The sequence below is a fragment of the Nonomuraea rhodomycinica genome (assembly GCF_013363995.1).
In the GTDB taxonomy this organism is placed as follows: Bacteria; Actinomycetota; Actinomycetes; order Streptosporangiales; family Streptosporangiaceae; genus Nonomuraea; species Nonomuraea rhodomycinica.
Genome location: NZ_JABWGO010000011.1, coordinates 1 through 112650, shown reverse-complemented (window position 1 = coordinate 112650; position 112650 = coordinate 1). Strand labels below are relative to the sequence as shown.

Sequence of the window (112650 nt, the reverse complement as noted above, 5' to 3'; positions counted from 1 at the left end):
TGCTGGGCATCCAGAAGCTGTTCCCCGTGGTCGGCACCATCCACCACCCCATCAGCGTGGACCGGCGCATCGAGCTGGAGGCCGCGCAGGGCGCCAAGAGGCTGTCGCTGCGCCGTTGGTACGGGTTCGTCAAGATGCAGGCCCGCGTCGCTCCGCGGCTCAGCCCCATCCTCACCGTCAGCGAGTCGTCGCTGGCCGACATCCACCGCGACTTCAACGTCCCGCAGGCCAACATGCGCCTGATCCCGCTCGGCGTCGACACCCGCTACTTCCACCCCCGCCCGGACAAGCCGCGGCGCAAGGGCTCGATCGTGGCCGTGGCCAGCGCCGACTCCCCCATGAAGGGCGTCGCCACACTGCTGCGCGCCGTCGCCAAGCTCGCCACCGAGCGCGACGTGAACCTCACCGTGGTCAGCCGGCCCACTCCCGGCGGGCCCACCGAGCAGCTCGTCCAGGAGCTGTCGCTGCAGGAGCGGGTCCGTTTCGTCCACGGCATCTCCGACGACGAGCTCGGCGAGCTGATCGCCACCTCCGAGATCTCGGTCGTGCCGTCCCTGTACGAGGGGTTCTCGCTGCCCGCGGTCGAGCACATGGCCTGCGCCACGCCGCTGGTCGCCAGCCGTACCGGTGCGCTGCCCGAGGTGGTCGGCGACGCGGCGGTCCAGGTCGCGCCCGGCGACCCGGAGGAGCTGGCCGCGGTGCTGCGGCGCCTGCACGACTCGCCCGAGGAGCGCGAACGTGTGGGCCGCGCCGGATACGACCGGGTCATGGAGCGCTACACCTGGCACGTCGTCGCCAAGCGGACCGTCGAGGCGTACCACGAGGCCATCGCGGCCCACCGCCCCGCCCGCTGATCTCCTCCCAGCCGAGAAGCCCCTTTTCCCCGACCACAAGGAGACGGATCAAGTGCTGACCGTGGACTTCGACCGGCTGCCCGTGGGGCCCGGCACCCGCGTGCTCGACCTGGGCTGCGGCGGGGGCCGGCACGCCTTCGAGGTGCTGCGCCGCGGCGCGGACGTGGTCGCCTTCGACATGGACCAGGCCGAGCTGGACGGCGTGGCCGGCATGTTCGCGGCGATGGACAAGGCCGGCGAGGTGCCGCAGGGCGCCACCGGCCAGACCGTCCAGGGGACGGCGCTGGACATGCCGTTCGAGGACGGCAGCTTCGACCGGGTCATCGCCGCGGAGGTGCTGGAGCACATCCCGGACGACATGGCCGCCATGCGGGAGATCTTCCGGGTGCTCAAGCCGGGCGGCATCGCCGCGGTCACGGTGCCGAGCTTCCTGCCCGAGCGGATCTGCTGGGCGCTGGACGAGGACTACCACACCGCCCCGGGCGGCCACGTGCGCATCTACACGCTGGCCGAGCTGTCGGCCAAGCTGAAGTCCACCGGCTTCGTCATCGGCCCCCACCACCACGCCCACGGCCTGCACGCGCCGTACTGGTGGATCAAGTGCGCGGTCGGCGTCAACAACGACGACCACCCGCTGGCCAAGGCGTACCACGAGCTGCTCGTGTGGGACATCATGAAGCGCCCCGCCGCGACCCGCGTCGCCGAGGCCCTGCTCAACCCGCTCATCGGCAAGAGCGTGGTCCTCTACGTCAGGAAGCCCGCGGCGTGATCGGCCGCGAGGAGGTCGTCCGGACGGCCTTGAGCATCGCGGCGATCCAGCAGGAGGACGGCGGCGTGCCGTGGCCCGAGGGGCACGTGGACGCCTGGAACCACGTCGAGTGCCTCATGGCCATGGCGGTCGCCGGGCTGGAGGAGCCCGTGCGGCGCGGCTGGGAGTGGCTGGAGCGGCACCAGCGCGAGGACGGCTCCTGGCCGATGAAGCTGGTCGGCGGCGCCGCCGTCGAGGAGGGCGGCGAGACCAACCACGCCGCGTACGTCGCCGCCGGCCTGTGGCACCACCACCTGGTGACCGGCGACCAGGAGGCCACCGAGCGGCGCTGGCCCATGGTCAAGGCCGCCCTCGACTACGTCGCGGGCCTGCAGACCCCGCGCGGCGAGATCGTCTGGGAGCGCGACGCCCGGGGACGGGCCTCGACGTACGCGCTGCTCACCGGCTGCTCGTCCATCCACCAGGCGCTGCGCTGCGGCGTGCTGCTGGCCGAGCGCCTCGGCGACCCGCAGCCGCACTGGGAGCTGGCCGCCGACCGGCTGGCGCACGTGCTGGCGGCCCATCCGGAGGCGTTCGCCGACAAGAGCCGCTTCTCGATGGACTGGTACTACCCGGTGCTGGGCGGGGCGGTGCGCGGCGCGCAGGCGTCCGAGCTGGTGGAGCGCGAGTGGGCGACGTTCGTGGTGCCCGGCCTCGGGATCCGGTGCGTGTCGGACGAGCCGTGGGTCACGGGCGCCGAGACGTGCGAGCTGGTGCTGGCGCTCGACGCGCTGGGCGACCGGGAACGGGCGCGGCGGCTGTTCGCCGACATCCAGCACCTGCGGCACGAGGACGGGTCGTACTGGACCGGCTGGCAGTTCGCCAACCGCAAGCACTTCCCGCACGAGCGGTCCGGCTACACGGCGGCCGCGGTGGTGCTGGCGGCGGACGCGCTGGAGGGGCTGTCGGCGGGCGCGGGGCTGTTCCGCGACGTGAGCGCGCCGTCCGTGCCGCCGTCCGACCCGGACCGGTGCGGCTGCACCCCCGCCCGCGCGTGATCCCCCGTCCGCAAGGGCTTTTGCGGTTTCTTTGCCGGTGAGGCCGGAGCGCCGCACCGGGCGGGCGCAAGCGGGTCACTAGCGTCGGGAGTGGCCGTACGAGGCGTCTTCGGGGGAAGCGTGGGCGACACGGGCACGACTGCGTACTTGCACCATGACGGGATCGACGCGGCGCCCGCGCCTCCGGCCGCCGGCTGGCGCAGGCTCCTGGCCCGCGACGCCGACGAGGTCGCCGCCGGCCCCTGGGCCGCCGAGCCCGGCCGGCGCGGGGTCGAGGAGGCCGAGAGCGCGTACGTCTCCGGCTTCAACGCCGCCCTGTCCCGCGACGCCGGCGCCCTTCCGGCGCTGCTCGACGGGCTGCCTCGGGAGAGGTGGACGTTCGCCTGCGAGGGCGCGGGGGCCGCGAGCGCGGTGCTCGACCTGCTCACGCTGTCGCGCGGACGGCGCCTGCGCGCGCTGCTGTCCGGACCGGCCGCGCGTCACCACCACGCCGTCCACCTCGGCGCCGGGCGCGGGTACGCGCTGCTGCGCCTGCCGCCCATGCGGGGGGCGTGCCGGGGGCATCCGCTGCTGCGCTGGCTGGCCGTGGACGGGTACGGGTTCCAGCGGGGCCTGGAGGCCGGGGTCCGCCTGCTGCACGAACGGGCCATGCCGGGGCTGCTGACGCGGGCCCGTTGCGCGACGTTCGACCAGGGGCTCGGCCGGCTGCTGTGGCACCACGAGCGGGCCGCTGCCGAGCCGGTCGCCGACCGCGTCGCCGGGTTCCCGGCGGGACGGCGGGGCGACCTGTGGGCCGGGGTCGCCTACGCCGCCACGCGCACGGGCGGCGCCACCGGCGAGGAGCTGGCGCTGCTGGCCGAGCGGGCGGGCGCCGACGGGTACCGGTCCTGCCTGGCGCAGGGGTGCGCGTTCGCGTCGATGGCCGTGGTGCGGGAAGCGGCCCTGCTCGGGCCGGCCGTGCTGGCCGCGCCGATCCTGGCGGGGGCCGAGCCGGAGGAGGCGGCCGCCTGGGCGGACCGGGCGCTGCTGGCACTCGGCCACGACGCCCGTACGCACGACGACTACCTCGCCTGGCAGGCGGAGACCCGGCGGGCCTGGTCCCACCGCCACCGCCTCGGCTGACGGGCCCTCAGAGGCCGGGGCGGACCCGTTCGAGCACCCGCAGCGAGCCGCGTACGTCGACCTCCTCGAACGCCCCCGACTCCAGCGCCCGCAGATACACCCGGTACGGCGCCTGCCCGCCGTCGGCCGGATCGGGATAGATGTCGTGGAAGACCAGCGCCCCGCCCTCGACGACGTGCGGCGCCCAGCCCTCGTAGTCGCGGGTCACCGGATCCTCCGAGTGGCCGCCGTCGATGAACAGCATGCCGAGCGGCGTGCGCCACAGCCGGGCGACCCGCTCGGAGGCGCCCACGACGGCGATCACCTCGTCCTCCAGGCCGGCGGCGGCGATCGTGGCCCGGAAGACGGGCAGCGAGTCCATCCTGCCGAAGCGCGGGTCCACCAGCGTGGGATCGTGGTGCTCCCAGCCGGGCTGGATCTCCTCCGAGCCGCGGTGGTGGTCCACGGTGACGACCACGGTCCCGGCCTGCCGGGCCGCCGCGCCGAGATAGATGGCCGACTTGCCGCAGTACGTACCGATCTCGCAGATGGGGCCGCGCTTGCCGTACCGCAGAGCCGTCTCGAACAGCGCCAGCCCCTCGTCCGGCGGCATGAAGCCCTTGGCGTTCTCGGCGGCGTCCAGGAGGTCCGGCGGCATCATCATGGACCGCACCCTAACCGACATCCGCCCCCAAGACCGAACAAGGTTCCGGTGACCTCTTGCCCCGGCATTCTGCAACCTGTTCTACTTGGCACGTGAATCAGCGCGCTCGCATCGCGATGTCCGGCGACGAGGTCGACGCATTCCTCGCATCGGCCCGCAAGCTGCAGCTCGCGACCATCAACCCCGACGGCACGCCGCACCTGGTCACCATGTTCTACGCGCTCGACGAAGGGGGAAGGGTCGTCTTCTGGACGTACGCCAAGGCGCAGAAGACCCGCAACCTGGAGCGCGACCCGCGTGTGACGTGCCTCATCGAGACCGGTGACGACTACGACCAGCTGCGCGGCGTCATGCTGTACGGCAAGGCCCGACGGGTGGACGAGCGCGCGGCCGTCCTCGACATCGGCCTGCGGGTCGTGCGCGGGATGAACCCGGGCGTGGCCGACGAGCACCTGCTGCCCTATGTCGAGCACACCGGTCGCAAGCGGGTCGGATTCGTCGTGGAGCGCACCAAGGTGGTCTCATGGGATCACAGGAGGCTCACGTGAAAGTCAAGGTCGACGAGATGGTCTGCGAGGCCAATGCCGTGTGCATGGGGCTCGCTCCCGAGGTCTTCGATGTGGACGACGACGACCAGCTCCACATCCTGCTGCCCGACGTGCCACCCGAGATGCACGACCGCGTACGCCACGCCGTCCGGTCCTGCCCGAAAGCCGCACTCTCCCTGGAGGAATAGCCGTTCCGCCAGGACAGCCCGTTCCGCCAGGACAGCCCCGAGGAGGAACCCCCCATGCGCGCCGCGCTCCTGCACGCCGTAGGCGACGACAAGCTCGACATCCGTGACGACGTCACGCTGGCCCCCGTCGGTCCCACCGAGGTACGGGTCCGGGTCAGGGCCACCGGCGTCTGCCACTCGGACCTGTCGGCCATGTCCGGCGTGCTGCCCCAACCCGTGCCGCTCGTCCCCGGGCACGAGGGCGCGGGCGAGGTGCTGGAGGTCGGCGACCACGTCACCACCGTCCAGCCGGGCGACCACGTCATCATCAGCTGGCGCCCGGCCTGCCAGGAGTGCCGGCTCTGCGTGGGGGGCCAGCCGCACCTGTGCATGAAGTACACCGTCGAGGCCTTCAGCAAGGGCAACTTCCGCTTCGGCGGCGACACCATGGCCTTCGGCATGGCCGGCTGCGGCACCTGGGCCGAGGAGGTCGTCATCCCCTGGCAGGGCGCGATCAAGATCGACGCGGACGTGCCCTGGGAGGCGGCGGCCCTCATCGGCTGCGGTATCACCACCGGCGTCGGCGCCGCCGTCAACACCGCCAAGGTCCGCCCCGGCTCCACGGTCGCGGTCGTCGGCTGCGGCGGCGTCGGCCTGTCTGTCATCCAGGGCGCCCGCCTCTCCGGGGCCAGGACCATCCTCGCGGTCGACCCGCTGGAGTCCAAGCACGAGCTGGCCAGGAAGGTCGGCGCCACCCACGCCGTCACCCCCGACGGCGTCATGGGCGCCCTCGCCGAGCTGACCGACGGCCAGGGCTTCGACTACGCCTTCGAGGCTGTCGGCAAGGGCGCCACCATCCAGGCCGCCTGGCAACTCGCCCGGCAGGGCGGCGACGTGATCGTGGTGGGCGCGGGCGCTCTGGACGACATGGTGTCGATCTCGGCGTTCAGTCTGCTGTTCGAGGGCAAGAGGCTGCTGTCCAGCGTGTACGGCGAGGCGGACGTCCGGCACGACTTCCCGTACTTCGCCACCCTGTACAAGGCCGGGCAGCTCGACCTCGACTCCATGATCAGCGCCCGCATCCGCCTGGCGGACCTCAACGACGCGGTGGCGGCCTTGAAGGGCGGCGAGGTGCTGCGCCAGGTCGTCATCATGGACTGACCTGCTGGGGTTCGAAAGGCAAGGTCCTCACGGGAAGGGGCGCGCTGCGCGCGCAATCACGCTCGGGCGTGCCCCCCAGGGGAGCCTTCAGATCAGGGGTTCTCGAACGTGACGCTGCCCATTGAACACGTCATCGCCTTGTGGAGTTCCACGGATCCCGCCGATCGCTCTCATCGGCCATGATCAGGCACCTACAGTTGTCGGGCCACGCCCACGTAGCCGTACGATCACCCGATCAAGGACCGCGATGTCGATACACGAGAGTCTGGCGATCCTTCACCGCGCCGCCGAATCCGGAACGGTCGTCATCACGGCGTCGGAGCCCGCCTCCGCCGAAGCCGTCCGCGACCGCGAGACAGGGCTGAAGCCCCATTTCGGAACCGTCGACTGGACGGCTCCGCCCAGCTACCGGGCTTTCCTCGCCGAGCACAACACCTTTGCCTGCAAGCGCCGGGACGTCTCATCCGACGGGTACATCGAGTTCGTCGTCGTCGGTGACGACGCCATCGTTGAGCTGAACTCCGATCTCGTGCATATGCCCGAGCATGTGGACCGCGGCGACGGCCGGTGGCTGTCCACCAACCACCTGGTCGGCTTCGCCCTCGCCGACGCGGACAACGAGGCGGTCTGGTGCTTCGATGTCACCCAGCCGGACGCAGACGGCGAATACCCGGTCTACTACCACCACTACGACGATCAAGAAGGGCGCGCACGCTACGTTGAGGGCGGGGACTGGGAGGACCTGGCCAACTCCACCCCGGACTTCCCCACGTTCGCCGCCTGGCTGGACGCGATGGCCAACGCGTTCACCGCGCCTGAGCCGCCGAGCTGGTTCGAGCAGCTGGGCTCTCCGGGCTTCTACCCGGGACTGTAGGAGGCCGTACAGGTAGGGGTGCGATCATGTCCAGGGTCGGGGCGAGCAGCGGGGAGTCGTGAGAGGCAATGGTTTTCGTTGACGCCGGGGCGTCGTGCTGCGGGGCTTCGTCCCTGAGGCGAGAGACGGCCGCTGATCGGCGGCCGTCTCCTCGATCGGGGCGGGCGGCATGACGACACCCGCCGAGGCGGAAGAACGGCACTCGGCACGTCACGTCCCGACCCGAAGCCCCTGGCGCCAGGTGGGGTGTGCCGGGTGCCAGCCGAGTTCGCGCTTGGCCTTGGCGTTGGACGCGCCGCGCAGCTCGGTCATGAGCACGACGCCGGCCTGTCCGGCGGCCAGCCGTCCGATGAACCGCGGTACGCGCATCGGCTTCTTGGCGCCCAGCATCGCCGCCAACTCCGGCAGCCATTCGGCGACCGGGGCGGGGTCGTCGTCGACGATGTTGTAGACACCGCGGCCGCCCTTCTCCACCGCTGCGACCGTGGCCTCGGCGGCGTCGGCGATGTGGACGAACGACCACACCCCGCCGCCGTCGCCGACGACCGGGAACTTGCGCTTGCGGATCATCTCGAGCTGCGCGGAGCCCGGCGCCATGGAGGTGCCGGGGCCGTAGAACGCTCCGTAGCGCAGCACGATCCCTTCGATCCCGGCGGCGTCCAGCACGGCCTTCTCCAGGTGCTTGACCGCGGCGATCATCGAGGCCATGTCGCTGACCGGCGAGCGGTCCAGGGGGTCCTGCTCGGTCTTGACCGGCCCGCCGGTCCGGGTGTACGTGAACGCGCCGTTGCTCGCGGCGACGAACCGTCGTACTCCTGTGGCGCGGGCGGCCGCGAGCAGGTTGTCGGTGCCCTCGATCCGCAGCCGGTCGGTGGCGGCGAAGCTGCGTTCGAAGTGGCGGGTGTCGATGTGCCCGATGGCGGTCAGCTGGTGAACGATCACCTCCGGGGCCGCCTGGCGGACGGCCGCCTCGACCTGGGCGCGGTCGAGCGCATCGGCGACGACCGGCACCGCGCCGAGCTGTGCTGCCCTGGCCTTGCCCGATTCGCTGCGGACCATGGCGAACACCTCGTGTCCCGCATCGACCAGACGGGGCACGAGTTCCTTGCCCATCGCTCCGGTCGCTCCTGCCACCAGCACTCTCATCGTCGGCTCCCTTGCCGTCCGGTTCGGATTCGTCCCTTGAACCGGACAAGCCGCCGTTTCCTGACAGGAGCCGAAGGTGAGTCACGTCACATCACGAGCAGGGGCTCCTCATGGCCGGCCGCCGCCCACCCTCACGCGTCCCCGAACACCATGCGATGCCCCTTGGCGGTGTCCATGTATTCGCGCACCCGATGGATCAGCCCGTCCCGCAGTTCGAAGACGAAGCAGTAGTCGTTGTGGTAGGCGTTGCCGCCCGCCAGCGTGGCCCGCATGGTCTCCTCCACCACGACCACGTCGCCGTCGGCGTAGAAGCCGCGGAAATCCAGTGCCACGTCGGCGACGAACATGCGCCGGAAGTCGACGGTGAGGAAGTGGACGATGGTGTCCCTGCCCACCATGTGGTGCGACCCGCCGAGCGCTACGGCGGTCGCGTTCCCGGGCGGGGCCAGCCACTCCGCGTCCTGGGTGAAGAACGCCGCGATCTGGTCCTTGTCGCGGGTCGAGAATGATCGCCACGCCTGCTGCACCAGCTCGCGGCTCTGTTCAGAAGTCATGCCAGGCAGCGTAGGCAGCCTGCGAGCGCGTGACCGGCCACATTCGGACACGGGTCAAGGCACCCAGCCGCCGCGCGGGAGCGCGTGATCGTGGAAGCTTTCGGCATGAACACTTCCGCAGACGACGGCTCACCAGAGCGGGCAGGCTACCGGCGATCGGCGGGGACACCGCGCGGCGAGGCCAGGCGCCGGGAACTGCTCGATCGGGTCACCGAAGACCTCGCGGTCAACGGGCTGGTGGACTTCTCGCTCCGGCGGGCCGCGCGGGCGGCCGGCACCACGCACAAGGTGCTGCTCTACCACTTCGACGGGGTCGACGACCTGCTCAGGCAGGCAGTGCTCAAGCTGCGCGAGAGGCGTACCGTCAGCGCGATGGCCGCCGCCACCGGGGGACCTGCCGGTCGGACGCTGGCCGATCGCGTACGCGCCATGTGGTCCATGCTCAGCGGCGACGAGCCGGGCCTGCGGGTGCTCGACGAGGCCATCGGCCTGGCGATGTACGACCCGGGCCGCTTCGGCTGGCTCGGGCGGGAGGCGTCTCAGCTTTACCTTCCCTCGCTGGTGTCGCTCTGTCCGGTGGACTGGTCGGACCGGCGCAAGCTCGAGGTCGCCGAGATGATCCTGGGGGCGCTCCGAGGCTTCCTGGTGGAGTCGCGGACCAGCGGGGACGCCGCGGGGATCGCCGCGGGGTTCGAGGCCCTGGTCCGCGCTCTGGAGCGGGAGGAGGCCGCCGCCGGTCAGGACGATTGAGATCGGCAGCCCGCTTCGGGATGCCGTCACCGCGGCGCCGCCGCGCCGCGCACCGCAGCGTGGACGGCTTGATGGACAATATGCGAACCGGGTGGTTCACTTGGCGCATGACATCAACCCACCCGCAGGCCGGGGCGCGAGAGTCCGGGGAGCGGGAAGAGGTCCGCTTCGCCAGCGGCGACACCGAGTGCGCCGCCTGGCACTATCCGGGCACCAACGGAGCCTGTGTGGTCATGGCCGGCGGCTTCGCGGTGCCCAAGGAGCCGGCCACCGACCTGTTCGCGAAGCGATTTCACGACGCCGGTTTCAGCGTTCTCGCCTTCGACTATCGCGGGGTGGGCAAGAGCGGCGGGCAACCGCGCCTGGTCCTCCCGGTCAAGAAGCAGCTGGCCGACTGGGAGGCCGCGATCGCGTTCGCCGCGGCCCTGCCCGAGGTGGATCCCGCCAGGATCGCGCTCTGGGCCTTCTCCATGTCCGGCGGTCACGTCATCCGCGTCGCGGCGCGTGGCCCGCGGGTCGCGGCGGTGATCGCCCAGACGCCGAACGTCGGCGGCCCGGCCGCCGTGCTCAGCGCGGCCGGCCACCAGAAGCCACTCGCGATGCTGCGCTTCACCGGCAGGGGCACAGCCGACGCCGTCGGCGCCCTCCTCGGCCGCCGGCCCCTGCTGGTGCCGCTCGCGGGCGAGCCGGGCACCGTCGCCATGCTCACCACCCCCGACGTCGGGGACGGGCCGCGCGCGCTCGACCCTGACGGCAGGCACCCGGAGTGGCGGCAGATGGTGGCGGCGCGCTCCGCGCTGCGCCTCCTGTTCTACCGGCCCGGCCGTGACACCTCCCGCGTACGGAGTCCGCTGCTCGTCCTCACCTGCGACGAGGACCGGACCGCGCCCCCTGGACCCGCCGTCGACGCGGCGCGGCGAGCACCGTACGCGGAGCTGGTCCGCATGCCCGGCAGGCACTACGCGCCCTTCATGGAGATGCACGAGCAGGCCCTCGACGTCGAGCTGTCCTTCCTCCGCCGGCACCTGCTCGGCCACGCGGGAGGGGGACCAGGCGCCGCCCCCGCCCCGCCGGCCTGACCGGGACGTCCGCCGCCGCGAGGGCGCACGGGTCATGGACGATCAGCGATGGCTCGCGGTGGAGATCACTTGCCGTCGAAGAGGCCGGGCGGGCATTCCATGGGTTCGACGGAGCCGTCGGGGTTCTGCATCTCGCACCGGGTCCCGGAACCGCGGTCACCGGCACCGGCACCGGCACCGCCGCCGGCGAGGGTGCCCGACACACCGGTGAAGAACGCCAGGCCGATGACGACCGCGATGAGCCCGACGACGATCCCGCCCGGGCCGCCCCCGGTGCTCCCCGCGGGCACGGCCCGGGTCGGGTCCTGCGGGTCGTAGAGCACGTCGGTGGCGTTGCCGACGCCGAGGTCGGAGGTGGTGCGCGCCTCGGTGCTGATCTCCCGCCCGTCCAGGGTCGTGAAGGTCAGGACCGGCCGGTGTCGGGCCCTCAGGTGCTCCCCCTGCCCCGCGAACGTGGTCCGGACGTCGCTGACCACGCCCGGCACCCGGTGCGCCCGCCGGGCGAACCGCCTGCCGTTCGCCATCCCCTTGATCGAGAACAGGATGACCAGCACTCCGAACGCCACGAACAGCAGCGGGAAGTAGGTGACCAGGTCCTCCAACACGGGCCTCCTCAGGCGGCTCGAACGGTAGAACGCTCGGGACGTGCCAAGGTTCCCGGATCCTCAGCGCCTCGTTCACCAGTGAAGTATGTGATCCATGTCACGCCGTGTCACTCCGCGGCGGGCGGCGGTGTCTTGAGGGCATGGACGCACACAGCACCCCTCACAGGATCGTGGTCATCGGCGGCGGCTACGCCGGAACGGTCGCGGCCAACCACCTGCGCCTGCGCACCGACGTCGACATCACCCTGGTCAACCCCCGCCCGCACTTCGTGGAGCGGATCCGGCTGCACCAGTTCGTGGCCGGCGACTACGACGCCGCGGTCGACTACGGCACGCTGCTCGGCGACGGCATCCGGCTGGTGGTCGGCGACGCCACCCGCATCGACACCGCCTCCCGCACGGTGGAGCTGGCGTCGGGCGACGCGCTCGACTACGACTACGTCATCTACGCGGTCGGCAGCACCGGCGGGGTCCCCTCCTCGGTGCCGGGCGCGGCCGAGTTCGCCTTCTCCGTCGCCGAGTACGAGTCCGCCCAGCGGCTGCGCGCCAGGCTGGCCGAGCTGCCGGCCGATGCCGCGATCACCGTGGTCGGCGGCGGGCTGACCGGCGTCGAGACCGCCGCGGAGCTCGCCGACCAGGGGCGCGCGATCACTCTGGTCTGCGGCGGAACCCTGGCTCCGGCGCTCACCCCGCCCGCCCGCCGGTCCGTCGCGACGTGGCTGTCCGAGCACGGCGTCACCGTGCTGGAGGGCAACGCGGTGGCCGAGGTCCGGCGGGACGCGGTCGTCCTGGCCGACGGAACGGCACGGCGCAGCGCGCTGACCATCTGGACGGCCGGTTTCGGCGTGCCGGGCCTGGCCGCGGCCAGCGGGCTGAGCGTCGACGCGCTCGGCCGGCTGCTCACCGACGAGACGCTGGTCAGCGTCGACGACGACCGCGTCGTCGGTACGGGCGACGCCGCCGCACCGTCGGGCCGGCCGCTGCGGATGAGCTGCCAGGCCGCGATGCCGCTCGGGGTGCAGGCCGCCGACGCCGTGCTGAGCCGCATCGCCGGAACGGCGCCGGCGGTGATCGACCAGGCGTTCAAGTCGACCTGCGTCAGCCTGGGCCGGCACGCCGCCACGATGCAGTACTCCCTCCCCGACGACACCCCCTTGGACACCTACATCGACGGCCCGGAGGCCGCGGAGCTCAAGGAGGAACTGTGCCGCAGGGCGGTGCTGGGCATCAGCATGGAGGCCCGCACCCCGGGCGCCGTCGTGTGGCAGAAGGCCGGGCCCCGGGCCGGGCGGATGGTGGCCCAGCCATGAGCACGAACGAGCATGCCGAGCGGTTCACCGCGCTGCGGCCGCTGCTGTTCACGATCGCCTACGAGATGCTCGGCTCGGCCACCGAGACCGACGACGTGCTGCAGGACAGCTATCTGCGCTGGGCGACGGTGGACCTGACGACGGTCCGCGACACCAAGTCGTACCTGGCGCGGCTGGTGACCCGCCAGGCGCTCAACGCCTTGCGGGCCGGCGCGCGCCGCCGCGAGGACTACGTCGGCGTGTGGCTGCCGGAGCCGCTGCTGCTCGACGAGGACGACGCGTCGGCGGACGTGGTGCTCGCCGAGTCGGTGTCGATGGCGATGCTGGTGGTCCTCGAAACGCTCAGCCCCGATGAGCGGGCGGTGTTCGTCCTGCGCGAGGTGTTCGGCTTCGACCACGACGAGATCGCCGAAGCGGTGGGCAAGTCGGTCGTGACCGTGCGCCAGGTGGCGCACCGCGCCCGTGAGCACGTGCGGGCGCGGCGCAAGCGCTTCGAGCCCGCCGGCTCGGTCAGGACCGCGCGGGTCACGGAGCGGTTCATGGCCGCGGTGAGCACCGGCGACATGGAGGGGCTGCTGTCGCTGCTCGCCCCGGACGTCACCTGGACCGCCGACAGCGGCGGCAAGGTGATCGCGGTGCGCCGGCCCGTGGTGGGCGCGGAGAAGGTGGCCGCGCTCGTGCTGAACATCTTCCGCCCGGACACCCGGATCGAGTGGGTCAACTGCAACAACACGCCCGCGCTCGTCGCCTACAGCGGCGACAAGCTGGAGGGCGCCTTCCTGACCGAGGTCGTCGAGGGGCGGATCACCCAGTTCTACGCCATCCGCAACCCGGACAAGCTCCTCGCACTGGCGGCGCCGCGCCGGATCAGCCGGTAGGCGCCGGACCGCTCACGGAGCCGCCGCCGCGCCGGACCCCTCACGGAGCCACCGCCGCGCCCGCCGCGTCACCGCCGTCGAGCTCACTCGCCGATCCCGGGTGGGCACTCCGTGGGCTCGACGGAGCCGTCGGCGTTCGTGAATTCGCACCGGGTCTCGTAGCTGCCGCTGAAGCCCCCGCCGAAGCCGCCGCCGAAGCCGCCGAAGGCGCCCGACACGGCGGCGAAGAACGCCAGGCCGATGACGACCGCGATGAGTCCGACGACGACTCCGCCGAGGCCGCCCCCGGTGCTCCCGGCGGGCACGGCCCTGGTCGGGTCGTCCGGGTCGTAGAGCACGTCGGTGGCCTGGCCGACGCCGAGGTCGGAGGTGGTCTGCGCCTCGGTGGTGATCTCCTGCCCGTCCAGGGTCGTGAAGGTCAGGACCGGCCGCCGCCTCGCCCTCAGGTGGTCGCCCTGCCCCGTGAACATGGTCTGGACGTCGCTGACCACGCCCGGCACCCGCTGCGCCCGCTGGGCGAACCGCCTGCCGTTCACGGCCCCCTTGATCGAGAACAGGATGATCAGTCCACCGAACGCCACGAACAACAGCGGGAAGTAGTTGACCAGGTCGTCCAACACGGGCCTCCTCAGGTCGGCTCGATCGTTAGAACGCTCCGCAGCCGCCAAGGTTCCCGCTTGCCGGCATCTCGTTCACCGACGCCCGCGACCCCCGCCCGGCTCCCCGGGAAGGCCGCCGGTCAGGACGCCGGTGAGCCAGTCGTAGACCAGCGAGGACGTCAGGGCGATGTTGCCGAGCCCGCAGTGGCCGTCGGCACCGTGTTCGGTCGCCAGGCGGTGGAACGCCTTGGCCGGGACGACGAGTCGCTCGTGGAAGCGGCGGGCCTGGCGGCGGGCGACGGCGTTCTCGCCGTCCGCGGACAGGGTCAGCGTGGGGCAGGTGATCTTGGACACGAGCCCGTCGAGGGTGAAGGACCGGGCGAGCCGGTGGAAGTCGGCGAAGGTCTGCGCCCCGGTGGTCCAGAGCATGTAGTTGTCCATGGTGGCGTGCAGGGCCCAGTCGGCGCTGCCGACCTGCTGGTAGAGGCCGTTCCAGAACTCGGCGGGGGCGTCGGCGGGCGGAGGGGCGGGCAGGGCCGTGGTGAGCGCGTCGAAGATGAGGGAGTGGAAGTCGACGATCGGCGCGTTGGCCACCAGGGCGGCGACCCGCCGGTCGTGGGCCGCGGCGCGGGGGGCGAGGTAGCCGCCGAAGCTCAGCCCGTACAGTGCCACCCCGTCGGCTCGCACGTCGGGCCGGGCGGTCACATAGTCCAGCACGGCTGCGAACGGCACCTCGGAGTCGGCCCGGAAGACCTGGCCGGGGTGGTGATGAAGCAGGCCGCGCTGGCCCGGGCCGTGGAACAGCACGACGTTGAGCCCACGCTCCAGCGCGTGCGGGACGCCGGCCAGGAAGTACAGCTCTTCGCCATGGCCGTCGCCGCCGCCGGAGATGACGACGGTGGGGCGCGGGGCGCCCGAGTCGTCGGGGGCGAAGAAGTAGCCGGGGAGGTCGACGCCGTCCTGGTAGGGGATGGCGATGCGTTCGGCGGGCGTGTCGAGCAGCGGCAGCGCGCGGTCGAAGTGGGAGACGCCTTCGTCGTAGAGGGCCGTGAACGCCTCGTCCTGGTGGCGATCGAAGAAGAACTCGGCGGCGCGCAGGTAGTTGTAGGCGCGGTGCAGGAACGTGCGCGCGGTGCGCGAGCGGCCGGCGGCCACCGCGTCGTCCGCCATGCGAGCCGCGATCCGGCCCTGCTCGCTCCAGGCCCGGACGAAGGCGTCACGCCCTCCTCCGTTCCGGGCGATCTTCCGCGCGACGTGCACGACCTCGCCGGCGGAGGCGGCCCCGAAGTCGGCGTAGGCGAGGGTGCGCAGGTAGGCGAAGTCCAGCAGCTCGCTGTCGGCGAATCCGAGCCGGTTGATCGTCATAATGGTGTCGGCGGCCATGGGTTCTCTCCCGAGTCGATCGGTCGTCACTGGCGCCAGCTTCCGGCCGCCGGTCGCATGCCCACCAGCAGCAGGTGTGCGCGGATGCCGCGGGGGGCGACACGGGAGGGTGAATGTCGCATCGGGACGGCGGGCTCCAGGGGGCGCGCACGCGCAGGCTCATCCGCGACGCCCTCATCGAGCTGGTGGAGGAGAGGGGTTTCGGCGACGTCACCGTGGGCTCCGTCGCCAAGCGCGCGCTCATCAACCGGGCGACGTTCTACCGCTATTACCAGGACAAGTACGCGCTGGTCGAGGAGATCTTCCAGGAGGTCATCTCCGAGCTGCCCGCCGAGCTGAGCCCTGCCGGCCGCATATCGGTGCAGGACCGGATCGTCGGCTGGGAGCTGCTGTTCGACCATGTGGATCGGCATCACCGGCTGTACGCGGCGCTGCTGGGCCGGCGCGGGGACCCGTGGTTCGCGGCGCGGTTGCGGGAGCGCTGCGTGGACCTGGCCAGGGACCGGCTCCGCAACGTCCACGGCGACATCGCCCCGCAGGCCGGCGGGGGCATGCCTGCGGGAGAGCTGGAGCTGGTGTTCGCGGCCAACCTGACCCTCGGCGCGATCACCTGGTGGCTGGAGCACGACCGTCCCCTGTCCGCGCGCCAGATGGCCGAGGCGGTCGTCCGCTTCGCCACCCGGGGCTACTTCGGCGCCCTGGGACTCGACGTGCTGCCGCCCGGCGCCTGATTCCCGTTCGGTTGGCGCTCGGCCCGTCTCGTCGTCGCGGCCGGGGAATGCGGGCCGCGATAAGGCCGCAATGTGAGCTTTGTCACTGAAAGAAAAGGGTCCTCCGCAAAACGACGCACAATCCGGACGTCAGTCCTCGGCGCCGGCGCGCGAAGATCACCTGTTCGACGAGCGGTGGAGCGAGACTCCCGCCCGCACTTCCATCGCCGTTTACGGTCACCTGCCGTACTTTATGAGACCGCGTTTTTCCTTGAATAATTGACGAGTCACGCACAGTGCGTCTGCGGCGGCTTGCCCGCGCAGTTGTCATCGTCCTAACATCTCGTGGCGCAGGGATTCAGGAGCGCCTACCGGCATCCGGTCCCCGCGTTTTTCCTCCGCATGACGGGGCGCGCACCAATAGCGCCCCGTCACGCCGAACCCCGCAGATCGCGGCAGAGATACAAGGAGGTATCACCATGCGATCGCAGCGAATCTTCCACCGTCGCAGGGCATGGCTCGCCACGGCGGCCCTGGCCGGAACGGTGCCGCTGGCCGCCGTCGCCCCGGCCGCGGCGACCGCCTCGACCGGCTCGGCCGCGCCCGACCCCGTCGGCGTCTACGTTCTCCGCGTCACCCCCGTGACCAGCGGCGATCCCGCGCCCGTCGCGGCCGGCACCCTGCTGTGCGGCCCGGACGGAGGCGCCCACGCCAACCCGACGCCGGCCTGCGACCAGCTCCGTCGCGCCAACGGCATGGTCGAGCGCATCCCCGAGGACCCCGGCATGTGCACCAGGGAATACGCCCCCGTCCGCGTGACCGCGACCGGCGTCTGGAACAGGCAGTACCGCGAATTCGCCCGGACGTATCCGAACCTCTGCACGGCGGTGCGTGCCACCGGAGGCGTCCTCTTCGTCTCCTGACCCCGGCCTTTCGTACGTAACGGGGCATCCCGATCCTCATTCTCACATGGCCGTCACGTGAACGGCAGATTAGCGCCCGGCTGCGAGAATAAGTCCTCCCGGGATGCCCCGGGACAATGCTGCCCGCCATCCGCCGCGGAGACCCGAAAACGTCTCCCGAGCAAGGAGAAGGATATTTCCATGGTCAAGCACCTGACCGTCGCGGCCATTTTCGCGGCCATCACGGTCCTGCCGGCCACGACCGCGCAGGCCGAAACGCAGGCACGGCCCAAGGCCCGTCATTCGCAGGAAATGATTGGCTATGAAAAGTCGGGCGGGTTCGCCGGAATTCAGCGGAGCATTTCGATCGGCCGGGACGGCACGGCGCGGGCCGCCTCCGCCGCGGTCACCGCCGAATTCCGGCTCACCGCCGACGAGCTCAACCTGCTGCGGCGCAGGCTCGGCGCCATCTCCACGTGGAGGTCCTCCACCGAGGGCTGCGACGTCGCGGACCACTTCACCTACGCCCTGCGCTACCGCGGGCACCACGCCGTCCGCTGCCACACGCTGCCCCGCGACTGGGAGCCCGCCGTCGCGCAGCTCGACCAGATCATCGACCGCCACCTGGCGATGAGCAGCCCCACGTCGCACGACTGACCCACCGCGCCGCCGGTGGCCGGACGGCCACGGTCGGGACGGCCTGGGCGAGACCGGCCGGAGGGGTGCCGGAGCTCGCCGATCGGGGGGCCGTCCCGGCCGTTCATCCCTTGACCTTGACGCTGGCGACAAGGTCTACGCTCGGGGCGCCGGACACCACCCGAGGAACGGAAAGCCCCATGAGCGCAGAGCGTCAGTCCCTGCTCGACCACGACCGGCGCTTCTTCGAGGCGCTGACCGCCGCGGACGCCAAGGCCCTGGCGGGCCTCCTCACGGACGACTTCGTCCTGGTGAGCGTGGACGACGGTGCCGTCGTGGACCGCGACGTCCTCATCGACGCCGTCGCCTCCGGCGCCGTACGGTTCCCGGCGATCGAGGCGTTCCCGGAGGAGGCCGTCGTCCGCCGCGTGGGGGAGGTCGGGATCGTCGTGGGGCGTACCGGCATGAACTTCACCCAGCCCGACGGGACGGCCTTCAGCGCCGGCAGCCGCTACACCCACGTCTACGTGGCCGACTCCCCCGGCACGTGGCGCCTCACCTCCGCCCAGGGCACCACCATCAAGCCCACCTGAGGCATTCCCGCCGCGCAGGGCGCGGCCCGGCATAATCACCCGCATGCGGTTCGGAATCCTCGGTCAGACGCGGGCGTGGCACGACGACGCCACCGAGGTTTCCCTGGGCGGCCCGGCGCGGCGGGCGCTGCTGGCCCTGCTGCTGGTCCGTCCCGGCGAGGCGGTCGCCGCCGAGCGGCTCGCCGACGAGATCGACCCGAACGGCGGCACGTCGGCCCACGCGCTGCACTCCCAGGTGTCCAGGCTGCGCTCCGCCCTGGGCGACGGCGCGGCGATCGAACGGACCGCGACGGGCTACCGGATCGTGGTCCGGGACGACGACGACGTGGACGCCTGCCGGTTCGAGCGGCTGGCCGCGGAGGGCCGGTCGGCGCTGCGCGAGGGCGACCCCGGCCGCGCGGTCACGCTGCTGCGCGAGGCGCTGGAGCTGTGGCGGGGGCCGGCTCTGGCCGACCTCGCCGAGAGCCCGACCGCCCGGGCCGCCGCCGCGCGGCTGGAGGAGCGGCGGCTCGGGGCGACCGAGGACCGGATCGAGGGCGAGCTGCGCCTGGGCGGACACCGGTCGGTCGTGCCGGAGCTGCGCGAGCTGGTCGGCCGCCATCCGCTGCGGGAACGGCTGGCGGCGCTGCTCATGCGGGCGCTGTTCGCCGGGGACGGGCGGGCGGCGGCGCTGGAGGTGTTCGAGGAGACCCGGCGGCGCCTGGCCGAGGAGCTGGGCGCCGACCCCTCGGCCGAGCTGGCCGAGCTGCACCGGGAGGCGCTGAGCGCGCCGCCGCCCGCCACGCCCGCCGCGCCGCCCGCCCAGCTCACGAGCTTCGTCGGCCGGGCCGCGGAGGTGAGCGAGGTCGCCGGGCTGCTGCGCGTGGCCCGGCTGGTCACACTGATCGGCCCCGGCGGCGTCGGCAAGACCCGCCTGTCCGTCGAGGTCGCCGCGGTCGCGGACGACACCGTGTGCTTCGTGGAGCTGGCCGCGCTGCGCGACGGCGCCGACCTGCCGCGGGCGGTGCTGGGCGCGCTCGGCCTGCGCGAGAACGGGCTGGTCGTCGCGGCCGACGGGCAGGGGCCGGTCGAGCGTCTCGTCTCGGCGCTGTCGGACCGGGTGCTGCTGCTCGTCCTGGACAACTGCGAGCACGTCGTCGAGGAGGCCGCCGCGCTGGCGGCCCGGCTGCTGGCGACCTGTCCCCGGCTGCGGGTGCTGGCCACGAGCCGCGAGCCGCTCGGCGTCATCGGCGAGAACCTCCGGCAGGTGCGCGGCCTCGACGGTGACGCGGCCGTGCGGCTGTTCACCGACCGCGCCATGGCCGTGCGGCGCGGGTTCACCGCCGATCCCCAGGTGGTACGGCGGATCTGCGCGGCGCTCGACGACCTGCCGCTGGCCATCGAGCTGGCGGCGGCGCGGCTGCGCACCCTGGACGTCGAGGAGCTCGCGGGACGGCTGGACGACCGGCTCGGCGTGGGGGCGCGCGGCAGCCGCACGGCCGACGAGCGGCACCGGACGCTGCGCTCGGTGGTCGCCTGGAGCTGGGAGCTGCTGTCGGAGCCGGAACGGCGGGCCGCGCGGCGCTTCGCGGTGTTCGCCGGCGGCGCGACGGCGGAGTCGGCGCTGCGGGCGTGCGGGGCCGACGGTGAGACGCTGGAGTCGCTGGCCGACAAGTCGCTCGTGGAGGTGGTGGGCGGGCGTTTCCGGATGCTGGCCACGATCCGCGCGTACGCCGCCGAACGGCTCGCCGAGGCGGGCGAGGACGAGGCCGTGCGCCGGGCCCACGCCCGGCGCCTGCTCGACCTGATGCGGACCGCCGACCCCCACCTGCGGCGGGCCGGGCAACTGGAGTGGCTGCCGAGGCTGGCCGCCGAGCACGCCGACCTGCTGGCCGCGCTGCGCTGGAGCGTCGAGGCCGGTGAGACGCGGACGGCTCTGGACCTGCTCGCCTCCGCCTCGACGTACCTGTGGCTGACCGGCACGTCCGCGGCCGTCGCGCCGCAGGCGGTCGCGCTGCTCGCCGCCATGGCCGCGCCGGCGGAGGAGGTCCCCGGTGAGGAGTACGCGACGTGCGTGCTGCTGGCGGCGTCCGGGGTCGACGGGCGGCCGGTGTGGCGGCGGCATCGCGCGGCGGCCGAGAAGGCGCTGGCCGCCGCGTGGCCGGGCGACCGGGCGGGCCGCCACCCGGCCACCCTGCTGCTGTGGATGATGCGCAGCGCCGTCGAGACCGATCCGGGCGGCGCGTACGCGCTGGTCTGGTCGCAGCGCGACTGTCCCGACCCGTGGGCGAGGGCGGCCGCCCGGTACGTGCACGGCTTCGGGCTGCTCGGCGAGGGCGACACCGCGGGCGCCGAGCAGGCGTTCCGCGCGGCGGCCGAGGCGTTCCGCGCGTTCGGCGACCGATGGGGCACGGCGCTGGCCCTGGACTCGGTCGCCGGCCTGGCCCGCGCGGCCGGCGACCGGGCGAAGGCCGTCGCGCTGACCGACGAGGCGCTGGCCCTCACCGAGGAGCTCGGCGCGCTGGAGGACAGCGCCGACCTGCTGGTCAACCGGGGCGACCACCTGGCCGGGGACGACCTGGCGGCGGCGCGCGCCGACTACGAGCGGGCCGCCCGGCTCGCGCACCGCGCCGGTGGCTCCACCTATCTCGCGGCGGCCCTGCGCGGGCTGGGCGACGTGGCCTTGGCCGAGCACGACCTCGCCGAGGCCGAGCGGCTGTACCAGGAGGCGCTGGAACGGCTCGACCCGCACTGGATCAAGAGCGTCGGCCACCGGGTGCGCGCGCTGGCCGGGCTGGGCCAGGTCGCCGAGGCGCGCGGCGACCGGACCGGAGCCGAGGCGCGCTACCGTGAGGCGGCGACGTCGGCGGCCAGGGTCGCGCCCGCCACCCTCGAGACGCTGCGCATGATGGGCCTGCCCGAATCGGTGGTGCGGGCGGTGAGCCGGCGGTGAGCCCGCGGTGAGCGCCCCGGTGGAGGCTCGGTGTCATGACCAACCGCACCGTCCTCATCTCCGGCTCCTCCATCGCCGGCCCCGCGCTCGCCTACTGGCTCCACCGTCACGGCTTCGTCCCGACCATCGTGGAGCGCGCCCCCGCCCTCCGTGACGGCGGCTACGCCGTCGACTTCCGCGGCGAGGCCCATCTGACCGTGCTGCGCCGCATGGGCGTCCTCGACGCCGTCGAACGCGCCAGGACCGGCATGGGCTCCATGTCGTACGTCGACGCGGCCGGCAGGCAGCAGGCCAGGATGCCCGCCGACCTGTTCGCGGGCGACGTCGAGATCCTGCGCGGCGACCTGGGGCGCATCCTCCACGACGCGACCGAGGACTTCACCGAGTACGTCTTCGGCGACTCCATCACCTCGCTCGACGAGGACGCCGACGGCGTGAACGTCACCTTCGAGCGCGGTGCTCCGCGCCGGTTCGACCTGGTGGTGGGCGCCGACGGTCTGCACTCCACCACCCGCCGCCTGACGTTCGGCCCGGAGGAGCAGTTCGTGAAGCACCTCGGACTGTACTGCGCGATCTTCACCACCACGAACTACCTCGGACTTGACCACACCGGACACGCCTACCGCACGGCGGGCCGGCTCGTCGCCCTGTACAGCGCGCGCCACAACGCGGAGGCCAAAGCCGTCTTCTACTTCGCCTCGCCGCTCATGGACCTCGACCGCCGCGACGTCGCGCGGCAGCAGGAGATCCTCGCCGAGCAGTTCACCGGCAACGGCTGGCAGAGCGAGCGGCTGCTGCGCGAGATGCGGCGCGCGCCGGACTTCTACTTCGACTCGGTCGGCCAGGTCCGCATGGACACCTGGACGCGCGGCCGGGTGGCGCTGGTGGGCGACGCCGCCTACTGCCCCTCGTCGCTGTCCGGCATGGGCTCGGGCCTGGCGTTGATCGGCGCGTACGTGCTGGCGGGCGAGCTGGCGGCCGCGGGAGGCGACCACCGCGTCGCGTTCGCCCGCTACGAGCGGGAGCTGCGCGCGTACGCGACGGGCTGTCAGAAGATGGGCGACGGCGTCGCCAAGCTCATGGTGCCGGGCAGCCGCGTGCTGGCCTCGGTCCTCAACCGCTACTACAAGCTGATGCCGTACCTGCCGGGCAAGAACATGGCCGCCACCATGGCCCGCAAGGCCGCCGAGAACATCACCCTCCGCGACTACGAGAGCCTGCGCCGGCCCGCGTGACCCGGCGGGAATTGCGTGGCGGACCCGGAGCCGTCTCCGGCATAGTGCCGACAATGCACCGACAGCTCATCAGCCATCTCGCCCACGCCGACCACCCGATCGCCGCGCCCGTCAGCGAGGCGAATCTCGATCGCCTGCTCACCCGCGCCAAGCTTCCCGCCGGCGCCCGCATCCTCGACCTGGGCTGCGGTGAGGGGGCGTGGCTCCTGAGGGCCCTGGAGCTCTACCCGGACGCGACGGCGGACGGCGTGGACATCGGGGAGGAGGCGCTGGCGGCGGCCGCCGAGAGCGCCGGCCGCCTGGGGCTGTCGGACCGGCTCCGGCTGCACCAGGTCCCGGCCGACGCCTTCGAGGCCGCGCGGCCGTACGACCTGGTGCTGTGCGTGGGCGCCACCCACGCCTTCGGCCTGCTCGCCGAGACCCTCGACGCCGTGCGCCGCCACCTGCGTCCCGGCGGGCTCGCGCTGATCGGGGAGGGGTTCTGGGAGCGTCCCCCGTCCAAGGAGCTGCTCGACCTGCTCGGCTCGGACCCGGACGACTACGCCGATCTGGCCGGCACCGTGGCCCGCGCGCGCGACGCCGGCTACGCCACGGTCCACGCCCACACCAGCACGCGCGAGGAGTGGGACGACTACGAGTGGTCCTGGACCGGCACGCTCACCCGCTGGGCCCTCGACCACCCCGGCCCGGACGGGGACGAGGCCCTGGCCGCCGCCGACCAGCACCGCGCCCTGTGGCTCGACGGCTACCGCGACGTGCTCGGCTTCGTCACCCTCCTGCTCCGGCCGGTCGACCGGTAGCCCGACCGGCCCCGCCGGAGAGGGGCGTGAAGAGGACGGGCGGGTTCGGGCAATCAGCGCTGATCACTTCTTCGGAAAGGCGCCGCATGCATGAGCTCGTCCCCTGCCCGTGTCCTACGCATGAATGAGGCGATGACCGACGCGTCGATCATCGAACGGTCGTTGCGCGAGGCCGACTGGTTCTCGATGATCTTCGATCGGTACTTCCCGGTCATCCACCGCTACGTGGCGGCCCGGCTCGGGCCGAGCGCGGCCGACGACGTGGCCGCCGAGACGTTTCTCGCCGCCTTCGACCAGCGGCACCGCTACGACCTGGCCTTCGACGACGCGCGGGCCTGGCTGTACGGGATCGCCACGAACCTGATCGGCCGGCACCGCCGCGGCGAGATCCGCCTGTACCGCGCCCTCAGCCGCACCGCCGCCCCGGACGACGTCGCGGGCCACGCCGACCGGGTGGCGGAGCGGGTCTCCGCCGAACGGCTGAGCCCCGAGCTGGCGCGCGGGCTGGCGGCCCTGTCCAAGGGCGACCGCGACGCGCTGCTGCTCGTCGCCTGCGCCCAGCTCAGCTACGCGGAGGTGGCACGCGCCCTGAACATCCCGATCGGCACGGTCGGTTCCCGGATCAACCGGGCCAGGCGCCGGCTCCGCACGACATTGGGTCCCACGGCACGGGAGGTAATCGACCATGGATGAGCTGCGGCAGCTGCGCGACCGTCATGACGCGATGCCGGATCCGGCCGCGGAGGTCGTCTCGGAGGCGCGTTCCCGGCTGGCGGCCCACATGCGCGCGTCGCGGACCCGCGGGCCGGCCCGGTTCGCGGCCGTCCGCCGCGCCCGGCCGGTGTGGGGGCTGGGCCTCGCCGGCGCGGCAACCGCCGTCGTCCTGGTGGCGACCACGGTGAACGGCACGGAGCCGGACGGCGGCCGGGCCGGCGTGGTGAGCGCGGCCCCCCGCACGGGCGCGACCCCGACCGGCGCCCCGTCCCCCACGACCCTGCGGCTGCGTCCCGTCGCCGACGCGCGGGACCTGGCAGGCAACGCGGCGGCACAGGCCGCGGCGGAGCCGGACGTCGAGCCCCGGCCGGGCCAGTGGGCGTACCTGAAGAGCCTCTCCGCCCGGACGCAGGTGGACGGCGGCCCCGGGCTGTTCGGCACGCCGAAGGTGCGGACGACCCGGGAGAGCTGGCGGCGGCTGGACGAGAAGGGCTTCGCCTTCCTGGAGCACGGCCGGCTGAAGGTGCTGAAGGAGTCGGAGTACGAGGTGACGTACCCGTACCTGCTCTCGCTGCCCGATGACCCGGGCGCGCTGCTGGAGCGTGTGTACGAGCAGATCGACACCGAGGAGGCCGCCAGGCGGCAGGACGGCCCGGCGGAGGGCGGCCACCGGTTCACGCCCGCCCCGCTCACCCGCGACGAGCGGCACATGTACGCGTTCCAGTACATCGCCCAGGGCATGCGCGACGCCGTGCTGCCCGCCAGGATCCGCGCCGCGATGTACGGCGCCCTGGCCAGGATCCCCGGCGTCCGGTACGAGAAGGGCGCGTCCGACCTGGCCGGGCGGCCCGGGGTGACCCTCTACCGGGTCGGCTCCGGTTACCTGCGCGACGAGATCTTCATCGACCCGGAGACGTACGCGTACCTCGGCTACCGGACCGTCGTGGTGCGCGACCACGAGGACCACGGCAGCACGGTGCGCAAGGGCCAGATTCTCGGCTGGGACGCGCAGCTCAAGGGCGCGATCGTCGACAAGGCGGGCGCGCGCCCATGAGGGCCGGCCCCCTCACGCGCGCGCGTGAGGGGGCCGGGTCGCGCACCGTCGCCGGGGCGCTCCGCCGCGGAAGGGGTGGGTCGGCGGCTTCGCGCTGTGTGGTCGGCAGCAAGGTGCGCTGCGGGGGAAGGTCAGCGGCGCGGTGCGCCGATGGGCCGATGGGGGAACGGTCAGCGGCGGGTGTAGATGATCGCGAGGGTCGGGGGCTTGACGCCCTTGTCCTGGTTCTCCGAGGCCGCGAAGGCCCGCCAGTTCGTGGCCTCCTTCTCGTCGGCGCCGCGGAGCTGGATGCCGTAGTCGGGGGCGCCCGCGGCCCACGCCTTGGCGATGTTCGTCACGGGCCAGGACAGGAAGCCGGCGCCCATGGCGCACGGCGCGGTCCAGGTGCGGCCGCGGCCGACGCGGGTCGTGGAGGCGCCCTCGCTGGTCGTCGTGGGCTTGTTGTCCCAGTTCAGGTCGTGCTCGTCCCAGGGGCTGGTGACCCGCTCGGCGGTGAGGCCGGAGCCGACGGCGACGCCGCAGGCGTTGGTCTCCAGGTTCCACATGCCGAGGGTGGCCAGGATGACCCGCTTGCCCTTGATCTTGGAGGTGTTGAACTTGACGTAGCTGCGCATGACGTCGCCGCCCTGGCCGTTCTCCCACGGCATGGTGCCCGCGATGATCATCGGGTCGCCGGGGTGGGAGGCCCAGGTGCTGGCCACGTCCGCGTCGGTCTCGACCTGCGGGAGCGTGATCGACGGGAAGACCGTGACCGGGTACTGCCGCTTGGGGTCGGCCAGGAAGCCCGCGTCGGGCTTGAGCACGAGCACCTTGACGCCGTTCTGGGTCTCGACCGTGGAGTCGATCTCCTTGATCGCGTCGCCGCGCGGCTTGCCGTGCCCGCTGGCGTCCCACATGACCGGACGCGCGCCGGAGGCGACGACCTTGCCGTCACCGGCCGTGCTCGTCAGCAGGAGCCGGCCGTTCGCGTCCTCGGTGAGGTCCACGCCCTCGGTCTGCACGGGGATGCGCAGCTCCAGGGGGCCGGTCGGCTTCTCGCGCAGCACCACGTCGTGGCGGAAGCCCGTGGGCAGCACGGTGACGACGAGGTCAGCGCCGGGGCCGGCGGCGTCGGCGAAGGTCGCGACGTTGCCGTTGACGGACGGCTTGGGCAGCGCGGTCGGCCACTTCACGGCGAACGTCCGGCCGGCGTCGTCCACGATCTTGGCGAGCGGCGCGTCGCCGCCGGCGGAGACCTCGACGTTGGCCCGGGAGACGCGCGGCTTGAACACCGCGCCGTCCTGGACGAGCGAGGTGTCGACGGGCAGCCACTGGTCGCCCCGCTTGATCTGGGCGACGCCGGAGCTGACGGTCTCGGTGAAGGTGCCGTCGGGGTTGGCGACGGTGGTGCTGTTCTCGTTGGTGAGAGCCGGCACGGCCACGGCCTGGCCGGTCTTGGCCGCCTGCTGGGAGGCGGTGTCCATGGCCGTCTCGGCGGCCTCGGCGCTCTGCGTCGTGTCGGAGGGCGGCGTCGGCGTGGCGGCGGCGGCCTCGAACGTGGTGGTGCCGGTGAGTACGGTCGCGGTGAGCAGACCGAGAGCGAGCTTCCCCGTAAGCGAAATACGCAATTCTCATCCTCAGTGGTACAGATGACGAATGGTGACGACTTGTCCAGCTTTTTCGATTTAAGATTTGATAAATCGGCGTAAGTCTGGACAGGCGGCATCAGAGGGCGACGCCTGGTCAGGCGCGTCCCCTGGCCCTGATGACCCCGTGCTGCCGGCGCGCGGCGCCGGCGTACCCCGTGTGCTAGGCGACCCCGCGTACGCGTGAGTACATGATTCCCCGTTCTGCGAATGTGAGCATGATCGCGCTCGGATCACATGAATATCACGCGACATATCCGGACAGGCCGAAAATGCACGACTATGACCTATCTCACAGAACAATGCGTCATCGAGTAAAACACTCGGTCACCTCCGAAAGGCGACCTGGCACCCGGCCGTGCCCGCGCCTGAGCCGGTCGTGTGCGGCCCGGCGCGTGCATGCGGCCGGGACCCGGGAGCCGTGGACGAGGACGGGACCGGGGCAGCGGGCCTGGACGACAACGACGCGCGCGCCGGGGACTGCGGGCCTGGACGACGACGCGCGCCGGCGGACTGCGGGCCACGTCAAGGGCTGACTTTCGTCAGGGGTGCCGCTGGACGGATGGCCGATGTCGCGGCCCGTCCCGATCTCTAGGTTCTCCGGAGTACGACCCTCGAACGGAGCGCCACCAGTGAAGATCCTTCCCCTCGCCCTCGCCGTGCTGACGGCCCTGGCCGTACCGTCCGCCCCTGCGGCGGCGTCGATCGCGCCGACGACGACGCGGACGACGGCCGCCCCGGAGCTCTCCCCCGCCGCCATCGACGCTTACGTCAACCGCGCCCTGGACGCCACGGACCTGCCCGGCCTGTCCGTCGTCGTGACCCACGGCGACCGGGTCGTCCACGCCGCCGGCTACGGCCACGACTCCGAGGGCAGGCCGGTCACCGCCGCCACGCCCATGCGGGTGGCCTCCGTGACCAAGTCGTTCACCGCCATGGCCGTGATGATCCTCGTGGAGGAGGGCAAGCTCACCCTCGACGAACCCGTGGTCGAGCAACTGTCGGAACTGCGCATGGCCGACCCACGCGCCCGGTCGATCACCGTACGGCACCTGCTGAACCAGACGTCCGGCCTGTCCGACACCACGACCGACATCCGCGACCTGGACACGGCCGGCTCGCTCAAGGAGTACGCCGCCAAGCTCGGCGACGCCACGCTGCGCGCCGCGCCCGGCACCCGCTGGGAGTACTGCAACGTCAACTACAACCTGGCGGCCCGGCTGGTGGAGGTGGCCAGTGGCCGCGCGTTCGGCGACTTCATGAGGGAGCGGGTCTTCGGGCCGCTCGGCATGCGCTCCAGCGCCGTCAGCGACCGGGAGGTCCGGCCGGCCGACGGGTACAACTCGGTGTACGGCCTCTGGCTGCCGCGCCCCGAACTGCCCGCCTTCCTGGACGGCAGCGGCAGCGGCGGCGTCATCACCACGGCCGCCGACATGGGCCGCTGGCTGATCGCCCAGAACGGCCGGGGCCGCCGTCTCGTCGGCCCGGCGAGCCTGGCCGCCATGCACGCCCCGAGCACGGTGCGCGACTACGGCATGGGCTGGGGCATCGACGACGGGACCAGGCGGCTCACCCACTCCGGCAACCTGTTCACCTACACCGCCGTCGAGACGATCGTCCCCGAAACGGGGTACGGCTTCGCGGTCATGGCGAACAGCGCCGCCCTGGCGGACGCCACGTTCACCATCGCCGGCGGGCTCGCCGACCTGAGCGAGGGCACCGCGCCGGAGGTTCCGGGGGGCGACAGGCAGCAGTTCGAGCTGGTGCTGGGGATCATCGCCCTGGCGGCGGCCGGGCTCGGGGCCTTGGGGGCGGCCCGCTCGCGCCGCTGGGCGGCCCGCCGTCTCGCCACGATGACGTCGAAGAGGCCCGAGACTGCCAAGGGGCCGCTGGGGTCCGCAGGGGTGCCGGTGGGGTCTGCGGGGGAACCGGCGGGGTCCGCGGGCGTACCGGCGGGATCTGCGCGGGGATCTGCGGGCGTACCGGCGGGATCTGCACGGGGATCGACGGGATCTGCACAGAGGCCGGCGGGGTCTGCACAGGGGCCGGCGGGGTCTGCAGCAGCGGGGTCTGCAGGAGGGCCGGCGAGGTCTGCAGCGGCGGAGTCTGCAGGAGGGCCGGCGAGGTCTCTGGGGTCGGGCACGTGGCGGGTCGGGCTGCGGCTGGTGCCGGTGCTCCTGCCCTCGGCGCTGCTGGCGGCGTATCCGGACCTGGTCTCCTTCCTGACGAACGGCCGGACGGTCACGTGGGCGCAGCTCACGTACTTCCCGGCGCCGCTGACGATCACCTTGGTCGTGGCGGCCGTGGCGGGCCTCACGACGGCCGCCTTCCGCCTCGCCCGACTCCGCGCACTGTCCGGCCTCGTCGGACACAGCGCGCCATCCGCCCTCTTCCGGCATCGCGCACGGTCCCGCGCGCGGCACACCACGACGCCCTCCCCCACGACGAGGATCCGATAGCCGCCAGGCGCCCCCTCCACGCACGGCCCGCCCATCGGCGCATGCGGATCCGCGTTTAACCCCCGGCCGTGCGCGCAGAGAACCTGTCGGCGGATGCGGAGACGATCATCGGTGGAGGCGTTCGAGTGGACGACCAGGACAGCAGGCTCAGGCTGTGTCAGGTGGTGCTGGACTGCACCGACGCCAGGGCGTTGGCGGAGTTCTACCGGTCTCTGCTGGGCCTGGTCTACCGGCCCGGTGACGAGCCGCCCGAGCCGGGAGTCGACGACGAGCGGGGCCGCGACTGGCTGGTGCTGCGCACCCCGGGCGGCGCTCCGCAACTCGCCTTCCAGCAGGTCGAGGAGCTGCCGGAAGCGACATGGCCGAAGGGGCCGGTCCCCCAGCAGTCGCACCTGGACCTCACGGTGACGTCGGTCGAGGACCTGCGGACCCAGCATGAACGCGTCCTGGGCCTCGGCGGCCGGCTGCTGCTGGACCGCGTCGACGACCCCGAGGAGCCTTTGCGCGTGTACGCCGACCCGGCCGGACACCCTTTCTGCATCTTCGTGTCCGGACGCACCGCTTAGCCGTCAGCCCACCCAGTACGTCATCTCGACCCCCGACACCGCGCTCCGCACCGCCTCGAACCCCGCCAGGTCGTCGTGGTCGCCCAGGGCATGGCGCACGGCCTCGCTCAGGTGGACGCGGCCGGGCGTGCCGAGGTCCTGTGCCATCTTCGAGGCGAGGTTGACCGGGGCACCGGCGACGTCCCAGCCGCCGCCGGGCGTGCGGCCGGCCAGCACCGGCCCGGCGGCCACCCCGATCCGGCCCACGATCTCCCGCGCGGCCAGCCCCGCGCGCATCTCCAGCGCGAAGCGCACGGCCGGGGCGGGCTCGTCGAACAGGTAGATGCCCAGCGGCCCGGCGACCTTGATCTCGACGGCTCCCTCGGGCGGCAGGAGGCTCACGCCCACGTCGCGCATCGCCGCCGACAGCGACAGCCCTCTCAGCAGCTCCACCTCGGGCGTGTCGGCCGGCGCGGCGCTCCGCTCGACCAGGACGACGGTGCGCTCGCGCAGGTGCTCGGCGGCCAGCCGCCCGGCCAGTTCGGCGTCGCCGGGGCGGGCGTCGAGCAGCAGCAGGTCGGCGTAGAAGGCGCCGGAGTAGGGGATCGGGTAGTGCTCCTCGCCGGTGACCCCCGACTCGCCCGGCCATCCCTCGGCCGCCCACGCCGGGCCGAGCCCCGCGATGTCGAGGCGGGGACCGTCGAGCACCTGGTGGACGGGCCCGACCAGGCCGCCGACGCCGTCCTTGGGCCGCAGCGCGAAGGGGTGCCCCTGAGGCAGCCGGTCCACCACGGCCTGCGTCACCGCGATCTCCCCGCCCTCGGTGTCGTTCTCGGCGAACTCCTCGACCGCGTCGGCCTCCGCCCCGTACAGCCCGCCCGACAGCTCGTAGAAGGACCCGAGGTGGGCGCCGATCCCGATGCGGACCTCGCAGTGGCGCCGGATCTCGTCCTGTGCCGTCAGCAGGGCGGACAGCAGCGTGGACGCCGGCACCGTCTCCGGATGGAACAGCTGCGCGTTGTCGGCCGCCCACACCCCCACCGCGCGCCCGCCCGCGGCCCTGGCGCACGCGTGCAGGATCCGCTTCGGCCGGTCGATGAGCGCCAGCACCTCCAGCAGCCCGAGCCGCTGGCTGAGCCGGGTGAGCCCTGCGGAGTCGGACACCACGGAGTATCCGCGCGTCTCGTGACGGCTCAGCAGGCGGCGCGCCTCGCCATCGGTGCGGTCGGAGGCGCGCCACTGCTCGACGAGGAACAGCGGCAGGCCGGCGGCGACGTCGCGCCGGGTGTCGAAGCCGCCCGGGGTGAACGGGCCGGCGGGGGGTTCGTGAGCCACTCCGCCACTTTACCTCACCCAGGGTGATCGTTCGCATGCGCTTGGTGACGTCACGAGGCTCGCCAGCCGGACCACCGCGTCACGTCCACGAGCACGACGGGCCCGGCGGGTCGCCTACCTCGGTACTGCTCGTACTTCTCCACCAGCGCGTCCACCGCCTCGCCGCCCGCCTCGCCGCCCGTGGCGGCGTCCGGGCCGAGGACGCGGGCCGTGCCGTCGGCGCGCACCCACCACAGCCGCGTCCAGTCGTCGTCGTAGTGGTCGGCGAGGAGCGCGACCCGGGGGTTCGCCCGGATGTTGCGCAGCCGCTTCAGGTCGGTGGTCGACTTGGGCTTGTGATCGACCGCGATGACGATCCGGTCTCCGGCCAGGGCGAACGTGACGGGCACCAGGTGGGGCGCCCCTCCGGCGTCCACGGTGGCCAGGCGGGCGACGCGCTGCCCGCCGAACAGCCGGCACGCCTGGTCGGCGTCCATCAGCTCGTCGCGCCGTCCGGCGGGCCCGGGGAGAGCCCGGCGAAGGAGGCCCGTACGGTGTCGGCGATCCGGCGCTGGATCGGGTCCGCGTCCGGCCCGAACAGCCGCTCCTCCACGTCTTCAACGACCTTCATCGCCTCCCGCATCAGCCGCGCGCCCTCGGGTGTGAGCTCCAGCGTCGACGCCGACCCGGCCCTCGCCTTGCCGTCCCGTACGAGCCCGGCCCCCGCCAGCCCCTTGACCCCCGTGTGCACGCTCTGCACGGTGATGCCCGACATGCGCGCCAGATCGCTGAACGACGCCTTGGGCACCCCGGCGATGTGCGCCAGCGTGAGCAGCACGATGGAGGGACTGGTCGCCGGCGGATCCGGACGGACGCTCTCGGTGGTCACTCCCCCAGTCTCCCGCAGCGCGCCACTCTCGCCGGAGGCGGCCGACGGGGTACGCGGGCCGAGGTGTCACCCTCGCGACGGGGGCGCCGAGGAGCGCCCGTCGAGGGCGGGGATCTCCACACGTGCTCCGGGTTCACGGTTCGGCGTCCAGACTCCAGAGGACGACCGACTCGTCGACGGCGCCGGTGGCGAGCACGTCGCCGGTGGGGGAGAACGCGGCGGCGCTGATCTGGGACTGATGTCCGCCCAGCGTGGCCACCCGGACGGGTCTGCGTGGCTCGGAGACGTCCCAGAGCAGCGCCGCGTACTCGTGGCTTCCGGTGAGCAGGAGACGGCCATCGGGGCTGAAGGCGGTGGTGTAGGCGGCGCTGTCGTGGCCGAGCGGGGTGCGGCCGGTGAGCCGGACGAGTTGCTCCGGCTCACCGGTCACGCGTGCACGTACTGACCCGTCATGCCGGAGCCCCCGTGGCGGAGGCTGTGACAGTGGGCGGGGGCCTCGATCAGACCTCTTTCTTCAGGAACCGCAGGACGAGGGCGTTGTAGGCGTCGGGCTTCTCGGCGGGGACGATGTGGCCGGCGCCCTCGACGAAGGCGGTCTCCGAACCGTCGGACAGGCTCGCGCCGATGGCGGCCAGGGCCTCCTCGTCCAGGGAGACGCTCTGGTCCGCGGTGCCGTGCAGGTAGAGCGTGGGCTGGGTGGGCAGCGCGCCCCACAGCGCCATGTGGGCGGCCTCCCATTCGGGGGTGCCCATCACCTTCGGGCCGAAGTTCATCCGGTAGAGGTCCAGTGCGGCCCTCAGGCGGGCCGGTTCGCCCAGGGCCTTGCGCGTCGCCTCGAAGTCCTCGGTGGCGTCGTAGCCGGGTGCGGTCCACTTGTCCTGCATGACCTGCCGCAGCCAGGCCATGTCGTCGGCGGCGATGACCGTCTCGGCGATGTCCATCTGGAAGAACCAGAAGTGGTTGAGCCGCTCGATGCCCTCGTAGGTGCCGGCGTAGCGGGCGAAGTACCACAGCGGCGGGACGTCGCTCACGACCACCCTCGACCAGCGCTCGGGTGCGGTGGCGGCGGCGGCCCAGGCGGTGGCGGCGCCCCAGTCGTGGCCGATCAGGACGGCGTCGCTCCCGCCGCCCAGCGCCTGGTGCAGGGCGTTGGCGTCGGCGACCAGGTCCGCCAGCAGCATGCTGCCGTCGGCCGGCAGGGCCGAGGGGGCGAAGCCCCGGATGTTCGGGGCGACGGCCCGGTAGCCGGCCGCGGCCAGCGCCGGGATCAGGTGCCGGTAGGTCGCCTCGCCGGATTCGGGAAAGCCGTGGAGCAACAGCGCCAGCGGCCCTTCACCCTGCTCGACGTAGGCGATCCGGACACCGTTGACGGTCACGGAACCGTGCTGCATCGCGTGCTCTCCTTGCAGGTCAGTGGCCTCGGAGTCGCTCTCCGGGCCGAGCACGCACGATCCTCACAGCTTGCTAACCAACCAACAAGTACCTACTATTTTGTCAGGTACTAACCTTTTTTTCAGTAAGCCGGTGCGCGATGAAGAAGACGAGCTACTCGTGCGGCCTCGACGCGGCCGTCGACGTGGTCGGCGGCAAGTGGAAGGCGCTGATCCTGTGGGCGCTGCATCACGAGCCGGTGCGGTTCGGCGAGCTGCGCCGTCAGGTCCCGGGCATCAGCGAGAAGATGCTGATCCTGCAACTGCGCGAGATGGAGCGTTGCGGGCTCGTCCATCGCGAGGTCTACCGGCAGGTGCCGCCCAAGGTGGAGTACTCGCTCACCGAGTTCGGCCAGTCGTTGAACACCGCGCTGATCCCGCTCGGCGAGTGGGGAGAGAAGCACATGCAGACCATCGAGGCCGTCCAAGGCACCGACGCCGCGTCGGGCGCCGCCTGACCGACCCGCCGCTGAAGGTTCGCGCGCCGCGCGCCGACCACGAGACGAGCCGTTGGGTTGAGCGCACGAGGCCGCTTGGGGGCGGGACGCGGTCAGCCGCGCCATCGCACCCGACAAACCCGGCGACGTCGACGGCCATCCTCGGGATACTGATCCCCCATGGATGAGGTCCAGATGATCGTCGCCCATTCCGAGCGCGCGACCCTGCGCGTCGGCGACGTGTTCCTGAAGGTGGACGCCGATCAGGCGCGCATCGACGCCGAGGTCGAGGCGATGGCCATGGCGCCGGTCCCGACCCCGAAGATTTTGTGGCACCAGCCGCCGGTGCTCGCGATCGCCGCGGTCCCGGGGACGGCGCTCGGCCGCCTCGGCGAGCCGTCGACCGCGTCCCCGGCGGCATGGGCCGCGGCGGGCGCCGCCGTCCGGAGGTTGCACGACGCACCGTCGCCGTCCCGGACCGGCCGGGCCGGCCGCGGCCTTGAGGAGTTGGCGGCGGAGCTCGACGGCGAGTGCGAGTGGCTCGTGACGAACGGCGTCCTGCCCGCCGACCTGGTCACCCGCAACCGCCAGGTGGCCGAGGCCGCGCTCCGGCCGTGGACGCCGGTGTTCACGCACGGCGATCTGCAGATCGCTCACGTGTTCGCCGACGGCGACGGGATCACGGGCATCATCGACTGGTCCGAGGCGGGCCAAGGTGATGCCCTGTTCGACCTCGCCACCTTGACGCTCGGACACGAGGAGCGCCTCGGCGACGTCGTCGCCGGCTATGGCACGGACGTCGACCTCGACGTGATCCGCGCGTGGTGGTCGTTGCGAAGCCTGCTGGTGGTTCGCTGGCTGGTCGAGCACGGCTTCGACCCGTTCGCGCCGGGGTGTGAGGTCGATGTGCTGAGATCCCGGCTATGAGGGTGGGGGTCATGAGGGCTTCGTGGATGCCGTCGCGAACCTCCCGGCGGGTGCGCGGGTCGGCGGAGGCCATCCGGGACGCTTTTCCAGGCCGGAGCCGTACGGGGTGCCACGGCGGGCGATGACCGGTGTGACCCCTGCGGCCCAGCCCGTCCGGCAGTCCTTGTCATGGTCGTGGCCCCGATCGGCGTTCATCGCCTATCAGCGGCATAAGCGAGGTGACATCGTTGCGGTTGCTTCTGAGGGGCGTGCAGCGGGGTGCTCAGCAAATTTCTCCGGTCAGGACTCCCCCTGACGTCTCCGGCCCGGGCCGGGGTGCGCGAGGGGCGGGAGCCCCTCGCCCCCGGGGCGGAGCCCCGCGGCAAGAACGCCCGAGCGTCAGCGAGGACCATGCCCTTGAGGGGGTCGAAGGGGGCGGGAGCCCCCTGGGGGGCACGCCCGAGCGCGAGTTCGCGCGCAGCGCGCCCCCGTGAGGGCCTTGCCTTTCAAGCCCTGCACGTGCCCGGAGCGTCAGGTGGTGGAGAAGGCGGCGTCGAACGAGGTCGCCGGCGGGGTGATGGAGTTGAGCCGGCGGATGTAGCCGAGCGCCTCCTTGGCCCCGTCCAGGCGGTCCATGCCCGCGTCCTCCCACTCGATCGAGATGGGCCCGGAGTAGCCGATCGCGTTGAGCGCCCGGAAGCAGTCCTCCCACGGCACGTCGCCGCGGCCCGTCGAGACGAAGTCCCAGCCGCGCCGCAGGTCCGCCCACGGCAGGTGCGAGGACAGGCGGCCGCGGCGGCCGTCGCCGACCCGGACGCGGGTGTCCTTGCAGTCCACGTGGTAGATGCGGTCGGCGAAGTCGAGGATGAACGCCACCGGGTCGAGGTCCTGCCAGACCATGTGGGACGGGTCCCAGTTGAGGCCGAACGCGGGACGGTGGCCGATGGCCTGCAGGGTGCGCTGCGTCGTCACGTAGTCGTAGGCGATCTCGCTGGGGTGGATCTCGTGCGCGAACCGTACGCCGACCTCGTCGAAGACGTCGAGGATGGGGTTCCAGCGGTCGGCGAAGTCCTGGTAGCCCGCGTCGATCATGGAGGCGGGCACCGGCGGGAACATGGCGACCGTGTGCCAGATCGACGAGCCGGTGAAGCCGACGACGGTGTCGACGCCGAGCAGGGCGGCGGCGCGCGCGGTGTTCTTCATGTCCTCGGCCGCCGCCTGCCGCACCGACTCGGGGTCGCCGGAGCCCCAGACGCGGGCGGGCAGGATGGCCTTGTGCCGCTCGTCGATGGGGTGGTCGCAGACGGCCTGGCCGACGAGGTGGTTGGAGATGGTCCACACCTTGAGGCCGTGCTTGTCGAGCTGGGCGCGTTTCTGCTCCACGTACGACGCGTCGGACACCGCCTGGGCGACGTCGAAGTGGTCGCCCGAGCAGGCGATCTCCAGGCCGTCGTAGCCCCATTCGGCGGCGAGCCGGCACACCTCCTCGAACGGCAGGTCCGCCCACTGGCCCGTGAACAACGTGACCGGTCTCATCATGCGTCCTCTCCGAGTCCTGCGTTCTCTCCGAGTCCTGCGTTCTCTGCGAGTCCTGCGTGCTCTCCCAGTGATGCGTCCTCCACGGCCGTGTAGCGGCTGGCGTCGGCCGCGCTCCGCTCGACCGCGGCGAGGACCCGCTGCACCCGCAGGCCGTCGGCGAACGACGGGGCGGGGTCGCGGTCCTCGGCGATCGCCTCCAGGAAGTCCTTGATCTCGTGGGTGAAGGTGTGCTCGTAGCCGAGCCCGTGGCCGGGCGGCCACCAGGCCCCGGCGTACGGGTGCCCGGGCTCGGTGACGAGGATCCGGGTGAAGCCGGAGTCGCCCTCGCTGACCCAGAGCTCGTTCATGGCCTCGAAGTCGAAGGCGAGGCTGCCGAGCGAGCCGTTGAGCTCGATGCGCAGCGCGTTCTTGCGGCCGGTGGCGAAGCGGGTGGCCTCGAACGAGGCGAGCGCGCCGCCGGAGAGCCGGCCGATGAACAGGGCGGCGTCGTCCACGGTGACCGTCCCGGTGGCGGAGCTCCCGGTGGCGGCCAGGCCGGCCGACTCCTCGGCCAGGGGACGCTCCTTCACGAACGTCTCCGTGAGCGCCGAGACGCCGACCACGCGCTGCCCGGTGACGTACTCGGCGGTGTCGATGATGTGCGCGCCGATGTCGCCGAGCGCGCCGGAGCCGGCCTTGTCCTTCCGCAGCCGCCACACCAGCGGGAAGTGCGGGTCCACGATCCAGTCCTGCAGGTACTGCGCCCGCACGTGCCGGATCTCGCCGAGCCGGCCCTCCTCCACGTACCGCCGGGCCAGGGCGATGGCCGGCACCCGGCGGTAGTTGAAGGCGACCATGTTCCTGCCGGGCGCCGAGGCCGCGGCGCGGACCATGGCCTCGGCCTCGGCGACGGTGTTGGCCAGCGGCTTCTCGCAGATGACGTGCTTGCCCGCCTCCAGCGCGGCGATGGCGATCTCGGCGTGGGAGTCGCCGGGCGTGCAGATGTCGACGATCTGCACGTCGTCGCGCTCGACGAGCTTCCTCCAGTCGGTCTCGACGTCGGCCCAGCCGAGCCGGGCCGCGGCGGCGGAGGCGCGCTCCCTCGACCTGCCCGCGAGCACCGCCATGCGCGGCGCGAGCGGCAGGTCGAAGAAGGCCCCCACGCTCCGCCATGCCTGGGAGTGGACGCGGCCCATGAAGGCGTGGCCGACCATGCCCACGCCGATGCCGATCTTTTCTGACATGCAGCCCCCGATCAGGACTCGAAGCCGAGTGGCAGGTACTTCTCGACGTTCTCCTTGGTAATGGTCTCCGACGCGAGCGTGATGGACTGCGGAACTTGGTTCTCCACGAGGTCACTCATGCCCTTCCCCTGGGCGATGAGCCGGGCGAGTTTGATCGCCGAGGAGGCCATCGTGGGGCTGTACGTGACCGTCGCCTCCAGCACGGACGAGCCGGACTGGATCTCCTTCATGGCGTTGAGCGAGCCGGCGCCCCCGACCATGAAGAACTCCTTGCGGCCCGCCTCCTTGATGGCGGCGAGCACGCCGATGCCCTGGTCGTCGTCGTGGTTCCACAGGGCGTCGATCTTCTTGTGCGCCTGGAGCAGGCTGGTCGCCACCTGGTTGCCGGTCTCCACGGTGAACTTGGCGTCCTGCTTGGCGGTCACGCTGAAGCCGTACGTCTTGAGCGCGTCGGCGAACCCCTTGCTGCGGTCCTGGGTCAGCGGGAGGGTGGCGATGCCCTGGATCTCCACGATGACCGGGTTCGTGACGCCCTTGTCCTTGAGTTTCTTGCCGATGTAGTGGCCGGCGGCGACGCCCATGCCGTAGTTGTCGCCGCCGATCCAGGTGCGGTAGGCCAGCTTGTCGGGGAAGACGCGGTCGAGGTTGACGACCGGGATGCCGGCCTGGGTGGCCTGGAGGGCGACCTGGTTGAGCTGCTGGCCGTCGTTGGGCAGGATCACCAGCGCCGCGACCTTGGCCGCGACGAGCGACTCGACGGCGGAGATCTGCTGGTTGATGTCGTTGGTGGGCTCGACGGGCTTGAAGTCGATGTCGGGGTACTGCTTGGCGGCGGCCTCGGCGTTCTTGGCGATGGCGGCGATCCAGCCGTGGTCGGCGGCGGGGGCGGAGAAGCCGATGGTGACTTTGGTGCCGGGCTGGTCGTTGCCGCCGGCCGACGGGGCGGGAGCGGGCGCGGCGCCGGCGGAGGGGGCGGCCGACGGCTCGTTGCTGGTGCAGCCGGCGGCCGCTAACAGGGCGGCTCCGCCGAGTCCGCCGACGAGGAATCCGCGGCGCGCGACTTTGTCGGTCATGGTGTTCTCTCCTTCAGGTTCCGCCGCTGGAGCAGGACGGCGACGACGATGATCAGGCCCTTGGCGATGAGCTGGTCGCTGGTGTTGAGGCCGTTGAGGATGAACAGGTTGGTGATGATGGTGAAGATCAGCAGGCCGAGGATGGAGCCCACGATCGTGCCGCGCCCGCCGGTCAGCAGCGTCCCGCCGATGATGACGGCCGCGATGGCGTCCAGCTCGTACAGGTCGCCGTGCGTGGAGGAGCCGGTGGTGGTGCGGGCCATGATGAGGATCGCGGCGATGCCGCAGCACAGGCCGGACAGCGCGTACAGGAGCATGGTGTGCCGCCGCACGTCGATGCCGGCCAGCCGGGCCGCCTCGGGGTTGCCGCCCACCGCGTACGTCCGGCGCCCGAACGTGGTGCGGTTGAGCAGGACCCAGCCGAGGACGACGACGAGGGCGAAGACGTAGACGAGCAGCGGGACGCCGAGCACCCGGGTGGTGGCGAGGTCCACGATGGCCTGGTTGTCCGGCCGGACGAGCTGGGTCCTGCGGTCGGACATGCGCTGGGCGAGGCCGCGCGCGGCGACGAGCATGGCGAGCGTGGCGATGAACGGCACCAGCCGCCCGTACGCGACGAGCAGCCCGCTGACCAGCCCGGCGCCCGTGCCGACGAGGATCGCGCAGATCGCCATGACGACCGGCCCGAACTCCTGCGTGGCCACGGTCGTCGCCCAGACCGAGGCCAGCGCCATGACGGCGCCCACGGACAGGTCGATGCCGCCGCCGATGATGACGAACGTGGCGCCGACGGTGATGACGCCGATCGTGGCGGCCAGCGACAGGATGCTGACCAGGTTGTCGGCGGTGGCGAAGGCGGCGGGCCGGGTGACCAGGCCGACGCCCACGAGCAGCGCGAGCGCCACGAACAGGCCCAGGTGCCGCAGTTCGAAGGAGCGGGGGGCGGCCGTCGTCACGGGGGCCTCGGCGACCGTTCTTCCTGCTTCGGCCATCAGGCGACCCTCCTCTTCATGACCGCTTCCGTCATCAGGCGGCCCTCCCATTCATGATCATGTCGAGGACGCGGTGCTCGTCGAGGTCACGGGCGTCGCCCTGGTGGATGACGGTCCCCTCGCGCAGCACGAGGACCCGGTCGGCCAGGCCGAGCACCTCGGGCACCTCGCTGGAGACGAGCAGCACGCCGATGCCGTCCTCGGCCAGGCGGCGGATGACGGTGTACAGCTCGGCGCGGGCGCCCACGTCCACGCCGCGGGTCGGCTCGTCGAGCAGCAGCAGCCGGCGCCCGCCGAGCAGCCAGCGGGCGAGCACGGCCTTCTGCTGGTTGCCGCCGGACAGCGTCTTGACCGGGCGCTCGGGGTCGCGGGGGCGGATGTCGAGCGCCTCGGCCAGCCGGGTGGCCTCGGCGCGCTCGCGGGCCCGGTCCAGCCAGCCGAGCCTGGCGAAGCCGGATAACCCGCCCAGCGTGATGTTGGCGGTGACGCTCTGGTCGAGCAGCAGCGCCTGGGCCTTGCGCTCCTCGGGGGCCAGGCCCATGCCGAGCCGTACGGACTCGACGACGCCGCCGCGGCGCAGCGCCCGCAGGGGGCCGTCCCGCCGTACGGACTGGAGCAGGCCGGCGCGGCGGACCTGACGGCCGCCCACCAGCACCTGGCCGGTGGCGCGGCGCGCGCCGTAGACCGCCTCCAGGATCTCCGAGCGGCCGGAGCCGACCAGGCCGGCCAGCCCGACGATCTCGCCCGCGCGCACCGAGAACGACACGCCCGCGAAGGCGCCGGGGGCGGACAGGCCCTCCACCCGCAGCACCTCCTCGCCGGGCGGCCGGGAGGCGCGCGGCGGGAAGACGTACTCGACGTCGCGGCCGGTCATCAGGGAGACGATCTCGGAGGTGGGCGTGTCGCGGGCGGGCAGGCCGACCGCGATGGTGCGGCCGTCCTTGAGGACGGTGACGCGGTCGCCGATCTCGCGGATCTCCTCCATCCGGTGGGAGATGTAGACGACGGCGACGCCGCGGGCGGTGAGGTCGCGGATGATCCGGAACAGGTTGGCGACCTCGTCGTGGGCGAGCGCGGCGGACGGCTCGTCCATGACGATGAGGCGGGCCTCGCGCGAGAGGGCGCGGGCCATGGACACGATCTGCTTGGCGGCCGGGGGGAGCCGCCCGACCTCGGCGGAGGGCCGGATCTCGGGGTGGCCGAGCCGGGCCAGCACCTCGCCGGCCGCCCGGTTGGCGGCGCGCCGGTCGGTGAAGCCGAGCCGGGCGTGCTCGTGGCCGAGGAAGATGTTGTCGGCCACGGTGAGCCCGTCGACGAGGTCGAGCTCCTGGTAGATGGTGGCGATGCCGAGCCGGATGGCGTCCACGGGGCTCGCGGGCGCGGCCGGGACGCCGTTCAGCTCGATCGTGCCCTCGTCGGGCCGGTGGGCCCCGGCGAGGACCTTGATCAGGGTGGACTTTCCGGCGCCGTTCTGTCCGAGCAGGCAGTGGACCTCGCCGGCCCGCACGTCCAGGTCCACGCCGTCGAGCGCGCGTACGCCCGGGAACTGCTTGACGATTCCCCTCATGACCAGCATCGGGGTCTCTCCTGTCAGGCGTTGACGATCTTGTTGATGTTGTCGGGTGACAGGTAGTGCTCGATCGCCAGGAGCCCGGCGCCGAGAGCGGCGGCGTCCTCCCCGGTACGGCTCGGCACGATCGACAGGTGGTGGGTGGCCAGCGGCAGCGACCTGCGGTAGATCGTCTCCCTGATCCCGGCGAGCAGGTGCTCGTGGACCCGGGACAGGACGCCGCCGACGACGATGACCTCGGGGTTGAAGAAGTTGACCAGCCCGGCCAGCACCTCGCCGATGTGCCGGCCGGCCTCCCTGACCAGGCGCAGCGCCAGCGTGTCGCCCGCCTGGACGAGCGCGACCACGTCGGCGCCGGTCGCGGCGGGCACGCCGAGCTCGGTGAGGCGGCGGGCGAGCGCCGCGCCTCCGGCCACGGCCTCCAGGCAGGCGCTGTTGCCGCAGCGGCAGCCCGCGTCGTCGTGGCCGGACACCCGGATGTGGCCGATGTCGCCCGCCGACCCCTGCGCGCCGCGGTGCAGCCGTCCCTCGGCCACGATGCCGCAGCCGATGCCGGTGCCGACCTTGACGAACAGCAGGTGGCCGGTGCCGGGGAAGGCGTTGCGGTGCTCCCCCAGCGCCATGACGTTGACGTCGTTGTCGACGAGGACGACGCAGTCCTCGAAGTGCTCGGGGATGGGGTAGTCGTTCCAGCCGGGCATGATCGGCGGGTTGTTCGGCCGGCCGGTGGCGAACTCGACCGGCCCCGGCACCCCCATGCCCAGCGCCCGCAGCGCCGACCTCGGCCGCCCGGCCTCGGCGAGCAGCCGGTCGAGACGGGTGTCGACGTGGGCGAGGACGGCCTCGGGGCCCTCGGTGACGAGGAGCGGGTCCTCGCACTCGGCGAGCACCTCGCCCGAGATGTCCATCAGCGCGACCCGGCAGTGGGTGGCGCCCACGTCCACGCCCGCGAAGGCGTGGCCGTCGGTGTGCAGCCGGAGCTGGCGGGGCGGCCGGCCGCCGGTGGACTCGCCGCTCTCGCTCTCCTCGACGAGGCCGCTCTCGATGAGGGCGTCGACGCGCTGGGAGATCGTGGAACGGGCGAGGCCGGTGAGCCGGGCCAGGTCGGATCGGGTCGTCGCGGAGCCCGCGCTGATGAGGGTCAGCACGTCCCCGGGCGAGCCCGGAGCGGGGGTCATGCCGCGACCTTAAGAGCGGCAGCCGTACGAATCAAGACCGAATTTCGGCTTAAGTCGGATATCTTCCGCCGATCATCGAACAAAGGGTGTCCGCACACAACGAAAGGGACCCCTCCGCGCGGAGGGGTCCCTGACAGGAAGACTCAGCGAGCCGTCAGAGCATCGCCTTCATGGAGTCGGCGGCCGTCAGGACGTACGGCTGCTCGGCCATGATCGCCCCCCAGTTGTCCGCGACCGCCTCCGGCGAGATGTCGTCGGAACGCCAGCCCGGCCCCTCGGCCACCATGACCCGCGCCACCTTGCCGCCCCCGACCGTGAACACCTCGCCGCTGACCTCGCACGAGTCGTGGACGAGGTAGGCGACGAGGGCACTGACCCGCTCGGGCGTGAACTTGGCCTCGAACTCGGCCGGCAGCAGCGACTCGGTCATGCGCGTCCAGGCGACCGGGGCGATGGCGTTGGCCTTGATGCCGTTGCGCGCGCCCTCGATGCCGATCGTCCTGGTCAGCCCGACCAGGCCCATCTTGGCGGTCGAGTAGTTGGCCTGGCCGAAGTTGCCGAACAGGCCGGCGGGGCTGGAGGTGTTGACGACGCGGCCGTAGCCGGCCTCCTTCATGTACGGGTACGCCGCGCGGGAGACGAGGTAGGAGCCCCGGACGTGGACGGCGAGGACCGCGTCGAACTCCTCGACCGTCATCTTGCCGAACGAGCGGTCGCGCAGGATGCCCGCGTTGTTGACGACGATGTCGATCTTGCCGAAGGTGTCGACCGCGGCCTGGACGATGGCCTGCGCGCCCTCCGGGGTGGCGACGTTGTCGGCGTTGGCGACGGCCTGGCCGCCGTTCTTGGTGATGAGCTCCACCACCTCGGCGGCGGGACCGGCGGAGGCGCCCGTGCCGTCGAGCGCGCCGCCGAGGTCGTTGACGACCACCTTGGCGCCCCGCTCGGCCAGCAGGAGCGCGTGCGACCTGCCGAGGCCGTGCCCGGCCCCCGTGACGATCGCCACCCTGTCATCGAACCGAAGCATCGAACCTCCAGCGCAGGAGAACAAACTTCTAGTACGAGTACGATAACCCGCGTCCCCGCGCGCGCAACCGTGACTGATCGTCGCGGATAGTGATCGGCCACGTGTTTTTCTGCTAGAGTTGCGGGCTCCCAAGGCGAGGGTCTGCCTCGCCATTCCCTCCATCGGGCCTGGGAGGCCGGACATGCCGGTGAACGCGCCCATCCGCGTGGTCCAGTGGGCCACCGGTTCCATCGGCCGCTACGCGTTACGCAGCGTGCTCAGCAGGCCGGGACTCCAACTGGCGGGCGTCCTGGTGTACGACCCGGATAAGACAGGCAAGGACGCGGGCGAGCTCGTCGGGATGCCGCCCACGGGCGTGACGTGCACCGACGACGTCGACCGGATCCTCGCCCTGGAGGCCGACTGCGTGCTCCACATGCCGCTGCCGGCGTTCTCCTTCGGCGCCGGCCAGACCTCCGACGTCGAGACCATCTGCGCCCTGCTCGCCTCGGGCAAGAACGTCATCACCACCACGGGCTTCGTCTACCCCAAGGCGTACGGGCCGGGCGTCGTCGGACGCGTCGAGGCGGCCTGCGCCGCCGGGGACACCACCCTGCACGGCACCGGCATCAACCCGGGCTTCATGAGCGACTTCCTGCCGCTGGCGCTGACCGGGCTGTCCGACCGGGTCGACCACATCTACGTGCGCGAGTCGTCCGACTTCCGCGGCCATCCGTCGCGGCAGGTCGTCGTGGACCTCGTCGGGTTCACCCGTTCGGCCAAGGACTACACGGCCGCCGTGCGGCCGTACCGGATGTTCCAGCGCTCGCTCTTCGCCGAGAGCGTGCAGCTCGTCGCCGACGCGCTGGACGTGCGGCTGGACGAGGTCGAGGAGAGCGACGACTTCGAGCTGGCGACGCGCGAGTTCGAGATCGCGGCCGGCACGGTCCGGGAGGGCACGGTGTGCGCCTCGCGCTGGGTCTTCTCGGGGCTGGTGCGGGGCAGGCCGTTCATGACGATCGAGGTGGTCTACAAGGCCGACGCGGCGCGGGTGCCGCGCTGGCCCGACCCGGGGTTCGTGCTGCACATCGAGGGGGTTCCGCACATGACGCTGTCGGTGGACGAGGTCTCCCACGGCCCGGCCGCCGCCGCGGCGCACGCCATCAACGCCATCCCGGCGGTCTGCGCCGCTCCCCCGGGCATCCGCACCCTGCTCGACCTGCCGTTCGCCACCGGCCGAGGCAGGGTCCGGCTGCGCTGACGGCGATCGCCGGGGGCCCGGCCGCGCGGACCGCGCTCACGGGACGGCCGGGTGCCAGCGGTCCGGCTCGCCGGGCACGCAGGCGACGCGGCCCCGCTCGGCCAGCCAGACCAGGTGCGCCAGCGTCTCGTTCGTGGCGGCCCGGCGGGCGAACGCCTGGAACGTCTCCCACGGCCGCGACCAGGTGAGCCGGGTGGCCACCTCCCAGCAGGTGAGCCCGCCGGTCGCGGCCCCGACGACCCGCTCGACCTCCGCCAGCCGCTCCTCGTGGTGCGCCGTCACGTGGTCCACCCGCCCGGTCAGGTCGCGGAAGCGGTACTCGTGGGCGGGCAGCACCTCCTCCACCTCCAGCTTGCGCACGGCGGCCAGCGAGTCGAGGTAGTCGGCCAGCGGGTTCGGCCGCGACTGGGGGTGGACGGCGACGATCGGCGTGATCTTGGCGAGCACGTGGTCGCCGGAGAAGAGCAGCTTGCGCGACGGCGAGACGAAGCACAGGTGGCCGGGCGAGTGACCGGGCGTCCACAGCGCCCGCAGGTCCCATCCGGGCAGGTCCAGCCGGTCGCCGTCCTCGATGAGCCGGTCCGGGCGCACGGCCGACACCAGGTGCCTGATCGACATGGACGCCCCGGCCAGCTCGTCCACGGTCTCGCCGGGCACGCCCGACCGGCCCAGCATCTCGCGCTCGCGGCGCACGAGGGAGTCCACGACGTCGTCGTCGTAGCGCTCGCGGATGAGGGCGGCGTCGGCGGGGTGCAGCCCGATCCACGCCCCGGACGCCTCCCTGACCCGCCCGGCCAGCCCGTAGTGGTCGGGATGGATGTGCGTGACGAGCACGGCCCGCACGTCCGTGATCCCGTAGCCGGCCACGCCGAGGCCGGCGACCAGCGCGTCGTACGCCTCGCCGGTGTTCCACCCGGCGTCCACGATCGCCACGCCGCCGGGCAGCTCCAGGACGTAGACCAGCACGTACCGCAGGGGATTGACCGGGATCGGCACCGGCACGGACCACAGTCCCGGCCCGACCCGCTCGACCTCCGGGAGCGCGCCCTGCCGCCACGCGTCGTACTGGGCCGGGCTGGAGGGATTCACCACGAACTTCGCCATGGGTCCGATTGTCCAGCCATTGCCGAACCATGTTCTACTGGGGGCATGAAGCCGGCACGCGAGACCACCGGCGACGGGCGCTTCGCCCGCCAGCCGAACCGTTTCACCGAGCGCCTCGGGCCGCCCGAGCCCGGAAGGTACCGGCTCTACGCCTCCTACGCCTGCCCGTGGGCGCAGCGGGTGCTCATCGTGCGCCGCCTGCTCGGCCTGGAGGACCTGCTCGACGTGACGATCGTCGACCCGATCCGCGACGAGAAGGGCTGGCGGGTGCCGGGCGGCGACCCCGAGTACCTGTCGGAGCTCTACCTCGCCAGCGACCCCGGCTACCAGGGCCGTTACACCGTCCCCGTGATCTGGGACGCCGCCGAGGGCCGCATCGTCACCAACGACTTCCCGCGGATCACGCTCGACCTGGAGACGTCCTGGTCCACCACCCCGGACCTGTATCCGGAGCGGCTGCGGCCGGAGATCGACGCGCTGAACGAGTGGCTCTACCACGGTCTCAACAACGCGGTCTACGAGGCGGGGTTCGCCAAGTCGCAGGCCGCCTACGAGGAGGCCGTGACGCGGGTCTTCGCCACGCTGGACGAGCTGGAGGAACGGCTCGCGGCGGGCTCGCCGTACCTGTTCGGCGACGAGCTGACGGAGAGCGACGTGCGGGCGTACACGACGCTGGCCCGCTTCGACGCCGTCTACCACGGCCACTTCAAGTGCTCGGTGCGGCGCCTCGTCGACTATCCGGCGCTGTGGGCGTACGCCCGCAGGCTGTACGCCATCCCGGCCTTCGGCGAGACGACCGACTTCGACCACATCAAGCGCCACTATTACATGACACATCCCGACATCAACCCCAGCCGGATCGTCCCGGTCGGCCCCGCGATCGACTGGAGCCTGTGACGCCTCCGGTCAGGCCGGGGCGGCGCGCTCCGGCTCGGCCACCGCGGCCCCGCCCGGCCTGAGCGCGGGCAGCCGGGCGAACAGCAGCGCCGAGGCGGCCATCAGCCCGGCGGCCAGCCCCCAGGCGACGCCCGTCCCGGCCGCGGTCGCCAGCACGCCGAGTCCCAGGTTCGACATCGCGCCACCGGTCTGGAGGGCCAGGGAGCTGGTGGAGCCGACCGTGGTGCGCTCCGCCGCGGTCACCGCGCGGTGGGTCATCTCCAGGCACAGTACGCCCGTGACGGCGAGGCCCGCGTACATGGCGACGTACGCCGCGCCCGCCGCGGCCAGCCCGGCGGGACCGCCCGTCTCGGCGGTGGCGGCCAGCGCGCCGAGCGACAGCGCGGCGAGCACGACGCCGAGGGCCGCCCCGCGCGCCGGTCCCCGCGCCAGGCGGGCCGCCCGGGGGGCGAGCGCGCTGCCGGCCGAGCTGCCCGCGAAGCCGAGGGCCGACACCAGCGCGTACGCCGTGCTGCCGAGCTCCGCCGTACCGGCCAGCCGGGCCAGGCGGCCGGGCGTCAGCAGCTCGACGGCGGTCAGCGCCACGCCCGTCACCAGGGAGTACACCGTCAGGCGGCGCAGCAACCCGTGGCCGGTCGCCAGCCGCAGCCCGCTCAGCACGGTCGCGGGCACGGCGCGCAGCGTCTCGCCCAGCGACGCCCGCCGGTGTGACGGCTCGGGCAGCGCGAGCAGCACCACCCCGAGCAGCACCGCCGCCGCCACCGCCCCGAGCAGCGGAGGCACCGCCAGCGGCTCCACCGTGCCCGGCGGCACGACGAGCGGCACGAACCCGCCCGCCAGCACGCCGAGACAGAGCGCGGCCGACTCCGTCGCGCTGCCCCGCGACAGCCCCGGCCGCAGGTCGGCGTCACGCCCCTCCACGTCGTGCAGCGTGTCGACGTACCAGGCGGTGGCGGGGCCGCTGGACAGCGCCCGCGCCACGCCCTTGAGCACCCCGGTCAGCACGAACATCCAGAACGTCGTGGACACCGCCATCAGCGCCAGCGACACGGCCGTGAAGCCGGCCGACACGGCCAGCACCACGCGGCGGCCCACCACGTCGGCCAGCCCGCCGGTGGGCAGCTCCAGGGAGAGGGTGACGACGGAGAAGACGGTGAAGGCCGTGCCGATCTCCGCCAGGCCCAGGCCGCGCTCGGCCATGAGCAGGACCATCGTGGGGATCATGAGGCCGCTCGGCAGCCAGGTCAGGAAGCCGACGACCAGGTAGCGGCGTAACGCCGAGCGGGCGGTCATGATCACGTGTCCTCCTCGGTGTCGCTGGCCTCGGTGTCGCTGGCCTCGCTGTCGCGGCTCTCGCGGGGGAAGGCGGCGGCCCAGAGCTGCACGTGGCGGGCCTCCGGGTGGCCGGCGTAGCGGGTGATCAGCTCGCGCACCAGCTCGCCCACCCGCTCGGCGAACTCGCGCACCCCCGCCGGGGGAAGCTCGGCCAGGTAGTCGCTCATGCCCGCCACGGACAGCCAGTCCGGGTCCGGGGACTGCTCGAACGCCCGCATCTCGCGCGCCAGCATCTCCACCTGGCGCGCCTGGATGATGCGGACCGCCTCCCAGCCCTCCGGCGTGGCGGCCATGCGGACGTTGTCCCAGGAGGTGTAGAGGTGGCGGGAGCGCCAGCGGCGCTCCCTGGCGTCGTGCCGGTCGGGGTCCTCCTCGATGAAGCCGTATTTGGCCAGGACGCGCAGGTGGTAGCTGGTCGACCCGGAGCTCTCCCCGACCACGCGGCCGAGCTCGCTGGCCGTCGCCGGGCCCTCGGCGCGCAGCAGGCCGAGCAGCCGCACCCGCAGCGGGTGGGCCACCACCTTCAGCACCCGCGGGTCATTGATCTCGTAGCTGTGCTCCACACTCCCGACCGTAAACCGCAAAGGGAATTTTGCAAAGTGTTTTTTGCGATCCGGCTCGGTCAATGGAGTGGTCTGAGAGTTCAATACACTGGGCTGCATGCTCGACGACATCACCGTGGACGCATCCGTCCTCGCGCTGCGCCCCGACTTCGCCGCCCTGGTCATGACCGCCCACGGGCTGCGCAACGGCCCCACGGACGACCGGTCGCGCGGCTGGCTGAGCGCCGCCTCCGACCTGCTGTCCGCCGAGGGCGAGGAGGAGCGCGAGGCGCGGGCCGCCAAGATCGAGGCGTGGCGCGACGCCTACCGTTCGTTCGGGGCCAAGCCGTCCCGCACCCGCCCGTCGGTCGACGCGCTCACCCGCCGCCTGCCGCTGCCCGAGATCAACCAGGCCGTCGACGCGTACAACTCGATCAGCGTGAAGCACGCGCTGCCCATCGGCGGCGAGGACCTCGACCGCTACGCCGGGCCGGCGCGGCTGGTCCGCGCGGCCGGCGACGAGGCGTCGGAGGAGGCGCTCGGCACCCCCGACGCCGGCGAGGTGATCTGGCGCGACGACACGGGCGTCACCTGCCGCCGGTGGAACTGGCGCCAGGTCGCCCGCACGCGGCTCACCGAGGAGACGGTCAACGCGCTGTTCATCCTGGAGCGGCTGGAGCCGATGACACTGGAGGAGCTGAAGGTCGCCGGCGAGGAGCTGGCCGAACTGCTCTCGGAGCTGTCTCCGGGGGTCCGCGTCGCCAGCCGGTTGCTGTCCGGCGGGAAATAAACCTCTTCCCCTAAGGTTGATACCAAACGGTGATATTTCCCGTATCACCACCGTTGACTAGGGGTGCGTGACCCTGGTCGACGGTTCGGGAAGGATCCGGCGGGGCGGCGCGCCGACCCGCGCGCGCGTAGCCGGACGGGACGAGTAACCTTGGACAGGTTCTCTAACATCAACGCCGATCTGCGGAAGAGGGCGATTTCCGCCGTGTCGTCTGAGTCGTCGCGGGCAAACCCGCTGGCAAGCTTTGGTCAGAACGAGTGGCTTGTCGACGAGCTGTACCAGAAGTACCTCCAGGATCCCGAGTCGGTGGACAAGGCCTGGTGGAACTTCTTCGCTGACTACAACCCTGACTACGGACCGGGCCGGACCCCGGCCAGGGAGGCGGCGAACGGCACGGCTACCGCGCCTTCTCCCGCACCCGTCAAGACGGCGGCTCCCCCCGCCGCCACCAAGCCCGCCGACAAGCAGGCCGTCAAGCCCGCCGACAAGGCGGTCGAGAAGCCGGCCCAGCCCGCCATCCCGGCGCCCAAGGGCGCCGAGGAGGTCAGGCTGCGCGGCGCCGCCGCGCGCACGGCCGCCAACATGGACCTCTCGTTGACGGTCCCGACCGCGACCAGCGTCCGCGCCATCCCGGCCAAGCTGCTCATCGACAACCGCATCGTGATCAACAATCACCTCAAGCGGGGTCGCGGCGGCAAGGTCTCCTTCACGCACCTGATCGGCTACGCGATCGTCAAGGCGCTGAAGGCCATGCCGGAGATGAACCACTCCTACGCGGAGATCGACGGCAAGCCGACCCTGGTCAAGCCCGAGCACGTCGGCTTCGGCCTGGCCATCGACGTCCAGAAGAGCAACGGCGAGCGCCAGCTCCTCGTGCCGTCCATCAAGGCCGCCGAGCAGATGGACTTCCGCCAGTTCTGGATGGCGTACGAGGAGGTCGTCCGCAAGGCCCGCGCCGGCAAGCTCGGCGTCGACGACTTCACCGGCACCACGATCTCGCTGACCAACCCCGGCACGATCGGCACCGTCCACTCCGTGCCCCGCCTCATGCCCGGCCAGGGCACGATCATCGGCGTGGGCGCGATGGAGTACCCCGCCGAGTACCAGGGCGCCTCCCCCGAGACGCTCTCGCGCCTGGCCGTCTCCAAGGTCATGACGCTGACCAGCACCTACGACCACCGGATCATCCAGGGCGCCCAGTCGGGCGACTTCCTGCGCCAGATCCACCGGCTGCTGCTCGGCGAGGACGGCTTCTACGACGAGATCTTCGAGGCGCTGCGGATCCCGTACGAGCCGGTCCGCTGGGTGCAGGACGTCTCGGCCTCCCACGACGACGACGTGTCGAAGTCCGCCCGCGTGATCGAGCTGATCCACGCCTACCGGGTGCGCGGCCACCTCATGGCCGAGACCGACCCGCTGGAGTACAAGCAGCGCAAGCACCCCGACCTCGACATCCAGTCCCACGGCCTCACTCTGTGGGACCTCGAGCGGGAGTTCGCCACCGGCGGCTTCGGCGGCCGGCCGCTGATGAAGCTGCGCGAGATCCTGGGCGTGCTGCGCGACTCCTACTGCCGCACCGTCGGCATCGAGTACATGCACATCCAGAACCCCGAGGAGCGGGCCTGGATCCAGGCGCGGGTGGAGAAGCCGCACGCCTCGCCCGACCGCGAGGAGCAGCTCAACATCCTGTCGCGGCTCAACACCGCCGAGGCGTTCGAGACGTTCCTGCAGACGAAGTTCGTCGGCCAGAAGCGCTTCTCGCTGGAGGGCGGCGAGTCGCTGATCCCGCTGCTCGACTCGGTGATCAGCGACGCCGCCGACGAGGGCCTCGACGAGGTCGTCATCGGCATGGCCCACCGCGGCCGGCTCAACGTGCTGGCCAACATCGTGGGCAAGTCGTACGCCCAGATCTTCGGCGAGTTCGAGGGCAACATCGACCCGCGCACGGCGCACGGCTCCGGCGACGTGAAGTACCACCTGGGCGCCACCGGCGAGTTCAAGGCGCCGAGCGGCAAGACCATCACCGCCTCGGTGGTGGCCAACCCCTCCCACCTGGAGGCGGTCAACCCGGTGCTGGAGGGGGTCGTCCGCGCCAAGCAGGACCTCCTGGAGCGCGGCGAGGAGGGCTTCACCGTCCTTCCGGTGCTCATCCACGGCGACGCGGCCTTCGCCGGCCAGGGCGTCGTGGCCGAGACGCTCAACCTGTCGCAGCTGCGCGGCTACCGCACCGGCGGCACCGTGCACGTGGTGGTCAACAACCAGGTCGGCTTCACCACCTCGCCGGCCTCGTCCCGGTCGAGCGTCTACGCGACCGACGTCGCGCGGATGATCCAGGCGCCGATCTTCCACGTCAACGGCGACGACCCGGAGGCCGTGGTCCGCGTCGGCCAGCTGGCCTACGAGTACCGCCAGACGTTCCGCAAGGACGTCGTCATCGACCTCATCTGCTACCGCCGCCGCGGCCACAACGAGGGCGACAACCCCGCCTTCACCCAGCCGCTGATGTACGACCTGATCGACGCCAAGCGCTCGACCCGCAAGCTCTACACCGAGGCGCTGATCGGCCGGGGCGACATCACGGTCGAGGAGGCCGAGCAGGCGCTGCGCGACTACCAGGCCAAGCTGGAGCAGGCGTTCACCGAGACCCGCGAGGCGGCCAAGAAGCCGCTGGAGGCGGGCGCGATGCGGGTGCCGCCCACCGAGGTCGTCAAGTGGTCGCACGACGACACGCCCACGGCGATCAGTGACGAGACGCTCAAGCGCATCATCGACACCCAGCTCAACCTGCCCGAGGGCTTCACGCCGCACCCGCGCCTCGCGCCGGTGATCCAGCGCCGCGGCACGATGGTCGAGCAGGACGCCATCGACTGGAGCACGGGTGAGACGCTGGCCTTCGGCTCGCTGCTCATCGACGGCCACCCGGTGCGCCTGGTCGGCCAGGACTCCCGGCGCGGCACGTTCACCCAGCGCCACGCGGTGCTGGTCGACCGGCTGACCGGGGCCGAGCACACGCCGCTGAAGACCTTCAACCAGGGCACCACGAAGTTCTACGTCTACGACTCGCTGCTCAGCGAGTTCGCGGCGCTCGGCTTCGAGTACGGCTACAGCGTGGTGCGGCCGGACGCCCTGGTCGCCTGGGAGGCGCAGTTCGGCGACTTCGTCAACGGCGCCCAGACGATCATCGACGAGTTCATCTCGTCCGGTGAGCAGAAGTGGGGTCAGAAGTCGGGCGTCGTGCTGCTGCTGCCGCACGGCTACGAGGGTCAGGGTCCCGACCACTCCTCGGCCCGCATCGAGCGCTTCCTGCAGGTGTGCGCGCTGGACAACATGACGGTCGCCCAGCCGAGCACCCCGGCCAACTACTTCCACCTGCTGCGCTGGCAGGTGGAGTCGGGCCGGCACCGCCCGCTGGTGGTCTTCACGCCGAAGTCGCTGCTGCGCCACAAGGCGGCCACGTCCAAGGCGAGCGACTTCACCTCGGGCACCTTCCAGCCGGTCCTGTCCGACACGACCGTCGACCCGGCGAAGGTCACCAAGGTGGTCCTGTGCTCCGGCAGGGTCTTCTACGACCTGGCGGCCAAGCGTGACGAGAGCGGCCGTGACGACGTCGCGATCGTGCGGCTGGAGCGGCTCTACCCGTTCCCGGCCGAGGAGCTGGCCGCCGAGCTGGGCCGCTACGGCCGGCAGGCGCAGCTCGTCTGGGCCCAGGACGAGCCGGTCAACATGGGCCCGTGGCCGTACCTCGCGCTCAAGCTGGCCGAGGACCCGCAACTGCTCGGCGGGCGTCCGCTGAGCCGCGTGTCCCGTCCGGCCAACAGCTCGCCCGCGGCCGGTTCGCACAACGCCCACGACAACGAGCTGCACGAGATCCTCAACCAGATCTTCGGCTGATCGGTTCCACCTGAGACCCTCGCCGGCTTCGTGCCGGCGGGGGTCTCGCCTGTCCAGCACCCGGTCAGGAGCGGGGCCGGAGGCTGACTAGAGTGAGATGTCCCGGCAGCACGACGAGGGAAACGGAGCGCGATGTACTTCACCGACCGGGGGATCGAGGAGCTGGTCGACAGGCGCGGCGAGGAGGAGGTCAGTCTCCTCTGGCTGGGTGAGCGGCTGCGCGAGTTCGTGGACCTCAACCCCGAGTTCGAGGTCCCGATCGAGCGGCTGGCCACCTGGCTGGCGCGCCTCGACGACGAGGACGAGTGACGCCAGGCCGCTTCGAGGGTCAGGCTGCCTTCCGGCGCCCGCCCGGCACGCGTAAACGCGATACATCTTGAGTTTCGGCGAGACGCGACATATCGTGTCTTAGGGAACCAGCGTGCCGCCAGGAAGGGTGGGGACCATGCAGCAGTGGACCATCGACGACCCCCGTCAACTGACGTTCGGGCCGGTGAGGTCGCTCGACGTGCGGATCGTGTCGGGCCGGCTCGCCGTGCTCGCCAGCGACGGCCCGCCCGTCCTGGAGGTCACCGAGATCGTCGGCTCGCCGCTGATCGTGACGTACGACGAGGAGGCCGGCGAGCTGTCCGTCACCTACAAGGACCTCACCTGGGACGGCATGCTGAGCTGGCTGCGCAAGACCCGGCGCCACACCGTCGCCACGCTGACCGTGCCGAAGGACTGCCAGGTCAAGGCGGGCGTGGTCAGCGCCTCCGCGGTCATCGCCGGGTTCGAGAACCTCACCTCGGTCAAGAGCGCCTCCGGCGACGTCGTGCTCGACGGCGTGAGCGGCGAGGTGAGCGCCGGCACCGTGTCCGGGCAGGTGGAGAGCCGGGCCATGGTCGGCGACCTGTCGTTCACCAGCGTCTCCGGCGACCTGACCGTCGCCCACGGGATGCCGCGCCGGCTGCGCGCCAACAGCGTGTCGGGACGCATCACCGCCGACCTGGAGCTGCGGCCCACCGGTCATGTGACGCTCACCAGCGTCTCGGGTGACATCCTGGTCAGGCTGCCCGAGGACGTGGAGGCGGACGTGACGATCCGGTCCACCTCCGGCCGGCTGGTCAGCACGTTCGAGAAACTGTCCAACCAGAGCCTGCCCGGCGCGAAGTCGCTGTCGGGACGGCTCGGCGGCGGGATGGCCTCGCTGTCGGCGACGACGGTCTCCGGCGAGGTCGCGCTGCTCAAGGGGGAGAAGGAATGAGCCCTGTCTTCGGTCATGGCCGCCTGCGGCTGTACCTGCTGAAGCTGCTGGACGAGAGCCCACGCCACGGCTACGAGGTGATCCGGCTGCTCCAGGACCGTTTTCTCGGCGTCTACTCGCCCTCCCCCGGCACCATCTACCCGCGCCTGGCCCGCCTGGAGGAGGAGGGGCTGGTCACGCACGAGGTGGTCGACGGCAAGAAGGTGTTCTCGATCACCGACAAGGGCCGCGAGGAGCTGAACGACCGCCTCGACGAGCTCGACGACCTGGAGCAGGAGATCTCCGCCTCCGTGCGCGACATCGCGCGGGAGGTCAAGGAGGACGTGCGCGACACGGTCAAGTCGCTGCGCGAGGAGCTGACCCGGATGGCCAAGGACGTGCGCGTCGGCTCCCCGGAGGACCTCCGGCGCACCCGCGACCGGCAGAAGGCCGACTTCGAGCGGCTCAAGCGGGAGCAGAAGCGGCAGTGGATGGAGCACGCCGGGCACTGGCAGGGCGAGAGCCAGCGGCTGACGTCCGAGTGGCGCCGCATCTGGGCCGAGGTGTGGTCCTCGCTGGGCGGCGCGCCGGGCGCGCGCGCCGACCTCGACGCCGAGCTGGGCGGCATGCTGGCCGACTTCGTGGCCCAGGTGCGCGAGGAGGCGTCCGGGACGAGGCTGGACCGGGAGCGGCTGGAGCAGGTGCGCGCGGCGCTCGACGAGGCGTCCGGCCGCATCCGCGACACGCTCCGGTGACGGCGGGTCACGAACAACGGGGCACGAACGCCGGGACACGAACGGCGCGTCACGAACAACGGAGCACGAACGCCGGGGCACGAACGGCGCGTCACGAACGGCGGGCGGCGCGGCGGGCGCGGCAGGCGATCGGCATGTAGCGCAGCCGCTCGGGCAGCCGCGGCGTGATCGCGGCCACCGCCCGGCCCAGGTGACGCAGCCGCCGCTCCTCGCGCGCCGACCAGCGCAGCCCCAGCCTCTCCCGTACGGCCGGCGGCAGCGTCCCCACCGTGACGAACCAGGCGAACTCCCCCCATCCGGCGCCCACCGGCGCCCACAGGTGGCGCAGCGGCGCGGGCAGCCCCGGAGGCGGCGGCGTCGAGCGCAGCAGGGCCAGCACCTCGAACGCGGTCGGATGCGCCTCCAGCCGCCCGGACACCATGCCGTCGAAGTACCGCCAGAACGCCTCCACGTCCGCGGGCATCTCCCGCTCGGGCACGCGCAGGAGGCCGCCGATCCGCCGCGCCTCCGCGTACAGCCTGCGCTCGCCGTCCGGGCCGTACGGCACGCCGAAGAGGCGGTTGAGCGTGACGTACCGCTCGAACAGCGACAGGTGGACCCACGCCCACGCCTCCCCGCTCAGCGCGTGGTAGGGGCGGCCCCGCTCGTCCACGCCGGCGAAGCTCCGGTGCAGCTCGCGCAGCCGCGCCCCCTCGGCGGGACCGGCCTCTCCCCCGTACACCCAGGTCTGGGCGGAGGAGAGGGTGCGGGCGAGCCTGCCCCACGGGTCGTCGCGGAAGGCGGAGTGGCGCGCCACGGCGGCGCCGACGGCGGGGTGCATGGTCTGCAGGACCAGCGCGCTGCCGCCCACGAGGAGGTTGCGGTACTCGCCCGCGGTCTCCCAGTGCAGCGAGCCCGGCCCGAGGGGTTCGACGGTCATGGCGACGCCTCCCGGCCGAAAGGGGGCTTTCTCCCCTTTCGTACCCCTCGGGCGAGGGCTTGCCTCAGGCCGTGAAGACGATCTTGCCGAACACGTCGCCCTCGGCCAGCGCGGCGAACCCGTCGCGGGCCTCGGCCAGCGGCAGCGTCCGGTCGATCACCGGACGGACCCCGGTCTGCTCCAGGAACACCGCCAGGCGGCCGAGCTGGTCGCGGGTCCCCATGGTGGAGCCCACCACCGAGAGCTGCAGGAAGAAGACGCGGTTGAGGTCGGCGGGCGGCACCGCACCGCTGGTCGCCCCCGACACCACGACCCGGCCGCCCGGCCTGAGCGACTTCAGCGAATGGTCCCAGGTGGCCTGGCCGACGGTCTCCATCACCGCGTCCACCCGCTCGGGCAGCCGCGCGCCGGTCTCGAAGACCTGGTCCGCCCCCAGCTCCAGAGCCCGTTCCCGCTTGTCCGCCGAGCGGCTGGTGGCCCACACGCGGTACCCGCCGGCCCGGCCGAGCGCGATCAGCGCGGTCGCGACGCCGCCGCCGGCCCCCTGGACGAGCACCGTCGAGCCCGGCTGGAGTCCCGCCTTGTCGAACAGCATCCGGTAGGCGGTCAGCCACGCCGTGGGCAGGCACGCGGCCTGCTCGAAGGTGAGCGCGGCCGGCTTGGGCACCAGATTGCGGCGCGGCACGGCGACCCGCTCGGCGAAGGTGCCGTCGTGGAGCTCCGACAGCAGCGAGCGCTTCGGGTCGAGCGTCTCGTCGGCGCCCGCGCCGATCACCGCGTGCACGATGACCTTGTTGCCGTCCTCGTCCACACCGGCCGCGTCGCAGCCGAGCACGATCGGCAGCCGGTCCTGGCGGATGCCGACGCCCTTGAGCGTCCACAGGTCGTGGTGGTTGAGCGCGGCGGCCCGTACGGTGACGGTGGTCCAGCCGTCCGGGGTGGACGGCTCCGGCCGCTCGCCGAGCGTCAGCCCGGCCAGCGGATTGTCGGGATCGGTCTGTGTGGCGGTTACGGCGAACATGGCCGCACCCTACTTCAGCGTGATCCGGATCTCCTTGACCGCCCGCTCGACGAACGCGGCCGAGCCGGAGGCGGCGATCTGCACCCCGCCCCGGCAGGCGGTGCGCGACGGCCGGCCGCGCCGGTCGATCATCATGGGCGCCGGCGACGCCTCGTCGCACCCCGGCGCCAGGATGAGTCCCACGACGTCGCCGGCCACGCCGCCGAACCACAGCTGCGGCCCGACCGGGTCGCCCCGCACGGTCTCGCCCGGCCGGGCCAGGCGGACCGGGTCCGTGGCGGTCAGCACCAGGTAGCCGCCCTTGGTGACCCTGCCCCTGATGTGCCCGGCCGCGGCCATGCGCTGCTCGAAGGTGAGCCCCTCGGGCCGGTCGTACAGCGCGAGGCGCCAGTCGCCGAACGCGAACAGCAGCACCTGCCCGTACGAGCCGCTGCCGGGCTGGCGCGGCCACAGCTGGACGTCCGGGGTGAGGTTGCGCAGGGGCTGACCGCCCTTCGACACCTCGGCCTCGCCGCCGTACGGGGCGGACATGCGGCGGTACTGGCCGGCCACCCAGGCGCCCTGGAACGGCCGCGAGCCGAGGGCGGCGAGCCCGAGCCGGGCCGGGTAGCGGACCTCGGCGGGGGTGCCGTCAGGGAAGACGACCCGGATCACCTCGTCACCGCCCTTGGTCCTCGGCGTGGCGAACAGCACGTTGGGCGTGGCCCTCGTGGTGGTCATGGGGGCGGTCGAGGGGGCGGTCCCGTGTCCGGCGACGCCGGGCTCCGGCTCGGGGTCGCGGCCGGCCAGCAGGCCGGCGACGGGGATGGCGAGCAGGGCCGCGAGCACCGCGATGCCGGTCCAGCGCCGGCGGCGGTGGTGCTGGCCGGCCTCGATGACGTCGAACTGATCGGCCACGGCGGTCCTCGTGTCGGGCGGGCTCTCGCCTTCGGCCCCAGTTCATTCCAGGGACGGGGTGCGGCGCATTCACCTGATCGCCACATTGACCTTCCCCGGAGGGACTCGGTCACCAGGTGGCCGTGTTCACCCGCCCGTCGGAGGCCAGCCGCACCGTCTCGCCGACCAGCTCGCGCGCCTCCGCCTCCGCCATCAGGCCCGGATCGTGGACGAGCGCGTGCGCCCGGCCGCCGCCGGGGAGGTCCACGACGAGGATGCCCCGCTCGGCCGTCCCGTCGCGCCCGTGCGCCACGGTGTAGCCCGCGACGACCGCCGGGCCCTCGTACACGTCGGCGATCGCGACCGGCTCGGCGGTGAAGACCGGGCGGCCGTCGCCGAGCGCGCCTCCCGGCTCGGTGGACCAGATCGCGCAGGCGTGCTTGGTCAGGTGCATGCCGACCGAGGTCACCAGGCCGTGGCCGCCCCGCGCGCGCAGCAGCCCGGCCATGGCGGCGGTCGAGTGGAGGACGTAGTCGCTGGCCGGGCCGCCCGCGTACGGCAGCCCGCCGGTCACCGTGAGCCCGCGCGGGTCGAACGGGTCGAGCCCGGTCGCGTCGCACGCCTGCCGCAGGGCGACGGCGAAGCAGCTGTACACGTCGAGGGCGTTCATGTCGCCGAGCCCGAGCCCGGCCCGGGCGAAGGCCGCCCGCGCCGCCCGCGCGATCGCCCGTGACGAGCCGAGCGCGGGCCGCGCGGCCACCTCCCAGGTGTCCTCGGCGTACGCCCAGCCGCGCAGGTGGATCCGCCGCTCCTCCGGGACGCCCAGCCGGTCGGCCAGCCCGGCGCTGACCAGCACCACCGCCGCGGCCTGGTCCACCTCCAGCACGGCCACGGTGTCGCGCGTGTACGGCCAGCCGACGAACCGGCCGCCCGTCAGCTCCTCCGGGGTGCGCGGGACGCGGCGCCAGGCGTACGGGTTGGCGGCGGCCACCTCGGTCATGGGGGCCATCATCCGGGCCCGGTCGGCCATCTCCTGCTCGAGGGTCCAGCCGAGGGCCGCCCGCCGGGCCGTCTCCATGATCGCGTACGTGTGGACCGGCAGGAACAGCCCGTGCGCCAGCTCGGCGGGATGCGGCGGGCGTTCCCAGCCGTAGGGCGGTTTGGGGACCGCCGGGTGGCTCCACGGCACGCGCTCGCCCGCCTTCCGGTAGGCGCGGCGGGTGGCCAGCGCCTCGGCGCCCACGACGAGGGCGCAGTCGAGCCCGCCAGCGGCGATCCGCGCGGCGGCCTCGCCGATGAGCAGTTGCGGCGCCGTGCCGCTGACCTTGGAGTACGCGGTGTGCCCGGGCGCCGCGCCGAGCCGTTCGGCCAGGCGTCCGGCGGGGTCGTCGTACTGCCAGGAGTCGGTGTGGACCACCTGGATCGAGCCGAGCCGCCGGGCGGGCAGCCGGGCGTCGTCGGCCGCGGCCCGCGCGACCGCCTCCCACAGGTCCAGCGGCTCGGGACCGGGCTGCTCGCGGACGGTCAGCTGGGCCGCGCCGACGAGGCAGGGCGTGCGTGGGTCCATGCCGCCATGAAAGCAGAACGCGATTCGGTGCGCTTCCCCCGGAAAGCGGCGGGGACCTCGGCGCGCGGCCGAGGTCCCTGTCGCTTTCGGAGCTCGTGGTCGGAGACGCTCGTGGTCAGAACTGGGAGAGCGGCCCCATCGCCGCCTGCATCTGGCAGCTGTTCGAGAACGTGCGTTCGTAGCGGACCGGGCGGCCGCCCCAGACGCCGAGCGCCGAGACGCGCACCGGGTTGTACTCCATCGTGCAGACCGCGTCGGTCCGCGAGGGCAGCCGGGCGGGGTCGCCGCCGGCCCTTTCGAGGGCGACGCACGCGGGCTTGGGCGAGCGCTGCCGGCACGACAAGACGGTGCCCTTGTCGCCAACAATGATCACGAAAACCCTCCGATCCGTGTCACGAGAGTGAGTCTCGGCCAGGGCGGGCGTGGCGGCGAATGCCGTACAGGAAAGCACGGCGAGACAGAGAAGTCGACGCATGCTCGCAGCCTGCCTCGGCCCCTGACCTGCGGCAACGACCGACACGTGGGAGCAGTCTCACCTATCCGGACGGCCTACTTGACACCATCCTTATGGGACACAAGTCACGCTTGATCAGATAACGAATCTTCATCTGAGCTGCAATACAGTCAGTTGATCTGGAAAAATCCACCTTTACACCCCAAGGAAGGCATTTCCATGATCCCCCCGGTCCGGCGACTGGCAGCCGTCGCGCTCAGCGCGCTGCTCGCGCTGCCCGTGCTCGGGGGGACGGCGTTCGGGGGGACGGCGTACGCGCGGGCCGAGAGCTGGGTCTACTCGGTGACGCTCACCAAGACCGCCGCGGACGTCCAGAAGGTGGCCGCCACCTGGAAGCCGGACGTCCTGAAGAACGCCGACAGCTACAGTCCCGCGACGCCGGGCTCGCAGTCCTCCACGAGCGCGGGCGCCACCGCCGTGCCCAGCGAGCAGCTCACCCCCGCCAAGAAGGCCAAGGTCCCGCTCAGCGTCTCGCCGGAACTGCCGGCCAAGGGCACGACCGCCCGGACCATGGGCAAGGTGTACTTCCGGTTCGGGACCAAGGAGTACTGGTGCTCCGCCAGCGCGGTGGCCGCCAGGAACCACAGCGTCGTCGCCACCGCCGCGCACTGCGCCTACGACGCCCGCCAGGCCAAGCCGGCCGACTCGTGGATCTTCGTCCCGAACCCCGGCCCCAACGGCGAGACGCCCGACGGCATCTACGTCGGCGCGGAGATCAGCATGCACGAGCACTGGCCCGGCCGGGGTGACTACGACTACGACTACGCGTTCGTGACCGTGCATCGCGGCTTCACCTGGGCCACCGTGGGCGGCAAGCTCGTCATGAAGGACGTCGGCCGCCTCCAGGACAACGTCGGCGGCCAGGGCCTGGCCGTCGCCAAGGGCGTGGGCAACCGCGTCACCACCTTCGGCTACCCGGCCGGCCCGCAGCCCGACGGCACCCGGCCGTTCGACGGGCGCAAGCTCCTGTCGTGCACGGGCAGCACCCGCTGGACCGTCGCCCCCAGCCGCGACCTGCAGTACGGCGTGCAGATCGAGCCGTGCAACTTCACCGCGGGCGCCAGCGGCGGCCCGTGGCTGATCGACTACCAGCCCGCGCAGGGCCTCGGCTCGCTGAACGGGATCAACAGCCTGACGTGGAACCGGGACGCCAAGGGTGGCTACGACGCCATGTCCACGCCCAACTTCACCCTCGCCACCGGCGAGGTCTACCGCCACGCGGCGGCGGTCACCACCCCCGCAAATGTGACGTAACTTACACGTAGCGTGGCAACCCCCGCGGTGATCAGCCACGACGTGATCTCGAAAAGATCACGACCGCCTCATCGGCGGATGACATGAGCTTCGCGAAATTCACAGGCGCGGAGTCAGACCGATAGGTTCCCGGCTGTCCGTCTGCTGCACCGAGGGATGTACGGAACCCCGGCAGCACAAGGCAAAGCCTGGAGTTACCTTGAAGCGAATCCTCCTCCCGACCGGTGGCGTCGTCCTGGCCACCGGCCTTCTGGCCGCGGGCCTCACCGGCACCGCGCAGGCCCGAGCCGACATCGCCACCGACCCCATGGCCCGCAACACCTCGCAGGCCGCCTCGGTCGCCTCGTTCTGGCTGGCCTCCAACGGCGCCGCGCTCCGCTCCGCCACGGCGTACGACTGGGATGCCAAGGAGGTCCGGAAGCTCGTCTCCAAGGGCGGCTACACCGCGGACGGCAGCCCCGGCACCGCCGCGCCCATCGGCGAGGACAAGAAGCCCATCGGCCGCGCGCAGAACGTCAACCTGCCCAAGACGGTCGGCAAGGTGTTCTTCGTGGACGGCTCCGGCAAGTTCCGCTGGTGCACGGCCACGTCCGTGCAGTCCAACTACCGCAACCTGGTCGCCACGGCCGGCCACTGCGTGTACGACACGGACAGCAACAAGGACACGATGAGCAACTGGGTGTTCGTGCCCGGCTACTACGAGGGCAAGGCGCCGTTCGGCATCTACGTCGGCAAGCAGGCCTTCACCCACAGCGACTTCGACGTCTACGAGGACTACGACCGCGACTACGCGTTCGTCACCGTCTTCAACGGCATCGCCTTCGAGGGCGTCAAGCAGGTGGACCGCAAGGACTTCGAGCGGTTCAGCGGCCCGAAGCGCAGCTGGGGCGGCCACTACTACATCCTGCTGTCGAAGGACGCGGGCCGCCTGGGCGACAACGTCGGCGGCCAGGGCGTGGCCTGGAACCAGCCCACGGGCAAGACGGTGCGCGCGTTCGGCTACCCCGCCGGCCCGCACCCGGACGGCAACCGCCCCTACAGCGGCGTGACGCCGAAGTGGTGCTACGGCGCGACGACCGGCAAGGCCGTGGGCGCCCCGTGGCTCAAGATCGAGGAGCACGTGGGCCTCAAGTGCCCCGTCACGCCCGGCTTCGACGGCGGCCCCTGGCTGAGCAACTACAGCAACAGCAAGCGTCTGGGCTACGTCAACGGCGTGACCAGCACGTTCGCCGACCAGGACGGCAACGACCGCATCGACACCATCACCTCGCCGTACTTCGACGGTGAGACGGCGTCGATCTACAACGCGGCCAAGAACGTGTGGTCCGGCAAGATCGTCGGCTCGAACGGCGAGCTGTACAAGTAACACCCCGCTCGACGGAGGGGCCCGGCTTCGGCCGGGCCCCTTTTTCGTGCCCGCGGTTTGGCTCGCGGGAGGGTGGGGAGGGGTCGAAAACATCGCCGGGGACGCCGATTCAGAAGATCATCCGGCTCGGAGGCGAAGTTAGACGGAGTTGGAGCCCGATTTGGTTCCTGTGATCTACATCACATACACGCGAACACGTAGCGTGATGTCCGTTTGATCCACCTTTACTCCGCCGTTACGAAACCGCGCGATACCCAGCGAAAACGTGACGCCTTGATCACTTTGGGCAAAGATCACTGACTGGTAACGGAAGGGTCACGGCGGTAAGGGTGCCTACCGAATGGGGCAAACCGGCTTCCACCTGCAAAGATCACCGCGCTATGTTCCTTGCTATCCCTTTACTGACGCATGGGACGCATGTTGCGACCCACGACAGACCAAGGAGCAGTTCCCTTGAAGCGCATCCTCATCCCCGCCGGTGGCGCCATCCTGGCTACCGGCCTTCTGGCTGCCGGCCTCGCCGGCACCGCCCAGGCCGCCGGAGACGTCGCCACCGACCCGATGGCGAAGAGCGCGGCCGACGCCAAGGCCATCGCCCAGTACTGGGCCGAGAGCAACGGTGCGGCCCTCAAGGCCGCGACCGAGTCCAACGTCTGGGACAAGAGCGACGTCGCCAAGCTCCAGAGCAAGGGCGGCTACAGCGCCGACACGAAGCCGGGCTCGGCCTCGCCGATCGGCCAGGAGAAGAAGACCACGGTCAAGGTTCAGAACGTGAACCTGCCGAAGACCATCGGCAAGGTCTTCTTCGTCAACAGCAAGGGCGAGAAGAAGTGGTGCTCCGCCACTTCCGTCCAGTCGAAGTACCGCAACCTGGTCGCCACGGCCGGCCACTGCGTGTACGACACGGCCGGCAACACGGACGTCATGTCCAAGTGGGTCTTCGTCCCGGGTTACTACCAGGGCAAGTCGCCGTGGGGCATCTACGTCGGTAAGCAGGCGTTCACGCACTACGACTTCGACGTGTACGAGGACTACGACCGCGACTACGCGTTCGTGACCGTGTACAACGGCATCCAGTTCGGCGGTGCCACCGCCAAGCAGGTCTCCAAGGCCGACTTCGACAAGTACCAGGGCATCAAGGATGCCAAGGACGTGGCGATCACCGAGGCCGAGTACCAGAAGTGCAAGGACCTCAACGGCGGCGAGACCCCGGACTGCTGGGCGAAGACCGACACGAAGATCGAGGCCGTCGGCCCCGACTACCCCGGCGCGGTCAAGGCCTTCACCGAGGTCACCAAGGAGCAGTACGACGCGGCCCCCACGGGCTCGGGCAACAACACCAAGGCGCCCCGTCAGACCAAGACGGAGAACGTCACCAAGTCCGAGTACGAGAGCTACAAGGGCCCGGGCTACCGCAAGATCGACGAGCGGGGCAACTACACCATCACCCACTACTTCGTGAAGAACTGGGTGAAGAAGACCGACCTCAAGGGTTACTACAAGACCGTCTTCTACATCATCGAGGGCTTCGCGAAGGACGCCGGCCGTCTCGGTGACAACGTCGGCGGTCAGGGTGTCGCCTGGAACCAGCCCACCGGCAAGTACGTCCGCGTGTTCGGCTACCCGGCCGCCGCGCACCCCGACGGCAACAAGAACTTCACCGGCATCACGCCCAAGTGGTGCTACGGGAAGACCTCGAAGAAGCTTGTCGGCTCCGCCGCCAAGAAGATCGAGGAGCACATCGCCCTCAAGTGCTCGATGACCGAGGGCGCCGACGGTGGTCCGTGGCTGCTCAACTACAGCAACACCAAGCGTCTCGGCTACGTGAACGGTGTCACCAGCACCTTCAACGACCAGGACGGCAACGGTCGCGTCGACTACATCTCCTCGCCGTACTTCGACGGCGAGACCGCGGCGATCTACAAGGCCGCCTCGAACGTGTGGTCCGGCAAGATCCTCTAAGTAGCGCACCCCGATCGGGCTGACCCGATCGACCCCGCGTTCACTCGTCAAGGGCCCGGCATCGCCGGGCCCTTCGGCGTTCCCGGAGAAAGTGCGGACCGTTTGGACGCAGCGGAGGCTCATACGGTGCCATCCGAGCGGTGTGATGTGCGTCACATCCATGCCGACGGGGTCTGATCGCCGACACCTCGCCCCCAGCAGTCACTCTGATCACTCGCTCGTGTTGATCAGGGAAAACGGGCGCGTCAGGCACACCGGACAAGTCGTGGCGATAGCCGATCTAAACATCACAGAACGATCACGGCCGACAAGCCCCCTGTTTTCCTTCCAAAGTGGCTACCGCAGCCCAAGATCGCGCCTGTATCTTCTGGCTATCCCTTTACTGACGCATGGGACGCAAGAGGCGTTCCACGACAGCGCAAGGAGTTACCTTGAAGCGCATCCTCCTCCCCGCCGGTGGCGCCATTCTGGCCACCGGTCTGCTGGCTGCTGGTCTGGCCGGCACTGCTCAGGCCCAGGGCGACGTCGCGACTGACGCTCTGGCCAAGACCGAGGCGCAGGCCGCCGAGGTCGTCGACTTCTGGACCAAGTCGAACAACGCCGCGCTGACGCAGGCCGTTGCCTTCAACCCCGACTCGCTCGAGGTCAAGAAGATCAAGAGCGGCGGCGGCTACTCCGCCGACACCAAGCCGGGCTCGGCTCTGCCGATCGGCGAGGAGAAGAAGGTCGCGGTCAAGACCCAGAACGTGAACCTGCCGAAGACCATCGGCAAGGTCTTCTTCGAGGGTCGCGACGGCAAGCTGTACTGGTGCTCCGGCACCTCGATCCAGTCGCAGTACCGCAACCTGGTCGCCACGGCCGGGCACTGCGTCTACGACATGGCCGCCAACAACGAGGTCGTGAGCCGCTGGGTCTTCGTCCCGGGCTACTACCAGGGCAAGACGCCGTTCGGCCTCTACGTGGGTAAGCAGGCCTTCACCCACTACGACCTCGACGTGTACGAGGACTTCGACCGCGACTACGCGTTCGTGACCGTGTACAACGGCATCGGCGGCCCCAACGCCGGCGCTCCGAAGCAGGTCTCCAAGGCCGACTTCGACAAGTTCGGTGGGCAGAAGTTCACCAAGGACATCGCGATCTCCGAGGCCGAGTACACCAAGTGCAAGGACCTCAACGGTGGCGAGACCCCGGACTGCTGGGCCAAGCCGTCCACCATCCAGGACACGGTCGGCCCGGACTACCCGAACGCCGTCAAGGTTCTGAAGGAGGTCTCGGCGGAGGACTACGCCAAGGCCCCCGAGGGTAAGGTCAACGGCGGCAAGGCCACCGGCGCGACCTACACCGAGTACGTGACGGAGTCCCAGTACAAGGGCTACACCGGCCCGGGCTACCGGAAGATCGACGACAAGGGCAACTTCACCATCACCCACTACTTCGTCAAGTACTGGGTGAAGGAGACCGCCAAGGTCGAGTACCTCCGCACCGAGTTCTACATCGTGGACGGCTCCCTCAAGGACGTCGGCCGCCTCGGTGACAACGTCGGTGGCCAGGGTGTGGCGTGGAACCAGCCTGCTGGTGCCGTCGTCCGTACCTTCGGTTACCCGGCGGGCCCGCACCCCGACGGCAACAAGCCCTACACGGGTGTCACGCCGAAGTGGTGCTACGGCAAGACCGAGTCCAAGGTTCTGCAGATCCCGGCCAAGAAGGTCGAGGAGCACCAGAGCCTGCGTTGCCCGGTGACCGCCGGCTACGACGGTGGCCCCTGGCTCGCCAAGTACAGCAACGCCAAGCGTCTCGGCTACGTCACCGGTGTCACCAGCCTGATCGTGGACACCGACAGCAACGGCCGCTACGACAAGATCACCTCGCCGATCTTCGACGGCGAGACCGCCGCGATCTACAAGGCCGCTGCGGCCGTGTGGTCCGGCAAGCTTGTCAAGTAGTTCTTGGCGGTACCGAACGACGACCCTGGGTCATCGTTCACCAGCTTGACCCGAAGGGCTCGGCTTCTGCCGGGCCCTTCGGCCTTTTCCGGGTCTTTTGGTACGGACCCTTACCTAAGTGACCTGAGGGTCGATAGGGTCTTACGAGACACTTGACAAGTTTGTGGAGCCCCCCAGTGAAGCGCCTGCTCGTACCCCTCGCCGTCGCCGGTCTCAGCGCCGCCGCCCTCGCCACCCCCGCCACCGCCGCGCCGAGCTGGGTGAGCGACCCCCTCACCCCCAAGCCCGCCGACGCCTACAGCTCCGCGTACTTCTGGCTGGACGCCAACGGCGCCGCCCTGAAGAAGGCCACCGAGTTCCGCGTCGACGCCAAGGACGTGCCCAAGCTGGTGCACCCCCAGACCACCTCGGCCGACGGCAAGCCCGGCATGGCGGCCCCGACCGGCACCACCGGCGCCGCGCCCAAGTCCAAGAACGTGAACCTGCCGAAGACCATCGGCAAGGTGTTCTTCCTCGACCGCGCCGGCAACCAGCGCTGGTGCTCCGCCACCTCCATCCAGGCCAGGAACCGCAACCTGGTCGCCACGGCCGGCCACTGCGTCTACGAGCAGGGCAAGGACGTCTTCGCCAAGTGGGTGTTCGTCCCGGGCTACTACCAGGGCAAGGCCCCGTTCGGCGTGTACGCGGGCGCGTACGCCTTCACCGCCTACGACCTCGACACCTACGACGACTACGACGGCGACTTCGCGTTCGTGGCGGTGCACAACGGCTTCGAGCTCGCTGGTGAGAAGACGGTGTCCAAGGCGGAGTACGACAAGTGGGCCGGCGACAAGTGGGCCAAGGACGAACCCATCGACGCGGCCACGTACAACAAGTGCGTCGACCTGCACGGCGGCGAGACGCCCGACTGCTGGGCGAAGCTGTCCACCCTCACCGACGTCGTCGGACCGTCCTTCCCGGGCAAGAAGCGGGCCTTCAAGGAGGTCGCCAAGGAGGACTTCGACAAGGCCCCGACCGGTGACGGCAACGGCGCGCAGGAGCCCGCCAAGACTGTCGTCGACCACGTCACCCAGAGCGAGTACGAAGCCTACAAGGGCCCCGGCTACCGGAAGATCGACGGCAGCGGCAACTTCACCATCACCCACTACTTCATCGGCTACTGGGTCAAGGAGAGCGCCAAGACCGACTACTTCAGGACGGTCTTCACCCTCGGCCTGGCCAAGGACGCCGGCCGGCTCGGTGACGTCGTCGGCGGGCAGGGTGTCGCCTGGAACCAGCCCATGGGACAGAAGGTGACCGTCTTCGGCTACCCCGCCGCCCCGCACCCCGACGGCGACAAGCCCTTCACCGGCCTGACCCCCAAGATCTGCGCCGGCCGGACGGGCACCAAGACCTACCAGGTCAACATGTTCAAGGTCGAGACGCACCAGGTGCTGAAGTGCTCGATGACCGGCGGCTCCGACGGCGCGCCGTGGCTGCTGCGCTACGACAACAACAAGCGCACCGGCTACGTCAACGGCGTCACGAGCCTGTTCCACGACCAGGACGGCAACGACCGGATCGACTTCATCAGCTCGGCCTACTTCGACGGCGAGGTCGCCGACGTCTACAACAAGGCGAACTACGCGGCGACGAAGTCGATCGTCGGCCCCAACGGTGAACTGATCGGCAGCTGAGGGTCAGACCGGCGCGAGGGCGCGGGCGCGTTCGTACAGGGACGTGACCGCGCTCTCGCGCCGGTACGGTTCCAGCCGCCGGCGCAGGTCGGTGGCGTAGGAGCGGGACCTGACCGACTGGAGCTCCCCGGCCAGGTCCAGAGCCCCGGCCGCCACCCCGCACGCCTCCTCCAGCTCGCCGCACTGGAGCAGCCCGGCGGCCAGCAGCGACAGGTTGAACATCCGGCCCCGCACGTAGCGGCCGTCCATGTCGAGCGAGCGGCGGGCCTGGCGCACGGCGCGCGGCCCGTCGCCGAGGTCGCGGAAGCAGTGGGCGAACTTGGCGGCGAGGTAGGCCTCGTCGAAGTAGCCGAGCCAGGCGGGCTCGCGGCCCGGTGAGCGGCGGTCGAAGGCCAGCTCGGCCTGGTGGAGGCTGGCGCTGCACGAGCGGGCGTCGCCGAGCCCGGCGTGGGCGTGGGCCTCGAGCACGTGGCAGGAGGCCATGAGCGTCTGGACACCGGAGCGCCGGGCCGCGAGCTGGGCGGCCCTGGCCAGGTCGAGGGCGTGGGCCGGCTGGCTCATGTAGATGGCCTGGTGGGCCATGCCGGCCAGGATCTCGCCGCCGAGCGCGTCGTCGCCCGCTCCCCTGGCCAGGCGCAGCGCCTGGATGAGGTAGCGCTGGGCGAGGCCGTGCTGCTCCAGGTCGTAGGCCATCCAGCCGGCCAGCCGGGTGAGCTCGGCCGCGGCGGCGGCGAGCTGCTTGCCTGTGGCCTCGCCGTACGTGCCGTCCTTGAGCAGCGGCCCCACGGCGGTGTCGAGGTACTTGACCACGGAGGCGCGCACGCGCCCGCTGCCGAAGCGGTTGTCGAGCTCGCCGAACGAGCGGGTCACCTCGTGGATGGCCGCGATGTCGGCCCGGCCGACGCGGCGGGTGCCGCCGCCTTCGAGGCGGCCCTCGGATGGGGATGTCAGCCAGCGCACGGCTCCCACGGAGCCTGCTCCTATCGCGAACGTGGAGTCGATCAGGAATCTCCTTCTCTCCACGTCGGCCCGCCACAGCGCCGTCACGGTCGCGACCCCCTCCTGCCACGTGTGCGTGAACTCTTGCCCGAGGTCGAGGGGGGTGATGATCGTCGGCATGCCCAGGTCTTCGGGTCGGACGGGCCTGCCGAGCCGGAGCGCGAAGATCTCGCTGAGCAGCGCCGGCACGGGCTCCCTGGGCCGCTGGCCACCGATCCATCGCAGGACGGAACTGTGGTCGTACTTCAGGCCCGGGGTGCCGCGCGCGGCGCCCAGCTCGTTGAGGCGCCTGGCCAGCCCTTTGTGGGAGAACCCCGACTCCGCGATGAGCTGCCGCAGCAGTCTGTTGGGCTCGCGTGTCATCGCTCTCCTCACCGCGGGAGTGGAGCCGGCCACGTCGTGGCCTCCTCACCGAGGGAGGCGGGAGCCGGCGTCCTTACAGAGGGCTCCTGTTATAGCACGCTGAGTAAAGGAAGTTTTGCGCTTTCCCGATGCTCGCGCGAACTATCCGGACGCCGGCCCGGCAGATCCTGTACGCGTCAGCCCTTGACGCGGGCGACGCCGTCCTTCCTGGCCTGCTCAGCGACGGCCGCGGTGACGGCGGGGGCGACACGCTCGTCGAAGGGGCTGGGGATGACGTAGTCGGCCGCGAGGTCGTCGCCCACGACGGCGGCGAGCGCGGTGGCGGCGGCCACCTTCATGTTCTCGGTGATGGCGGTGGCCCGGACGTCGAGCGCCCCGCGGAAGACGCCGGGGAAGGCGAGCACGTTGTTGATCTGGTTGGGGAAGTCGGAGCGGCCGGTGGCGACCACGCGGGCGTGGCGGGCCGCCACGGACGGCGCCACCTCGGGCGTGGGGTTGGACAGCGCGAACACGATCGAGTCGGGCGCCATGGACGCGATGGCCTCCTCCGACACGGTCGAGCCGGACAGGCCGACGAACACGTCGGCCCCGGCCAGCGCCTGCTCGGTGGAGCCGGTGTGAGCGGCGCGGTTGGTGTCGCGGGCCAGGGCGGACTTCACCGGGTTGAGGTCGTCGCGGCCGGAGTGGATCATGCCCTTGGAGTCGGCCACGGCGATGTCGCCGATGCCGGCCTCCAGCAGGATGCGGGTGACCGCGACGCCGGAGGCGCCGGCGCCGGCCACGACGGCGCGCAGGTCGCCGAGCGTGCGGCCGGTGAGGCGGGCGGCGTTGGTGAGCGCGGCCAGGACCACGATGGCGGTGCCGTGCTGGTCGTCGTGGAAGACGGGGATGTCGAGCAGCTCGCGCAGGCGGTCCTCGACCTCGAAGCAGCGCGGGGCGCTGATGTCCTCGAGGTTGATGCCGCCGAAGGAGGGGGCGAGCCGGACGACGGTCTCGACGAGCGCGTCGACGTCGGTGCAGTCGAGGCAGATCGGCACGGCGTCGACCCCGGCGAACTCCTTGAACAGCAGCGCCTTGCCCTCCATCACGGGCATGGCCGCGGCCGGGCCGATGTCGCCGAGGCCGAGCACGGCGGTGCCGTCGGAGACGACGGCCACGACGTTGGAGACCCACGTGTAGTCGTGGACCAGCGACGGCGTGTCGGCGATGGCGGTGCAGACCTGGGCCACCCCGGGGGTGTAGGCCAGTGACAGGTCACCGGCGTCGCGGACCGGGATGGTGGAGCGGACCTCCAGCTTGCCGCCGCGGTGCAGGGCGAAGACCGGATCGACGTCGAGTGAGGCGAGTGAGGACGATGCGGACGAGGCAGGAGAGGCAGTCACAGAGAGACCCCAGTAGTCATCGGACGGACGAAGGACCTTCGGCAGACGGCGCGAGAGGCCTGGCTTCGGTAGCCGCCAGGGTCCCCTCCCGAACGTCTCGTGAGGGGTTACGGGGGTCACCCGTCGCCCCATAGTGCCACACGCCGAGACGACCACAGGTATCGCCATCGACGCCGTTCCGTTGACGCATTGTTAAATGTCCGATGGCGGAGCCGGGCAACCTGCCACTTAAACTTCACCAAATCCGACTTTTTGGCATATACCCTTGAGGAGGCCTGACATGGCCCTCTGGCCCAGGAGCAGCCGTGGCCAAGCCATCGGCGCGCTCGCCCTGACCGCCGTCCTGGCGCTGTCCGGCTGCGGCGGCGGTTCGGGAGGCGGCTCCACCTCCGCCACCACCGGAGGCGGCAATGCCGCGGGCGGAGCCAAGCTCGTTCACCCGGGCAAGCTCACCACCTGCACCAACATCCCGTACGAGCCGTTCCAGTTCAAGGACAAGGACGGCAAGATCGTCGGATTCGACGTGGACATCGTCGACCTGGTCGCCAAGAAGCTCGGCGTCACGCAGGACATCGTGGACATCGACTTCGCCGTCATCAAGAGCGGCGCGGCCATGGCCACCGGCAAGTGCGACGTCGCCGCCGCCGGCATGACGATCACTCCCGAGCGCAAGCAGAACATCACGTTCTCCGAGCCGTACTTCGACGCCACGCAGGCCCTGCTGGCCAAGAAGGGCACGGGCGCCAAGTCGCTGGAGGACGTCAAGGCCAAGGGCCTCAAGCTGGGCGCCCAGGCCAGCACGACCGGCCTCGACTACGTCAAGAAGCAGGGTCTGGACCCGACCGAGTACGCCGACAGCTCCAAGGAGCTGCTGGCGCTGCAGGCCGGCCAGGCCGACGTGATCGTCCAGGACCTGCCGGTCGTGCTGACCTGGCTGAAGAAGCCGGAGATCGCCGCCAAGTTCGAGCTGATCGCCAGCCTCGACACGGGCGAGCAGTACGGCATCGGCCTGAAGAAGAACGCCGACCCGGTCCTGCTCAAGACGATCAACGACACGATCACCCAGGCCAAGTCCGACGGCACGTACGAGAAGATCTACGTCAAGTGGTTCGGCAAGAAGCCCGGCGAGCTGGGTTGATCCATGACGGATCGCCTACCACCACCGGTGGCGGCCGAGCCGGGCGGGAAGGCCCGGCTCAGCCCGCGTAAGAAGCAGCGCATCAGCCGCGCGATCCAGTACGTCGTCCTGGTCGCGATCGCCGTCGGCATCGTCCTGTACGCCGACTGGGGCAGCCTGGCGGAGAACTTCGCCAAGCCCGACGTGGCCGGCAAGGCCCTGCCCGAGCTGTTCACGGTCGCGCTGCGCAACACGATCATCTACTCGGTCGGCGGCTTCATCTTCTCGTTCGTGCTCGGGCTGGTGCTCGCGCTCATGAGGCTGTCGACCGTCCGGCCGTACCGCTGGATCTCCACGCTCTACATCGAGATCTTCCGCGGGCTACCCGCCCTGCTCATCTTCCTGCTGATCACCTTCCTGCCGCTGGCCCTGCCGGGCTTCGCGGTGCCCGGCGGCACGTACGGCCAGGGCATCCTGGGCCTCGGCCTGGTCGGCGCGGCCTACCAGGCGGAGGTGTTCCGGGCCGGTCTGCAGGCGGTGCCCAAGGGGCAGGTCGAGGCGGCGCGCTCGCTCGGCATGTCGGCCGCGCGGGCCCAGATCACGGTGATCATCCCGCAGGCCATCAGGATCGTCATCCCGCCGACCACCAACCAGTTCGTGGCCCTGCTCAAGGACTCGTCGCTGGTGCTGTTCCTCGGCGTGTCCGGTGAGTACGTGGAGCTGGCCAAGTTCGGCAACGACCTGGCCTCCCAGTACGCCAACGCCACGCCGATCATGGTGTCCGGCCTGACGTACCTGCTGGTGACGATCCCTCTGGGGCACCTCTCGACCCGACTGGAGAAGCGGGAGGTGAGGGCTCGATGACGCACGCCATCGAGATCAGGGACCTGCACAAGCACTTCGGCAAGAACGAGGTGCTGCGCGGCATCGACTGCACCGTCGAGACCGGCCAGGTGGTCTGCGTGATCGGCCCCTCCGGCTCGGGCAAGTCCACGCTGCTGCGCTGCGTGAACCTGCTGGAGGAGCCGACCCGGGGCAAGGTGCTGGTGGAGGGCGTCGAGGTCACCGACCCCGACGTGGACATCGACGCGGTGCGGCGCCGCATCGGCATGGTGTTCCAGCAGTTCAACCTGTTCCCGCACATGACCGCGCTGCAGAACGTCATGATCGCCCAGCAGCGGGTGCTCAAGCGCGGCAAGAAGGAGGCCGAGAAGGTCGCCCGGACCAACCTCGAACGGGTGGGCATCGGCGACAAGGCGGGCTCCTACCCGGCCCAGCTCTCCGGCGGCCAGCAGCAGCGCGTGGCCATCGCCCGGGCGCTGGCCATGGGCCCCCACCTCATGCTGTTCGACGAGCCGACCTCGGCGCTCGACCCCGAGCTGGTCGGCGACGTGCTCGCGGTCATGCGCAAGCTGGCCGAGGAGGGCATGACCATGCTCGTGGTGACCCACGAGATGGGCTTCGCCCGTGAGGTCGCGGACCGGGTCCTGTTCATGGACGGCGGCGTCATCGTCGAGGACGGGTCGGCCGACCAGGTCATCGGCGACCCGCAGCAGGAGCGCACCCGCACCTTCCTCAAGCGCGTGCTGCACCCCGAGGGCTGACGCGCGAGGACGGATGAGGGGCGGCCACCTTCCGCGGACCAGGGTGGCCGCCTCTCCTGCGGGCGTCACAGCGCGGCCCAGCCGTGTAATACTCCGGCATGGACTTGACCTCTTACGCCGAGTGGGCGGTCCGTCTCGTCAACGACCCCGACCCGCCGCCCCCGCTGCGGGAGCTGCGCGACCAGCTCGCCGCCGTCTTCGACGCCGGGGACGAGGCCACCGTGGCGGCGCTGCTCAACGTGCTGCTCGTCCTGCACCCCGTACGGCCGCAGCTGGCCGCCCACGACGGCCGCGGCTGGCACCTGCACCTGGCCGAGGACCCCACGGACAACCCCGCCGCGGGCGCCGTCATGGGCCTGGCCGCGGTGGTCGCCGAGCACGGCGCCGAGCGGCTGGGCCGCTGCCAGGACCCCCGCTGCGGCCGGGCGTTCCTCGACACCTCCTCCAACCGCTCGCGGCGCTACTGCTCCTCCCGCTGCGCCACCCGCGCGAACGTCGCCGCCTACCGGGCCCGCCGCCGCGGCGGTCAATGAGGCCGATCACTCCCGCGAACGCCGCCGCGGCGGCCAGTAGCGCAGCACGACCCGCCCCACCACGTCGGTGACCGGCCCGAAGTCCCAGCTGTCGCGCCGGCCGGAGGCCCGCTGGTTGTCGCTCTCCAGCCACCACCCGTCGTCGCCCTGCCATGCGGCCCGCTTGACGATCAGCCGGGAGGAGTCTCCGGGGAGCCGGGCGACCACGATGTCGCCGGGCCTGACCGGGGCGCCGCGCCGCACCAGGAGCCAGTCGCCGGGCAGCAGCGCGGGGCGCATCGAATCCCCTTCGACACGCACTCTCATACGCCGAGACCCCCTCCGTCACGGGCCTTGCGACCCGAGTAAGGTCGGTAAGTGGACCAAGCTGACTCAGCATCAAGGAAGGACCTTCTGATGCTCGCACGACTGCTACGACCCAAGCACGTCGCCTCCGCGCACTGCGACCTGCCCTGCGGCGTCTACGACCCCGCTCAGGCGCGGATCGAGGCGGAGTCGGTCAAGGCGATCATGGAGAAGTACGCGGCCAACGAGGACCCGGTCTTCCGCGCTCGCGCGCTGACCATCAAGGAGGAGCGGGCCGAGCTGGTCAAGCACCACCTGTGGGTGCTGTGGACCGACTACTTCAAGCCCCCGCACCTGGAGCAGTACCCCCAGCTCCACCAGCTCTTCTGGGACGCCACGAAGCTGGCCGGCGCGGCGGGCGCCAAGGGCACGGTCGACGTCGCCAAGGCCGAGGACCTGCTCGGCAAGATCGACGAGATCTCCAAGATCTTCTGGGAGACCAAGGCCGCGTAGAACGGCGCAAAGGCTCTGTGTGGTTACCCGCTACACAGAGCCTTTTCCGTTGTTGGCGAGTCTGAATCGTCCAAGCACCTCTCAGGGGCGGTAAGTTGCAGTCAGCGTCGTATACGCGAGGAGGAACGTGACCGAGGAAACCGAGACGCGCATGGAGGGCGAGACCGGCATCCGGGACGTGGTGAGCATCAGGCTTCCCGCGGCGAGCGCCTACCTGTCCGTGTTGCGTACGGCCACGGCCGGGCTGGCCGCCCGGCTCGACTTCACGCTCGACGAGATCGAGGATCTGCGGATCGCGGTCGACGAGGCGTGCGCCATGCTCCTGAACGAGGCGGTCCCGGGCACCGACCTGACCGCCGAGTTCGAGCTGACCGGGCAGGAGATGCAGGTCAAGGTCGAGGTGGCGACAGTCGGCAGCTCCGCGCCCAAGCGCGACGACTTCGCCTGGATGGTCCTGACCGCCCTGGCCGACGATGTGGAGGCGGTTACCGACTCTCCCGACCGCATGGCGATCGTCCTGCGTAAGCGCCGAGGCGCGGCGAGGCCGGCGTGACGGAAAGGACTGGAGCGATGGCCACCAGCGACCACGCTGTGCCCGACCGGGTCCGTGCCCGCATGCTGTTCGCCGAGCTGGCCGAGCTCGGGCCCGAGGAGCCGCGCCGTCAGCGCATCAGGGACGAGCTGGTGGAGCTCCACCTTCCGCTGGTCGAGTACCTCGCGCGGCGCTTTCGCAACCGCGGCGAATGGCTCGACGACCTCACCCAGGTCGCCACGATCGGGCTCATCAAGTCGATCGACCGGTTCGACCTCAACCGCGGCGTGGAGTTCTCCACCTACGCGACGCCGACGATCGTCGGCGAGATCAAGCGGCACTTCCGCGACAAGGGCTGGGCGGTCCGGGTGCCGCGCCGGCTGCAGGAGCTCAAGCTCTCGCTGACGAAGGCGATAAGCGATCTGTCGCAGCGCGAGGGGCGCGCGCCGACGGTCGCCGAGCTGGCCGCCTACCTCAAGATGACCGAGGAGGAGGTGCTGGAGGGGCTGGAGTCGGCCAACGCCTACTCGACGGTGTCCCTCGACGCGCCCGACTCCGGCGACGACGACGCGCCCGCCGTGTCCGACTCGCTCGGCATCGTGGACGAGTCGCTCGAAGGGGTCGAGTACCGCGAGTCGCTCAAGCCGCTGCTCGAACGCCTGCCGCCGCGTGAGAAGCGCATTCTCCTGCTGCGGTTCTTCGGCAACATGACGCAGTCCCAGATCGCCACCGAGCTGGGCATCTCGCAGATGCACGTCTCGCGCCTGCTGGCCCGCACGCTGGCCCAGCTGCGCGAGGGCCTCACCGCCGACGACTGACGCCGTCAGCGGGTTTCCTGGCCGTCGCCGTACAACGCCTTGGTGGTGGGGGGTGCGAGCACGGCGGCCAGGCCGATCACCGCCACCGCGACCAGCGGCACCCCCAGGTCGGGCCGGCCGGAGTCGATGAGCGTGATCGCGACGGGCAGCACGAAGACCTGGGCGAGCACGGTCGGCGTCCTGCCCCACCGCTCGCCTCTCAACAGGCCGCCCCACGCCACCCAGAGCAGCCCGGCGCCGATCAGCATGCCGAAGGCCGCCTCGGCGACGGCACTGGTCACGTCGGCGGCCAGCCCGCGCGCGGTCTCGACCGCCACGAAACCGCCCAGCCCGAACGTCACGAGGCCCTCCAGGGCGACGACGACGGCGGCGACCAGCAGGCTCAGGGGACGCTTCGACACACGGGAACCCTATCCGCTCCGGCCGCCGGTCCGGTCTCCGCCCGGGGCTTCAGGTGCGAAACCGGGATCTTCTCGACAAGACAGACATCCATCATGGATACGCTGGCCTCATGCGCGCGATGCTGCTGGTCAACCCCAAGGCGACGACCACGAACGCCCGCACCCGGAACGTGCTGCTCCGGGCGCTCGGGGCGGCCATGGAGCTGACCGTCGAGGAGACCGGCTACCGGGGCCACGCGGCGTCGCTGGCCGCCACCGCGCGCGCCAAGGGGTACGACGTGGTGGCCGTCCTCGGCGGCGACGGAACGATCAACGAGACGGTGAACGGCCTCCTCAACCCCGTCAACGGCATCGCCGCCCGGCCCTCCGGCCCCGGCGACGACGGCGCCCCCGCCCCCTCCGTCGCCGACGCCGTCGCCGACGACAACCCGAGTGCCGGGCGTCCGGCGGTGATCGTCATCCCCGGCGGCAGCGCCAACGTGTTCGCCCGCGGGCTCGGCCTGCCGAACGACCCCGTGGAGGCCACCGGCGCGGTGCTGGAGGCGCTGCGCGAGGGCCGCCGCAGGACCGTCGGCCTGGGCCAGGCCCTCTGGGAGAACGAGAGCCGATATTTCACCTTCTGCGCGGGCCTGGGGTACGACGCCGAGGTCGTCCGGGCCGTCGAGGGGCTGCGCGGCGCCGGCCGCAAGGCGACGCCCGCCCGCTACGTGAACACCGCGCTACGGCACTATGTCGCGACCGACAAGCGGCGTCCGGCGATGACGCTGACCGGTCCGGGCATCCCCACCGCAGCGGGGATCTTCATGGCGATCATCTCCAACACCTCACCCTGGACGTACGTCGGCACGCGCCCGGTCCGCCCCACGCCGTGGGCCTCCTTCGAGACCGGCCTCGACATGCTGGGACTCCAGCGCATGGGCCTGACCTCGTTGATGCCGCTCATCCAGCACATTCTCACGGAGAGTGACGCCCTTCCGTCCGGACGGCACCTCGTCCAGCTGCACGACGAACCCGAGTTCACCCTCACCGCCGACCGCCCGGTGGCCTTCGAGCTGGACGGGGACTACCTGGGCGAACGCGAATCCGTAACGTTCCGGTCTATCCCGAACGCGTTACAAGTCCTGGTCTAGCTGGTTACATTCGGTCATTGTGTGACGCATCCGACATCCATTACGGCCAAAACTTCGCCCGGAACCCCTTGCGTGCACTCTCCGTGGCTGACAGGCTCAGACTGACGTCGGAACGTAGGACGTTTAACCAGAACCCCGAGGTCGTTCCGGTCGTCCGGCGAGCAATTCCCGGTCCCCCATGGTCCGGGTCCTTGCTCGCGCGCCTTAGTGAAACTCTTCACAAAGTAGTAGCCGCACGGAGCCCGACCACCGGCTCCATCTACTAAGGAGTGGACGCATGGACTGGCGCCACCGAGCTGCCTGCCGTGACGTGGACCCCGAGCTGTTCTTCCCGATCGGCAACACCGGCCCCGCGCTCATGCAGATCGAGGAGGCCAAGCAGGTCTGCCGTTCCTGCCCGGCCGTGGACGCGTGCCTGAAGTGGGCCCTGGAGTCCGGCCAGGACGCCGGCGTCTGGGGCGGCCTGAGCGAGGACGAGCGTCGCGCGCTCAAGCGCCGCACGGCCCGTGCCCGCGCCCGCGCCTCCGCCTGACCCCACCCGACCGCGACACCCCGTCCCCGGAGCCCCTGCCCCCGGCAGTCGCCCCCGGCACGTCGAAGTCCTCGAAGCGATCCGTACGGCCGCCAGTCCCCCGCCGCGACACCGCGGCGGGCGCGGCCGTCTCACCATCGGCCTCGAGCATCCCGCGGACCGTCACCCGGCGGGCAGCGGGATCGACAGCATGACCTCCGTGCCGCCGCCCTCGCGCGGCCCGATCGAGAGCTTTCCGGACAGCTCCCCCTCCACCAGCGTGCGCACGATCTGCAACCCGAGGCTCGTGGAGCTGTCGAGGTCGAACCCCTCCGGCACCCCCTGACCGTCGTCCCAGACGGTCACGTTGAGCCGGTCGTCGCCGGGCCCGACCCGCTCCACCACGACCTGCAGCCGCCTCGGCCTGCCGTGCTGGAGCGCGTTCTGCAGCAGCTCGGTCAGCGCCATCGCCAGCGGCGTGGCGATCAGCGACGGCAGCACGCCGAACGCCCCCACCCGGCGCGGCGTGACCGCGGACTCCGCGGCCGACACCTCTCCCGCCATCGCGATGACCCGGTCGGCGATGTCGTCGAAGTCGACGAACTCCTCCGGCGCGTGGGAGAGCGTCTCGTGGACGATCGCGATGGACCCGACCCTGCGCACCGCCTCCTCCAGCGCCTCGCGCCCCTCCGGCACCTGCAGGCGCCTGGCCTGCAGCCGCAGCAGCGCCGCGACGGTCTGCAGGTTGTTCTTGACGCGGTGGTGGATCTCGCGGATCGTCGCGTCCTTGGTCATCAGCTCGCGCTCGCGCCGCCGCAGCTCCGTCACGTCGCGGATGAGCACCAGCGCGCCGATGCGCCCCCCGCCGACGATCAGCGGGATGGCGCGCAACTGCACGATCGTGCCGCCGGACTCGACCTCGGTCTCCTTGGCGGCCCGCCCGCTGGCCACGATCATCAGGTCTTCGTTGATCGGCTCGTCGGAGTAGCACAGGGTGGCGGTCACCCGGCCCAGCTCCGCGCCCACGAGGTCGGCGTGCAGGCCGAGCCGCCGGTAGGCCGACAGCGCGTTCGGCGACGCGTACGTCACCCGGCCGCCCCGGTCGAGCCTGAGCAGCCCGTCGCCCACGCGCGGCGAGCGGACCAGGATCGGCTCGTCGCCGGAGAACGGGAAACGCCCCTCGGCGACCATCTGCGCCAGGTCGGAGGCGCTCTGGAGGTAGGTCAGCTCCAGGCGCGACGGGGTGCGCGCCGACGACAGGTTGGTGGAGCGCTGGATGACCGCGAGGAAGCGGCCCTGCCCGTCGGGCAGCACCCGCCGCACGGGGATCGTCTCCTCGCGCACGGGCACGCCCGTGGACCAGTCGGGGTCGCCCTCGCGGCAGATGCGCCGCTCGTTCCAGGCGGTGTCGATCAGGTGGCGCTCGCCGCGCGCGACGACGGTGCCCACGACGTCGTCGTGGTAGACGGTCGGGCCGGTCGTCGGGCGCATCTGCGCGATGGCGATCCAGCCGCCGCCGTACCGCTCCCCGTGGCCGTTCTCGGTGCGTCCCGCACGCCCCTCGCCGGCCTCCGCGGCGGGCGGGAGCAGCGGGGCCCACAGGATGAGGTCGGCGAAGGACAGGTCGGCGAGCAGCTGCCAGTCGGAGACCAGCGAGTGCAGCCATTCGAGGTCCGCCGCGTCGAGAGCGGTGTGGCGGACGACGAGGTCGCTGAGAGTGGGCACACTGCATCATGCGCGCTGTCCCGCCGTACGACCAAACCGGCCCCCCGGTTCGGTGCACTCAACCAGCCTTTTCCGGGAATCTCACATTGTGAGAACCGTCACACTGTCCCGGGCGCTCGTGTCCAGGGGAAACGGTCCCGGGGAGCCGGAGGTGATCCAGACGTCGGACCAGACGGCCAGATCGTACGTCGTCGGCACGGGTCTCGTACCGGCCTCGGTTGCGGCCGCCTCCGCCGCGATGGATATCCTTCTCCATCAACCCGAGCCGCGTCGACGCCTCCGCCCGCCCTCGGCGCCGGACGGCCGCTCTTGCCTGCGGTTGACCGCTCGGGCCAATCTGAGTTCCGATGATCTAGCGGTGATCCGACACGCCCTCACCGCCGTGGCAGAAGTGAAGGTGAGAGCGTGACGGACGACGGCCCTCGCGTACCGAAGTACTACGACGTGAAGCGCAGCCTGCTCGAGCTCACCAAGAGCCTCCCGGCCGGCACGGCGCTGCCTCCGGAGCGGACGCTGGCCGTGCGGTTCGAGACCTCGCGCACGACCGTGCGGCAGGCGTTGACGGAGCTGGTGGTCGAGGGACGGCTGCTGCGCATCCAGGGCAAGGGCACGTTCGTCGCCCAGCCGAAGGTGGCGCAGGTGCTCCAGCTCACCTCGTACATCGGCGACCTGCGCACCGCCGGGCTGGAGCCGGACACGAAGATACTGGAGATCGGCTACATCACCGCCGACGAGGCGCTGGCCCGCCGCCTGGCGATCAACCCGGGCGGGCGCGTGCTGCGCATCCACCGGCTCCGCCTGGCCAACGGCGAGCCGGTGTCGATCGACACCACCCACCTGTCGGCGCGCCGCTTCCCCCGGCTGCGGCGCGAGCTGGAGGTCCACTCTTCGCTGTACGAGACGCTGCACAACGCCTACAACGTGCGGCTCACGGACGCCGAGGAGATCATCGAGACGGTCCTCGCGACGCCGTACGACGCCAAGGCGCTGGGGGTGGACGTGGGCCTGCCGATGCTGCTGCTGACCCGGCACGCCTTCGACGCCGACGGCAACCCCGTCGAGTGGGCCCAGTCCCTCTACCGCGGTGACCGGTACAAGTTCGTCACGCGGCTGCGTCGCCCCTGAGCGGCTGACGGGCTCCAGGGAGACCGCCTCCGACCCGCGGGTTCCCCGGCACCCTAGGCTTGAGGGGTGAGTGTGCTCGTCGTCAGCGGGACCGACACCGGGGTCGGCAAGACCGTCGTCACCGCCGCGGTGGCCGCGCTGGCGCGCCTGCGCGGGTCGAGCGTGGCCGTGGTGAAGCCGGCGCAGACCGGTGCGGCACCCGGCGAGCCGGGCGACCTGGACCACGTCATCCGGCTGTCCGGCGTGACGACGACGTTCGAGCTGGCCCGTTACCCGGCCGCCCTGTCGCCCGCCGCAGCCGCGCGGGCCGGCGGGGTCGCCCCCGTGTCGCTGGAGGCCGCGGCCGGGCGGATCGGCGAGCTGGCCGAGACCCACCGGCTCGTGCTGGTCGAGGGCACCGGCGGGCTGCTGGTGCGCTACGACGAGGACGGCGGCACGATCGCCGACCTGGCGCGCGCCCTCCGGGCGCAGGTGCTGGTCGTCGCCCGCGCCGGCCTCGGCACGCTCAACCACACGGCGCTCACGCTGGAGGCCATGGCCAACCGCGGGCTCGGCCTGGCCGGCGTGGTGATCGGTGCGTGGCCGGCCGAGCCGGGCGCGGCCGAGCTGAACGACGTGGCCGACCTGGAGATGCTGGCCGCCCGTCCGCTGGCCGGCGTGCTGCCGGAGGGCATCGGGGCGCTCGGCCCCGAGGAGTTCGCCGAGGAGGCGAGGCGCGGGCTCGCGATGACGCTGGGCGGCGGCTTCGACTCCGCGGCGTTCAAGCGGCGCCTCGGGCTGCTCCCCTGACCCCTACCGGCCGCAGGACGCCTCAGGCAGCTCACACACCTTCTCGGCCATCCGCTCGGCGCGCCCGACGAGCTCGCGGAAGCCGCGGAGGGGCAGTGACCTGGTCGGGTAGACCGGCTCGCCGCTCGTGGCCGCCACGTACACCGCGGCGCCCCGCCGTACGACGACGGCCTGCTCGCCGCTCTCGTAGAAGCGCCCGCCCGCGCGCAGCCCGTCGTCGCCCACGTCGAGCGGCTTGCTGAAGTACCGGTAGCGCTTGATGCCCTTGCCCACGTCGGCGCAGCGCGCGAGCTCGGCGCGCAGCCCCCGCATGGCGCGCTCGGCCGCCGCCGGGTTCCTGTAGAGCACGAGCTGCTCCTGGTCGACGCGGCTCGGGCTCTCGTGGACGACGCTGCGCGCGGCCACCCGGCCCGTGTCCCACGGCCTGGCCCGGAAGCACGGGTTGAGCGCCAGCGGGCGCTTGAGCGAGTCGCTGACCTTGTAGGCCTCGTCCTGGGTCGCCGGCGGGTGCGTCTCCGAGGGGAGGAACCCCTTCGGCAGCCCGCCCCCGCCGCTCAGCACCCCCGCCAGGGCGAGCACGGCCATCCCCGTCTGGATCATCTGGACCTCCATCGTCCGTTGACTCATCCATGAGATGACCATGGTGCGCCATTGGTTCGGATATCACGGGACTTGTCGGCCGAACAGGGTGATGATGCAGGCATGGCAAAGGCGATCGAACAACCCGTTCCCGGCATCACGGTTGGCCATGGCCTCCTCGCCCGGCGCAACGGCCAGGCCGAACCCGTGGACAAGATCGTCCACGACGGCGACACGATCAACATCGCGGCCGACGGGAACTTCGGCGTCCGCATGCTGGGCGTCGACGCCCCCGAGGTCAGCTTCGAGCTGCCCCAGAGCCCCGACTTCCCGGACTTCCCGGGCGGCTTCGTCAAGATCGAGCATCCGGCCTGGACGACGTTCCTGACCGATCCCTTCGCCAAGGGCCTGCCCGAGCTGTCGCTCCGCACGGCGCTGCGCGCGAACCTCACGGCCCGGCTCGGCCCGCGCGCCGCCGCCAACCACGCCGCCCACGCCGCGCCCGCCACGAAGGCGCTCAAGGAGATGATCGCCGCCGACATCGCCGAGCAGGGCCTCACCGAAGCCACGTTCAAGTTCCGGCTCGCCTTCGCGCACGAGATCCTCGACCGGTACGGCCGGCTGCTCTGCTACGTCAACCGCGACCAGCGCGACCGGCCCCGCCCCGACCCGTACAACGAGCGGCTGCTCACGGCCGGGCACGTGATCCCGTACTTCATCTGGCCCAACGTGGACCCGTTCGTGCGCCAGGAGGGCCGCGTGGCCGACGCGGTGCCCCCGCCGGGCACGGCCCGCTCGATCGGCGAGGCAGGAGCCCTCGGCCGCGCCCGCGAGGCGGTGCGGCAGGCCCGCGGGAGCGGGCTCGGGCTGTGGGACCCCGCGGACCCGCTCGCGATCCTGCCGTTCGAGCTGCGCTTCCTGGCCCAGCGCCGGGCGCCCGACCGGTACGTGCTCGACCTGTCGGACGACGCCCGCGAACTGCTGCACCCGCAGAGCTACTTCCGCGTCCCGAACCCCGAGGACCGGCTGTTCGTCAACGCCGAGCACGCGCCGCTCTTCCACGAGAAGGGCTGGTCGGTGCCGCCCTTGTGAGGCCCCGCCGGGGGTGGGGCGAACCCCACCCCCGGAGCGCCCACCAGGCCCCTGTCGCGCGGAGGGCCGGGATCAATACCGTTGACGGCATGAAAGTCCCCCGGCCCTGGTCGGCGCGGGCCTGGCTGGACACCGCCCACGTGATGACCGGCCTGCCGGTCGCCGTGGTCCTCGGCGTGCTGACGCTCGCGCTGGCCGTCGTCCCGGCCGCGCTGCGCCGCGGCCTGCCCGCGTTCACCCGGGTGCAGCGCTCCCGGTTCGCGGCGTTCCAGGGCGCGCACATCCCGCGCATCGGCGAGCCCGGCGGCTGGCGCGACGCCTCGACGTGGCGCCAGCTCGGCTACCACCTGCTGTCCCCCGTGGTCAGCGCCGCCGGCGCGCTGCTCGTCGGCCTCGGCTGGGGCGGAGCCCTGGTGGGGCTGACGGCCTTCGCCCAGCCGTGGTTGCAGCCACCGCCCCTGGTGTTCGTGTTCGACCTGCGCGACCCCCGCATCGCCGGCCTCTACACGGCCGTGGGGCTGGTCCTCCTGCTGGCCTCGCCCGTGGTGGCGCGCGGCATGGCGGCGCTGGACCTGGCGGTGGCCCGCATGCTGCTCGGCCCGAGCCGTTCCGAGCTCGACCGGCGCATCGAGACGCTGACCGAGAGCCGGGCCGGGGTGATCGACGCCGCCGACGCCGAGCGCCGCCGCATCGAGCGCGACCTGCACGACGGCGCCCAGCAGCGGCTCGTGTCCCTGGCCATGAACCTCGGCCTGGCCCGGGCCACCCTCACCGACCTGCCCGAGCCGGCCCGCCAGGCCATCGCGCAGGCCCACGAGGAGGCCAAGCAGGCGCTCAAGGAGCTGCGCGACTTCGTCCGCGGCCTGCACCCGGCCGTGCTCAACGACCAGGGCCTCGACGCGGCCCTGTCCGGCGTCGCCGCCCGCGCCCCCTTCCCGGTGCGGCTGCGCGTGCGCATCGACCGGCGGCCGACGCCCACGATCGAGGCCGTGGCGTTCTTCGTGGTCTCGGAGGCGCTGACCAACATCGCCAAGCACGCCGCCGCGTCCCACGCCGAGATCGTCGTGACCCGCGACGGCGAGCGGCTGCGCGTGCGCGTCCACGACGACGGGCACGGCGGTGCCACACTGGACGCCGGCACCGGCCTGCGCGGCCTGGCGCAGCGCGTGGGAGCGGTGGACGGCGCGTTCATGCTGACCAGCCCGCCCGGCGGGCCGACGACGATCGAGGTGGAGCTGCCGTGCGAGTAGTGCTCGCGGAGGACTCGGTGCTGCTGCGCGAGGGGCTGGTGCGGCTGCTCGACGCGGCCGGCATGCGGGTGGTGGCCGCGGTCGCCGAGGCCGAGAGCCTGCTGCGCGCCGCCGAGGAGCACCGGCCCGACCTCGTGGTCACCGACGTCCGGATGCCGCCCACGCACACCGACGAGGGCCTGCGCGCCGCGCTCGTGCTGCGCCGCCAGCAGCCCGGCCTGGCCGTGCTCGTGCTGTCGCAGTACGTCGAGGAGCGCTACGCCGCCCAGCTCCTGTCCTCCGCGGCCGGCGGCGTCGGCTACCTGCTCAAGGACCGGGTGGCGGACGTGACCGACTTCATGGACGCGCTGCGGCGCGTGGCGGCGGGCGGCACGGCCCTCGACCCCGAGGTGGTCTCCCAGCTCCTCCTGCGCGGCCACAGCGACCCGCTGGACCGGCTGACGCCCCGCGAGCGGGAGGTGCTCAAGCTGATGGCCGAGGGCCGCTCCAACGCCGGCATCGGCCAGGAGCTCGTCCTCAGCGAGGGCGCCGTCGGCAAGCACATCGGCAACATCTTCACCAAGCTGGACCTCGCGCCGGCCGAGGGCGACCACCGGCGCGTCCTGGCCGTCCTGCGCTTCCTCGACGTCAGGAGCACGCCGTGAGAGCGATCTGGCTGGCCGCGGGCACGGTCTTCACCTCGATCGTGCTCGTCGTGGCCACGGCGCTGCTCTACAACGGGTTCGCGGACGCCGATCCGCCCATCGAGGTCTCGCGCGGCTCCTTCCCGTTCCACGGCTCCCAGGTGCGGCTGGTGGTCGAGGACGGCGTCTCCGACGTGCTGATCCAGAGCGGAGAGGCCGGGGAGGTCGTCGTGGAGCGGCAGGTCCGCTGGCTGCGCAGGAAGCCCGAGGTCACCGAGGAGTGGGGCTCCGGCACCTTGCGGGTCAGCTCCGACTGCCAGGTTCGCGACCGTTCCGACCGCTCCGGCCCGCTCCCCTGCGAGGTCGGGTACAGCATCGCGGTGCCGCCGGAGACCTCCCTCGACACCAGCACGGCCAGCACGCCCCTCCAACTGGCGAACATCCCCGGCAAGCTGCGGGTGACCTCCGTCTCCGGCGACGTGCACATGGACGGCGTCCCCGGCGACCTGCACGTCAGGAGCGGCTCGGGCGACGTCGAGGCGACGGCGCTGAGCGGCGAGCGCGCCGACGTCGAGGTCGGCACCGGCCGCGTGCACCTGGGCTTCCGCCAGCCGCCGGCCGAGGTGCGGGCGGTCGTGCGGACGTCCGGGACGGTCTCGGTCGAGGTGCCCCGCAGAGCGACCTACGACGTGACCGCCACGGCTCCCAAGGTGGACGTCGACGTCCCTCGCCAGATCGGCGCCCCCCGCCGGATCACCGCCTCGGTGGCCGAGGGCGTGATCGACATCTGCTGCGACTGATCCGCCGTCCTGCGTTGCTTCCTGTTTACTCGTGTGACTGGTTGGTAAGTTCCCGGCATGGAGTCTGCGAAGCACGCCGGTGACGCCGCCGTCGCCGTGTCCAAGGCCTACGGCGTCGAGACCATGTTCACCCTGTCCGGAGGGCACGTCTTCCCTCTGTACGACGGCGCCGTCCACGAGGGGATGCGCATCCTCGACGTGCGCCACGAGCAGAGCGCCGTGTTCGCCGCCGAGGCCACGGCCCGCCTGACGCGCAAACCCGGCCTGGCCGTGCTCACCGCGGGCCCCGGCGTCACCAACGGCGTCAGCGGCGTGGCCACGGCCCACTTCAACGGCTCCCCCGTGGTCGTCCTCGGCGGCCGGGCGCCGCGCTCGCGCTGGGGCAGCGGCGCCCTGCAGGAGATGGACCACCCGCCGCTGCTCGGCCCGATCACCAAGCTGGCCTTCACCGCCAGCGACGCCGAGACGCTCGGTCAGGACGTCGAGGTGGCCTTCCGCACGGCCGTCGCGCCCCACCGCGGCCCGGTCTTCCTCGACATGTACATGGACGACCTGTTCGCCCCGTCCGCCATCCACGACGTCGAGACGCAGACCCCCTCGCCGCTGGAGCCGGATCCCGACTCGCTGGCCGCCATCGCCCGCCTCATCGCCGAGGCCGAGCGTCCCGTGCTCGTCTACGGGTCGGACGTGTGGATGGAGCGGGCCGAGGAGGCCGCCCGCGACTTCGCCGAGACCTGGCGGCTGCCCGTCATCCCCAACGGCCAGGGCCGCGGCATCCTGCCCGCCGGCCACGACCTGCTGGTCACCCGCGCCCGCGGCCTCGCCTTCGGCCAGGCCGACCTCGTCGTGGTCGTCGGCACGCCGCTCGACTTCCGCCTGGGCTACGGCTGGTTCGGCGGCAAGGAGGGCGCGCCGCTCGCCAAGGTCGTCCACATCGCCGACGCGCCGTCGCAGCTGGCCACCCACATGCAGCCCGCCGCCTCGGCCGCCGGCGACCTGTCCGTGGTCTTCTGGGGCCTCACGGCGGCCTGCGGCGAGGCCGGGGTCAAGCCCGACCACCACGCCGCCTGGGTGTCCCGCCTGGCGGAGACGGCCGCCGCGGCCATCGCCGGCGACGCCGACCTGCTCGCCGCCGACTCCGACCCCATCCACCCGATGCGGATCTACGGCGAGCTGGGCAAGGTGCTGGACGACGACGCCGTGGTCATCGGCGACGGCGGCGACTTCGTCTCCTACGCCGGCAAGTACGTCGAGCCGCGCCGCCCGGGCAACTGGCTCGACCCCGGCCCCTACGGCTGCCTCGGCACCGGCCTCGGCTACGCCATCGCGGCCCGCCTGGCCCGGCCGTCCGCGCAGATCGTGCTGCTCATGGGCGACGGCGCGGCCGGCTTCTCCCTCATGGACGTCGACACGCTCGTGCGCCACCGCCTGCCCGTCGTCATGGTCTGCGGCAACAACGGCATCTGGGGCCTGGAGAAGCACCCCATGCGCATGCTGTACGGCTACGACGTGGCCGCCGAGCTCCAGCCGCAGTGCCGCTACGACCAGGTGGTCACGGCGCTCGGCGGCGGCGGCGAGCTGGTGACCAGGCCCTCGGAGATCGGGCCCGCGCTGCGCCGCGCCTTCGACTCCGGCGTGCCGTACATGGTCAACATCGCCACCGACCCCGAGATCGCCTACCCGCGCAACACGACGGGGGTGTGAGAGCCGCTAGTTCTTGTACGGGGACGTGGCCCCGGTGGGCGTGGGACTGCCGGAGGGACAGGTGCCGCCCTCGATGAGCACCAGGGTGACGGGCTTCTTGGGGGCGAGCATCGTCCCGGCCTCGGGGATGGACTCACCGACCCTGAGGCAGTCCTGCGGCACCGCGCCCCGGGTCTGGTCGTCCACCTTGATCGTGAACCCGGCGTTCAGGATGGCCGCCCTCGCCTGCGGGAAGGGCAGCTCCACCACGGGCGGCACGGCCCTCTTCACGACCGTCGGCGTGGGCGTGGGCGACGGCGACTTCTTGGTGACCGTCGGCGTGGGCGAGGGCGACCTGGTGGGCTCCCGGGTCGGCTCCTCGGTCTGCGCCGGCTCCTCGGTCTCGGTCGGCTGGGTCGGGACGGGCTCGTGGGTCGTCGGCTTGGGCTTGGAGGGCCGTCTGGTCGTCTTGGTCGCCTTGGGGGTGGTGGAGGTCTCCGAGCCCACGCCGGACGTGGTGGCCGTGGGGATGGGCGGATCCTCCTGGGGGTTGAGGCCCGTCAGGGCGACGGCGCCGGCGCCCGCCCCGAGGACCACCGCGGCGGCGATGCCCGCGATCAGGCCGCCCCGGCGCGGCGCCTTCCCGCCGCGCCGGCCGCCCTGCCGCGGGTTGGCCACGGTGGTGGCGTCCTGGGCCTGGAAGCCGCCCGTGCGCTGGCCGCCCGCCTGGGCGGGCTGCTGGGCCTGGTGGGAGCCGGTCTGCGGGTAGCCGTCGGACTGGTGCGCGCCCGTCTGGTAGCCGCTCTGGTGGGCTCCGGTCTGGTAGCCGCCCTGCTGGGCTCCGGTCTGGTAGCCGCCCTGCTGCTGGGCGCCCGTCTGGTAGCCGCCCTGCTGGGCGCCGGTCTGGTAGCCGTCCTGGGGGTGCGCGCCGGTCGGGTGGCCCGCGGCGGGATGGGCGCCGGTCGGGCCGGGATGCGTGGGCGCGGCCATCGTGGCCCCGGTGACGTGCTGCGTCGGGGCCGGCAGGGCCGGCGTCTGGCCGTTGGCGATCTGGCGGGCCGTCTCGCTCATCGCCTTGGCCGTCGGGAAGCGCCGCGCCGGGTCCTTGGACAGGGCGCACTCCACCAGCGCCCGCACCGCCGGCGGGATGTCCGCGGGCAGCGGGGGCGGCGCCTCGCGGATGTGCTTGAGCGCGATGGTGACGGCGCTGTCACCGTCGAAGGGACGCTGCCCGGCCAGGCACTCGTACGCCACGACGCCGAGCGCGTAGATGTCGACGGCCGGCGTCACCGGAGCGCCCTCGGCCTGCTCCGGCGCGCAGTAGGCGGCCGTGCCGAGCACCATGCCGGCGTCGGTGAGGCGGTTGGCGAGGTCGGAGCGGGCGATGCCGAAGTCGGTGAGCACGAGCGTGCCGTCGCGCTGCACGAGCAGGTTGCCGGGCTTGACGTCGCGGTGCACGATGCCCTGCTCGTGGACCGCCTGCAGGGCCGCCGCGGCCTGCGCGATGAGCTCCATCGCCGCCTGCGGCGGGATCCGGCCCAGGCGGGCCAGCAGCCGGTCGAGCGGCTCGCCGTCCACGAACTTCATCACGAGGTAGACGGTGTCGCCGCTGACGCCGTAGTCGTAGACGTCGACCACGCCCGAATGGTTGATCGTGGCCATCGCCCGCGCCTCCCCCTGGAAGCGGGCGACGAAGCCGGGATCGTCCATGCGGCCCGGGAGCAGCACCTTGACGGCGACGGTGCGGGCCAGCACGATGTCCTCGCCCCGCCAGACCTCGCCCATGCCGCCGGCGCCGATGCGGGTATCCAGGCGATACCGCCCCGCCAGCGTCGTCCCTTGGGCCACCATGCTTCCCCCGTTACCCCTTCGCCTCTGCGACCTCTCCCACCCCGGGGCTCTCCAACAAAGCGGACTTGTGTCGCGGTGAGATCACACAGAGGTCACGGAATTCCGAGAGTGTACGACTCAGAAATCCCACAAGCCACTTAACACACACAAGCCGTACAAACCCTATCCTGCGGCCTGGAGGCCGTGCTTGTCCGGGGATTGACGAGATCAGCATGCCCCGACGGCGCGGGATCGCGCTCACCCGCGGGCCTGCCGTGGCGGTGACAGTACGCTGTCGTCATGACGCTCGCGCCCGGCCTCCGCTCCCAGCTGCTCATCATGGTGGAGCGCGAGGACACGGCCCAGAAGGTGGGCAGCGGCGACGTGCCGGTGCTCGCCACACCCAAGCTGCTCACCTTCGCCGAGATGGCGACCGTCCAGGCCGTGCGCCCGCACCTCGCGCCCGGCCAGAGCACGGTCGGCACCCGCGTGGAGCTGGAGCACCTGGCGCCGAGCCCGCTGGGCGCGCACGTCCAGTTCACCACCGAGCTCACCCAGGTCGACGGCAAGCGGCTGGTCTTCGCGTTCGAGGCACGCGGCAAGGACAGAGTCGTCGGCCGTGGCACGATCGAGCGCGTCGTGGTCGACCGTGCCGCCTTCATGGAGCGCGCGACTACTCGATGACGGCGATGAGGTCGCCCTCCTGGATGACGTCGCCCTCGTTGACCTTGAGCTGCGTCACCACACCGTCGTCCTCGGTGAGGACCGGGATCTCCATCTTCATGGACTCGAGGATGACCAGGGTGTCGCCGTCGGACACCGTGTCACCCTCCTTGACGACGACCTTCCACACGTTCGCCACCATCTCGGCGCGTACCTCAGCCACCGGGGCTCCCCTCTTTCAACGGATCCAAGGATGTCATGCGCGACCGCCGCGCATCCGCCCGACGAGCCCGGTGTCATAGTCACCCGAGGCGAACTCCGCCTCGTCCAGCAGCTCGGCGCAGAACGGCAGGTTGTTCTTCGGCCCTTCCACGGTGAAGCCGGCGATCGCCTCGCGGGCCCGCTCCAGCGCCTGGCCGCGCGTCTCGCCGTGGACGCAGAGCTTGGCCATGAGGGGGTCGTAGAACGGGGTGACCGTGTTGCCCTCCTCGTAGCCGGAGTCGACGCGCACGCCCTCACCGGCGGGCTCGGCCCACGCGGTGATCGTGCCGGGTCCGGGGAGGAAGCGCTTGGGGTCCTCGGCGTAGACGCGGAACTCGAAGGCGTGTCCGCGCACCTCGGGACGCACCTCCGGCTGCTCGCCGGCCGCCACCCGAAGCTGGAGCTCCACCAGGTCGAGCCCCGTGACGAGCTCGGTGACCGGGTGCTCCACCTGGAGGCGGGTGTTCATCTCCAGGAAGACGAAGTCCTGCTTGTCGGCGTCGACCAGGCACTCGACGGTGCCGGCGCCGAGGTAGCCCACCGCCTCGCCGGCCCGCACGGCGGCGGCCAGCATGCGCTCGCGCAGCTCCTGCGTGATGCCGGGGGACGGCGACTCCTCGACCACCTTCTGGTGGCGGCGCTGCACGGAGCAGTCACGCTCGCCCAGCGCCACGACGGTGCCGTCGGGCAGGCCGAGGATCTGCACCTCGACGTGGCGGGCCCGCTCGATGTAGCGCTCCAGCAGGATCGCGGGGCCGGCCAGCGCGTCGCCCTCGCCGCCCTCCGCCGCGGCCGCCGCGAACCGGGCCGCCGCCCTGGCCGCCTGCTCGAACGCCTTGGCCAGGGCCTCCTCGTCGTGCGCGACGCTCATGCCGATGCCACCGCCGCCGCCCGCGGTCTTGACCATGACCGGGTAGCCGATGTCCAGGGCGGCCTTCCGGGCGAGCTCCAGGTCCGTGACCGGCTCGCGGGTGCCCGCGGCCACCGGCACGCCGGCGTCCTCCATCAGGTTGCGCGCGTTGATCTTGTCGCCCATCCGGTCGATCGCCTCGGGCGCCGGGCCGATCCAGACCAGACCGGCGTCGACGACGGCCCGGGCGAACGCGGCGTTCTCCGCGAGGAAGCCGTAACCGGGGTGGATCGCCCGCGCTCCGGTGGCGCGCGCGGCCTCCAGCACCTTTGCGGCGTCGAGGTAGCTCTGCGCGGGGTTGGCCGGGCCGATCAGCACGGCCTCGTCGGCCTCGCGCACGAACGGCAGGTCGGCGTCCGCCTCGGAGTGGACGGCGATGGCGCGCAGGCCCATCCGCTTGACCGTGCGGATGATCCGCCGGGCGATCTCCCCCCGGTTGGCGACCAGAACGGGTCCGAGCGTCTCAGTAAGCACGCCGCCCACCTTACGGGCGGCGTGACATCCGCCCGTTCCGCTGAAACGACTGATCCAAAGAGCGCGATCTGTAGGAAACCCACAATGATGTGCCATCCCGAACGCAGGGGAAACGAGGATGCGCGCGCTCGCGCTATAGAGGTCGGACGAGCGGGCGCCCTCGCCGCCCGGCCCGGCCGTGAGCCGGCGCTGGGGCGGGACTGGGGCCGCGCTGGGGCCGGGCTGGGGTGGTCCTCCGGCGCGGCTGGGGCGGCCCTGAGGCGCCCGCTGGGACGATGCCAGGGCTCAGGGACGGTGAACGGCGTCAGAGACCGTGGACGGCGTCAGAGACGGTGAACGGTGTCAGAGACGGTGGACGGCGGCGAGACGGTCGATGACCCGCGACAGCGCCTCGATGGCGGCCGGGTCGTAGGCCGAGCCGGCGGCCAGGCGGATGCGTTCGAGGGCCGCGCCCGCCCGGTCGCGGTCGGTCGAGCCGCCCACCAGGTCGTCGTAGGCGTTGGCGACCTTGATGATGCGGCTGGACAGCGGCGGGTCGTCGCTGATGGGGTCGCACTGGCGGCGCACCACGTCGGCCACCCGGTCCAGCACGCCCGTCTGCTTGATGACCTCGGCGCCCAGCTCGGCGATGCGCCGAGCCTGCTCCGGATCGGCCAGCACGGTGGCGCCGCCGGGGATCGGGTCGCGCAGCGAGAGCTGGCCGATGTCGTGCATGAGCGCGGCGTACTCCAGCTCCAGCAGCTCGGGCTCGGCCATCCCCAGCTCCCGGCCGATGGCCACGGCCAGCCGGCTCACCCGGCGCGAGTGGCCCGGCTCGACGTACCCGCCGACCTCGGTGACGCGCGACAGCGCCCGTACGGTCTGCAGGTAGGTGGCGCGGATCCCCGCGTACTTGCGGAAGGCCACCTGCGTGACCAGCAGCGGCGCGGCGAACACCAGCAGGGCGACGAGGTCCATGCTGTGGGTGGCCAGGGCGAGCAGCACGCCTGAGGCGGCCACCGCGGCGCCCAGCGGGAACGCCATGTTCAGCTCGTCGCGCACCGCGACCCGGAAGGCGGTGCGCACCTGCTCGGCCCGCAGCAGCGCGGCGATCAGCACGTCCACCAGCAGCGTGACCGCGATCAGCACCACCATCACCGCGAGCGCCGGCCACCACGTCGGGTCGGGCCCCTGCGTGAGCCTGAACAGCGGGTCGGCCAGCGGCCGGAACGCGAAGGCGAGCAGCGCGCCGGTGAGCAGCCGGCGGGCCATCGCGTCGAGCCGCGGCGGCCGGCCGACCGCGAGGTGCGGCAGCGCCCCGGCGATCATGCCGACGGCGATCACCGCCACGACCTGGAGCGCCGAGTGGCGGAGCTGGTCCTGGCTGAGGTCGAGCAGCAGCGTGTAGCCGAGGGCGGCGGCCGCCCCGATGGGCGCGACCTCCCTGTTGCCCGGCATGGTGAGCCGGGCCAGCTCCCCCACCGCGATGAGCGCGCCGAACCCGACCGCGATCTCGGGATGGTCGAGCCCGGTGGCGGCCGTGTGCGCGACCCCGGCGACGGCGACCAGCCCGGCCGCGCAGATCAGCAGGAGCTGACCGGAGTCGAGGCCCTGGAAGGCCCGGCTCACGGTCCGCTCACCACTTCGATGGGCATCGTGGGGTCGTCGTGGTCCTTGACCGCCGCCTCGTCGGCGTCGGGCGGCGGCGGCTCGACGCGGCGCGGCGGCTGCCACGGCTGGTGTTCGAGCGCCTTGACGAAGGCGCTCACCATGACGGGGTCGAACTGGGTGCCGGCGTTCTTGCGCAGCTCCTGCACGGCCACCTCGACCGGCCGCGCGCCCCGGTAGGAGCGGTCGGAGGTCATCGAGTCGAACGCGTCGGCCACCGCGATGATCCGCGCGAACTCCGGGATCTCGTCGCCGGCCAGCCCCATCGGGTAGCCCCTGCCGTCGTGGCGCTCGTGGTGGTGCATGATCCCGGCGTACGCCTCGTCGAGGAAGTCGATGCCGCGCACGATCTCCAGCCCCCGCATGGGGTGGAGCTGGATCGCGGCGAACTCCTCCTCGGTGAGCGGCCCCTCCTTCTGCAGCACCTTGGTGGGCACGCCGAGCTTGCCCACGTCGTGCAGCATGCCCGCGTAGCGGATGGCCCGCAGCCGCTCCTGGCCCATGCCGATCTCCTGGGCGATCATGCTGGAGGCGGCCGACACGCGGGTGCAGTGGCCCCGGGTGTAGTAGTCCTTGGTCTCCACCGCCTGGCACAGGGCCGCGATGGTGGCGTCGTACGAGCGCTGCTGGGCGTGGTACTGCCCGAACGCCCATCGGGCGACGAACAGCGGCACCAGCACCAGCACCGCCGAGATCGACTGCACGGTCGCCCACAGCCCCGCCACGAGCAGCCCGAACGTGCCGTACCCGAGGTAGGACAGCAGGAACTGGGCCAGGCCCCGCATCGGGACCTCCACGGCCCGCACCCCGGTCGCCAGGCGGATCATGGTGAGCGTGAGCAGGATGTTCAGCGGCACGAACACCGCCGTGGCCGCGACGTAGGGGCCGATCAGGTCGTCGAAGGCGTGCACCTCCGGCACCCCGATGCGGCCCCCGAGCTGTACGTAGACCCAGCCGGCCGCGTGACCGCAGATGGCGAACTGCGCGCCGTTGAAGAGCCGCTTGACCAGCGGCAACCCGGGCCGCACGCTCAACACCGCGGTGAACCCCACGAGCGCCGTGCCCTCCGGCCCCAGCAGCACCACGGCCGCCAGGGCGGCCGAGAAGCTCACCGACACCGCGAACTGCTCCACGTTGAGCAGGGTCGGCATCGACTCGCACACGAGGAACAGCAGGGCCAGCACGAGCAGCGTGCCCAGCTCCTCGGTGCCCAGGCGCCCGGGGGCCACCGCCTGCCCGAGGGTGGTCACGCTGTGGGCGATGACCCCGGCCCCGAGGGCGATGACGGTGACCAGGTAGACCCTCGCAGGCCACGACAGTTCACGCATGGCGGCCTCTCACGGCCGGTTCAGGTCCACGAGACCCCGGGCGGGATGAGGCCCCCACCCGTGATCAGCAGCGCGACAGGAGCGATCAACGTGATACCCGTGATCAGGCGGGCGATCCATGTCTTCGACATCCGCTGTGCCTCCCCCTTGAGTCCTGGGGCTCACGCTACAGAACGCGGGGTCGTCGCACCGGCGGAGTCACGAATCGCAAGCAAAGCGTAATCAACCGGCTACCCCCGGCGACTCCTGGCCCACTCGACCGTGGCCTTCAGGCCGGTGGCCAGGTCGGTGCGCGGCTGCCAGCCGAGCCCGTCGTAGGCGGGCACCGGGTCGACCGCCATGGCGGGCAGGTCGCCCAGCCGGGGCGGCGCGAACCCGGGCTTGTCGGGCCGGCCGGCGGCGTCGGCGATGAGGGTGTGCAGCCTGCGGTCGGTGGTCTGGATGCCGGTGCCGAGGTTGAACCTGCGTCCGTCGCCGGCCTTGCCGCACGCCCGGACGAACCCGTCGACCACGTCGTCCACGTAGACGTAGTCACGGGTCTGGCCGCCGTCACCGTAGACGACCGTGGGGGTGCCGCTGAGCAGGCCGTCGGTGAAGATGGCGACCACGCCGGCCTCGCCCTCGGGCGACTGGCGCGGGCCGTACACGTTGGACAGCACGAGGGTCGTGCACTCGATGCCGTGCAGGGCGCGGAAGGTGGCGAGGTAGGTCTCGCCGCTGAGCTTGGAGGCCGCGTACGGCGAACGCGGGTCCGTCGGTGCGTCGCCGGGCACCGGGATCGTGGCGGGACGGCCGTAGACGGCGACGGAGGAGGCGAAGACCACCTTGCGGGCGCCGCCGGCGCGGGCGGCGGCCAGCACCGACGCGGTGCCCACCACGTTGACCCGGGCGTCGTGGAGCGGGTCGGCGACGCTGCGGCGCACGCTGATCTGCGCGGCCAGGTGGCAGACCACCTCCGGCCGTGCCTCGGCGGCCAGGTCGGCCAGGGCGGGATCGCAGACGTCCAGCACCCGCAGCCGGAACCGGTCGCTGGTCAGGGCGCCGGACAGGTTGTCGCGGTCGCCGGACGACAGATCGTCCACCACGACGACCTCGTGCCCGTCGGCCAGCAGCCGATCGACGAGATTGGACCCGATGAAACCGGCACCACCGGTGACGAGCACGCGCATGGGCCGAATTTTAGTCGGACAGGTCGGCTCTCACCTGCGCGATGCGCGCGAGGACCTTGGATCGCAGGTCGCCGGGCAGCGGATCGCAGCCGCAGTGCTTGGCGACCAGCTGCTTGACCACCTTGTCGAGGTCGTACTCCTTCAGGCACGGGCCGCACTCGTCGAGGTGGACGCGGATGTCGACGCAGTCGCCCTCCTCGAGCTCGCCGTCGAGGTAGGCGTAGACCTTGTCGAGCACCTCACGACAGTCGGTCTCGTGCGGGTTGCCGCAGCTCATTTGGAACCCTCCGCGGGGACAAGGCCACGCTCGCGTGCGTAGTCCTCCAAGTGCGTCCGCAACTGCCTGCGTCCGCGGTGGAGCCTCGACATGACGGTGCCGATCGGAGTGCCCATGATGTCGGCGATCTCCTTGTACGGGAAGCCCTCGACGTCGGCGAGGTAGACGGCGATGCGGAACTCCTCGGGGAGCGCGGCCAGCGCCTCCTTGATGTCGCCGTCGGGCAGGTGCTCGAGGGCCTCGACCTCGGCGGACTTCAGACCGCTCGACGTGTGCGACTCGGCGCGGGCGAGCTGCCAGTCCTCGATCTCCTCGGTGCCCGACTGCTTCGGCTCCCGCTGCTTCTTGCGGTAGCTGTTGATGAAGGTGTTCGTCAGGATCCGGTACAGCCAGGCCTTGAGGTTGGTGCCCTCCTGGAACTGGTGGAAGGACGCGAACGCCTTGGCGAAGGTCTCCTGGAGCAGGTCCTCGGCGTCGGATGGGTTGCGGGTCATCCGGAGCGCCGCGGAGTAGAGCTGCTCGAGATACGGCATCGCTTCGCGCTCGAACCGCTCGCTGCGTTGCTCGAGAGTCTCCGCGCCTGTCGCGGGCACCAGGCCCACCCCCCTAAGATCACCGGTGGCCGGTTGTGCCGGGACACCGTACTCAGGGGAGAATACCCGCTCGTCCTGCGGCGCCCGGCCACCGGGGAGCGGGTCCATGAGTGTGAGCATGCTCGTCGCAACACGCCCGTGCCCGCGTCTGTTCCCGCAAGATGGAAGGTGACGAACGACCCGGTGCGGGGAAAACCATACGTACCGGCTGGTAGCCATTTTCCGGAACCCAGGAGTCGCGTGTGCTGCCCATTCCGGCCGAGGAACTGAACGGCTCAGGGACGCTCGGACCGTACTGGACCTTCTACCGTGCCGTCGTGGCCGAGCAGTTGAGCCGGTGGCTTCCCGCGACGCCCTCCGTGGTGCTCGACCTGTCCGGCGGGCGCGGGCGGTGGTCCGGCCAGCTCGCCAGGGCCGGGCACCGCGTGATCGAGGTGCTCGACTTCCGGCGGGTCGCCGACCCCCAGGCGAGGCTGCGGACCGTGGACGGCCAGCCGTGGCTGCGCGAGGCCGACGCCCCGGGCCACGAGGCCGGCGAGGTGCGCCAGGTGCGCGCCGACGACCTGTCGTTCCTGCCGGACGAGAGCGTCGACGCGGTCGTCGCCGAGGAACGGGCCATGTCGATCGAGCTGATGGCCGAGTCCGCGATGAGCGACGTGGCGCGCGTGCTGCGACCGGGCGGGCGCGTGCTGGTCTGCGTCGACTCGCTGGTGCTGGGCATGGCGATCCTGGCCGAGCAGGGCCAGTGGCAGCACCTGCGCCAGACCGGCGAGGTCATGCTCGTGCCCTGGCCCGACGGCAGCATCACCCGCTGCTTCAGCAGCGCGCAGCTGCAGGAGCTGCTCATCGGCGCGGGCCTGGAGGTGGAGTGGGTGCGTCCGCGCACCGTGCTGTCGCCCTCGACGGTCGACCACGTGCTCGGCTCCGGCACGCGGGCGCTGACGTGGCTGGTGCGCACGGAGCTGGAGGCGCACCCGGACGACGACGACACGGTCGGCATCCACCTGGTGGCCAGCGCCCGCAAGGCCTGACGCGCGTCCCGACGCTCGGCGGCGGCGTTCCCGCCTCTCCTGAGCGTCCCGACGCTCAGCGGCGGCGTTCCCGCTTCCCCTGGCACTGCACGCACCGCGCCGCCTCGGGACGCGCCTCCAGCCGGCCCTCCGGCACCGGCTTGGCGCAGTCGACGCACCTGCCGTACGTGCCCTCGTCGAGGCGTTCGATCGCGTCCAGCACGGCCCGCCGCTGCGTCGTGGCGACGGCCAGCATGGCCTGGGCGCGGTCGGCGTCGCTGAGGTCGGAGCCGGCGTCGGCCGGCGAGCGGTCGTTGACCGAGAGGGGGTCCCCTCGTAACACGCCGATCGAACGGTCGAGGTCGGCGAGCATCTGCTGCAGCCGCTGGCGAGCGGACGTGACCTCCACGGATCCGCACCTCCGGGTGAATGACGGCATCCCGCGGCGGGACTCCCCGGTTGTCCCGCGCGGAGCTTGGGGGGCAAGGTGGTGGCGGTGACTCCTAGTAAGCGAATGCACCGCTTTTCTCACCGAATGCCCACTTGACCGGGCTTTTACACCTTCAGAAGAGGGCGGGAGCCTCCTCGGGAGGGAGCGGCTTGATGAGGTCAGGGCCGTTGTTGCGGACGTTGTTGACGTCGGTGGAGACGGGGATCGCCGCCAGCCGGCCGGGACTCGCGGGCACCAGCAGCCCCGAGACGCTCTCCGTGTCGGTGAGCTTGGGGTCGAGCCACTCGGCCCACCGGTCCTGCTCGATCATCATGGGCATCCGGTCGTGGATGCGGCCCAGCTCGTCCTCCGCGTCCGTGGTGATGACGGTGCAGGTGACGAGCCACTTGAGCGGGTCGTCGTCCGCGCGCGAGGGGTCCTTCCAGAACTCGTACAGGCCGGCCATCGCCAACACCCCGCCGTCGTCCGGGCGGATGAAGTACGGCTGCTTGCGCTTCTTGCCGTCGTCGCCCTCGACCGGCATCCACTCGAAGTAGCCGTCGGCGGGCAGCAGGCACCTGCGCTTGGCGAACGCCTGCCGGAACGACGGCTTCTCCGCCAGCGTCTCGGCCCGGGCGTTGATCATGCGCGAGCCGATCGACGGGTCCTTGGCCCAGGCCGGGACCAGCCCCCAACGCACGACCCTGAGCTGCCGCACCGCCCGCCCGGCCTCCTTGGGCACGCGGCTGAGCACGGCGTAGACGTTCTTGGTCGGGGCCACGTTGTAGTCGGGACCCAGCTCCTTGTCGGGGTCGCCGTCGAGCTCGACCTGGAACTCCTCCAGCAGCTCGTGCTTCTTGCGCGCCGACGCGTATCTACCGCACATGCCCCCACATTGCCACGTGGGGCTTTCGCTCGCGTGTTCCCACCCACTGCAGGGGGCCCGCCTTCCTCCGCACCCAGGCGGAGAGCGGCCGTCCCGCCCGATCCACAGGCGGGACCGCCCACCGCCCCCGATCCACAGACAGAGAGCCGCCATCCACCCCTGTCCCCTCCCCCCTGCCCCCTGTCCACAGACAGAGGGTCATCCTCCACGCCTGTCCACAGGCCTTCGGCCAGGGCGACGGCCGCTTCGCCCCTGGCCCGATAGGCTTGGGCCCATGCCCGCTCAGCACTGGCCCGCTCCCGTCGCCACCGGCCCCGTGGCCGCGTCCGTCGAGCTGCCCGGCTCCAAGTCGGTCACCAACCGCGCCCTCGTGCTCGCCGCCCTCGCCGAGGGTCCCGGCACCGTGCGCAGGGCGCTGCGCAGCCGCGACGCCGACCTCATGGTCGCCGCCCTGCGCTCCCTCGGCGCGACGCTGGAGCCGACGGCCGAGACCTCCGCCTCGGTCGACTGGCGGGTGACACCGGGCCCGGTGCGCGGCGGCGCGCACGTCGACGCCGGCCTGGCCGGCACGGTGATGCGGTTCGTCCCGCCGGTGGCTGCGCTGGCCGACGGCCCGGTGACCTTCGACGGCGACCCGCACGCGCGCAAGCGTCCGATGGGCCCGATCCTCGACGCGCTGCGCGCCCTGGGCGCCCGCGTGGAGGGCGACGCGCTGCCGTTCACGGTCAGCGGGCCGATCGCGGGCGGCGAGGTCACGATCGACGCGTCGGCGTCGTCCCAGTTCGTCTCGGGGCTGCTGCTCACGGCGGCGCGCTTCGAGAAGGGCGTCACGATCCGCCATTCCGGCCCGCCCGTGCCGTCGCAGCCGCACATCGACATGACCGTGCAGATGCTGCGGGCGGCGGGCGTGCGCGTGGACGACGGCGAGCGCGACGTGTGGCGGGTCGAGCCCGGCCCCGTCGCGCCCCGCGACCTCACGGTGGAGCCCGACCTGTCGAACGCGGCCCCGTTCCTGGCCGCCGCCATGGTCACGGGGGGCACGGTCACGATCCCGGGCTGGCCGGCCGTCACCACCCAGCCGGGCGACGCGCTGCGCGGCCTGCTCGCCGACATGGGCGCCACCGTCCACCTGGACGACGACGGCGTGCTGTCGGTCACCGGCTCGGGCCGGATCGAGGGCATCGACGCCGACCTGCGTGAGGTGGGCGAGCTGACGCCCACGATCGCCGCTCTGGCCGCGCTGGCCTCCTCACCGAGCCGCGTACGCGGGGTGGCGCACCTGCGCGGCCACGAGACCGACCGGCTCGCGGCGCTCGCCACCGAGATCAACCGGCTCGGCGGCGACGCCGAGGAGACCGACGACGGCCTGATCGTCCGGCCGCGCCCGCTGCACGGCGGCGTCTTCCACAGCTACGACGACCATCGCATGGCCACGGCCGGGGCGGTCATCGGCCTCGCGGTGCCGGGCGTCGAGGTCGAGAACATCGCGACGACCGGCAAGACCCTTCCGGAGTTCACGACCATGTGGGCGTCGATGCTGGGCTCGCAATGAACGCGCCCCGGCGCAACGTGACCACAGGACGGCCTGCGGTACCGCACCTTTCCGGGCAACGCGAGGGGGCACGCGCGGCGTCCCCACAGGCTCGGGAGACGGGTCCTGAGGCAGGCACAGCGGCATCGCATGCGCGCCGGACGGGCGAGAAGGGGCGTGCGGCGGCTCCGTACGCGACCGGGATGACCGCGAAGACACAGACGGCGACATCACGCACCTTCTGGACGGGCGCGGAGACACGTGCGGCGACATCGCACATGACCGCAACGAGCGCGGAGACGTGCACGGCGGCAGTGCATGCGCCCGGCGCGCGTGGGAAGGCGCATACAGCGTCATCCCCCGCGCCCGAGGTGCGTGAGACCGAGCCGACGGCCCCTCCCCGCGCGCTCGGGGCGGGCGTGGAGGTGCGGAGGGTGTCGTCACTCCCGTCCGGCGGGCGGGGGGATGCAGGACGCGCGGCCTCGACGCCCGGGCTCCGGGGTCGGCGGCCGCTGAAGGCACACAGGAACGATCGCAGGGGTGAAGACCGCTGAGGAAGCGGGAGTACGACGAGGACGACGTACGGGTCAGGCCGGGCAAGGGGTCACGGCCACGGACCCGTATCCGGCCTGCGCACGAGGACGCCGTCGAAGGGTTCATCGTGGCCGTCGACCGGGGACGCTACACCGCGCTGGTCGAGGCGGAGCGGCCCAAGGGTTCGGCCGCCAAGCGTGGAGCGCGGCAGCGTTCCCGCCTGGTCGTCGCGATGAAGGCCCGGGAGCTGGGCCGCAAGGGCATCGTGGTGGGCGACCGGGTGGCGCTGGTCGGCGACGTGTCGGGGCAGCCCGACACGCTGGCCCGCGTGGTGCGGGTAGAACCGCGCACCTCGATGCTGCGGCGCTCGGCCGACGACACGGAGGACACCGACGGCATCGAGCGGCCGATCGTGGCCAACGCCGACCAGCTCGTCATCGTCACCGCGCTGGCCGACCCGCCGCCGCGTCCCCGGATGATCGACCGGATTCTCGTCGCCGCCTTCGACGCCGAGATCGAGCCGCTGCTCTGCCTCACCAAGTCCGACCTCGCGCCGCCCGACGACCTGCTCGCCCTCTACCGGCCGCTCGGCGTCCCGCACGTCGTGGTGCACAAGGGCGGTTCGCTCGACGAGTTGCACGACCATCTGGAGGGCCGCGTCAGCGTGCTCGTGGGCCACTCGGGGGTGGGCAAGTCGACGCTGGTCAACGCGCTCGTCCCGGACGCCAACCGGGCGGTCTCCCACGTCAACGCGGTGACCGGCCGAGGCCGTCACACCTCGACGTCGGCCGTGGCCCTGGAGCTGCCGGAGGGCGGCTGGATCATCGACACGCCCGGCGTGCGCAGTTTCGGCCTGGCCCACGTGTCGGTCGAGACGGTGCTCGCGAGCTTCCCCGACCTGGTGGAGGGCACGGTCGACTGTCCCAAGGGCTGCACGCATCTGAGTGACGGGTGCGCGCTGGACGCGTGGGTGGCGGCCGGGCACGCCGACCCGGCGCGCCTGGAGTCCCTCCGCCGCCTGCTGGCGATCCGCGAGGGCGCCCCGGACGAGTCCCCCGCCACCTGAAACGACGGTCGCCCCCGGACACCGCCGTCCGGGCCAAGTCCCCGGACACCGCCGTCCGGGCCAGGTCCCCGGCCGCCGTCGTCCGGACCAGCCCGCCGTACGAGCTGCCATGGCGCATCTCCCTGCGCGCAGCGGACCGGCCACGGTCCTCCCTGCACGCATCTCCTCGCGCAAGGGCTCCTTACGCACGTTTCCCCGCGCGGAGGGTTCCTCCGCTCAGAGTGTCCCCGCCACGCTCACGTGCGGTTGGCCGCGTTCACGTGCGGTTGGCCGCGTTCACGTGCGGTTGGCCGCGTTCACGTGCGGTTGGGCCGCAGCGTCCACGTGAACGTGAACGAGCACACCGGCACGTCCTCCCCGTTCCTGACCTCCACCGCGACGTCGAACTCCGGCCGCTTGCCCGCGTCCAGCTCGGCGATGACGTCCTCGCGCGCGGCGAGCAGCCGCCCCTCGGCGACCACGTCGCCCTTGGCGAGCTTGTGGTACTGGACGGTCGCCCCGGTCGTGAGCGGCACCGCGCGGGCGAGCTGGTCGCCGAGCGCCGACAGCATGGCGGCGCCCGAGGCCGACTCCGCGAGCGTGAACAGCGCGCCGGCGTGCGGTCCGGCCACGTGGTTGTGCAGGTCGGCGCGGTCGGTCAGGCGGCACACGGCGCGCCCGTCCCCGGTGTGGTCGAAGGTGACGCCCAGGGTGCGGGCGAACGGAACGGTCTGGAGCAGCAGGGCTCCGGCGTCGAGCGTCATGCCCCGATGCTACTGACGAGTAACACCAGAACGCAGCCAGCTGCGGCGAAAAGCATCCAAGCCATGTTCAACCCATCCGGAAGGGCACTTTCGGGAAAGGCGACGCGGGCCCCTGATGCTCGGGAGGCCCGGCACGGTAGCGTGGCGAACCGTGCAGGGTTACAACGACGATCTACGCCTCGCCCACGTGATGGCGGACGCCGCCGACGACCTGACGATGCGCCGGTTCAAGGCCGTGGACCTCAAGGTCGAGACCAAGCCCGACCTCACCCCGGTCAGCGACGCCGACCGGGCGGTCGAGGAGGCCATCCGCGGCACGCTGCGCCGCGCCCGCCCGCGCGACGCGGTCGTCGGCGAGGAGTTCGGCCAGACCGGCTGGGGCGCCAGGTCCTGGATCATCGACCCCATCGACGGCACGAAGAACTACGTGCGCGGCGTGCCCGTGTGGGCGACGCTGATCGCGCTGATGGAGTACGGCAAGGTCGTCGTGGGCCTGGTGTCGGCCCCGGCCCTCGGCCGCCGCTGGTGGGCCGCCACCGAGGGCGGCGCCTGGACCGGCAAGAGCCTGGCCAGGGCCACCCGCATGCAGGTGTCGCAGGTCTCCGCCCTGAGCGACGCGTCGTTCTCCTACTCCAGCTTCGGCGGCTGGGAGGAGACGGGCCGCCTCGAACCCTTCCTCGACCTCGGCCGCGCCTGCTGGCGCACCCGCGCGTACGGCGACTTCTGGTCGCACATGATGGTCGCCGAGGGCTCGGTCGACATCTCGGCGGAGCCGGAGCTGTCGCCATGGGACATGGCGGCCCTGACGGTGATCGTCGAGGAGGCGGGCGGCGTCTGGACCGACGTCGAGGGCAGGCCCGGTCTGGAGGGCGGCAGCCTGGTCTGCACCAACGGCCTCCTCCACGACGAGGTGATCAAGCGGCTGAACGACGGCCGCACCCCCGGCGCCTGAGGCCCGTCACCCCGCCCGTCCGAGAGCCAGCACCCGGTCCACCGCCCGCATCAGGCTCTCCCGGTACGACCCGCCGAACAGCACCACGTGCACCAGCAGCGGATGGAGCTGGTGCAGCGGCACCCGCTCGCGCCAGCCGTCGGCCAGCGGGCTCTCCTCCTGGTACGCCGCGAGGATCCGCTCCTCGTACGGCACGCCGAACAGCGCCAGCATGGCCAGGTCCGTCTCCCGGTGCCCGCCGTGGGCGGCGGGGTCCACCAGCACGGCGGTGCCGCCGGACCACAGCACGTTCCCGCTCCACAGGTCGCCGTGGATGCGGGCCGGCGGCTCCGGCGGACCGGCCGCCTCCGGGAAACGCTCCACGGCCCGCTCGATGCGCCGTACGTCCCCGGCGGGAAGCCGCGCCCGCCGTACGAACGGAAGGACGCGCCGGGTGGCGTAGAAGGCCGGCCAGTCGTCGGCGGCCGAGTTGTCCATCGGCAGGTCGGCGATGAAGCCCGGCCAGGGCGCCCCGAAGGCGGGCGCCCCCGCCCGGTGCATGCGCGCGAGCGCCCGCCCGAACCGCTCGGCGGCGGCCGGGCCGGGCGGCTCCGTGTCCACCCATGACAGCACCAGGCGGTCCTCGGCCACCTCCACCACCTCGGGGACGTCCATGGCCTCGCCCAGCCACCGCAGCCCGGCCGCCTCCGAGGCGAACACCGGCGAGGCCTTCCCGACCTTGGCGAACACCCGGCGACCGTCGTCCAGCACGCCGCCCCGCAGCCGCCAGCCGTGCGACACCCCGAGGTCCTCGGCCCACCTCATCGGCCCGCCCGGCGGCCGATGCGATGGACCCGCCCGTCAGCCGATCTCATCAGCGATGTGCTTCGCGACGCCCTCGGCCGCCGCCTCGACGAGCCCCAGCACCTCCACGAAGCCCTCCGGACCCCCGTAGTAGGGATCCGGCACCTCGGCCCCCTCGGGCGCCGCCGGGTCGAACGAGCGGAACAGGCTCACCTCGACGCCGGCGGGAGCCATCCCCCGCAGGACGGCGAGGTTGTCGCGGTCCATGGCGAGGACCAGGTCGTAGCGGTCGAACCAGTCGCGGGTGAACTGCCGGGCCCGGTGGGCCGAGCCGTCGTACCCGTGGTCGGACAGCGTGCGCAGGGCGCGGGTGTCCATCGGGTCGCCCGCGTGCCATCCGCCCGTGCCGGCGCTCTCCACGGTGACCCGGCGGCCCAGCCCGCGCTCCTCCAGCACGTGACGGAGGACCACCTCCGCCATCGGTGACCTGCAGATGTTCCCCATGCACACCAGGCATACGCGATACGTCATAAACCCCATCATGGGGGCGACCGGGCCCGTTCACCGAACGTTCACCCTTGTCAGGGGTTGTGAGTCACTTTGCCTGCATAGCTTCAGTGGCGACTAAGGACCAAGTGGGAGGAACCCAACCGTGAAGTATGCAGGCCGGCTCGCCGCCGTCGCCGTCGTCGGCGCGCTCTCGCTCGCTGCGTGCGGCACAGACAACAACAGCTCCGGCAGCGCGAGCACCAGCTCGGCCGCCGCCACCGGCGCCGCTGGCAGCGGGCTCAGCGGCACCATCAACGCCGCCGGTTCCTCGGCCCAGGCCAACGCGATCGACCAGTGGAAGAAGGACTTCCAGTCCAAGAACGCGGGCGTCAGCGTCAACTACCAGCCGAGCGGCTCGGGCGCGGGCGTGCAGGCGTTCATCCAGGGCACGGTCGCCTTCGCGGGTTCCGACTCGGCCCTCAAGGACGACAAGGGCGAGCCGGCGCAGGCCGACGCCCGGTGCAAGACCGGCAAGGCCATCAACATCCCGATGGTGACCGGCCCGATCGCGGTCGTCTACAACCTGCCCGGCGTGGACGGCCTTCAGCTCTCCCCCAAGACGATCGGCGCCATCTTCAACGGCAAGATCACCAAGTGGGACGACGCCGCCATCAAGGCCGACAACCCGCAGGCCAAGCTGCCCTCCACCCCGATCCAGGCCTTCCACCGGGCCGACGAGTCGGGCACGAGCGACAACTTCACGAAGTTCCTCAAGGCGACCGCCGAGTGGCCGTACGAGCCGGCCAAGGCCTGGCCCGCCGAGGCCAAGGGCCAGGGCGCCAAGGGCTCCGACGGCATCGCCTCCTCGGTGAAGGGCGCCGAGGGCGCCATCAGCTACGTCGAGCTGTCGTTCGCCGAGAACTCCCAGCTCCAGAAGGCCAAGGTGGCCAACGGCGCCGGCGAGTTCGTCGAGCTGACCCCCGAGAGCGCGGCCAAGACGGTCGAGACCGCCGAGATCAAGGGCACCGGCAACGACCTCAAGCTGGGCATCGACTACGCCACCAAGACGGCGGGCGCCTACCCGATCGTCCTCGTGACCTACGAGATCACCTGCGAGAAGGGCCTGTCGGCCGACGAGGCCAAGCTGGTCAAGTCCTTCCTCACCTACACCGCCAGCGACGAGGGCCAGACCGCGCTGAAGGACCTGGGCTACGCGCCCCTGTCGGGCGAGCTGCTCACCAAGGTCCGCACCGCCGTCGAGGCGATCTCCTAGATCCGCCGATGACGACTGACGTCCGTACCCGTGGGGGCGGACCGGCCACGCGCCGGTCCGCCTCGCGGCGCAGCCACGGTGAGGCGCCCTTCCGCTTCGCCGCCACCGGCGCGGGCATCCTCCTGCTGGCGATCATGGCGGCCATCGCCGTGTTCCTCATCAGCGAGGCGGTCCCCGCGCTCCGGGCCAACAAGGGCAACTTCTTCACCGACCTGACCTGGGAGCCGAACGGCAGCCAGGTCTTCGGCATCGCCGCCCTTGCCTTCGGCACCGTCCTGAGCTCCGCCATCGCGCTCGTCATCGCCACTCCGGTGGCCATGGGCGTGGCGCTGTTCATCTCCCACTACGCCCCGCGCCGCCTGGCCGGGCCGCTCGGCTACCTGGTCGACCTGCTCGCCGCCGTCCCCAGCGTCGTCTACGGCCTGTGGGGCGTGACGTTCCTGGTGCCGCTGCTGAAGACGCCGTCGGAGTGGCTGAACGCGCACCTCGGCTGGTTCCCGCTGTTCTCCGGCGAGGGCGCGATCGGCGGCAAGACCATGCTCGCGGGCGGCGTCGTGCTGGCCATCATGATCCTGCCGATCATCGCCGCGATCTCGCGCGAGGTCTTCCTGCAGACCCCCAGGATGAACGAGGAGGCCGCGCTCGCCCTCGGCGCCACCCGCTGGGAGATGATCCGGATGGCCGTGCTGCCGTTCGGCCGCCCCGGCGTGGTCAGCGCCGCGATGCTCGGCCTCGGCCGGGCCATGGGCGAGACGATCGCGGTCGCCCTGATCTTCCCCGCCACGTTCGACATCAGCATCGAGATCCTCACCCCGCACGGCAACAGCATCGCGGCCAACATCGCCAACGGGTTCGGCGAGGCCACCCCGATCGGCCGGGGCGCGCTGATCGCCTCCGGTCTGGTGCTGTTCGTCATCACCCTGCTCGTCAACATGGGCGCCCGCATGATCATCAACCGCCGCAAGGAATACGCGAGGAGCGGCGCATGACCACCGTCCAGCACATCTCGGCCGGCCGCCGCGTCAAGGACCGCCTGGCGCAGGGGCTGGTCTATCTGGCGTTCGCGCTGGCCGTCGTGCCGCTCGTCTCGGTGCTCTGGCTGGTGATCAAGAACGGCCTCGCCCGGTTCGACCTGGAGTTCCTCACCCACTCCATGCGCAACATCGGCGCGCGCGACGCGGGCGGCGGCGCCTACCACGCGATCATCGGCACGCTGGAGCAGGTCCTGCTCGCCTCGCTCATCTCGGTGCCGATCGGCCTGCTCACGGCGATCTACCTCACCGAGTACGGCAACGGCGGCCGGCTGAGCCGGGCCATCAGCTTCTTCGTGGACGTCATGACCGGCGTCCCGTCCGTCGTCACCGGCCTGTTCGTCCTCGCGTTCTGGATCCTGTTCCTGGGCATGCCGTTCTCCGGGCTGGCCGGCGCGCTCGCCCTGTCGATCCTCATGATGCCGACGGTGGTCAGATCGGCCGAGGAGATGCTCCGCCTCGTGCCGAACGACCTGCGCGAGGCCTCGTACGCGCTGGGCGTCGCCAAGTGGCGCACGATCGTCAAGGTCGTGCTGCCGACCGCGTTCACCGGCATCGTCACCGGCGTCATGCTGGCCGTCGCCCGCGTCGCCGGCGAGACCGCGCCACTGCTGCTGACCGTGTTCTTCACCGACTCCATCAACAACGACCCGTTCAGCGGGCCGCAGATGGGGCTCCCCCTCTACGTCTTCGACCAGGCGGGACGTCCCAACGACACCGCCATCGACCGGGCCTGGACCGGAGCCCTCACGCTCATCCTGATCGTCATGCTGCTCAACCTGGTGGCGCGGCTCATCGCCTGGTGGCGCTCGGCCGCCAGGGGCCGATAGGGGGTAACCAGCGCAATGTCCAAGCAGATCCAGGTGTCCGGCCTCGACGCCTACTACGGCTCGCACAAGGCCATCGAGGACGTCTCGATGACGATCGAGCCGCGTTCGATCACGGCCTTCATCGGCCCGTCCGGATGCGGCAAGTCGACGTTCCTGCGCACGCTCAACCGCATGCACGAGGTCATCCCCGGCGCGCGCGTGGAGGGCAAGGTCCTGCTCGACGGCGAGGACCTGTACGGCTCGACGGTCGAGCCGGTGTCGGTGCGCCGGTCCATCGGCATGGTGTTCCAGCGTCCGAACCCGTTCCCCACGATGTCGATCTACGAGAACGTGGCCGCCGGGCTGCGGCTCAACGGCCGCGTCTCGAAGTCGGAGAGCGACGGCATCGTCGAGGAGTCGCTCAAGGGCGCCAACCTCTGGAACGAGGTCAAGGACCGGCTCAACAAGCCCGGCGCCGGCCTGTCGGGCGGTCAGCAGCAGCGGCTCTGCATCGCCCGCGCCATCGCGGTCAAGCCGCAGGTGCTGCTCATGGACGAGCCGTGCTCGGCGCTCGACCCGATCTCCACGCTGGCCATCGAGGACCTCATGGTCAAGCTCAAGGACGAGTACACGATCGTCATCGTCACCCACAACATGCAGCAGGCGGCCCGCGTCAGCGACCGGACGGCCTTCTTCAACCTCGACGGCCAGGGCAAGCCGGGCAAGGTGGTGGAAATGGACGAAACTTCCCGGATGTTCACCAACCCCTCGCAGAAAGCGACCGAGGACTACATCACCGGGCGCTTCGGCTGATGACCCACCAGCAGGCGGCATCCACGGTGAACGGGGACACGCGGACCAGACCCGTACTGCTCATCGCCGACCCCGACGAGAACGTCGCCGGAGACCTGGCCGACGCCCTCGAACGCGAGGGCGTCGCCGTCACCAACGCGCCCGACGGCGCTCAGGGCCTGCTGCAGGCCGGCGCGCTCCAGCCCGACGTGGTGCTGGTGGCGGCCACCCTGCCGGTCATCGGCGCCGTCGACTTCGTCCGCGCGGTCCGGCTCGCCCGGGCCGTGCCCGTGCTGCTGGGGGTCGGCGAGGGCAACGCCGACCAGGCCGTCCAGGCACTCGCCGCCGGGGCGGCGGCCTGCGTCGCCCGGCCGTACCGGGTGCCGGAGCTGCTGCCGTTCATCCACGCGGCCTCCCCCGAGCAGCGCGACGTGCTCGCCGCCGGCTCCGTCGAGCTGGACGTGCGGGCCTACCAGGTACGCGTGGACGGGCGGGTCGTCCACCTGCCCCTCAGGGAGTTCGAACTGCTGCTGTACCTCATGCGCAACGCCGACCGGACGGTGACGCGGGAGCAGATCATGCGGCACGTGTGGCATGCGGGGGCCGGCACGTCCACGAACACGATCGCCGTCCACGTCAAGCGGCTGCGGGCCCGGCTCGGGGACGAGGACGATCAGCTCATCCAGACGGTACGCGGGGTGGGCTACCGGCTCGTCACACCGGTCTCGACAACCTGAACGGGGCGTCACACCGGTGTCCAACGGCCTGAACGGGCCGTCACGACGGTCTCGACGACCTGAGCGGGCCGCCACGGCGGTCTAGGCGGCTTGAACGGGCCCGGTTGACGGCCTGGGCGGCTCGGCTGCCTGAGCCGGCTCAACCGCCCGACCAGCCTCGACCTCTTCGCGTCGGGGGGTGCGGGCCGGTCACGGCGGGACGGTTCGGCCGGTCACCGCGGGACGATTCGGCCGGTCACCGCGGGACGATTCGGCCGGTCACCGCTGGGCGATTCGGACCGGCACGGCGCCGCTGACTGGGGTCGCCCGTGTGGCGCTGGAGTCTCACTCCCCGGCGCTGCGCTGAAGTGTGACCCGCTGGCCCGATACCGCAACCCGAGTCGTCGGCGCGGCACCGCGACCCGGGTCGTCGGCGCGGCACCGCGGTCATGGTTGGCGGCACGTGCGGAACGCCTTCATGACGCGCCTTGCCACACCTTCCACAGTCGCGATGCCGTGCCCCACCTCGGCGGCCCCCTCGCTGAGCACCGCGACCGCGTAGTCGTGACCCGCCGCCCCGTCACCGCGCCCACGGAGAATCCCGACCGTGACGACGGCCCAGCGCTTGGTGGAGACCCGCTTCAGCCAGCCGTTCTTCAACGCCACCCGATCGCTCCCGCAGGCGGCGGCACTGATCCCCCAGTTCTGGCCGTGGATCACCCGCCCCATGAGCCGCAGCACCTGCTCCCGGTCCTTGCCCGGCAACGGGCTCCGATCCGACACCAGGGCCCCCATGAGCCGTACCTGGTCCTCGGCCGAGGTGGGCGTGATGCCCCAGCAGTACAGGTCCACGCATTTGCCCGGAACGCCCATGGTGTGGCGAAGCCCGAACCTCCGACCGGCTCTGGTGAAGCCGTCCGGACCGCCGATGCGCGACCAGAGCCGGTCGGCAGCGTGGTTGTCGCTGTAGCGGATCATCAGATCGGCGTCGCGGCGCACGCCCTCCGGCAGCTCGCGCCAGGGGGTGCGCAGGAGGAGCGCCATGAGAATCTGCACCTTGGCCGAGCTGGCGGTGATGAGACGCTCGTCGCGGTGGTAGCGGTAGAGACGGCCGTCGGTGAGGTCGCGCACCATGGCGGTGACGGGCCCGGGACGACCGGCGAGGTAACGGTCGAGCCGCATGGTCAGGCTCTTGGCGGGGACGGGTACGGCCCTCACCTTGGTGTCGGCGGCCTTGCGCTCTTGGGGCTTGAGGGCCTTGGAGGGCCCGTGATCAGCGGCATTTCTGGGCGCGAGCTCGATGGACTCGACGAGGGAGCTCGCGCTCGGCCCCGCGCGTAAGCGCTCCTGGCCTCTGAGGGCGACGAGCGCAGGGGACAGGGCGGCCGCGGCGGGAGAGCCGAGGATGGGCGGCGAGAGGGCGGCCGGCGCCACCAGAAGGGTGACCAACGCGGCGCGGCGCACCGCCCTGCCGATGATCATTGCCGAATTATCCCGACAAAGCACGACACGCCGCTAGCCATTCCCGCAATCGACCGCACGGGTTGAACGGGCGATTCAGACGATGAGCTCTGAAGACATGAAGACGGCCATCGCACGATCCTTCGAGTGCATGACCTGGACTGAAGGGGAACCCCGCGATGGCCGCCGAACACCAGTGTGCCGCCTGCGCCGCACTTGTAGAGGCTGTTTGGCGTAACTCCTCGAAATATCTCGATGACGAAGCGTCACAATGAGCACATTGACGGCATGAGGCAGCTGTACCCGGCCAGTGGAGGCCCAGCGTCAAGCCCATCCGGGGTGAGCCAGGAGCGTGCATGAACCAGCGGCGCCAGGTGCACAGCCATGCACCACGGCCGGGCATCGCGTCGCTTGCTTGTGCGCACCCAGCTCCGAGCCGGCCCTCCGGGTACGGCGAGCATCCAGCGGCGAGAGCTCACAGATTCATAGCTCACGGCATCGGCGACAGACGGTGCGACTGTCCACCCAGAGCTACTCCGGCCCATTCCCCCACGGCCTTGAAGATGGTGGACGAGAAGCGCACAGGCGCCAGTGCTCCAGCAATGCATGACCGTCAGCGCGTATCCCACCGGCGCTGGCCGAGCACAGGCAACCCAACGCATGACCCGAAAGCACGAGCACCAAACAACAGCAACTCACACACGGACAAGCCTGCGCGGTACACACCAGAACCCGCCAGGCAATCACACCGCCACCCACAAGGCGCCGGCCAGCCCCCACAAGCCTGCACAACGCAAGAAAGGGCCCCATCCTCCGCCCCTCAAGCCAACCCTGGCCCGAGAAGCTCCGGATGGAGCCCTTACCTGTCAAACAAAGATTGTCCGGCGGTGACCTACTCTCCCACACCCTCCCGAGTGCAGTACCATCGGCGCTGGGAAGCTTAACTTCCGGGTTCGGAATGTAACCGGGTGTTTCCTTCCCGCCATAACCGCCGTAACC

At 71.7% G+C, this 112650-nt stretch carries 110 protein-coding genes, 1 rRNA gene and 1 pseudogene (1 of these 112 only partly in view); 63 read left to right on the top strand and 49 right to left on the bottom strand.

Annotation, left to right across the window (positions count from 1 at the left end):
• From HT134_RS34360 to HT134_RS34345, 4 genes are all read left to right on the top strand, one after another.
• Positions 1-854, top strand: partial view of a glycosyltransferase family 4 protein gene (locus HT134_RS34360; protein ID WP_175604651.1) — the 3' portion only. 376 nt of this gene lie to the left of the window's left edge; 854 of the gene's 1230 nt are visible here — the last part of the coding sequence; its start codon lies off the left edge, out of view; it ends in the stop codon at positions 852-854.
• A 52-nt stretch (positions 855-906) separates the two neighbouring features.
• Complete coding sequence (locus HT134_RS34355) at positions 907-1623, top strand: class I SAM-dependent methyltransferase (RefSeq protein WP_175604650.1); 717 nt, start codon at positions 907-909, stop codon at positions 1621-1623.
• Positions 1620-2660 carry a glycoside hydrolase family 15 protein gene (locus tag HT134_RS34350; RefSeq protein WP_175604649.1) on the top strand — a complete coding sequence of 347 codons (1041 nt, stop codon included), beginning with the start codon at positions 1620-1622 and terminating at the stop codon, positions 2658-2660. The genes HT134_RS34355 and HT134_RS34350 overlap by 4 nt, the downstream gene beginning before the upstream one ends.
• A gap of 147 nt (positions 2661-2807) precedes the next feature.
• Entirely contained in the window at positions 2808-3782 is a 975-nt protein-coding gene (locus HT134_RS34345) for a DUF1702 family protein (protein WP_175604648.1), read from the top strand.
• 7 nt (positions 3783-3789) lie between these two features.
• Here HT134_RS34345 and HT134_RS34340 read toward each other — a convergent pair whose 3' ends face one another.
• Positions 3790-4425 (bottom strand): class I SAM-dependent methyltransferase, encoded by a 636-nt coding sequence (locus tag HT134_RS34340; RefSeq protein WP_376768140.1) that lies wholly within the window; start codon positions 4423-4425, stop codon positions 3790-3792.
• A 92-nt stretch (positions 4426-4517) separates the two neighbouring features.
• Between HT134_RS34340 and HT134_RS34335 the strand changes: the two genes are divergently transcribed.
• The 4 genes from HT134_RS34335 (at position 4518) to HT134_RS34320 (ending at position 7175) form a co-directional block, all read left to right on the top strand.
• The gene (locus tag HT134_RS34335; RefSeq protein ID WP_175604647.1) at positions 4518-4973 is read left to right on the top strand and encodes a pyridoxamine 5'-phosphate oxidase family protein; all 456 of its coding nucleotides are present in this window, start codon (positions 4518-4520) and stop codon (positions 4971-4973) included.
• On the top strand, positions 4970-5161 hold the full coding sequence (locus HT134_RS34330; protein ID WP_175604646.1) for a ferredoxin: 192 nt from the start codon (positions 4970-4972) through the stop codon (positions 5159-5161). Before HT134_RS34335 ends, HT134_RS34330 begins: the two co-directional genes overlap by 4 nt.
• Positions 5162-5215: 54 nt before the next feature.
• Positions 5216-6301, top strand: a complete 1086-nt coding sequence (locus HT134_RS34325) for a Zn-dependent alcohol dehydrogenase (protein WP_175604645.1) — start codon at positions 5216-5218, stop codon at positions 6299-6301.
• A 247-nt stretch (positions 6302-6548) separates the two neighbouring features.
• Complete coding sequence (locus tag HT134_RS34320) at positions 6549-7175, top strand: SMI1/KNR4 family protein (RefSeq protein ID WP_175604644.1); 627 nt, start codon at positions 6549-6551, stop codon at positions 7173-7175.
• Between the two features lie 210 nt (positions 7176-7385).
• On the opposite strand, the gene HT134_RS34315 is transcribed toward HT134_RS34320, so the two are convergent.
• Both HT134_RS34315 and HT134_RS34310 read right to left on the bottom strand, forming a co-directional pair.
• Positions 7386-8321 (bottom strand): NAD-dependent epimerase/dehydratase family protein, encoded by a 936-nt coding sequence (locus tag HT134_RS34315; RefSeq protein ID WP_175604643.1) that lies wholly within the window; start codon positions 8319-8321, stop codon positions 7386-7388.
• A 131-nt stretch (positions 8322-8452) separates the two neighbouring features.
• The gene (locus tag HT134_RS34310; protein WP_175604642.1) at positions 8453-8875 is read right to left on the bottom strand and encodes a nuclear transport factor 2 family protein; all 423 of its coding nucleotides are present in this window, start codon (positions 8873-8875) and stop codon (positions 8453-8455) included.
• 105 nt (positions 8876-8980) lie between these two features.
• On the opposite strand from HT134_RS34310, the gene HT134_RS34305 reads away from it, so the two are divergent.
• Together HT134_RS34305 and HT134_RS34300 are read left to right on the top strand one after the other, a co-directional pair.
• Positions 8981-9625, top strand: a complete 645-nt coding sequence (locus HT134_RS34305; protein ID WP_175604641.1) for a TetR/AcrR family transcriptional regulator — start codon at positions 8981-8983, stop codon at positions 9623-9625.
• Between the two features lie 107 nt (positions 9626-9732).
• Positions 9733-10704, top strand: a complete 972-nt coding sequence (locus HT134_RS34300) for an alpha/beta hydrolase (RefSeq protein ID WP_175604640.1) — start codon at positions 9733-9735, stop codon at positions 10702-10704.
• 65 nt (positions 10705-10769) lie between these two features.
• Here HT134_RS34300 and HT134_RS34295 read toward each other — a convergent pair whose 3' ends face one another.
• Positions 10770-11309: a DUF3592 domain-containing protein gene (locus tag HT134_RS34295; RefSeq protein WP_175604639.1), complete on the bottom strand. Its 540-nt coding sequence runs from the start codon at positions 11307-11309 to the stop codon at positions 10770-10772.
• Between the two features lie 140 nt (positions 11310-11449).
• Between HT134_RS34295 and HT134_RS34290 the strand changes: the two genes are divergently transcribed.
• Together HT134_RS34290 and HT134_RS34285 are read left to right on the top strand one after the other, a co-directional pair.
• A complete protein-coding gene (locus HT134_RS34290; RefSeq protein ID WP_175604638.1) occupies positions 11450-12619 on the top strand; it encodes an NAD(P)/FAD-dependent oxidoreductase in 1170 nt (389 codons plus the stop codon).
• Positions 12616-13497 (top strand): RNA polymerase sigma-70 factor, encoded by an 882-nt coding sequence (locus HT134_RS34285; RefSeq protein WP_175604637.1) that lies wholly within the window; start codon positions 12616-12618, stop codon positions 13495-13497. The genes HT134_RS34290 and HT134_RS34285 overlap by 4 nt, the downstream gene beginning before the upstream one ends.
• Positions 13498-13580: 83 nt before the next feature.
• Here HT134_RS34285 and HT134_RS34280 read toward each other — a convergent pair whose 3' ends face one another.
• Together HT134_RS34280 and HT134_RS34275 are read right to left on the bottom strand one after the other, a co-directional pair.
• Positions 13581-14117: a DUF3592 domain-containing protein gene (locus HT134_RS34280; protein WP_175604636.1), complete on the bottom strand. Its 537-nt coding sequence runs from the start codon at positions 14115-14117 to the stop codon at positions 13581-13583.
• 72 nt (positions 14118-14189) lie between these two features.
• The gene (locus HT134_RS34275) at positions 14190-15479 is read right to left on the bottom strand and encodes an alpha/beta hydrolase family protein (protein ID WP_175604635.1); all 1290 of its coding nucleotides are present in this window, start codon (positions 15477-15479) and stop codon (positions 14190-14192) included.
• A gap of 113 nt (positions 15480-15592) precedes the next feature.
• Here HT134_RS34275 and HT134_RS34270 point away from each other — a divergent pair, with 113 nt between their 5' ends.
• The 9 genes from HT134_RS34270 (at position 15593) to HT134_RS34230 (ending at position 25055) form a co-directional block, all read left to right on the top strand.
• Positions 15593-16210, top strand: coding sequence for a TetR/AcrR family transcriptional regulator (locus HT134_RS34270; protein ID WP_175604634.1), 618 nt, complete (start codon positions 15593-15595; stop codon positions 16208-16210).
• Between the two features lie 458 nt (positions 16211-16668).
• Positions 16669-17112, top strand: coding sequence for an SSI family serine proteinase inhibitor (locus tag HT134_RS34265; RefSeq protein ID WP_175604633.1), 444 nt, complete (start codon positions 16669-16671; stop codon positions 17110-17112).
• 180 nt (positions 17113-17292) lie between these two features.
• Entirely contained in the window at positions 17293-17748 is a 456-nt protein-coding gene (locus HT134_RS34260; RefSeq protein ID WP_175604632.1) for a hypothetical protein, read from the top strand.
• A gap of 179 nt (positions 17749-17927) precedes the next feature.
• Positions 17928-18320, top strand: coding sequence for a YybH family protein (locus HT134_RS34255; RefSeq protein ID WP_175604631.1), 393 nt, complete (start codon positions 17928-17930; stop codon positions 18318-18320).
• Between the two features lie 43 nt (positions 18321-18363).
• On the top strand, positions 18364-21252 hold the full coding sequence (locus HT134_RS34250; protein ID WP_175604630.1) for an ATP-binding protein: 2889 nt from the start codon (positions 18364-18366) through the stop codon (positions 21250-21252).
• 35 nt (positions 21253-21287) lie between these two features.
• Positions 21288-22487, top strand: coding sequence for an FAD-dependent monooxygenase (locus HT134_RS34245; RefSeq protein ID WP_175604629.1), 1200 nt, complete (start codon positions 21288-21290; stop codon positions 22485-22487).
• A gap of 53 nt (positions 22488-22540) precedes the next feature.
• Entirely contained in the window at positions 22541-23287 is a 747-nt protein-coding gene (locus tag HT134_RS34240) for an SAM-dependent methyltransferase (RefSeq protein ID WP_175604628.1), read from the top strand.
• Positions 23288-23419: 132 nt separating this feature from the next.
• The gene (locus HT134_RS34235) at positions 23420-23980 is read left to right on the top strand and encodes an RNA polymerase sigma factor (RefSeq protein WP_175604627.1); all 561 of its coding nucleotides are present in this window, start codon (positions 23420-23422) and stop codon (positions 23978-23980) included.
• Positions 23973-25055, top strand: a complete 1083-nt coding sequence (locus HT134_RS34230; protein ID WP_175604626.1) for a CU044_5270 family protein — start codon at positions 23973-23975, stop codon at positions 25053-25055. The genes HT134_RS34235 and HT134_RS34230 overlap by 8 nt, the downstream gene beginning before the upstream one ends.
• A 170-nt stretch (positions 25056-25225) precedes the next feature.
• On the opposite strand, the gene HT134_RS34225 is transcribed toward HT134_RS34230, so the two are convergent.
• Positions 25226-26662: a DNRLRE domain-containing protein gene (locus HT134_RS34225; RefSeq protein WP_175604625.1), complete on the bottom strand. Its 1437-nt coding sequence runs from the start codon at positions 26660-26662 to the stop codon at positions 25226-25228.
• A 650-nt stretch (positions 26663-27312) separates the two neighbouring features.
• On the opposite strand from HT134_RS34225, the gene HT134_RS34220 reads away from it, so the two are divergent.
• Together HT134_RS34220 and HT134_RS34215 are read left to right on the top strand one after the other, a co-directional pair.
• Positions 27313-29139: a serine hydrolase domain-containing protein gene (locus HT134_RS34220; RefSeq protein WP_312888658.1), complete on the top strand. Its 1827-nt coding sequence runs from the start codon at positions 27313-27315 to the stop codon at positions 29137-29139.
• A gap of 68 nt (positions 29140-29207) precedes the next feature.
• The gene (locus HT134_RS34215; RefSeq protein ID WP_312888657.1) at positions 29208-29705 is read left to right on the top strand and encodes a VOC family protein; all 498 of its coding nucleotides are present in this window, start codon (positions 29208-29210) and stop codon (positions 29703-29705) included.
• Positions 29706-29708: 3 nt separating this feature from the next.
• Here HT134_RS34215 and HT134_RS47870 read toward each other — a convergent pair whose 3' ends face one another.
• The 5 genes from HT134_RS47870 to HT134_RS34190 form a co-directional block, all read right to left on the bottom strand.
• Positions 29709-31019, bottom strand: a complete 1311-nt coding sequence (locus tag HT134_RS47870) for an adenylate/guanylate cyclase domain-containing protein (RefSeq protein ID WP_175604624.1) — start codon at positions 31017-31019, stop codon at positions 29709-29711.
• Between the two features lie 50 nt (positions 31020-31069).
• Complete coding sequence (locus HT134_RS34205; protein WP_175604623.1) at positions 31070-31495, bottom strand: TIGR03668 family PPOX class F420-dependent oxidoreductase; 426 nt, start codon at positions 31493-31495, stop codon at positions 31070-31072.
• Positions 31495-31887 (bottom strand): MarR family winged helix-turn-helix transcriptional regulator, encoded by a 393-nt coding sequence (locus HT134_RS34200; protein WP_175604622.1) that lies wholly within the window; start codon positions 31885-31887, stop codon positions 31495-31497. The genes HT134_RS34205 and HT134_RS34200 overlap by 1 nt, the downstream gene beginning before the upstream one ends.
• Before the next feature lie 133 nt (positions 31888-32020).
• On the bottom strand, positions 32021-32317 hold the full coding sequence (locus tag HT134_RS47865) for a WD40 repeat domain-containing protein (protein WP_175604621.1): 297 nt from the start codon (positions 32315-32317) through the stop codon (positions 32021-32023).
• Positions 32318-32387: 70 nt separating this feature from the next.
• Positions 32388-33278, bottom strand: coding sequence for an alpha/beta fold hydrolase (locus HT134_RS34190; protein WP_175604620.1), 891 nt, complete (start codon positions 33276-33278; stop codon positions 32388-32390).
• Positions 33279-33418: 140 nt separating this feature from the next.
• On the opposite strand from HT134_RS34190, the gene HT134_RS34185 reads away from it, so the two are divergent.
• Entirely contained in the window at positions 33419-33775 is a 357-nt protein-coding gene (locus tag HT134_RS34185; RefSeq protein ID WP_175604619.1) for a winged helix-turn-helix transcriptional regulator, read from the top strand.
• 159 nt (positions 33776-33934) lie between these two features.
• Positions 33935-34681 carry a phosphotransferase family protein gene (locus HT134_RS34180; RefSeq protein ID WP_175604618.1) on the top strand — a complete coding sequence of 249 codons (747 nt, stop codon included), beginning with the start codon at positions 33935-33937 and terminating at the stop codon, positions 34679-34681.
• 78 nt (positions 34682-34759) lie between these two features.
• Here HT134_RS34180 and HT134_RS48200 read toward each other — a convergent pair.
• From HT134_RS48200 to HT134_RS34145, 8 genes and pseudogenes are all read right to left on the bottom strand, one after another.
• A pseudogene (locus tag HT134_RS48200) lies at positions 34760-34916 on the bottom strand (IS5/IS1182 family transposase); the annotation flags it as partial.
• A gap of 275 nt (positions 34917-35191) precedes the next feature.
• Positions 35192-36199 carry a sugar phosphate isomerase/epimerase family protein gene (locus HT134_RS34175; protein WP_175604617.1) on the bottom strand — a complete coding sequence of 336 codons (1008 nt, stop codon included), beginning with the start codon at positions 36197-36199 and terminating at the stop codon, positions 35192-35194.
• Entirely contained in the window at positions 36196-37422 is a 1227-nt protein-coding gene (locus HT134_RS34170; protein WP_217708717.1) for a Gfo/Idh/MocA family protein, read from the bottom strand. Before HT134_RS34170 ends, HT134_RS34175 begins: the two co-directional genes overlap by 4 nt.
• Positions 37423-37433: 11 nt before the next feature.
• Positions 37434-38495 (bottom strand): substrate-binding domain-containing protein, encoded by a 1062-nt coding sequence (locus HT134_RS34165; RefSeq protein WP_175604616.1) that lies wholly within the window; start codon positions 38493-38495, stop codon positions 37434-37436.
• Complete coding sequence (locus HT134_RS34160) at positions 38492-39487, bottom strand: ABC transporter permease (RefSeq protein WP_246366113.1); 996 nt, start codon at positions 39485-39487, stop codon at positions 38492-38494. Before HT134_RS34160 ends, HT134_RS34165 begins: the two co-directional genes overlap by 4 nt.
• A gap of 34 nt (positions 39488-39521) precedes the next feature.
• Complete coding sequence (locus HT134_RS34155; protein ID WP_175604614.1) at positions 39522-41063, bottom strand: sugar ABC transporter ATP-binding protein; 1542 nt, start codon at positions 41061-41063, stop codon at positions 39522-39524.
• A gap of 14 nt (positions 41064-41077) precedes the next feature.
• Positions 41078-42235, bottom strand: a complete 1158-nt coding sequence (locus tag HT134_RS34150; RefSeq protein WP_175604613.1) for an ROK family transcriptional regulator — start codon at positions 42233-42235, stop codon at positions 41078-41080.
• A 154-nt stretch (positions 42236-42389) separates the two neighbouring features.
• The gene (locus HT134_RS34145; protein ID WP_175604612.1) at positions 42390-43262 is read right to left on the bottom strand and encodes an SDR family oxidoreductase; all 873 of its coding nucleotides are present in this window, start codon (positions 43260-43262) and stop codon (positions 42390-42392) included.
• A gap of 181 nt (positions 43263-43443) precedes the next feature.
• On the opposite strand from HT134_RS34145, the gene HT134_RS34140 reads away from it, so the two are divergent.
• Positions 43444-44502: an NAD(P)H-dependent amine dehydrogenase family protein gene (locus HT134_RS34140; RefSeq protein ID WP_175604611.1), complete on the top strand. Its 1059-nt coding sequence runs from the start codon at positions 43444-43446 to the stop codon at positions 44500-44502.
• Positions 44503-44538: 36 nt separating this feature from the next.
• On the opposite strand, the gene HT134_RS34135 is transcribed toward HT134_RS34140, so the two are convergent.
• Positions 44539-45606 (bottom strand): MBL fold metallo-hydrolase, encoded by a 1068-nt coding sequence (locus HT134_RS34135; protein WP_175604610.1) that lies wholly within the window; start codon positions 45604-45606, stop codon positions 44539-44541.
• A gap of 45 nt (positions 45607-45651) precedes the next feature.
• On the opposite strand from HT134_RS34135, the gene HT134_RS34130 reads away from it, so the two are divergent.
• Positions 45652-46503, top strand: coding sequence for a glutathione S-transferase family protein (locus tag HT134_RS34130; protein ID WP_175604609.1), 852 nt, complete (start codon positions 45652-45654; stop codon positions 46501-46503).
• Positions 46504-46512: 9 nt separating this feature from the next.
• Here the strand turns inward: HT134_RS34130 and HT134_RS34125 are convergent, their stop codons facing one another.
• Both HT134_RS34125 and HT134_RS34120 read right to left on the bottom strand, forming a co-directional pair.
• Entirely contained in the window at positions 46513-47796 is a 1284-nt protein-coding gene (locus HT134_RS34125; RefSeq protein ID WP_246366137.1) for an MFS transporter, read from the bottom strand.
• A gap of 2 nt (positions 47797-47798) precedes the next feature.
• On the bottom strand, positions 47799-48401 hold the full coding sequence (locus HT134_RS34120) for a winged helix-turn-helix domain-containing protein (protein ID WP_312888656.1): 603 nt from the start codon (positions 48399-48401) through the stop codon (positions 47799-47801).
• A gap of 97 nt (positions 48402-48498) precedes the next feature.
• Between HT134_RS34120 and HT134_RS34115 the strand changes: the two genes are divergently transcribed.
• The 5 genes from HT134_RS34115 to HT134_RS34095 all read left to right on the top strand — a co-directional run bounded on the left by HT134_RS34115 (position 48499) and on the right by HT134_RS34095 (position 55041).
• The gene (locus tag HT134_RS34115; RefSeq protein WP_175604606.1) at positions 48499-49170 is read left to right on the top strand and encodes a B3/B4 domain-containing protein; all 672 of its coding nucleotides are present in this window, start codon (positions 48499-48501) and stop codon (positions 49168-49170) included.
• 204 nt (positions 49171-49374) lie between these two features.
• Positions 49375-53061: a multifunctional oxoglutarate decarboxylase/oxoglutarate dehydrogenase thiamine pyrophosphate-binding subunit/dihydrolipoyllysine-residue succinyltransferase subunit gene (locus tag HT134_RS34110; protein WP_175604605.1), complete on the top strand. Its 3687-nt coding sequence runs from the start codon at positions 49375-49377 to the stop codon at positions 53059-53061.
• 132 nt (positions 53062-53193) lie between these two features.
• Complete coding sequence (locus tag HT134_RS34105; RefSeq protein WP_175604604.1) at positions 53194-53370, top strand: DUF6104 family protein; 177 nt, start codon at positions 53194-53196, stop codon at positions 53368-53370.
• 136 nt (positions 53371-53506) lie between these two features.
• Positions 53507-54307 carry a DUF4097 family beta strand repeat-containing protein gene (locus tag HT134_RS34100; protein ID WP_175604603.1) on the top strand — a complete coding sequence of 267 codons (801 nt, stop codon included), beginning with the start codon at positions 53507-53509 and terminating at the stop codon, positions 54305-54307.
• On the top strand, positions 54304-55041 hold the full coding sequence (locus HT134_RS34095) for a PadR family transcriptional regulator (RefSeq protein ID WP_175604602.1): 738 nt from the start codon (positions 54304-54306) through the stop codon (positions 55039-55041). The genes HT134_RS34100 and HT134_RS34095 overlap by 4 nt, the downstream gene beginning before the upstream one ends.
• Before the next feature lie 91 nt (positions 55042-55132).
• Here the strand turns inward: HT134_RS34095 and HT134_RS34090 are convergent, their stop codons facing one another.
• The 5 genes from HT134_RS34090 to HT134_RS34070 all read right to left on the bottom strand — a co-directional run bounded on the left by HT134_RS34090 (position 55133) and on the right by HT134_RS34070 (position 59797).
• The gene (locus tag HT134_RS34090) at positions 55133-55960 is read right to left on the bottom strand and encodes an oxygenase MpaB family protein (protein WP_175604601.1); all 828 of its coding nucleotides are present in this window, start codon (positions 55958-55960) and stop codon (positions 55133-55135) included.
• A gap of 64 nt (positions 55961-56024) precedes the next feature.
• Positions 56025-56981: a zinc-binding dehydrogenase gene (locus tag HT134_RS34085; RefSeq protein ID WP_175604600.1), complete on the bottom strand. Its 957-nt coding sequence runs from the start codon at positions 56979-56981 to the stop codon at positions 56025-56027.
• A gap of 9 nt (positions 56982-56990) precedes the next feature.
• Positions 56991-57878 (bottom strand): hypothetical protein, encoded by an 888-nt coding sequence (locus HT134_RS34080; RefSeq protein ID WP_175604599.1) that lies wholly within the window; start codon positions 57876-57878, stop codon positions 56991-56993.
• Positions 57879-57987: 109 nt separating this feature from the next.
• Entirely contained in the window at positions 57988-59424 is a 1437-nt protein-coding gene (locus HT134_RS34075; RefSeq protein WP_175604598.1) for a TLP1 C-terminal extension domain-containing protein, read from the bottom strand.
• A 115-nt stretch (positions 59425-59539) separates the two neighbouring features.
• Positions 59540-59797, bottom strand: a complete 258-nt coding sequence (locus tag HT134_RS34070) for an SSI family serine proteinase inhibitor (RefSeq protein WP_217708715.1) — start codon at positions 59795-59797, stop codon at positions 59540-59542.
• A 300-nt stretch (positions 59798-60097) separates the two neighbouring features.
• Here HT134_RS34070 and HT134_RS34065 point away from each other — a divergent pair, with 300 nt between their 5' ends.
• The 5 genes from HT134_RS34065 (at position 60098) to HT134_RS34045 (ending at position 68139) form a co-directional block, all read left to right on the top strand.
• Positions 60098-61192: a trypsin-like serine peptidase gene (locus tag HT134_RS34065; protein WP_175604596.1), complete on the top strand. Its 1095-nt coding sequence runs from the start codon at positions 60098-60100 to the stop codon at positions 61190-61192.
• A 199-nt stretch (positions 61193-61391) separates the two neighbouring features.
• The gene (locus HT134_RS34060; protein WP_175604595.1) at positions 61392-62558 is read left to right on the top strand and encodes a trypsin-like serine peptidase; all 1167 of its coding nucleotides are present in this window, start codon (positions 61392-61394) and stop codon (positions 62556-62558) included.
• Between the two features lie 453 nt (positions 62559-63011).
• The gene (locus HT134_RS34055; RefSeq protein WP_175604594.1) at positions 63012-64520 is read left to right on the top strand and encodes a trypsin-like serine peptidase; all 1509 of its coding nucleotides are present in this window, start codon (positions 63012-63014) and stop codon (positions 64518-64520) included.
• 431 nt (positions 64521-64951) lie between these two features.
• Positions 64952-66463 (top strand): trypsin-like serine peptidase, encoded by a 1512-nt coding sequence (locus tag HT134_RS34050; RefSeq protein ID WP_175604593.1) that lies wholly within the window; start codon positions 64952-64954, stop codon positions 66461-66463.
• Between the two features lie 176 nt (positions 66464-66639).
• Complete coding sequence (locus HT134_RS34045) at positions 66640-68139, top strand: trypsin-like serine peptidase (RefSeq protein WP_175604592.1); 1500 nt, start codon at positions 66640-66642, stop codon at positions 68137-68139.
• Between the two features lie 3 nt (positions 68140-68142).
• Here HT134_RS34045 and HT134_RS34040 read toward each other — a convergent pair whose 3' ends face one another.
• Together HT134_RS34040 and HT134_RS34035 are read right to left on the bottom strand one after the other, a co-directional pair.
• Positions 68143-69501 carry an NsdA family TPR-like regulatory protein gene (locus HT134_RS34040; RefSeq protein ID WP_175604591.1) on the bottom strand — a complete coding sequence of 453 codons (1359 nt, stop codon included), beginning with the start codon at positions 69499-69501 and terminating at the stop codon, positions 68143-68145.
• 176 nt (positions 69502-69677) lie between these two features.
• Entirely contained in the window at positions 69678-70883 is a 1206-nt protein-coding gene (locus HT134_RS34035; protein WP_175604590.1) for an NAD(P)-dependent malic enzyme, read from the bottom strand.
• A 280-nt stretch (positions 70884-71163) separates the two neighbouring features.
• Here HT134_RS34035 and HT134_RS34030 point away from each other — a divergent pair, with 280 nt between their 5' ends.
• The 4 genes from HT134_RS34030 to HT134_RS34015 all read left to right on the top strand — a co-directional run bounded on the left by HT134_RS34030 (position 71164) and on the right by HT134_RS34015 (position 74137).
• Complete coding sequence (locus tag HT134_RS34030) at positions 71164-72021, top strand: ABC transporter substrate-binding protein (RefSeq protein WP_175604589.1); 858 nt, start codon at positions 71164-71166, stop codon at positions 72019-72021.
• 3 nt (positions 72022-72024) lie between these two features.
• On the top strand, positions 72025-72864 hold the full coding sequence (locus tag HT134_RS34025) for an amino acid ABC transporter permease (protein WP_175604588.1): 840 nt from the start codon (positions 72025-72027) through the stop codon (positions 72862-72864).
• Positions 72861-73604 (top strand): amino acid ABC transporter ATP-binding protein, encoded by a 744-nt coding sequence (locus HT134_RS34020; RefSeq protein ID WP_175604587.1) that lies wholly within the window; start codon positions 72861-72863, stop codon positions 73602-73604. The genes HT134_RS34025 and HT134_RS34020 overlap by 4 nt, the downstream gene beginning before the upstream one ends.
• A gap of 98 nt (positions 73605-73702) precedes the next feature.
• Positions 73703-74137, top strand: a complete 435-nt coding sequence (locus HT134_RS34015; RefSeq protein ID WP_175604586.1) for a CGNR zinc finger domain-containing protein — start codon at positions 73703-73705, stop codon at positions 74135-74137.
• A gap of 6 nt (positions 74138-74143) precedes the next feature.
• On the opposite strand, the gene HT134_RS34010 is transcribed toward HT134_RS34015, so the two are convergent.
• Positions 74144-74443, bottom strand: a complete 300-nt coding sequence (locus HT134_RS34010; RefSeq protein WP_175604585.1) for a S24 family peptidase — start codon at positions 74441-74443, stop codon at positions 74144-74146.
• A 90-nt stretch (positions 74444-74533) separates the two neighbouring features.
• Here HT134_RS34010 and sodN point away from each other — a divergent pair, with 90 nt between their 5' ends.
• The 3 genes from sodN to HT134_RS33995 all read left to right on the top strand — a co-directional run bounded on the left by sodN (position 74534) and on the right by HT134_RS33995 (position 76285).
• Positions 74534-74935 (top strand): superoxide dismutase, Ni, encoded by a 402-nt coding sequence (gene sodN, locus HT134_RS34005; protein WP_127936219.1) that lies wholly within the window; start codon positions 74534-74536, stop codon positions 74933-74935.
• A 127-nt stretch (positions 74936-75062) separates the two neighbouring features.
• Positions 75063-75488 (top strand): ATP-binding protein, encoded by a 426-nt coding sequence (locus HT134_RS34000; RefSeq protein ID WP_175592534.1) that lies wholly within the window; start codon positions 75063-75065, stop codon positions 75486-75488.
• A gap of 17 nt (positions 75489-75505) precedes the next feature.
• Positions 75506-76285: an RNA polymerase sigma factor SigF gene (locus HT134_RS33995; protein WP_175592535.1), complete on the top strand. Its 780-nt coding sequence runs from the start codon at positions 75506-75508 to the stop codon at positions 76283-76285.
• A gap of 5 nt (positions 76286-76290) precedes the next feature.
• Here HT134_RS33995 and HT134_RS33990 read toward each other — a convergent pair whose 3' ends face one another.
• On the bottom strand, positions 76291-76686 hold the full coding sequence (locus tag HT134_RS33990; RefSeq protein WP_175604584.1) for a hypothetical protein: 396 nt from the start codon (positions 76684-76686) through the stop codon (positions 76291-76293).
• 110 nt (positions 76687-76796) lie between these two features.
• On the opposite strand from HT134_RS33990, the gene HT134_RS33985 reads away from it, so the two are divergent.
• Both HT134_RS33985 and HT134_RS33980 read left to right on the top strand, forming a co-directional pair.
• Positions 76797-77816: a diacylglycerol/lipid kinase family protein gene (locus HT134_RS33985; protein ID WP_175604583.1), complete on the top strand. Its 1020-nt coding sequence runs from the start codon at positions 76797-76799 to the stop codon at positions 77814-77816.
• Between the two features lie 277 nt (positions 77817-78093).
• Positions 78094-78348 (top strand): WhiB family transcriptional regulator, encoded by a 255-nt coding sequence (locus HT134_RS33980; protein ID WP_113705541.1) that lies wholly within the window; start codon positions 78094-78096, stop codon positions 78346-78348.
• Positions 78349-78510: 162 nt separating this feature from the next.
• Here HT134_RS33980 and HT134_RS33975 read toward each other — a convergent pair whose 3' ends face one another.
• Positions 78511-80052 (bottom strand): sensor histidine kinase, encoded by a 1542-nt coding sequence (locus tag HT134_RS33975; protein WP_175604582.1) that lies wholly within the window; start codon positions 80050-80052, stop codon positions 78511-78513.
• Positions 80053-80457: 405 nt separating this feature from the next.
• On the opposite strand from HT134_RS33975, the gene HT134_RS33970 reads away from it, so the two are divergent.
• Both HT134_RS33970 and bioD read left to right on the top strand, forming a co-directional pair.
• Complete coding sequence (locus HT134_RS33970; protein WP_175604581.1) at positions 80458-81177, top strand: GntR family transcriptional regulator; 720 nt, start codon at positions 80458-80460, stop codon at positions 81175-81177.
• 66 nt (positions 81178-81243) lie between these two features.
• Entirely contained in the window at positions 81244-81966 is a 723-nt protein-coding gene (gene bioD / locus HT134_RS33965; protein ID WP_175604580.1) for a dethiobiotin synthase, read from the top strand.
• 3 nt (positions 81967-81969) lie between these two features.
• Here the strand turns inward: bioD and HT134_RS33960 are convergent, their stop codons facing one another.
• On the bottom strand, positions 81970-82566 hold the full coding sequence (locus tag HT134_RS33960; protein ID WP_175604579.1) for a hypothetical protein: 597 nt from the start codon (positions 82564-82566) through the stop codon (positions 81970-81972).
• A gap of 102 nt (positions 82567-82668) precedes the next feature.
• Here HT134_RS33960 and HT134_RS33955 point away from each other — a divergent pair, with 102 nt between their 5' ends.
• From HT134_RS33955 to HT134_RS33935, 5 genes are all read left to right on the top strand, one after another.
• Positions 82669-83637, top strand: a complete 969-nt coding sequence (locus HT134_RS33955; RefSeq protein WP_175604578.1) for a thermonuclease family protein — start codon at positions 82669-82671, stop codon at positions 83635-83637.
• An 89-nt stretch (positions 83638-83726) separates the two neighbouring features.
• Positions 83727-84887: a sensor histidine kinase gene (locus tag HT134_RS33950; protein ID WP_175604577.1), complete on the top strand. Its 1161-nt coding sequence runs from the start codon at positions 83727-83729 to the stop codon at positions 84885-84887.
• Positions 84878-85531, top strand: a complete 654-nt coding sequence (locus HT134_RS33945; protein ID WP_175604576.1) for a response regulator — start codon at positions 84878-84880, stop codon at positions 85529-85531. The genes HT134_RS33950 and HT134_RS33945 overlap by 10 nt, the downstream gene beginning before the upstream one ends.
• Positions 85528-86310, top strand: coding sequence for a DUF4097 family beta strand repeat-containing protein (locus tag HT134_RS33940; RefSeq protein ID WP_175604575.1), 783 nt, complete (start codon positions 85528-85530; stop codon positions 86308-86310). The genes HT134_RS33945 and HT134_RS33940 overlap by 4 nt, the downstream gene beginning before the upstream one ends.
• A gap of 57 nt (positions 86311-86367) precedes the next feature.
• Positions 86368-88014, top strand: a complete 1647-nt coding sequence (locus HT134_RS33935; RefSeq protein WP_175604574.1) for an acetolactate synthase — start codon at positions 86368-86370, stop codon at positions 88012-88014.
• Between the two features lie 6 nt (positions 88015-88020).
• Here HT134_RS33935 and HT134_RS33930 read toward each other — a convergent pair whose 3' ends face one another.
• Positions 88021-89844 (bottom strand): serine/threonine protein kinase, encoded by a 1824-nt coding sequence (locus tag HT134_RS33930; RefSeq protein ID WP_175604573.1) that lies wholly within the window; start codon positions 89842-89844, stop codon positions 88021-88023.
• A 279-nt stretch (positions 89845-90123) separates the two neighbouring features.
• Between HT134_RS33930 and HT134_RS33925 the strand changes: the two genes are divergently transcribed.
• A complete protein-coding gene (locus HT134_RS33925; RefSeq protein ID WP_175604572.1) occupies positions 90124-90507 on the top strand; it encodes a thioesterase family protein in 384 nt (127 codons plus the stop codon).
• On the opposite strand, the gene HT134_RS33920 is transcribed toward HT134_RS33925, so the two are convergent.
• The 7 genes from HT134_RS33920 to HT134_RS33890 all read right to left on the bottom strand — a co-directional run bounded on the left by HT134_RS33920 (position 90497) and on the right by HT134_RS33890 (position 97265).
• Positions 90497-90709 (bottom strand): biotin/lipoyl-binding carrier protein, encoded by a 213-nt coding sequence (locus tag HT134_RS33920; protein WP_175604571.1) that lies wholly within the window; start codon positions 90707-90709, stop codon positions 90497-90499. The genes HT134_RS33925 and HT134_RS33920 overlap by 11 nt on opposite strands.
• A 33-nt stretch (positions 90710-90742) precedes the next feature.
• A complete protein-coding gene (locus HT134_RS33915) occupies positions 90743-92131 on the bottom strand; it encodes an acetyl-CoA carboxylase biotin carboxylase subunit (protein ID WP_312888655.1) in 1389 nt (462 codons plus the stop codon).
• 342 nt (positions 92132-92473) lie between these two features.
• Positions 92474-93739, bottom strand: coding sequence for an HD-GYP domain-containing protein (locus HT134_RS33910; protein WP_175604569.1), 1266 nt, complete (start codon positions 93737-93739; stop codon positions 92474-92476).
• The gene (locus HT134_RS33905) at positions 93736-95106 is read right to left on the bottom strand and encodes an HD-GYP domain-containing protein (protein ID WP_175604568.1); all 1371 of its coding nucleotides are present in this window, start codon (positions 95104-95106) and stop codon (positions 93736-93738) included. The genes HT134_RS33910 and HT134_RS33905 overlap by 4 nt, the downstream gene beginning before the upstream one ends.
• Positions 95107-95336: 230 nt before the next feature.
• A complete protein-coding gene (locus tag HT134_RS33900) occupies positions 95337-96275 on the bottom strand; it encodes an NAD-dependent epimerase/dehydratase family protein (protein ID WP_175604567.1) in 939 nt (312 codons plus the stop codon).
• 10 nt (positions 96276-96285) lie between these two features.
• Positions 96286-96552: a mycothiol system anti-sigma-R factor gene (rsrA, locus tag HT134_RS33895; protein ID WP_175604566.1), complete on the bottom strand. Its 267-nt coding sequence runs from the start codon at positions 96550-96552 to the stop codon at positions 96286-96288.
• Complete coding sequence (locus HT134_RS33890; protein ID WP_376768139.1) at positions 96549-97265, bottom strand: sigma-70 family RNA polymerase sigma factor; 717 nt, start codon at positions 97263-97265, stop codon at positions 96549-96551. The genes rsrA and HT134_RS33890 overlap by 4 nt, the downstream gene beginning before the upstream one ends.
• Before the next feature lie 122 nt (positions 97266-97387).
• Between HT134_RS33890 and HT134_RS33885 the strand changes: the two genes are divergently transcribed.
• Positions 97388-98176 (top strand): class I SAM-dependent methyltransferase, encoded by a 789-nt coding sequence (locus HT134_RS33885; protein ID WP_175604565.1) that lies wholly within the window; start codon positions 97388-97390, stop codon positions 98174-98176.
• Between the two features lie 55 nt (positions 98177-98231).
• Here HT134_RS33885 and HT134_RS33880 read toward each other — a convergent pair whose 3' ends face one another.
• On the bottom strand, positions 98232-98564 hold the full coding sequence (locus HT134_RS33880) for a TraR/DksA family transcriptional regulator (RefSeq protein WP_175604564.1): 333 nt from the start codon (positions 98562-98564) through the stop codon (positions 98232-98234).
• 154 nt (positions 98565-98718) lie between these two features.
• The gene (locus tag HT134_RS33875; protein WP_175604563.1) at positions 98719-99471 is read right to left on the bottom strand and encodes an SOS response-associated peptidase; all 753 of its coding nucleotides are present in this window, start codon (positions 99469-99471) and stop codon (positions 98719-98721) included.
• A 274-nt stretch (positions 99472-99745) separates the two neighbouring features.
• Between HT134_RS33875 and aroA the strand changes: the two genes are divergently transcribed.
• Both aroA and rsgA read left to right on the top strand, forming a co-directional pair.
• Entirely contained in the window at positions 99746-101023 is a 1278-nt protein-coding gene (aroA, locus tag HT134_RS33870; protein WP_175604562.1) for a 3-phosphoshikimate 1-carboxyvinyltransferase, read from the top strand.
• A gap of 529 nt (positions 101024-101552) precedes the next feature.
• On the top strand, positions 101553-102602 hold the full coding sequence (gene rsgA / locus HT134_RS33865) for a ribosome small subunit-dependent GTPase A (RefSeq protein WP_175604828.1): 1050 nt from the start codon (positions 101553-101555) through the stop codon (positions 102600-102602).
• A gap of 296 nt (positions 102603-102898) precedes the next feature.
• On the opposite strand, the gene HT134_RS33860 is transcribed toward rsgA, so the two are convergent.
• Positions 102899-103345 (bottom strand): DUF4442 domain-containing protein, encoded by a 447-nt coding sequence (locus HT134_RS33860; RefSeq protein WP_175604561.1) that lies wholly within the window; start codon positions 103343-103345, stop codon positions 102899-102901.
• Positions 103346-103460: 115 nt separating this feature from the next.
• Here HT134_RS33860 and hisN point away from each other — a divergent pair, with 115 nt between their 5' ends.
• Positions 103461-104297, top strand: coding sequence for a histidinol-phosphatase (gene hisN / locus HT134_RS33855; protein WP_175604560.1), 837 nt, complete (start codon positions 103461-103463; stop codon positions 104295-104297).
• A 6-nt stretch (positions 104298-104303) separates the two neighbouring features.
• Here the strand turns inward: hisN and HT134_RS33850 are convergent, their stop codons facing one another.
• Both HT134_RS33850 and HT134_RS33845 read right to left on the bottom strand, forming a co-directional pair.
• Positions 104304-105101: a fructosamine kinase family protein gene (locus HT134_RS33850; protein WP_175604559.1), complete on the bottom strand. Its 798-nt coding sequence runs from the start codon at positions 105099-105101 to the stop codon at positions 104304-104306.
• Between the two features lie 36 nt (positions 105102-105137).
• Positions 105138-105611, bottom strand: a complete 474-nt coding sequence (locus HT134_RS33845; RefSeq protein WP_175604558.1) for a low molecular weight protein-tyrosine-phosphatase — start codon at positions 105609-105611, stop codon at positions 105138-105140.
• A gap of 121 nt (positions 105612-105732) precedes the next feature.
• Between HT134_RS33845 and pstS the strand changes: the two genes are divergently transcribed.
• From pstS to HT134_RS33820, 5 genes are read left to right on the top strand one after another with little or no spacing between them, the layout of a single operon-like run.
• On the top strand, positions 105733-106842 hold the full coding sequence (gene pstS / locus HT134_RS33840; RefSeq protein ID WP_175604557.1) for a phosphate ABC transporter substrate-binding protein PstS: 1110 nt from the start codon (positions 105733-105735) through the stop codon (positions 106840-106842).
• Positions 106843-106850: 8 nt separating this feature from the next.
• Positions 106851-107831 carry a phosphate ABC transporter permease subunit PstC gene (gene pstC, locus HT134_RS33835; protein WP_175604556.1) on the top strand — a complete coding sequence of 327 codons (981 nt, stop codon included), beginning with the start codon at positions 106851-106853 and terminating at the stop codon, positions 107829-107831.
• Complete coding sequence (gene pstA, locus HT134_RS33830; RefSeq protein WP_175604555.1) at positions 107828-108703, top strand: phosphate ABC transporter permease PstA; 876 nt, start codon at positions 107828-107830, stop codon at positions 108701-108703. The genes pstC and pstA overlap by 4 nt, the downstream gene beginning before the upstream one ends.
• A gap of 15 nt (positions 108704-108718) precedes the next feature.
• The gene (gene pstB, locus HT134_RS33825) at positions 108719-109495 is read left to right on the top strand and encodes a phosphate ABC transporter ATP-binding protein PstB (RefSeq protein WP_175604554.1); all 777 of its coding nucleotides are present in this window, start codon (positions 108719-108721) and stop codon (positions 109493-109495) included.
• Positions 109495-110211 (top strand): response regulator transcription factor, encoded by a 717-nt coding sequence (locus tag HT134_RS33820; RefSeq protein WP_175604553.1) that lies wholly within the window; start codon positions 109495-109497, stop codon positions 110209-110211. Before pstB ends, HT134_RS33820 begins: the two co-directional genes overlap by 1 nt.
• A gap of 426 nt (positions 110212-110637) precedes the next feature.
• On the opposite strand, the gene HT134_RS33815 is transcribed toward HT134_RS33820, so the two are convergent.
• Both HT134_RS33815 and rrf read right to left on the bottom strand, forming a co-directional pair.
• Positions 110638-111672 carry a serine hydrolase gene (locus tag HT134_RS33815; RefSeq protein WP_246366110.1) on the bottom strand — a complete coding sequence of 345 codons (1035 nt, stop codon included), beginning with the start codon at positions 111670-111672 and terminating at the stop codon, positions 110638-110640.
• An 858-nt stretch (positions 111673-112530) separates the two neighbouring features.
• A 5S ribosomal RNA gene (rrf, locus tag HT134_RS33810) occupies positions 112531-112647 on the bottom strand.
• Between the last annotated feature and the right edge of the window lie 3 nt (positions 112648-112650).

Excerpts from the sequence above, each read along its gene's own strand:
- HT134_RS34340 (WP_376768140.1), bottom strand. The coding sequence starts at position 4,425 with ATGATGATGCCGCCGGACCTCCTGGACGCCGCCGAGAACGCCAAGGGC.
- HT134_RS34325 (WP_175604645.1), top strand. The coding sequence starts at position 5,216 with ATGCGCGCCGCGCTCCTGCACGCCGTAGGCGACGACAAGCTCGACATC.
- HT134_RS34320 (WP_175604644.1), top strand. The coding sequence starts at position 6,549 with ATGTCGATACACGAGAGTCTGGCGATCCTTCACCGCGCCGCCGAATCC.
- HT134_RS34315 (WP_175604643.1), bottom strand. The coding sequence starts at position 8,321 with ATGAGAGTGCTGGTGGCAGGAGCGACCGGAGCGATGGGCAAGGAACTC.
- HT134_RS34310 (WP_175604642.1), bottom strand. The coding sequence starts at position 8,875 with ATGACTTCTGAACAGAGCCGCGAGCTGGTGCAGCAGGCGTGGCGATCA.
- HT134_RS34305 (WP_175604641.1), top strand. The coding sequence starts at position 8,981 with ATGAACACTTCCGCAGACGACGGCTCACCAGAGCGGGCAGGCTACCGG.
- HT134_RS34300 (WP_175604640.1), top strand. The coding sequence starts at position 9,733 with ATGACATCAACCCACCCGCAGGCCGGGGCGCGAGAGTCCGGGGAGCGG.
- HT134_RS34290 (WP_175604638.1), top strand. The coding sequence starts at position 11,450 with ATGGACGCACACAGCACCCCTCACAGGATCGTGGTCATCGGCGGCGGC.
- HT134_RS34285 (WP_175604637.1), top strand. The coding sequence starts at position 12,616 with ATGAGCACGAACGAGCATGCCGAGCGGTTCACCGCGCTGCGGCCGCTG.
- HT134_RS34275 (WP_175604635.1), bottom strand. The coding sequence starts at position 15,479 with ATGGCCGCCGACACCATTATGACGATCAACCGGCTCGGATTCGCCGAC.
- HT134_RS34270 (WP_175604634.1), top strand. The coding sequence starts at position 15,593 with ATGTCGCATCGGGACGGCGGGCTCCAGGGGGCGCGCACGCGCAGGCTC.
- HT134_RS34265 (WP_175604633.1), top strand. The coding sequence starts at position 16,669 with ATGCGATCGCAGCGAATCTTCCACCGTCGCAGGGCATGGCTCGCCACG.
- HT134_RS34260 (WP_175604632.1), top strand. The coding sequence starts at position 17,293 with ATGGTCAAGCACCTGACCGTCGCGGCCATTTTCGCGGCCATCACGGTC.
- HT134_RS34255 (WP_175604631.1), top strand. The coding sequence starts at position 17,928 with ATGAGCGCAGAGCGTCAGTCCCTGCTCGACCACGACCGGCGCTTCTTC.
- HT134_RS34250 (WP_175604630.1), top strand. The coding sequence starts at position 18,364 with ATGCGGTTCGGAATCCTCGGTCAGACGCGGGCGTGGCACGACGACGCC.
- HT134_RS34245 (WP_175604629.1), top strand. The coding sequence starts at position 21,288 with ATGACCAACCGCACCGTCCTCATCTCCGGCTCCTCCATCGCCGGCCCC.
- HT134_RS34240 (WP_175604628.1), top strand. The coding sequence starts at position 22,541 with ATGCACCGACAGCTCATCAGCCATCTCGCCCACGCCGACCACCCGATC.
- HT134_RS34235 (WP_175604627.1), top strand. The coding sequence starts at position 23,420 with ATGACCGACGCGTCGATCATCGAACGGTCGTTGCGCGAGGCCGACTGG.
- HT134_RS34230 (WP_175604626.1), top strand. The coding sequence starts at position 23,973 with ATGGATGAGCTGCGGCAGCTGCGCGACCGTCATGACGCGATGCCGGAT.
- HT134_RS34205 (WP_175604623.1), bottom strand. The coding sequence starts at position 31,495 with ATGGACGCCGACCAGGCGTGCCGGCTGTTCGGCGGGCAGCGCGTCGCC.
- HT134_RS34190 (WP_175604620.1), bottom strand. The coding sequence starts at position 33,278 with ATGCAGCACGGTTCCGTGACCGTCAACGGTGTCCGGATCGCCTACGTC.
- HT134_RS34185 (WP_175604619.1), top strand. The coding sequence starts at position 33,419 with ATGAAGAAGACGAGCTACTCGTGCGGCCTCGACGCGGCCGTCGACGTG.
- HT134_RS34180 (WP_175604618.1), top strand. The coding sequence starts at position 33,935 with ATGGATGAGGTCCAGATGATCGTCGCCCATTCCGAGCGCGCGACCCTG.
- HT134_RS34175 (WP_175604617.1), bottom strand. The coding sequence starts at position 36,199 with ATGATGAGACCGGTCACGTTGTTCACGGGCCAGTGGGCGGACCTGCCG.
- HT134_RS34170 (WP_217708717.1), bottom strand. The coding sequence starts at position 37,422 with ATGTCAGAAAAGATCGGCATCGGCGTGGGCATGGTCGGCCACGCCTTC.
- HT134_RS34165 (WP_175604616.1), bottom strand. The coding sequence starts at position 38,495 with ATGACCGACAAAGTCGCGCGCCGCGGATTCCTCGTCGGCGGACTCGGC.
- HT134_RS34160 (WP_246366113.1), bottom strand. The coding sequence starts at position 39,487 with ATGGCCGAAGCAGGAAGAACGGTCGCCGAGGCCCCCGTGACGACGGCC.
- HT134_RS34155 (WP_175604614.1), bottom strand. The coding sequence starts at position 41,063 with ATGCTGGTCATGAGGGGAATCGTCAAGCAGTTCCCGGGCGTACGCGCG.
- HT134_RS34150 (WP_175604613.1), bottom strand. The coding sequence starts at position 42,235 with ATGACCCCCGCTCCGGGCTCGCCCGGGGACGTGCTGACCCTCATCAGC.
- HT134_RS34145 (WP_175604612.1), bottom strand. The coding sequence starts at position 43,262 with ATGCTTCGGTTCGATGACAGGGTGGCGATCGTCACGGGGGCCGGGCAC.
- HT134_RS34140 (WP_175604611.1), top strand. The coding sequence starts at position 43,444 with ATGCCGGTGAACGCGCCCATCCGCGTGGTCCAGTGGGCCACCGGTTCC.
- HT134_RS34135 (WP_175604610.1), bottom strand. The coding sequence starts at position 45,606 with ATGGCGAAGTTCGTGGTGAATCCCTCCAGCCCGGCCCAGTACGACGCG.
- HT134_RS34130 (WP_175604609.1), top strand. The coding sequence starts at position 45,652 with ATGAAGCCGGCACGCGAGACCACCGGCGACGGGCGCTTCGCCCGCCAG.
- HT134_RS34125 (WP_246366137.1), bottom strand. The coding sequence starts at position 47,796 with ATGACCGCCCGCTCGGCGTTACGCCGCTACCTGGTCGTCGGCTTCCTG.
- HT134_RS34115 (WP_175604606.1), top strand. The coding sequence starts at position 48,499 with ATGCTCGACGACATCACCGTGGACGCATCCGTCCTCGCGCTGCGCCCC.
- HT134_RS34105 (WP_175604604.1), top strand. The coding sequence starts at position 53,194 with ATGTACTTCACCGACCGGGGGATCGAGGAGCTGGTCGACAGGCGCGGC.
- HT134_RS34100 (WP_175604603.1), top strand. The coding sequence starts at position 53,507 with ATGCAGCAGTGGACCATCGACGACCCCCGTCAACTGACGTTCGGGCCG.
- HT134_RS34095 (WP_175604602.1), top strand. The coding sequence starts at position 54,304 with ATGAGCCCTGTCTTCGGTCATGGCCGCCTGCGGCTGTACCTGCTGAAG.
- HT134_RS34090 (WP_175604601.1), bottom strand. The coding sequence starts at position 55,960 with ATGACCGTCGAACCCCTCGGGCCGGGCTCGCTGCACTGGGAGACCGCG.
- HT134_RS34085 (WP_175604600.1), bottom strand. The coding sequence starts at position 56,981 with ATGTTCGCCGTAACCGCCACACAGACCGATCCCGACAATCCGCTGGCC.
- HT134_RS34075 (WP_175604598.1), bottom strand. The coding sequence starts at position 59,424 with ATGGACCCACGCACGCCCTGCCTCGTCGGCGCGGCCCAGCTGACCGTC.
- HT134_RS34065 (WP_175604596.1), top strand. The coding sequence starts at position 60,098 with ATGATCCCCCCGGTCCGGCGACTGGCAGCCGTCGCGCTCAGCGCGCTG.
- HT134_RS34040 (WP_175604591.1), bottom strand. The coding sequence starts at position 69,501 with ATGACACGCGAGCCCAACAGACTGCTGCGGCAGCTCATCGCGGAGTCG.
- HT134_RS34030 (WP_175604589.1), top strand. The coding sequence starts at position 71,164 with ATGGCCCTCTGGCCCAGGAGCAGCCGTGGCCAAGCCATCGGCGCGCTC.
- HT134_RS34025 (WP_175604588.1), top strand. The coding sequence starts at position 72,025 with ATGACGGATCGCCTACCACCACCGGTGGCGGCCGAGCCGGGCGGGAAG.
- HT134_RS34020 (WP_175604587.1), top strand. The coding sequence starts at position 72,861 with ATGACGCACGCCATCGAGATCAGGGACCTGCACAAGCACTTCGGCAAG.
- HT134_RS34015 (WP_175604586.1), top strand. The coding sequence starts at position 73,703 with ATGGACTTGACCTCTTACGCCGAGTGGGCGGTCCGTCTCGTCAACGAC.
- HT134_RS34010 (WP_175604585.1), bottom strand. The coding sequence starts at position 74,443 with ATGAGAGTGCGTGTCGAAGGGGATTCGATGCGCCCCGCGCTGCTGCCC.
- sodN (WP_127936219.1), top strand. The coding sequence starts at position 74,534 with ATGCTCGCACGACTGCTACGACCCAAGCACGTCGCCTCCGCGCACTGC.
- HT134_RS33995 (WP_175592535.1), top strand. The coding sequence starts at position 75,506 with ATGGCCACCAGCGACCACGCTGTGCCCGACCGGGTCCGTGCCCGCATG.
- HT134_RS33985 (WP_175604583.1), top strand. The coding sequence starts at position 76,797 with ATGCGCGCGATGCTGCTGGTCAACCCCAAGGCGACGACCACGAACGCC.
- HT134_RS33980 (WP_113705541.1), top strand. The coding sequence starts at position 78,094 with ATGGACTGGCGCCACCGAGCTGCCTGCCGTGACGTGGACCCCGAGCTG.
- HT134_RS33960 (WP_175604579.1), bottom strand. The coding sequence starts at position 82,566 with ATGATCCAGACGGGGATGGCCGTGCTCGCCCTGGCGGGGGTGCTGAGC.
- HT134_RS33955 (WP_175604578.1), top strand. The coding sequence starts at position 82,669 with ATGGCAAAGGCGATCGAACAACCCGTTCCCGGCATCACGGTTGGCCAT.
- HT134_RS33950 (WP_175604577.1), top strand. The coding sequence starts at position 83,727 with ATGAAAGTCCCCCGGCCCTGGTCGGCGCGGGCCTGGCTGGACACCGCC.
- HT134_RS33935 (WP_175604574.1), top strand. The coding sequence starts at position 86,368 with ATGGAGTCTGCGAAGCACGCCGGTGACGCCGCCGTCGCCGTGTCCAAG.
- HT134_RS33930 (WP_175604573.1), bottom strand. The coding sequence starts at position 89,844 with ATGGTGGCCCAAGGGACGACGCTGGCGGGGCGGTATCGCCTGGATACC.
- HT134_RS33925 (WP_175604572.1), top strand. The coding sequence starts at position 90,124 with ATGACGCTCGCGCCCGGCCTCCGCTCCCAGCTGCTCATCATGGTGGAG.
- HT134_RS33905 (WP_175604568.1), bottom strand. The coding sequence starts at position 95,106 with ATGCGTGAACTGTCGTGGCCTGCGAGGGTCTACCTGGTCACCGTCATC.
- HT134_RS33900 (WP_175604567.1), bottom strand. The coding sequence starts at position 96,275 with ATGCGCGTGCTCGTCACCGGTGGTGCCGGTTTCATCGGGTCCAATCTC.
- rsrA (WP_175604566.1), bottom strand. The coding sequence starts at position 96,552 with ATGAGCTGCGGCAACCCGCACGAGACCGACTGTCGTGAGGTGCTCGAC.
- HT134_RS33890 (WP_376768139.1), bottom strand. The coding sequence starts at position 97,265 with ATGCTCACACTCATGGACCCGCTCCCCGGTGGCCGGGCGCCGCAGGAC.
- HT134_RS33875 (WP_175604563.1), bottom strand. The coding sequence starts at position 99,471 with ATGTGCGGTAGATACGCGTCGGCGCGCAAGAAGCACGAGCTGCTGGAG.
- aroA (WP_175604562.1), top strand. The coding sequence starts at position 99,746 with ATGCCCGCTCAGCACTGGCCCGCTCCCGTCGCCACCGGCCCCGTGGCC.
- HT134_RS33860 (WP_175604561.1), bottom strand. The coding sequence starts at position 103,345 with ATGACGCTCGACGCCGGAGCCCTGCTGCTCCAGACCGTTCCGTTCGCC.
- hisN (WP_175604560.1), top strand. The coding sequence starts at position 103,461 with ATGCTCGGGAGGCCCGGCACGGTAGCGTGGCGAACCGTGCAGGGTTAC.
- HT134_RS33850 (WP_175604559.1), bottom strand. The coding sequence starts at position 105,101 with ATGAGGTGGGCCGAGGACCTCGGGGTGTCGCACGGCTGGCGGCTGCGG.
- HT134_RS33845 (WP_175604558.1), bottom strand. The coding sequence starts at position 105,611 with ATGACGTATCGCGTATGCCTGGTGTGCATGGGGAACATCTGCAGGTCA.
- pstC (WP_175604556.1), top strand. The coding sequence starts at position 106,851 with ATGACGACTGACGTCCGTACCCGTGGGGGCGGACCGGCCACGCGCCGG.
- pstA (WP_175604555.1), top strand. The coding sequence starts at position 107,828 with ATGACCACCGTCCAGCACATCTCGGCCGGCCGCCGCGTCAAGGACCGC.
- pstB (WP_175604554.1), top strand. The coding sequence starts at position 108,719 with ATGTCCAAGCAGATCCAGGTGTCCGGCCTCGACGCCTACTACGGCTCG.
- HT134_RS33820 (WP_175604553.1), top strand. The coding sequence starts at position 109,495 with ATGACCCACCAGCAGGCGGCATCCACGGTGAACGGGGACACGCGGACC.
- HT134_RS33815 (WP_246366110.1), bottom strand. The coding sequence starts at position 111,672 with ATGATCATCGGCAGGGCGGTGCGCCGCGCCGCGTTGGTCACCCTTCTG.